At 68.4% G+C, this 115,343-nt stretch carries 93 protein-coding genes (2 of these 93 only partly in view); 52 read left to right on the top strand and 41 right to left on the bottom strand.

The genetic code is table 11. From position 1 onward, the window contains the following. Positions 1-391 carry the beginning of a ligand-binding sensor domain-containing protein gene (locus POL67_RS27375; RefSeq protein ID WP_271922244.1) on the bottom strand. Its footprint begins 551 nt before the window's first position, so the window shows 391 of its 942 coding nt (coding positions 1-391); it begins with the start codon at positions 389-391; its stop codon lies beyond the left edge, outside the window. Between the two features lie 222 nt (positions 392-613). On the opposite strand from POL67_RS27375, the gene POL67_RS27370 reads away from it, so the two are divergent. Beyond that, the gene (locus tag POL67_RS27370; RefSeq protein WP_271922242.1) at positions 614-2,761 is read left to right on the top strand and encodes an SBBP repeat-containing protein; all 2,148 of its coding nucleotides are present in this window, start codon (positions 614-616) and stop codon (positions 2,759-2,761) included. An 84-nt stretch (positions 2,762-2,845) separates the two neighbouring features. Next, entirely contained in the window at positions 2,846-3,388 is a 543-nt protein-coding gene (locus POL67_RS27365) for an inorganic diphosphatase (protein WP_271922239.1), read from the top strand. Between the two features lie 66 nt (positions 3,389-3,454). Here the strand turns inward: POL67_RS27365 and POL67_RS27360 are convergent, their stop codons facing one another. Continuing rightward, positions 3,455-4,327 carry a M57 family metalloprotease gene (locus POL67_RS27360; RefSeq protein ID WP_271922237.1) on the bottom strand — a complete coding sequence of 291 codons (873 nt, stop codon included), beginning with the start codon at positions 4,325-4,327 and terminating at the stop codon, positions 3,455-3,457. 260 nt (positions 4,328-4,587) lie between these two features. On the opposite strand from POL67_RS27360, the gene POL67_RS27355 reads away from it, so the two are divergent. Further along, positions 4,588-5,235 (top strand): hypothetical protein, encoded by a 648-nt coding sequence (locus POL67_RS27355; protein WP_271922234.1) that lies wholly within the window; start codon positions 4,588-4,590, stop codon positions 5,233-5,235. Here the strand turns inward: POL67_RS27355 and POL67_RS27350 are convergent. After that, positions 5,232-6,476, bottom strand: a complete 1,245-nt coding sequence (locus tag POL67_RS27350) for an LA_2272 family surface repeat-containing protein (protein ID WP_271922233.1) — start codon at positions 6,474-6,476, stop codon at positions 5,232-5,234. The two genes, POL67_RS27355 and POL67_RS27350, sit on opposite strands and share 4 nt — an antisense overlap. An 88-nt stretch (positions 6,477-6,564) precedes the next feature. On the opposite strand from POL67_RS27350, the gene POL67_RS27345 reads away from it, so the two are divergent. Together POL67_RS27345 and POL67_RS27340 are read left to right on the top strand one after the other, a co-directional pair. Beyond that, the gene (locus tag POL67_RS27345) at positions 6,565-6,942 is read left to right on the top strand and encodes a hypothetical protein (protein ID WP_271922231.1); all 378 of its coding nucleotides are present in this window, start codon (positions 6,565-6,567) and stop codon (positions 6,940-6,942) included. A gap of 16 nt (positions 6,943-6,958) precedes the next feature. Next, positions 6,959-8,335, top strand: a complete 1,377-nt coding sequence (locus POL67_RS27340; protein WP_271922229.1) for a hypothetical protein — start codon at positions 6,959-6,961, stop codon at positions 8,333-8,335. Between the two features lie 67 nt (positions 8,336-8,402). Here POL67_RS27340 and POL67_RS27335 read toward each other — a convergent pair whose 3' ends face one another. Next, positions 8,403-8,624, bottom strand: coding sequence for a hypothetical protein (locus POL67_RS27335; protein ID WP_271922227.1), 222 nt, complete (start codon positions 8,622-8,624; stop codon positions 8,403-8,405). A gap of 118 nt (positions 8,625-8,742) precedes the next feature. Next, positions 8,743-8,868, bottom strand: a complete 126-nt coding sequence (locus tag POL67_RS27330) for a hypothetical protein (RefSeq protein WP_271922225.1) — start codon at positions 8,866-8,868, stop codon at positions 8,743-8,745. Positions 8,869-9,624: 756 nt separating this feature from the next. Between POL67_RS27330 and POL67_RS27325 the strand changes: the two genes are divergently transcribed. From POL67_RS27325 to POL67_RS27315, 3 genes are all read left to right on the top strand, one after another. Continuing rightward, positions 9,625-10,419: a hypothetical protein gene (locus POL67_RS27325; protein ID WP_271922223.1), complete on the top strand. Its 795-nt coding sequence runs from the start codon at positions 9,625-9,627 to the stop codon at positions 10,417-10,419. 902 nt (positions 10,420-11,321) lie between these two features. Then, the gene (locus POL67_RS27320) at positions 11,322-12,809 is read left to right on the top strand and encodes a poly-gamma-glutamate hydrolase family protein (protein WP_271922221.1); all 1,488 of its coding nucleotides are present in this window, start codon (positions 11,322-11,324) and stop codon (positions 12,807-12,809) included. 675 nt (positions 12,810-13,484) lie between these two features. Next, positions 13,485-15,761: an FG-GAP-like repeat-containing protein gene (locus POL67_RS27315; RefSeq protein WP_271922219.1), complete on the top strand. Its 2,277-nt coding sequence runs from the start codon at positions 13,485-13,487 to the stop codon at positions 15,759-15,761. A 107-nt stretch (positions 15,762-15,868) separates the two neighbouring features. On the opposite strand, the gene POL67_RS27310 is transcribed toward POL67_RS27315, so the two are convergent. After that, positions 15,869-16,720 carry a phytanoyl-CoA dioxygenase family protein gene (locus tag POL67_RS27310; protein ID WP_271922217.1) on the bottom strand — a complete coding sequence of 284 codons (852 nt, stop codon included), beginning with the start codon at positions 16,718-16,720 and terminating at the stop codon, positions 15,869-15,871. Between the two features lie 436 nt (positions 16,721-17,156). Here POL67_RS27310 and POL67_RS27305 point away from each other — a divergent pair, with 436 nt between their 5' ends. Continuing rightward, positions 17,157-17,480: a transposase gene (locus POL67_RS27305; protein WP_271917931.1), complete on the top strand. Its 324-nt coding sequence runs from the start codon at positions 17,157-17,159 to the stop codon at positions 17,478-17,480. A gap of 53 nt (positions 17,481-17,533) precedes the next feature. Further along, on the top strand, positions 17,534-18,496 hold the full coding sequence (locus POL67_RS27300; protein WP_271920392.1) for a DDE-type integrase/transposase/recombinase: 963 nt from the start codon (positions 17,534-17,536) through the stop codon (positions 18,494-18,496). A 191-nt stretch (positions 18,497-18,687) separates the two neighbouring features. On the opposite strand, the gene POL67_RS27295 is transcribed toward POL67_RS27300, so the two are convergent. Continuing rightward, complete coding sequence (locus POL67_RS27295; protein WP_271922215.1) at positions 18,688-19,608, bottom strand: hypothetical protein; 921 nt, start codon at positions 19,606-19,608, stop codon at positions 18,688-18,690. Between the two features lie 178 nt (positions 19,609-19,786). Between POL67_RS27295 and POL67_RS27290 the strand changes: the two genes are divergently transcribed. After that, a complete protein-coding gene (locus tag POL67_RS27290; protein ID WP_271922213.1) occupies positions 19,787-21,166 on the top strand; it encodes a cytochrome P450 in 1,380 nt (459 codons plus the stop codon). Here the strand turns inward: POL67_RS27290 and POL67_RS27285 are convergent. Next, positions 21,134-21,505: a response regulator gene (locus tag POL67_RS27285; RefSeq protein ID WP_308789592.1), complete on the bottom strand. Its 372-nt coding sequence runs from the start codon at positions 21,503-21,505 to the stop codon at positions 21,134-21,136. The two genes, POL67_RS27290 and POL67_RS27285, sit on opposite strands and share 33 nt — an antisense overlap. A gap of 16 nt (positions 21,506-21,521) precedes the next feature. After that, a complete protein-coding gene (locus POL67_RS27280; protein WP_271922209.1) occupies positions 21,522-23,861 on the bottom strand; it encodes an ATP-binding protein in 2,340 nt (779 codons plus the stop codon). A 140-nt stretch (positions 23,862-24,001) separates the two neighbouring features. Between POL67_RS27280 and dinB the strand changes: the two genes are divergently transcribed. The 3 genes from dinB (at position 24,002) to POL67_RS27265 (ending at position 28,289) form a co-directional block, all read left to right on the top strand. Next, complete coding sequence (gene dinB, locus POL67_RS27275; protein WP_271922207.1) at positions 24,002-25,261, top strand: DNA polymerase IV; 1,260 nt, start codon at positions 24,002-24,004, stop codon at positions 25,259-25,261. 51 nt (positions 25,262-25,312) lie between these two features. After that, positions 25,313-25,966: a succinate dehydrogenase/fumarate reductase transmembrane subunit gene (locus tag POL67_RS27270; protein ID WP_271922205.1), complete on the top strand. Its 654-nt coding sequence runs from the start codon at positions 25,313-25,315 to the stop codon at positions 25,964-25,966. 388 nt (positions 25,967-26,354) lie between these two features. After that, positions 26,355-28,289, top strand: a complete 1,935-nt coding sequence (locus POL67_RS27265) for a hypothetical protein (protein WP_271922203.1) — start codon at positions 26,355-26,357, stop codon at positions 28,287-28,289. Here the strand turns inward: POL67_RS27265 and POL67_RS27260 are convergent, their stop codons facing one another. The 5 genes from POL67_RS27260 to POL67_RS27240 form a co-directional block, all read right to left on the bottom strand. Beyond that, positions 28,290-29,123 carry a hypothetical protein gene (locus POL67_RS27260; RefSeq protein WP_271922201.1) on the bottom strand — a complete coding sequence of 278 codons (834 nt, stop codon included), beginning with the start codon at positions 29,121-29,123 and terminating at the stop codon, positions 28,290-28,292. A 682-nt stretch (positions 29,124-29,805) separates the two neighbouring features. Then, complete coding sequence (locus POL67_RS27255; RefSeq protein ID WP_271922199.1) at positions 29,806-30,543, bottom strand: hypothetical protein; 738 nt, start codon at positions 30,541-30,543, stop codon at positions 29,806-29,808. 331 nt (positions 30,544-30,874) lie between these two features. Beyond that, positions 30,875-31,072 (bottom strand): hypothetical protein, encoded by a 198-nt coding sequence (locus POL67_RS27250; protein ID WP_271922197.1) that lies wholly within the window; start codon positions 31,070-31,072, stop codon positions 30,875-30,877. Between the two features lie 72 nt (positions 31,073-31,144). Further along, entirely contained in the window at positions 31,145-31,933 is a 789-nt protein-coding gene (locus tag POL67_RS27245; RefSeq protein ID WP_271922195.1) for an SDR family oxidoreductase, read from the bottom strand. Next, positions 31,930-32,259 (bottom strand): nuclear transport factor 2 family protein, encoded by a 330-nt coding sequence (locus tag POL67_RS27240; RefSeq protein WP_271922193.1) that lies wholly within the window; start codon positions 32,257-32,259, stop codon positions 31,930-31,932. The genes POL67_RS27245 and POL67_RS27240 overlap by 4 nt, the downstream gene beginning before the upstream one ends. 100 nt (positions 32,260-32,359) lie before the next feature. Between POL67_RS27240 and POL67_RS27235 the strand changes: the two genes are divergently transcribed. From POL67_RS27235 to POL67_RS27200, 8 genes are all read left to right on the top strand, one after another. Further along, positions 32,360-33,268: a LysR family transcriptional regulator gene (locus tag POL67_RS27235; RefSeq protein ID WP_271922191.1), complete on the top strand. Its 909-nt coding sequence runs from the start codon at positions 32,360-32,362 to the stop codon at positions 33,266-33,268. A gap of 615 nt (positions 33,269-33,883) precedes the next feature. Beyond that, the gene (locus POL67_RS27230; RefSeq protein ID WP_271922189.1) at positions 33,884-34,855 is read left to right on the top strand and encodes a hypothetical protein; all 972 of its coding nucleotides are present in this window, start codon (positions 33,884-33,886) and stop codon (positions 34,853-34,855) included. 77 nt (positions 34,856-34,932) lie between these two features. Further along, positions 34,933-35,916 carry a hypothetical protein gene (locus POL67_RS27225; RefSeq protein ID WP_271922186.1) on the top strand — a complete coding sequence of 328 codons (984 nt, stop codon included), beginning with the start codon at positions 34,933-34,935 and terminating at the stop codon, positions 35,914-35,916. A 39-nt stretch (positions 35,917-35,955) separates the two neighbouring features. Then, on the top strand, positions 35,956-38,004 hold the full coding sequence (locus POL67_RS27220) for a PEP/pyruvate-binding domain-containing protein (protein WP_271922184.1): 2,049 nt from the start codon (positions 35,956-35,958) through the stop codon (positions 38,002-38,004). Positions 38,005-38,123: 119 nt separating this feature from the next. Then, complete coding sequence (locus POL67_RS27215; protein WP_271922182.1) at positions 38,124-39,758, top strand: CotH kinase family protein; 1,635 nt, start codon at positions 38,124-38,126, stop codon at positions 39,756-39,758. A 47-nt stretch (positions 39,759-39,805) separates the two neighbouring features. Continuing rightward, positions 39,806-40,486, top strand: coding sequence for a DUF4956 domain-containing protein (locus tag POL67_RS27210; protein WP_271922180.1), 681 nt, complete (start codon positions 39,806-39,808; stop codon positions 40,484-40,486). 2 nt (positions 40,487-40,488) lie between these two features. Continuing rightward, positions 40,489-42,513: a biotin/lipoyl-binding protein gene (locus POL67_RS27205; RefSeq protein WP_271922178.1), complete on the top strand. Its 2,025-nt coding sequence runs from the start codon at positions 40,489-40,491 to the stop codon at positions 42,511-42,513. Next, positions 42,501-43,934, top strand: coding sequence for a TolC family protein (locus POL67_RS27200; protein ID WP_271922176.1), 1,434 nt, complete (start codon positions 42,501-42,503; stop codon positions 43,932-43,934). The genes POL67_RS27205 and POL67_RS27200 overlap by 13 nt, the downstream gene beginning before the upstream one ends. Positions 43,935-44,280: 346 nt before the next feature. Here POL67_RS27200 and POL67_RS27195 read toward each other — a convergent pair whose 3' ends face one another. From POL67_RS27195 to POL67_RS27175, 5 genes are all read right to left on the bottom strand, one after another. Further along, positions 44,281-45,036 carry a polyphosphate polymerase domain-containing protein gene (locus tag POL67_RS27195; RefSeq protein ID WP_271922174.1) on the bottom strand — a complete coding sequence of 252 codons (756 nt, stop codon included), beginning with the start codon at positions 45,034-45,036 and terminating at the stop codon, positions 44,281-44,283. Between the two features lie 14 nt (positions 45,037-45,050). After that, entirely contained in the window at positions 45,051-46,181 is a 1,131-nt protein-coding gene (locus tag POL67_RS27190; protein ID WP_271922172.1) for a CotH kinase family protein, read from the bottom strand. A 35-nt stretch (positions 46,182-46,216) separates the two neighbouring features. Then, on the bottom strand, positions 46,217-47,581 hold the full coding sequence (locus POL67_RS27185; protein ID WP_271922170.1) for a sensor histidine kinase: 1,365 nt from the start codon (positions 47,579-47,581) through the stop codon (positions 46,217-46,219). 3 nt (positions 47,582-47,584) lie between these two features. After that, positions 47,585-48,289, bottom strand: a complete 705-nt coding sequence (locus POL67_RS27180) for a response regulator (RefSeq protein ID WP_308789553.1) — start codon at positions 48,287-48,289, stop codon at positions 47,585-47,587. Positions 48,290-48,410: 121 nt separating this feature from the next. After that, positions 48,411-48,953: a glutathione peroxidase gene (locus tag POL67_RS27175; RefSeq protein ID WP_271922166.1), complete on the bottom strand. Its 543-nt coding sequence runs from the start codon at positions 48,951-48,953 to the stop codon at positions 48,411-48,413. A gap of 181 nt (positions 48,954-49,134) precedes the next feature. On the opposite strand from POL67_RS27175, the gene POL67_RS27170 reads away from it, so the two are divergent. Then, on the top strand, positions 49,135-51,813 hold the full coding sequence (locus POL67_RS27170; protein WP_271922164.1) for a hypothetical protein: 2,679 nt from the start codon (positions 49,135-49,137) through the stop codon (positions 51,811-51,813). 315 nt (positions 51,814-52,128) lie between these two features. Here POL67_RS27170 and POL67_RS27165 read toward each other — a convergent pair whose 3' ends face one another. Further along, positions 52,129-53,007, bottom strand: a complete 879-nt coding sequence (locus POL67_RS27165; RefSeq protein WP_271922162.1) for a DUF1349 domain-containing protein — start codon at positions 53,005-53,007, stop codon at positions 52,129-52,131. Positions 53,008-53,275: 268 nt separating this feature from the next. Between POL67_RS27165 and POL67_RS27160 the strand changes: the two genes are divergently transcribed. From POL67_RS27160 to POL67_RS27145, 4 genes are all read left to right on the top strand, one after another. Then, complete coding sequence (locus tag POL67_RS27160) at positions 53,276-53,902, top strand: SMI1/KNR4 family protein (protein WP_271922160.1); 627 nt, start codon at positions 53,276-53,278, stop codon at positions 53,900-53,902. Between the two features lie 158 nt (positions 53,903-54,060). After that, the gene (locus tag POL67_RS27155) at positions 54,061-54,642 is read left to right on the top strand and encodes an Isoquinoline 1-oxidoreductase subunit (RefSeq protein ID WP_271922158.1); all 582 of its coding nucleotides are present in this window, start codon (positions 54,061-54,063) and stop codon (positions 54,640-54,642) included. Beyond that, a complete protein-coding gene (locus POL67_RS27150) occupies positions 54,639-55,106 on the top strand; it encodes a (2Fe-2S)-binding protein (protein ID WP_271922156.1) in 468 nt (155 codons plus the stop codon). The genes POL67_RS27155 and POL67_RS27150 overlap by 4 nt, the downstream gene beginning before the upstream one ends. Continuing rightward, positions 55,103-57,382, top strand: a complete 2,280-nt coding sequence (locus POL67_RS27145; RefSeq protein WP_271922154.1) for a xanthine dehydrogenase family protein molybdopterin-binding subunit — start codon at positions 55,103-55,105, stop codon at positions 57,380-57,382. The genes POL67_RS27150 and POL67_RS27145 overlap by 4 nt, the downstream gene beginning before the upstream one ends. 5 nt (positions 57,383-57,387) lie before the next feature. On the opposite strand, the gene POL67_RS27140 is transcribed toward POL67_RS27145, so the two are convergent. Further along, on the bottom strand, positions 57,388-57,969 hold the full coding sequence (locus POL67_RS27140) for a hypothetical protein (protein ID WP_271922152.1): 582 nt from the start codon (positions 57,967-57,969) through the stop codon (positions 57,388-57,390). A 79-nt stretch (positions 57,970-58,048) separates the two neighbouring features. Between POL67_RS27140 and POL67_RS27135 the strand changes: the two genes are divergently transcribed. After that, a complete protein-coding gene (locus tag POL67_RS27135) occupies positions 58,049-59,461 on the top strand; it encodes a gluconokinase (RefSeq protein WP_271922150.1) in 1,413 nt (470 codons plus the stop codon). Here POL67_RS27135 and POL67_RS27130 read toward each other — a convergent pair whose 3' ends face one another. After that, on the bottom strand, positions 59,462-60,241 hold the full coding sequence (locus POL67_RS27130) for an inositol oxygenase family protein (protein WP_271922148.1): 780 nt from the start codon (positions 60,239-60,241) through the stop codon (positions 59,462-59,464). It lies immediately after the preceding gene. A 124-nt stretch (positions 60,242-60,365) separates the two neighbouring features. Here POL67_RS27130 and POL67_RS27125 point away from each other — a divergent pair, with 124 nt between their 5' ends. From POL67_RS27125 to POL67_RS27115, 3 genes are read left to right on the top strand one after another with little or no spacing between them, the layout of a single operon-like run. Next, positions 60,366-61,361, top strand: a complete 996-nt coding sequence (locus POL67_RS27125; RefSeq protein ID WP_271922146.1) for a sugar ABC transporter substrate-binding protein — start codon at positions 60,366-60,368, stop codon at positions 61,359-61,361. A gap of 2 nt (positions 61,362-61,363) precedes the next feature. After that, positions 61,364-62,353, top strand: a complete 990-nt coding sequence (locus tag POL67_RS27120; RefSeq protein WP_271922144.1) for an ABC transporter permease — start codon at positions 61,364-61,366, stop codon at positions 62,351-62,353. Next, positions 62,350-63,144 carry an ATP-binding cassette domain-containing protein gene (locus POL67_RS27115; RefSeq protein ID WP_271922142.1) on the top strand — a complete coding sequence of 265 codons (795 nt, stop codon included), beginning with the start codon at positions 62,350-62,352 and terminating at the stop codon, positions 63,142-63,144. Before POL67_RS27120 ends, POL67_RS27115 begins: the two co-directional genes overlap by 4 nt. Here the strand turns inward: POL67_RS27115 and POL67_RS27110 are convergent. Genes POL67_RS27110 through uxaC form a run of 3 tightly spaced genes read right to left on the bottom strand, consistent with a single transcriptional unit; the run spans position 63,130 to position 66,639 of the window. Next, positions 63,130-64,380 (bottom strand): lactate racemase domain-containing protein, encoded by a 1,251-nt coding sequence (locus tag POL67_RS27110; RefSeq protein WP_271922140.1) that lies wholly within the window; start codon positions 64,378-64,380, stop codon positions 63,130-63,132. The genes POL67_RS27115 and POL67_RS27110 overlap by 15 nt on opposite strands. A 1-nt stretch (position 64,381) precedes the next feature. Further along, positions 64,382-65,206, bottom strand: a complete 825-nt coding sequence (locus POL67_RS27105) for an SDR family oxidoreductase (protein WP_271922138.1) — start codon at positions 65,204-65,206, stop codon at positions 64,382-64,384. Beyond that, entirely contained in the window at positions 65,203-66,639 is a 1,437-nt protein-coding gene (uxaC, locus tag POL67_RS27100) for a glucuronate isomerase (protein ID WP_271922136.1), read from the bottom strand. Before uxaC ends, POL67_RS27105 begins: the two co-directional genes overlap by 4 nt. 164 nt (positions 66,640-66,803) lie before the next feature. Here uxaC and POL67_RS27095 point away from each other — a divergent pair, with 164 nt between their 5' ends. Together POL67_RS27095 and POL67_RS27090 are read left to right on the top strand one after the other, a co-directional pair. Continuing rightward, positions 66,804-68,069 carry a CAP domain-containing protein gene (locus tag POL67_RS27095; protein ID WP_271922134.1) on the top strand — a complete coding sequence of 422 codons (1,266 nt, stop codon included), beginning with the start codon at positions 66,804-66,806 and terminating at the stop codon, positions 68,067-68,069. Positions 68,070-68,160: 91 nt separating this feature from the next. After that, on the top strand, positions 68,161-68,802 hold the full coding sequence (locus POL67_RS27090; protein ID WP_271922131.1) for a hypothetical protein: 642 nt from the start codon (positions 68,161-68,163) through the stop codon (positions 68,800-68,802). A gap of 9 nt (positions 68,803-68,811) precedes the next feature. Here POL67_RS27090 and POL67_RS27085 read toward each other — a convergent pair whose 3' ends face one another. The 3 genes from POL67_RS27085 to gcvPA form a co-directional block, all read right to left on the bottom strand. Next, positions 68,812-69,597: a pentapeptide repeat-containing protein gene (locus tag POL67_RS27085; protein WP_271922129.1), complete on the bottom strand. Its 786-nt coding sequence runs from the start codon at positions 69,595-69,597 to the stop codon at positions 68,812-68,814. Positions 69,598-71,222: 1,625 nt separating this feature from the next. After that, on the bottom strand, positions 71,223-72,710 hold the full coding sequence (gene gcvPB, locus POL67_RS27080; protein ID WP_271922128.1) for an aminomethyl-transferring glycine dehydrogenase subunit GcvPB: 1,488 nt from the start codon (positions 72,708-72,710) through the stop codon (positions 71,223-71,225). Beyond that, positions 72,707-74,074: an aminomethyl-transferring glycine dehydrogenase subunit GcvPA gene (gene gcvPA / locus POL67_RS27075; protein WP_271922127.1), complete on the bottom strand. Its 1,368-nt coding sequence runs from the start codon at positions 74,072-74,074 to the stop codon at positions 72,707-72,709. Before gcvPA ends, gcvPB begins: the two co-directional genes overlap by 4 nt. 226 nt (positions 74,075-74,300) lie before the next feature. On the opposite strand from gcvPA, the gene POL67_RS27070 reads away from it, so the two are divergent. From POL67_RS27070 to POL67_RS27055, 4 genes are all read left to right on the top strand, one after another. Next, positions 74,301-75,587, top strand: coding sequence for an APC family permease (locus POL67_RS27070; RefSeq protein WP_271922126.1), 1,287 nt, complete (start codon positions 74,301-74,303; stop codon positions 75,585-75,587). A gap of 240 nt (positions 75,588-75,827) precedes the next feature. After that, positions 75,828-76,016 carry a hypothetical protein gene (locus tag POL67_RS27065; RefSeq protein WP_271922125.1) on the top strand — a complete coding sequence of 63 codons (189 nt, stop codon included), beginning with the start codon at positions 75,828-75,830 and terminating at the stop codon, positions 76,014-76,016. Positions 76,017-76,306: 290 nt separating this feature from the next. Next, complete coding sequence (locus tag POL67_RS27060; protein ID WP_271922124.1) at positions 76,307-76,795, top strand: RNA polymerase sigma factor; 489 nt, start codon at positions 76,307-76,309, stop codon at positions 76,793-76,795. Between the two features lie 169 nt (positions 76,796-76,964). After that, positions 76,965-77,432, top strand: coding sequence for a hypothetical protein (locus POL67_RS27055; RefSeq protein ID WP_271922123.1), 468 nt, complete (start codon positions 76,965-76,967; stop codon positions 77,430-77,432). Between the two features lie 32 nt (positions 77,433-77,464). Here the strand turns inward: POL67_RS27055 and POL67_RS27050 are convergent, their stop codons facing one another. Together POL67_RS27050 and POL67_RS27045 are read right to left on the bottom strand one after the other, a co-directional pair. Then, positions 77,465-78,241 (bottom strand): hypothetical protein, encoded by a 777-nt coding sequence (locus POL67_RS27050; protein WP_271922122.1) that lies wholly within the window; start codon positions 78,239-78,241, stop codon positions 77,465-77,467. Positions 78,242-78,344: 103 nt separating this feature from the next. Continuing rightward, positions 78,345-81,557, bottom strand: a complete 3,213-nt coding sequence (locus POL67_RS27045; protein ID WP_271922121.1) for a TonB-dependent receptor domain-containing protein — start codon at positions 81,555-81,557, stop codon at positions 78,345-78,347. Positions 81,558-81,829: 272 nt separating this feature from the next. Here POL67_RS27045 and POL67_RS27040 point away from each other — a divergent pair, with 272 nt between their 5' ends. Further along, the gene (locus tag POL67_RS27040; RefSeq protein ID WP_271922120.1) at positions 81,830-82,882 is read left to right on the top strand and encodes a hypothetical protein; all 1,053 of its coding nucleotides are present in this window, start codon (positions 81,830-81,832) and stop codon (positions 82,880-82,882) included. 16 nt (positions 82,883-82,898) lie between these two features. On the opposite strand, the gene POL67_RS27035 is transcribed toward POL67_RS27040, so the two are convergent. Together POL67_RS27035 and POL67_RS27030 are read right to left on the bottom strand one after the other, a co-directional pair. Further along, a complete protein-coding gene (locus POL67_RS27035) occupies positions 82,899-83,978 on the bottom strand; it encodes a polysaccharide deacetylase family protein (protein WP_271922119.1) in 1,080 nt (359 codons plus the stop codon). Between the two features lie 576 nt (positions 83,979-84,554). Further along, the gene (locus tag POL67_RS27030) at positions 84,555-89,198 is read right to left on the bottom strand and encodes an nSTAND1 domain-containing NTPase (protein WP_271922118.1); all 4,644 of its coding nucleotides are present in this window, start codon (positions 89,196-89,198) and stop codon (positions 84,555-84,557) included. Between the two features lie 317 nt (positions 89,199-89,515). On the opposite strand from POL67_RS27030, the gene POL67_RS27025 reads away from it, so the two are divergent. Next, positions 89,516-91,177 carry a WD40 repeat domain-containing protein gene (locus tag POL67_RS27025; RefSeq protein ID WP_271922117.1) on the top strand — a complete coding sequence of 554 codons (1,662 nt, stop codon included), beginning with the start codon at positions 89,516-89,518 and terminating at the stop codon, positions 91,175-91,177. Between the two features lie 81 nt (positions 91,178-91,258). On the opposite strand, the gene POL67_RS27020 is transcribed toward POL67_RS27025, so the two are convergent. Further along, positions 91,259-92,878 carry a hypothetical protein gene (locus tag POL67_RS27020; RefSeq protein ID WP_271922116.1) on the bottom strand — a complete coding sequence of 540 codons (1,620 nt, stop codon included), beginning with the start codon at positions 92,876-92,878 and terminating at the stop codon, positions 91,259-91,261. Positions 92,879-92,941: 63 nt separating this feature from the next. Beyond that, positions 92,942-93,280: a hypothetical protein gene (locus POL67_RS27015; protein WP_271922115.1), complete on the bottom strand. Its 339-nt coding sequence runs from the start codon at positions 93,278-93,280 to the stop codon at positions 92,942-92,944. Positions 93,281-93,600: 320 nt separating this feature from the next. On the opposite strand from POL67_RS27015, the gene POL67_RS27010 reads away from it, so the two are divergent. Continuing rightward, on the top strand, positions 93,601-95,034 hold the full coding sequence (locus POL67_RS27010) for a cytochrome B6 (RefSeq protein ID WP_271922114.1): 1,434 nt from the start codon (positions 93,601-93,603) through the stop codon (positions 95,032-95,034). Between the two features lie 120 nt (positions 95,035-95,154). On the opposite strand, the gene ribA is transcribed toward POL67_RS27010, so the two are convergent. Then, positions 95,155-95,931, bottom strand: coding sequence for a GTP cyclohydrolase II (gene ribA, locus POL67_RS27005; protein WP_271922113.1), 777 nt, complete (start codon positions 95,929-95,931; stop codon positions 95,155-95,157). Positions 95,932-96,031: 100 nt separating this feature from the next. Between ribA and POL67_RS27000 the strand changes: the two genes are divergently transcribed. Further along, positions 96,032-97,153, top strand: a complete 1,122-nt coding sequence (locus POL67_RS27000; RefSeq protein ID WP_271922112.1) for a penicillin-binding transpeptidase domain-containing protein — start codon at positions 96,032-96,034, stop codon at positions 97,151-97,153. A gap of 3 nt (positions 97,154-97,156) precedes the next feature. Here the strand turns inward: POL67_RS27000 and POL67_RS26995 are convergent, their stop codons facing one another. Further along, a complete protein-coding gene (locus POL67_RS26995; RefSeq protein ID WP_271922111.1) occupies positions 97,157-97,807 on the bottom strand; it encodes a hypothetical protein in 651 nt (216 codons plus the stop codon). 359 nt (positions 97,808-98,166) lie between these two features. Between POL67_RS26995 and POL67_RS26990 the strand changes: the two genes are divergently transcribed. The 6 genes from POL67_RS26990 (at position 98,167) to POL67_RS26965 (ending at position 105,483) form a co-directional block, all read left to right on the top strand. Next, positions 98,167-99,738, top strand: a complete 1,572-nt coding sequence (locus POL67_RS26990) for a WD40 repeat domain-containing protein (RefSeq protein ID WP_271922108.1) — start codon at positions 98,167-98,169, stop codon at positions 99,736-99,738. A gap of 15 nt (positions 99,739-99,753) precedes the next feature. Next, positions 99,754-100,935 (top strand): rhomboid family intramembrane serine protease, encoded by a 1,182-nt coding sequence (locus tag POL67_RS26985; protein WP_271922106.1) that lies wholly within the window; start codon positions 99,754-99,756, stop codon positions 100,933-100,935. 59 nt (positions 100,936-100,994) lie between these two features. Beyond that, complete coding sequence (locus POL67_RS26980) at positions 100,995-101,579, top strand: 2-hydroxychromene-2-carboxylate isomerase (protein WP_271922104.1); 585 nt, start codon at positions 100,995-100,997, stop codon at positions 101,577-101,579. After that, a complete protein-coding gene (locus POL67_RS26975; protein ID WP_271922102.1) occupies positions 101,579-102,538 on the top strand; it encodes an alpha/beta fold hydrolase in 960 nt (319 codons plus the stop codon). Before POL67_RS26980 ends, POL67_RS26975 begins: the two co-directional genes overlap by 1 nt. Positions 102,539-102,650: 112 nt before the next feature. Next, complete coding sequence (locus POL67_RS26970; RefSeq protein WP_271922100.1) at positions 102,651-103,262, top strand: hypothetical protein; 612 nt, start codon at positions 102,651-102,653, stop codon at positions 103,260-103,262. A 64-nt stretch (positions 103,263-103,326) separates the two neighbouring features. Then, a complete protein-coding gene (locus tag POL67_RS26965) occupies positions 103,327-105,483 on the top strand; it encodes a gluzincin family metallopeptidase (RefSeq protein WP_271922098.1) in 2,157 nt (718 codons plus the stop codon). 9 nt (positions 105,484-105,492) lie between these two features. Here POL67_RS26965 and POL67_RS26960 read toward each other — a convergent pair whose 3' ends face one another. Beyond that, positions 105,493-106,317: a hypothetical protein gene (locus POL67_RS26960; RefSeq protein ID WP_271922096.1), complete on the bottom strand. Its 825-nt coding sequence runs from the start codon at positions 106,315-106,317 to the stop codon at positions 105,493-105,495. A gap of 167 nt (positions 106,318-106,484) precedes the next feature. Between POL67_RS26960 and POL67_RS26955 the strand changes: the two genes are divergently transcribed. The 3 genes from POL67_RS26955 to POL67_RS26945 all read left to right on the top strand — a co-directional run bounded on the left by POL67_RS26955 (position 106,485) and on the right by POL67_RS26945 (position 107,820). After that, a complete protein-coding gene (locus POL67_RS26955; RefSeq protein WP_271922094.1) occupies positions 106,485-106,790 on the top strand; it encodes an EthD family reductase in 306 nt (101 codons plus the stop codon). A gap of 31 nt (positions 106,791-106,821) precedes the next feature. Further along, positions 106,822-107,385 (top strand): DJ-1 family glyoxalase III, encoded by a 564-nt coding sequence (locus tag POL67_RS26950; protein WP_271922092.1) that lies wholly within the window; start codon positions 106,822-106,824, stop codon positions 107,383-107,385. Between the two features lie 171 nt (positions 107,386-107,556). Then, a complete protein-coding gene (locus tag POL67_RS26945) occupies positions 107,557-107,820 on the top strand; it encodes an uS11 family ribosomal protein (RefSeq protein WP_271922090.1) in 264 nt (87 codons plus the stop codon). A 32-nt stretch (positions 107,821-107,852) separates the two neighbouring features. Here POL67_RS26945 and POL67_RS26940 read toward each other — a convergent pair whose 3' ends face one another. Together POL67_RS26940 and POL67_RS53730 are read right to left on the bottom strand one after the other, a co-directional pair. Then, the gene (locus POL67_RS26940; protein ID WP_271922088.1) at positions 107,853-108,935 is read right to left on the bottom strand and encodes a M20/M25/M40 family metallo-hydrolase; all 1,083 of its coding nucleotides are present in this window, start codon (positions 108,933-108,935) and stop codon (positions 107,853-107,855) included. A gap of 352 nt (positions 108,936-109,287) precedes the next feature. Beyond that, positions 109,288-111,414: an FG-GAP repeat domain-containing protein gene (locus POL67_RS53730; RefSeq protein WP_271922086.1), complete on the bottom strand. Its 2,127-nt coding sequence runs from the start codon at positions 111,412-111,414 to the stop codon at positions 109,288-109,290. Between the two features lie 349 nt (positions 111,415-111,763). Here POL67_RS53730 and POL67_RS26930 point away from each other — a divergent pair, with 349 nt between their 5' ends. Continuing rightward, a complete protein-coding gene (locus tag POL67_RS26930; RefSeq protein ID WP_271922084.1) occupies positions 111,764-112,810 on the top strand; it encodes an alpha/beta hydrolase in 1,047 nt (348 codons plus the stop codon). A 49-nt stretch (positions 112,811-112,859) separates the two neighbouring features. On the opposite strand, the gene POL67_RS26925 is transcribed toward POL67_RS26930, so the two are convergent. Next, positions 112,860-113,630 carry a hypothetical protein gene (locus POL67_RS26925; protein ID WP_271922082.1) on the bottom strand — a complete coding sequence of 257 codons (771 nt, stop codon included), beginning with the start codon at positions 113,628-113,630 and terminating at the stop codon, positions 112,860-112,862. 512 nt (positions 113,631-114,142) lie between these two features. On the opposite strand from POL67_RS26925, the gene POL67_RS26920 reads away from it, so the two are divergent. Next, positions 114,143-115,057 (top strand): nucleotidyltransferase domain-containing protein, encoded by a 915-nt coding sequence (locus POL67_RS26920; protein ID WP_271922081.1) that lies wholly within the window; start codon positions 114,143-114,145, stop codon positions 115,055-115,057. Here POL67_RS26920 and POL67_RS26915 read toward each other — a convergent pair. Beyond that, positions 115,044-115,343, bottom strand: partial view of a hypothetical protein gene (locus tag POL67_RS26915; RefSeq protein WP_271922079.1) — the 3' portion only. The gene runs 138 nt beyond the window's last position; the window shows 300 of its 438 coding nt (coding positions 139-438); the start codon falls outside the window, past its right edge — the gene reads right to left on this strand; it ends in the stop codon at positions 115,044-115,046. The two genes, POL67_RS26920 and POL67_RS26915, sit on opposite strands and share 14 nt — an antisense overlap.

The following is a 115,343-nucleotide window of genomic DNA, read 5'->3' as shown; positions in this document are numbered from 1 at the left end:
CGACGATCTTCGAGTCCTTGTCGATCGCGATGTCGATGACGTCGCCGCAGCCATCGAAGTAGTCCACGACCGAGACCTGCTTCGTGTAGGGCTCGAGTTTGTAGAGCCGATCGGGGCTGTGCCCGAACACCTCCCCGGGCAGCTCCGGGTCGGGCGTCCCGCCGTCGCTCGGGAAGTTGAACCCGCCCGAGCCGCCTTCGCCGCCCGCGCCCCCCGGACCCGCCGTTCCCCCCTGTCCGCCCGTGCCGGCCGAGCCGCCTTGCCCTTGCCCCGCGTCGCCGCCCTCCCCGCCCTTGAACGTGCCATCCGTGTTCGCGGCCGAGCAACCGAGCACGAGCGCCGAGGCGGTGAACAAGGCGAACGAAGAAAAAAGGAAGAAGGCTCTTCGCATGGGCAAAACTCCGCGAATTCGGCGTCCTTCGCGAACGCCGATCCAGGAACGTAGGAGACCAGACCCCCTCCTGGGCGTCAAGCCGCGCCCCGGACACGATTTCCCGAAGGATTCCGGCCCGAACCGGCGGGAAGCGGCCGGGGTATTGTGGATGGCCTTGCAATCAGTAATGTGACGGAAACTCGGGATCCCTCTTCTCGGTCCACGCCGGAGGCTTCAGACATGCTTCGCCGATCGCGACTCCTTTCTCTATCTTTCCCCACGATCACGCTCGCCTTGCTCAGCGCCGTCGCCGGCTGCGGCGAGCCCACCCCCAACACCACCGGAGGCATCGCGCAAGGCGGCGGCGGCGGGATGGGCGGCGGCGGCGGGATGGGCGGCGGTGGGATGGGCGGCGGTGGGATGGGCGGCCAGGGCGGCGGCGGGACGGGCGGCACCGGCGGCGCTCCCGGCTGCACCATCGGCACGACGCAGCCCTGTTACGCCGGGCCCGACGGCACCCAGGGCGTCGGCCCCTGCAAGGCCGGCGTCCAGACGTGCGAGCCAAACGGTGAGTTCGGCGCGTGCGTCGACGCGGTCCTCCCCGCGAACGAGACGTGCAACGGCGTCGATGACGACTGCGACGGCAACGTCGACGACGACCCGAGCTGCGTCTGCGCGCCGGGCGAGACGATGGACTGCTACGACGGACCCCCCGGCACCGCCGGCACGGGCGTCTGCGTGGCGGGCAAGGCCACCTGCGCGCCCGACGGCCAGTCCTACGGCCCGTGCGTCGGGCAGGTCCTGCCCTCGGCCGAGGTCTGCAACATGCAGGACGACGACTGCGACGGCGCGCCGGACGACGGCATCGGCTGCGCGTGCTCGCCGGGCACGAGCATCAATTGCTACACCGGCCCCGACAACACGAACGGCGTCGGCTTGTGCAAGGGCGGCAGCCAGACCTGCCTCGCGGATGGAACGGGCTACGGCGCCTGCATGGGCGAGGTCCTTCCCTCGCTCGACAACTGCGCCTCCCCGGCGGACGAGGACTGCAGCGGCGCGGCGCTCGCTTGCACGGGCAACCACGTCGCGAGCAAGCCGTTCGGCGGCGCCTTGAACCAGGTCGGCCTGGACGTCGCGGTCGACGCCCAGGGCAACGTCTACACGATCGGCCACTTCGAGGGCTCGATCAACATGGGCGGCGCCATCGGCACGCTCACGAGCGCCGGCAGCACCGACGTCCTCGTCGCGAAGTACGACCCCATGGGCAACGTCCTCTGGGCGAAGCAGTACGGCAACACCGCGACCCAGGTCGGCAACGGCATCGCGGTCGACAGCGCGGGCAACGTGTACGTCACGGGCGCGTTCCAGGGCTCGATCAACTTCGGCGGGGGCCCCCTGAACAGCGCGGGCGGCGACGATCTCTACGCCGCCAAGCTCGACACGAACGGCGTTCATCTCTGGTCGAAGAGCGTCGGCAACACCGTGACCCAGCAGGGCATGGACATCGCGGTCGACGCGACGGGCGCGGCCTACGTGACCGGCCAGTTCTCGGGCGACATCAACTTCCCCGGGCTCCTCACGAACGTGGCGGGGCTCGACGCGATGCTCCTCAAGTTCGCGAGCGCCAACGGCAACGCCGTCTGGGGCAGGGCTTTTGGCGGCACGGGCACGCAGTTCGGCTACGAGGTCTCGGTGACCCCCGCGGGTCAGGTCACGTTCGTCGGCGCCTTCCAGAACTCCATCAGCTTCCTCAACGGCAACACGCTCACGAGCGCGGGCGACTACGACATCGTGGTGGCTCGGTACGACAGCGCCGGCACGCACCAGTGGAGCAAGAGCTTCGGCGACGCGGCGAACCAGCGCGCGTTCGCCGTGGCCACGGATCCCACGGACGGCTCCGTCGTCCTCACGGGCGAGTATGCCGGCTCGTTCTCGTTCGACGGCGGCACCACCACGCTCACGTGCGCGGACGGCACGGCCAACGTCGACGGGTACATCGCGAAGCTCGACATCATGGGCAACCACGTCTGGAGCAAGTCGTTCGGCAACCTGACCGCGCAGCGCGGCCAGGGGCTCGCGATCGACGTGTTTGGCAACATCGTGATCACGGGCGAGTTCTTCAACCAGGTCAGTTTCGGCGGCAACACGGTCGTGAGCGCGGGCGGGCGCGACGTCTTCGTCGGCAAGCTCAACCCGAGCGGCGCGCCGCTTTGGCTCTGGCGGTACGGCAGCGGCATGCTGACGAACCAGTCGGGCGAGGCGGTCGCGATCGACCCCCTGACGAACACGTGGGTGACGGGCACCTTCGAAAACATCATCGACTTCGGCGGCGGCCCCTTCACGTCCGCCGGCGCGACCGACATGTTCCTCGCGAAGCTCGCTCCCTGATACCTCCCCGGGGGGGTTCGGTTGGCCGGACCCCCCTCTTTTCTACGCTCGGGCGAGCCGAGCTACGCCCCAACCCCCAAACGAATGCACCCTCTTCACGATATTCACGTCGTCCCTTCCTCCATCGCCGAGTTCGTCCCTGCGGTCGTCGAGATCCCGCGTGGATCCAAGCTCAAGTACGAGCTCGACAAGCGCACGGGGCTGCTCATGCTCGACCGTGTCCTCTACTCGTCGGTCCACTACCCGGCGAACTACGGGTTCATCCCGCAGACGCACGCGGGCGACGGGGATGCCCTCGACATCCTCGTCCTCATGCAGGAGCCCGTGCATCCCCTGACCATCGTGCGCGCCCGGCCCGTCGGCGGGTTTCGCATGCGGGACGACAAGGGCATCGACGACAAGATCATCGCCGTGGCAATCGACGATCCCGCGTATGCCCATTACGAAGAAGCGACGGAGCTGCCGTCGCACGTCCTCGCCGAGATCCGGCGGTTCTTTCAGGACTACAAGATCCTCGAGGGCAAGATCAGCGAGGTCGACGACCTCTACGATCGCAAGCGCGCCCTCGACGTGATCGCCGAGTCGATCGCGACCTATCGGAAGGACGCGGCCTGGGGCAAACCCTGACATGAAAAAGGGGTCCCGGCGCGGGCCAGGACCCCTTTCCCCTTCCCTCGAATTCCTCTCAGCCGATCACTTGTTGCCCTTGCCGCCGCCGCCGCTGCCGCCGCTGCCACCGCTGCCGCCGCTGCCCGGGGCGCCGTAGAGCAGGGCCGCGCCCGCCTTGTCCTGGCTCGTCAGGTTGAGCGCCCAGGAGTTCGTCCCATTGCACTGCGGATAGTGCATGACGGAGCCCGAGTCGTAGGGCGTGAGGCCACGCCAGTTGTTGTCCTCGAAGCAGGCGCCCGCCTCGGGGCGCGTGTGCTCGTGCCGGAAGCCGAGCGCGTGGCCGAGCTCGTGACGCAGGACGCCGTCGAGCGAGATGCCCTGCGACGTGAATGCCGTGTTGTCGATGAGCACGTTGCGGCCGTTGCGGCTCGTGTTCGGGAAGAACGCGCGCGCGAGGTACTGCCCGCCCACGTTCACCGGGCGGACGTCGAAGATCACGTTCTTGTTTTGCGCCGAGCAGTTCGCGTCCTGATCGCTCTTGTGGACGAAGTTCACGTTCGCGGCGCCTTCCCAGGCGCTCGTGGCCGTGTTCATCGCATTCACGACGGCGCTGTAGCGGCTGCCGAAGCCAGTGCTGATGCAATACGTGATGTTCAGCGCCGTCGCCGAATCCCATTTCACGTCCTGGCCGCCCGAGGTCATGACCGCGAGCCGGCCTTGCTGCACGTGCTCGAGGTAAAACGCTTCGAGCTCCTCTTCGCTGAACATCGGCGTATCGCCGTCGACGATGTAAACGCCCGTCTCCGGCTCCTGATAGGCCTGCGCCTTGAACTCCTCCCAGGTGAGGTCCATCCCGACGTTTTCCAGGTCCACCGGCTCGCCCGTCTCGGCGACGCAACCCGTCGCGAGCGCGGCGGAGAGAGCCAGCAATCCGTACACGAGGCCAAGCTTCTTCATGGGCGACGACTCCTTGTTCCGATTCGTGACCATCCGGGACAGGGGCGAATGTCTACCAGGATCGGAAAGGACCGTCGATATGGTAATTTTTGTGACCGGAACCTGGAAATGTCCGGTCCGCGTGTCGTCGTGGCGCAGAGCGTGAAGGAGGAGGCGTGACCGGGCTCGCCACCTTGTCTCCTCGAACCCTCCACCCTACTTCCTCGGGCGCGACGGAACGTTCGGCGCTCCTCGCGCGTCCATCGAGCGAGGCCGAGGTCATGATGGAGATCATTCTCGTTGTGGGGTCCCTGCTCCTGCCGTCGCTGTTGTACGTGGTGGGCCGTGTCGCGGGGCGCGACGTCTGGGGGCTCGTCCTTTCGCGGTACGAGAAGCGCGGCGGCAGCGCGTACCGCGCCGCCGAGGTGCCGATCTGGGTGCCCGGCAAGACGCCGCGGTCGGTCAAGCTCGCGGCGATCACGAGCTTCCTGCTCGGGCAGATGGTCATCCCGGGGGCGCTCGCGGCGCTCGTGGGGGTCGTCGTCAGCCTGGAGATGCTCGGCAGGCCCCTCGAGCTCATGGAGCCCGGCGTCCTCATCCTCACGCTCTCGGCGCCAAGTGGCCTCTACGTGGCCGGGTCGCTGCTCGGGCTCGGCATCCTCATGCTCCGCCGCGGCCCGGACGCCGCCGCGCGGGCCCGTTGGGTCGGCCGCTGGTCGGTCCTTCACAACGTCCTTCTGGTCGCGGCGCTCCTCGTCATGTGTGGGCCGAAGCGCGACATCGTGCCGATCGTCGCGTATGCGTTCGTCTCGCTCGCGCACGCGGCGCTCCTCTTCGTCGCGGCCCGGGCGCTCGACGCGCACGACCAGGCGCAGGCCGGGGAAAACCTGCCCGCGCCGGGCGAGACGGCCACGGCGGCCGCCGGTTAAAGCTCGATTCCCGCCGTCCCCTCCGGCAGGAAGGAAAAGCGCAGCGAATCCGATCCCTGCACCGCCATCGCCACGCCTCCCCCGACGAACGGCACGAGCCGTTTGGCAATCTCGAACGAAACGAGCACGCGCGCCTTGTACAGCTCGTCGTGCGTCGTGAGCGGCACGCCGTCCGCGAAGAGCCGGTTTCCCGCGAGATCCCCGGCCACCGCGAACCCCTCGGTGATCGGCACGCGCGCGCCCAGCGTGAGCCCCGCCGTGAACGCAGCTTGTCGTTTCCCGTCGGGGAGCGGCCGGTTGTGGAGGCCGATGCCGAGGATCGAATACGCATACGCGCTCGCGAATTTCACGCCGAGGTTCGCGAAGATCGAATTCGACCCCCAGACCACCGGGTGGACGCCGCCGCGCCGCGGAATCGGTAGGAGGCCGAGCGATTCGCCTTCGAGCTTGTCGGTGATGTTCAGGACCCCCACCTGCACGCCCTTGATCCGGCGCGCCACGTTGATGAGCCCGATCTGCACGCCGCGCACCTCGGCCGAGACGTTCACGATCCCGAGCTGCAGGCCGTCGACGCGCCCGATGTTCGTCCCCCCCGCCATTTGCAGCCCGCGGACCTTTCCGCGGGCGACCGAAACGAGCCCGCCGAGGAGGACCCCGTCGACATCGGCGTACACGTAACTCGCCATGCCTGCGAGCGCGAGGCCGGTCATCCGCCCGCTCGTCCACCCCATGAGCCCCGCGATCTGCGCGCCCGCGAAATCGCCTCGTGCAATGGAAAAGAGGCCATCGAGCTCGAGCCCCTCGGCGCGCCCCTCGACGACGTGCGCGAGCCCGATCTGCGCGCCCCGCATATCGTACCCGACCCAGCCCACGGGCCCGATCTGCAACCCGCCGAGATAACCGATCCGGCCGAGCACGAGGGCCAGGTCGAGGTGGGTAAAGATGTCCGGCGCGCCGGCATTCGTGGCGATCGGATACATGAACCCGACGTTGACGGGCTGATACCGGACGGTCGCGGGCGATGGAGCTTTCGGCTCGGAGGCGACGACGGGCGGAGGATACTCCGGGTCGGGGAGAGGCGCGGGCGCGGGCGCGGGAATGGCGACGGGAGCGGGAGCGGCGGCGGAAGCGGACGCGGGTTCGTCGGCGGCCGCGACGGCGGTGAGCAGGCCGAGAGCGAGCGCGGCGGCCGCGGCGAGCGTGCGCCTCGTGGGGGCGGTGGGGTCGGGACGCGGCGTCATGGCGCGGGGTCGAGCGTACCCTTTCTTGGGCGCGGCGCGAAGGTGGTTCCCCTCCTCAACGCCGACGCTTCCGTGGTACTCCCATCTTGTGAAGCAAATCGTCTCCCTCGGGGCGCTCCTCCCCCTCTTGCTCATGGCCTGCGACCCCGCCGGTCACCTTCGGGTGGCCGTGGTGCGCGACGGCGCGGGGCCCGTTCGGGAGCCCCTCGCGGATGCTTCGGTATGGATCGACTGTCCGGTCGGCGAAAGGACGAAGCTTCAGCCGATGCGAGCCGCAGGGCAGTTCTTTGCCGTCCAGACGCCAGCCGTGGATCTCGACTGCGTCATCACCATCGAGACGCCCGACGGCGGCGGCGGCGGTCAGTATCGCGTGCGGGATCTCTGCGTCGACACGACGCTGCGCGAAGGCTACGGCTGCAAGGAGGCGTTCCTCTACGTCGCCGTTGCGCGCGGCCCCGGGGGCTGAGGTAGCATCGGGGGTCATGAAGACCTATGGGGGGTGGTGGGTCGTCGCGGGCGTCGTGTTCGCCTCGGCGTGCGGCGGTGGGCGTGTCTGGCCCTCGGGCCCGGCGCCCGTGGCCACGACGCCCGACGACATCTTGTCCTGCAACGTCGATTCGGCGCCGCTCGTGCAAACGGGCCGCGAGCTGCAGGCCTGCGGCGGGTTGTGGGTGACGGAGAACTGCACGTACGAGACCGCGCTTTTGTACGGTAAGGTCAACGAGGAGGAATGCACCCGGGAGGTCGACGAGGTGCAATCGCTCCACAACAGGTCGCTCGTCGCGCGCGCGATGTTCTGGCGGGAGACGGGGTGCGCGCTCGACCAAGCGAAGTCGTCGGACGACGACGCGCTCGCCTGGAGGTTCCGGGTGGCCGATTCGAACGGCCACCGATTGGTCGTGCAGGGCTGCGGCAAGGAAGCGCGGTACGTTTGCGAGACAGGCAAAATTCGTCCGCAATGCGAGCCCCCGCCGCCCGAGGTGAAGGCCTTTGCAGCAGCGGTGGCGGACGCGCGCGCCGTCTTCCAGGCCGAGACGGGCTGCAAGACGATCGAGCTCGTCCCACAAGGCGCCGGGCCCATTCCCCAGGATGGAGTGATCGAGGTGTTTCTCTCGGGCTGCGGGACGCTCATGCCGATCACCTGCGCGCTGGATGCCGCGGCGAACGACGCAGGGCAATGCGCGCCCGAGCCTCCCATGCCCGAGGCGGTGGCGGACAGCCAGAGGCGCGCCGAGCGGTATTACGCGGACGAGGCGCAATGCAGCGCCCTGGGCGCGACGCCGCGCCTGCGGGCGGATCCCATTGGGTACGATGCTCCGAAGGGGGTCTGGAGCCAGGTGTGGCATGCCGAGGGCTGCCGAGGACGAGCGACCCTGCGCTGTTACGCGTGGAAGCTGCGCTCCCGGCAGGTGAGCTGCGAGGCGCTGCAGAAGCTCGACCGCGAGAAAGTGCGCACGAAAGCGCAGGAGGTCCTGGGCAAGCTGCGCCCCGATTGCCGGCTCCAGGCCCCAACCGTATCCCCCGGCGAGCTCGTGGCGCAGGTCGACGTCGACGCCACCTGCGGGCAGGAGCCGACGGCCCTGCGGCTCGTCTGCGATCGCGACCCGGACACGCAGGCCCTCACGTGTGGACTCGACGAAATGCACGCGCGCGTCGGCGTGGAGGGCCGGGCGATGGCGCGTGAGCACTTCGGGAAGGCGCATGGATGTGCGGGCACGCAGATCACCGTCGCCGAGGACAGGTCGGGATCCCGATACCAGCGCACGATCAAGCTCATCGGGTGCAAGGAGAGCGCGGTCTATTCGTGCGACGTGAAAAAGGGCACGCCCTCCGAGATCGAATGCAAGCCCAAGGGGTGACCCCGACGACGACGCGCACCGGGGCGTGGGGGGCTCGCACCCGACGGGATTTGAGCCGGTGCGCACCTCAAGAGCCATCGCAGATCAGGGGGTATCTGTAGAAAAACGGCGCGGTTGCGTGGAAAGGCTGCCAGCCGCTCGCCAGGGCCCCCGCAATCATCTCGCGGACCATCGCCGGCTTCACGGCCGTCTGATGCGTGCTCAACCCGTTGTCCGGGCGGCTGACCATGAGGTCGACCATGAGCACGCTTCCGGAGACGGCGTCGCGCGGCTGAATGGCGAGCGTCATCGACGCTTGGAAGGCAGCTTGGCGGTACGTTGGCTTCTTCCGAATACGGAAGGCATAGTCCGTGTCCCCCACGCGAACGATCCGGCGCCCTTTCCTGGGAATTGTCATGGTGTACCGTTCAGGGCTTTGCCTGCCCCGCGGCGGGCTCCTTCCAGGTCGTTGGCGACTTCTTCCGCGGCCCGGTGGCCATGACGTTTACCACCGTCTGGAGCTCGGTGGCCAGGTCGGGCATTCGTTCCCCCATGGATGACAGCACGCCGTAGGACGCGAGGAAGGCATGCGCGACGGGCTCGTCGGCAACGAGGAGGGGCTTGGTCGACGGGCTCGCCGGGCTTGTCGGCAACGGCTGGGGGCTTGGTCGACATGGTCGCCGGGCTTGTCGGCAACGGCCGGGGTCCTTGTGACGAGCTCGCCGCGGTTGTCGGCAAGGGCCGGGGGCTTGGTCGACATGGTCGCCGGGCTTGTCGGCAAGGGCCGGGGGCTTGGTCGACATGGTCGCCGGGCTTGTCGGCAACGGCTGGGGTCCTTGTGACGAGCTCGCCGCGGTTGTCGGCAAGGGCCGGGGGCTTGGTCGACATGGTCGCCGGGCTTGTCGGCAAGGGCCGGGGGCTTGGTCGTCATGGTCGCCGGGCTTGTCGGCAACGGCTGGGGTCTTGTCGACGAGCTCGTCGCGGTTGTCGGCAAGGGCCGGGGGCTTCGTCGACATGCTCGCCGCGGTTGTCGGCAAGTGAAATCTGATTGTGTACGGCTCCCGCGGCTCCCGCCGGATCCCGCCGCCAGGTCACCGTCATGGGACGCTCGGTTCCCGGGCGCATCGTGAGCCCCCCTGGCTCGTTTTCTCTTGTCGCCCGGCCGAGCAACGTGCGATCCGCTCCTTCATGCAAGCAATGACGAGACGCCGCTCGGCAATGCTGGGCGTGCTGGTGCTGGGCTTCGGTGGGGCAGCGATGATGGGTGCGTGCGGGTCGCCTCTCGATCCAAGGCCTCTAGGCGAAACACCATGATCGAACGGGTCACCCGCCACTTCGGACGCCTCGTCTTCGACCGAGACGCCATCGTCCGCGCCGCGCTGCGCGCGTACGTCGAAGGCTACCTCAGGCGGATCGCGCGCTTTTGGTATCCAGCCTCCGACGGCATGGAGTGGACGGGCGACCTCCAGCGAGGCGCCATCTACAACGTCGACGTAGAAGGAAACTACGAGGTCGTCGCGTGGACCGAGGCGGGCGTCGTCGGCCTCGCGTGCGAGAGCGGGTGGGGGCCGATCCAGCAGTTCCGCCTCTCGGTCGACGCGGTGACCGGCGGCCCGGACGACGTGCGTGCGGCCGTGCCAGGGCTCCCTGCCGAGCTCGAGCCCGCGTTCGTGATGGCCGTCGGTTGGCTCTACGTGGGGGACGAGCATGGGGAGAGGTGGGCCGGCGTGGGCTTCTGGCTTCACGGCGATCGCGTGGGAGGCACGCTCTTCGACGATCCGACGCCCTACGGCGCCCGCCGGCTGGCCGCGTGGGGCTTGCTCCACAAGGGGCGGCTCTTGCCGCTGTCGTGTGAGTCGTATCGTCCACGCCCCGGGTGGATCGTGACGTACCACGACCGCCCGGAAGACGCCCCCGCCCACGCAGTCATCGACGCAGTGGTCGACCGGAGGCTGAAAGGCCCCACGGAGTTCACGCCCGCCGAGCTCGAGACGCTCCTTCTCCCCACGCCCAAACCGGAGCGCGTGCTCGGCGCTCGATGGCGCCTTCAGAAGGTGGGCATCACCTGGCCCGGCTCGCCCGAGATTCCCGAGGAGCCGACATAACGGGCCAACCCCTTTTTGCGGTGACTCGTCGACGCAAAGCGGTAGCGGTAGCGGAAGCGGGAGCGGAAGCGGGAGCGGGAGTGCCCTTCGGGTCGAGCGGTTACGGCACTTGGCCGTATTCCTACGGAAACCCCGACAGATTCCGCCTGCGTGCCCCTCGCTTCGCGATCTCGCAGAGCGCCGAACCGTTCGGCGCTACCGCTGTTGTTGCGGTTGAAGGCTGGATGGGCCTTCTTCGGGGCACCGCGCATGTTCAAACGGCTCCCGCCGGTTCCTCCACCGCGTTCGCGGGAGGTGACGGGCGTCTCGTTCGGAAACCGGCGCGTTCGTAAGGAAGACGGACAGTGCTGGGCATGCGAACCGCTGGAAGGCGCGCGGGTCCCGGAAGGACCCGAGCGGCTGCGCGATGCGGCCCGCGTCTTGATCTCGATGGCCAAAGGCCGGTTCCCTTGACGTGTTTGCGTTTCGCGACGGCATAGATTTCGCGACGGCACAGATTCCCCGAACCTGGTATGCAACGCCCCCCATGCAGCGGCACAAGGTCCTGCGCCGCCGCATATCCGATGGGTTGCCGCTCGCTCCCCTTCCCTGCGCCCACGCCAGCCGGGCGGCAAACAGTCGTTCGATCCGCGTGGAGCAAGATTCCGACGATCGCCACGCGAGGAGCGTGCTACGCCCCCGCGTGAGATTTGTCCAAGAACATCGGTCGGTTTGACAACCGCTCGATGTTCTTGCCTTCTTTCGTCCCGAGGGGGACGCCTCGCGTCCCCCTCTCGTCCGGGCAAAGCCCAGACGATTCACCCCCCGAGGCGAGCTCGCTTCGCGATCTCGCAGAGCGCCGAACCGTTCGGCGCTCTACGTGTTACCCCGGAGACTCCATGCGACTGCATTGCAGATCCAATATGAAGAATGCATCTATGATCGTGCCGGTCCTCGCCTGCGCCCTCGCGGCTTGCGGTGGTGAGCAGGCGGGTGATGGAATCGAATCCATCGGCGTGAACCAGGCGGCGCTCAACCAGAGCAGCATCACCGTCACCGTGGACTCGAGCATGACCAGCAAAGAGCGGTGCCGCGTGCCTTCCTCGATGTTCGACAGCATGCACGCCAATTCCTATGTGGCGCCTGGTGAAACTTACGATACGACCAAGTTTCATTATGGAGAGCAGCTTCTCATCAAGCGCGGCACCACGCTCCGAGGCCTCTGTACCGTGGACGGCGTGGCGAGCTCCACGAGCGACATCCAGGTGAGCCAGACCCTCTTCACCAACCGGGTCGCGCTCGCCGGCGAGACGACCTCGGCCACGGGCGTCACGGTGTCGAACGAGTACGCGTCAGGGGTCGCGCCCGCGATCGCGGAGCCGGCGACGACCATCTCGGCGGTGAAGAACAGCTCGTCGAACAAGGTCCGAGAGTTCCTGTCACGCGACGCGAACACGAAGGTGGTCTACACGGCGCCCCATCCCTTCGAGGACTACACCTTCGACCAGGTGGAGGGCATCTACAACCACAACCCGACGCGAAATGGCGCCTGGGTGGTGGGCATCAACAGCAACGATCCCAGCGCAGACGCCAAGTTCCACATCACCTCGACCGACATCAGCTGGCGCAGCTTCCCCTTGCTCCAGAGCTTCGTGCCGAACCAGGTCTATTACTCGGTGTCGTTCCATCGACATGCGTGCTCGGGCGTGGACATCCAGGTCGGCGGCAGTATCTTCCCCGAATTCCGGCAGGGCGTCGCGGAGATCCTCAGCGAGTACTTGCAAGGGGAAGGGCTCGACATCGCGTGGTCCAACACGAGTGGATGCGATCTCGCTGGCAGCAACCAGTTTAATTACGTCAACTGGATCGGGTCGTACGGCGGCGTCCAGATCGAGCAGAGCCCTGCCGTGCTCGACAGCACGACGCGGCGCGAGAAGGCGAGGGACGCCGTCCGCTCGGTCTACGACTGCTTGCTGGACCCCGCCGACGATTCCGACGTACACGACTACGCCGATCAAACCAATGGCCAGCAGACCGTCGTCTACGCTACGAACGGCGACTATGCGACCGACGGCGAATGCCCCCGTTTCATCGGTGACATCGAGGTCCCGTCGACCCCCTTGAACCGCCCGAAAGAGGTGATCACCGCGGTGTGGGACTGCGAAGTTGGCGACACGGCGCACGTCGACATCTACGGCATAGACGGCTACGGCCACGCGTTCCGCGTCGGGGGAGGGATGATGGAGTACGTGTTGACCTCGGATATGAACTGCGACTCCGTGAAGGTCACCACGGGCCCCACTCCCTGGATCGAACCCGAGATCTACGACGGCGCCACGTACCGCGCCGTCATCCGCGCGAGCAGCAGCACCGGCCAGCCGAAGGGCGCCGTGTTCGCCATTCAATGGTGATTTCTCGCCGCCCGGTGGCTCCTGGGGCGCCCCCCGGCGCCTGCGGCGCGCGTATGGACGCAGGAGCGCGGCAACCGCCGCGCCGTTCCATTCAGCGTCCATCGATCGGAGACCGCGATATCCTCCGCTTATCGATGCCGTGACCCCCGTCCTCGAGCGGGATCCCCTGAATCCCCGTCCCGCTTGCGCTTGCGCTCGCGCTTGCGCTTCCGCTCCCGTTTCCGCTCCCGCCGGCGTTCCTACCTCATGAGGTTCAGGCGCCTCGACGGCTCTTCCATGTGTCCGGATGACGTCGTAGGCGCATGACCGCGACAACTTCTATTCTGCCACGGGACTCACGGACCCGTTGCATGCTGGCGGACCGACACTCCGTATTCGTTCTCGACGGAGCAGCCGCGATCGCTCGGGATGGTGATGCTCATTCTCCGCAGCTGAGGCGCTCAGGCAGCAGCAGCAGCAGATGGAGACTGGGTCCGAGGTCCGTCGTCCTCCGTGTCGTGGTGTCCGCGATACCGGGCCGGCGCGCCGAAAGACGGGCAGGGGCCTGCCTCGACATCACCTCCCGAAGCCGTATTCCACGGTGGCATCGTTCTTGAACTGACGACCTGACGCCTCTCCGTCAGCGCCGGCTCGACGCGCGGCAGCCCACACTTTAACAAGAACAGAGAACTCGACATGCGTTATCTCAAAAGCTCTCTCTCCTATCTGACGATCCCGACTCTCTCCGCCCTGCTCCTCGCGGGCTGCGCCAGCGCTGACCCCTCCGAGGCCGATAGCCACGAAGGCGACGAGGCCGTGGGCGAGGTCCATGACGCGCTCACCGCCGAGCAGTGCAACTACTTCGATGTCAACGGTACGGTCCAGATCTGCCACAAGACCAGCTCGACGAAGCATCCCTACACGATCATCCGAGTCAGCGAGCAGGCGTGTATCAACGCGCATAGCTCTCACAACGGCGACCACGTCACCAGCCTCGACCCGACCTCGCCGCTCTTCGACCCGACGTGCAGCGGCCTGGGCTGCCTGCCCGTGAACGCGCCGTGCGACGCCACGGTGCCCTGCTGCGACGGCCTCACGTGCCAGAGCGGCACCTGCGTCGACGTCGACGAGTGCGCCGCCGGCACCGACAATTGCGACGCAAACGCCACCTGCACCAATACCACGGGCTCCTTCACCTGCGCCTGCAACGCGGGGTACGAGGGCGACGGCGTGAGCTGTACCAACATCGACGAGTGCGCCGCAAGCCCGTGCCTGAACGGCGGCACATGCACCGACGGCATCAATAACTACACCTGCGCGTGCGCTCCCGGCTTCACCGGCACCAACTGCGAGATCAACATCGACGAGTGCGCCGCAAGCCCGTGCCAGAATGGCGGCACATGCACCGACGGCATCAATAGCTACACCTGCGAATGCGCGCCTGGCTTCACCGGCACCAACTGCGAGACCAACATCGACGAGTGCGCCGCAAGCCCGTGCCAGAATGGCGGCACATGCACCGACGGCATCAATAGCTACACCTGCGCGTGCGCTCCCGGCTACACCGGCACCAACTGCGAGACCAATATCGACGAGTGCGCCGCGAGCCCGTGCCAGAACGGCGGCAGCTGCACCGACGGCGTGGGCAGCTACACCTGCCAGTGCGCGCCCACCTATGAGGGGACCCATTGCGAGGCTTGCACCGGCCCCCTCGGGGACTGCAACGGGAACTCGTCCGACGGCTGCGAGGTGAACCTCCAGAGCGACGCCGATAGCTGCGGCGCCTGCGGCATCGCGTGCGCGACGGGCGAAATCTGCTCGAACGGTACCTGCCAGGCCGCGCCCTCCGGTCAGGTCCCCGGCACGCCGATCAGCGTCCCCGCGAACCACAACCCGCTGGCTCCGGCGGTCGCCGATGTGAATGGCGACGGCAAGCTCGACATCCTGGTGGCCAACGCCGAATCCGGATCGATCGTGACCCCCTCCGGCTCGTTCTCCGCTTTCCTCGGCAACGGCGACGCAACCGTCCAGGCGGAGGTCAACTACACGGGCGCTCCGCTCTCCAGCAACGCGGTCGTGGCCGCGGACGTGGACGGTGACGGGTGGCTCGACGCCGTCACCGTCAACGGCCAGACCAACCTGCTCCTCAGCAACGGGAGCATCAGCGTCTACCGAAACCTTGGCCCGAGCGCGCCCGGAACCTTCGACGCGCCGACGAACTTCACCACCGGCACCCCGGGCTCCGTCCACCTCTGCGCCGGCGACTTCGATCACGATGGGCTGGTCGACATCGCCACCACCAGCGTGACCCTGAGCCAGGTGAGCGTGCTTTTCGGCACCGGCGCGGGCAGCTTCGGCGCGCCCACGTTCATCACCATCCCGAACACCGGCGGCGTGCAGTCGACCATCGCCTGCCGTGATCTGAACGGCGATGGCTTCTCCGATCTCGTGGTGACGAGCCCCGCCAGCGCACGCCTGTCGACCCTCATCAACCAGGGCAACGGCTCGTTCGCCGCACCCGTCTCCTACACCAACGCCGTCAACGGCCAGACGGCGGGCATCGCCTTTGGCGACGCCAACGGCGACGGCACGCTCGACATCCTCTCGAACGGCGCGGCCGGCCGGTACCTCTTCTTCTTCAAGGGGAACGGCAACGGCACCTTCGCGAGCGGCGTTCAGTCCGCCGCCGCGCCCACGACAGCCGTCAACTCGGCGCTGGGCGTCGTGGCCGATGACTTCAACGGCGATGGCAAGCTCGACGCCTACATCCTCGTTACAACAGCCTCGGGCGGCGTCCGCCCGATGACTGGCAACGGCAACGGAAGCTTCACCACGGGCACCGTCGTCACGACCGGCGCCTCGCCTGGCCTCAACGCCATCGCCACCGCGGACATGGACGCGGACGGGTACGCCGACCTCATCCTGACAAACAGGGGCTCTGGCACCGTGACCGTGGTCCCCAACGGACTCTGAGTAGGTGCCCACGATACCGCGCAAGCGGGCGCGATGGGGCGGTGTGCCCTGACGCTCCCGCCCCCGCTCCCACTTCCGCCCCCGCTCCCGGTGTATTCTCGGCGCTCTTAGCCCCTGCCCTTGAGATTCGTCGTGTACTTCCTTCGTTGCCCCGCGCCCTTGTGCAGCGCGGGGTCGGCGCCCTCGTGCCAACCCAAGAACGGGTAGTGCCCCGCGTAGCCGATCAAGTTACGTAGCGCTTCGGGCAGATCGCGCGCGATCTCGGGCGGGCACGCGAGGTACTGGTTCTCTTCTTGGCGAAGCCAGCCGAGCGTGTACGCAAGCCCGATGCCGATTCGATCGCGGTCGGTCGTCACGTTCGCGCCGCCGCCGTGATACGCCGAGCCGTAGTAGATCACGACCGAACCGGGCGCCATCTCGACGTGCGCGACCTCGTCGTCGGGGGTGGGCACGCGCGCGTCGGACCACAGATGGCTGCCGGGGTACACGACTGTTCCGCCGTTTTCTTTCGTGAACTCGGTGAGCGCCCAGATCGTATTCACGAAGCACTCGGGCCCGGGGCGCGCGAACGGGTACATGTTCGTATCGCGGTGCGCGACCTGCGCGATCTCGCCCGGCGCGATGCGAATCGCTTGCGTCCAAGACAGTTGATAGGTCGCGCATTGCGGGCCGAGCACGCGGTCGAGCACCTCGAGCACGCGTGGCGTCGTCGCGAGGTCGCGGCAACCCGGCGACTTCGCGATCAGGCTCGAGGTGCGTAGCGTCTTCATGCCCTTGAAGCGATCGTTGCCGAGCGGGCTTTTTTCGATCGGCAGTGTGAGCCAAGGCGCAAGCTCATCGCCGATGCGGCTCATCGCCGCAGGCGTCGCGAGCCCCTCGACGATGACGGCGCCGTCGCGTTCGAGAACCTCGACGAGCCTTTCGGCAGTGGCGGCGGCGGGAACGCTCTCGAGGGGCATGCGTGCCCATGCTACACGGGACGGGTCGTTCGTTCCACCCTGTTTCCCCGCGCGTCGAATCGCTGCATGACAGTCACGGCCCTCGCTCGATTCCGACGATCTCGACGGTATTTAGGTAGTTATCCTCCGTGCAATCGCTGCCGTTTAGGATCAGGAGCCGATCTCGAGGGGCATCGAGCAAGACGCTTCCATTTCCGGGCCCACCGGGACCAAACATGGCGCTCCCGAGGGGGCTTGGTGCGAAGAGCGTGGCAGCGGCGTCGATCGCCCAAGCGTCGAAGCCACACGCATTCGGGGTACGCGTGAACGAGAGAAACGAGCACGAGACCTCGTCCCAGAGGAGCGACGGCGTGGACACGGGGAGAGCAGGTGTTCTGCCTCCCTCGGAACGGGACAAACCTGACCGCCGTGCTACACGGTCGAGGACAAACCGTTCATGCCGAAGCGAATCCGAAGAAACCACACGAGCGAGCAGAAGGCCGCGCTGCTGAAGCGCCACCACGTGGAGAAGGTGCCCGTTTCGAGCCTTTGCGACGAGACGAAGCTGCAGCCGAGCCTCTTCTACACCTGGCAGCGGCAGCTGTTCGAGAACGCGGCCGTCGTGTTCGATGGGCCGCCGAAGGACAAGCCCTCGGCACGCGAGCGTGAGCTCGAAGCGCGCGTCGCGCAGCTGGAGGCCAAGCTCTCGAAGAAGGACGCGGTGATCGCGGAGATCTCCGAGGAATACGTCAAGCTGAAAAAAGAACTTGGGGAGCCCTGACCGGCCGGTGGGTTCCCCACGACACGCGTGACGAGGTCGTCGACTTCGTCCGCGTGTGGGCCGACAAGACGAATATCATCGGGGAGAGCTTCATTCGCTGGCTCGGCGTCGCGCGCAGCAAGTTCTTCGACTGGAAGAAGCGCTACGGTAAGGCGAACGAGCACAATGCAGATGTGCCACGCGACTTCTGGATCGGGCCCGAGGAGCGGCAGAAGGTGCTCGACTTCCACGCAAAGAACCCGCTCGAGGGCTATCGCCGATTGACGTTCATGATGCTGGACCAGGACGTCGTCGCCGTCAGTCCTTCGACCACCTATCGGGTGCTGTCGGCGGCAGGCCGCCTCGACCGCTGGAAGCGGGGCGCGTCGAAGAAGGGCACCGGCTTCGTGCAGCCGCTCAGGCCGCACGAGCACTGGCACATCGATATCGCCTACCTGAACGTAGCTGGCACGTTCTATTACCTGTGCTCGCTGCTCGACGGCGCCAGCCGCGCGATCGTCCATTGGGAGATTCGCGAAGCGATGACCGAGTTGGATGTCGAGTGCATCGCACAGCGTGCGCGCGAGAAGTACCCTGACGAAAGGCCACGCATCATCTCGGACAACGGCCCGCAGTTCATCGCGAAGGACTTCAAGGAGTTCATCCGAATCGCGGGCATGACGCACGTGCGCATCTCGGTCAACTACCCCCAGTCGAATGGCAAGATCGAGCGCTGGCACAGGACGCTGAAGAGCGACGCGATTCGGGTGACGCCGCCGTCATCGCTCGCGGATGCCCGCCGCATCGTCGGGCGCTTCGTCGACCATTACAACGGCGTGCGCTTGCACAGCGCCATCGGGTACATCACACCGAACGACGCGCTCGCGGGCCGAGCCGATATCATCTGGGCCGCACGTGACACGAAGCTCGAGGCAGCTCGTGAGGCGCGGCGGCAGCGTCGCCTGGCAGCGAGGGCGGCTGCGCATCCGGAGCTCCGAGCCCCCGCCGGAGGCTCCGTCTGCCCATCGCCCGCATAATCGCGGAGCCGCCGCGCGCAGCAAAGGGCAATCTCGCGCCCGGAGCCACCCGCAGCCGCGGCGAGATGCTCGGGGCTGCGCCGGGCAGCAACCGCGGCCGCCTGGAAGCCAAACCCGGCGAGGATGGCGAGGACGCGAGTTGCCCAACGCGAGCACGGTGGCACTCTCGGTGGCGCGTGGGCCTCGCGAATTCAGGCCGCTTGTGACTTGCCTTGGAGAGGTTTTACTTTACTATACCGGGACCGCATCCTGTTCACGGGGAACCAGTACACAGGGAGCGTCCCCGCCAAACTTATCCATGACGTGGGGTTTTGAAGGTCGAGCGTCCACACGCCAGCCGGCCCAGACTTCCCGCTCCGGACCATCACCATCCGATCGAGCGCGGGATCATAAGCCATTTGCCGCGATTCGCCCAGTTGCGGCGCTGGCGGACCGGCTTCCCCCGGAACGAGCGTTGACCAACTCTCGGCGCCTGGCCGAAGGTCGAGCGCGTAGGTCCCGCGGTAGGCGAGCGTGAGCGCTGGATCGTCTGCATGGATGAACGCTGCAACGAGGGCCCTTTTGCCGATTGGATCGTACGCGGCGGTGGGAGCCGAGGCAGAGCCGATCGGGAACTCGGGGAGTTGATCGATGATCGCCGCATCCCCTTCGACACGTACGGCGAAGACCTGCGCCAGATCAGCGGCGCCTCCCGTGCCGCCGATGACGACGGCGCGTTCATTTTCGGGATCCCATATCGCCGCGGCGAACGTGGGCACCTCGACCGAATCGCCTTTGAGGGACAGGACGTGGTGCTCGAGCGAGGCGAGGTCCAGCGCCGAGATCTGTTTCGCAGGACCACCGCCCTTCAGCGCGATGCCGCCGATGATGAGCGCGCGGCTCGCTTTGGGATCGAGGACCATGGAGCCCACCGGGGCAGGCGGCGGCGAGAGCTCTTTCCGGTCGATCGACGCGAGCTTCAGAGCCGCACCGGGAGTGCATGCATCGGGGCGAGGGCGAGCCCCGGTGGAAGCCGCTTCGGTGATTTCAACGCTCGGGCCGCAAGCCAAGATGCCCATGGAAAGCGCGAGGAGGGCCGTCTTTTTCACCCGATCGACAATATACGTTTTCAAGGCGGCGACAAGGGGCGGAGCTTGTGCGGAGTCCGGACGCGGAAGCGAGGTCAACGCTCCCGCTGGTCGATTCGTCGACATGCTCAGCTTCGACGGGCGATAGCGCAGCTTCGAAACGGTACACAATCAGATTTCCTTTGCCGCTTCCGCTCCCCCCACTTCCGGCTACGATGCCCGCATGTCCCCGCCCGCCCCCCTGCCGCCCCTCGCTCCCGGCGCCCTTCCCCTCGCCGGCCACATCATCGCCTACCGCCAGGATCCTCTCGGCTTCCTCATGAACCTCGCCGCGCGCGGCCGCATCGTCGGCATGCGCCTCGGCCCCATCGAAGCCTTCCTCCTCCGCGAGCCCGAGGACATCGAACGTGTCCTCGTCTCCGAGCACCGCCGCTTCTGGAAAGACCGCATGACCCGCGGCCTCGGCCGTGTCCTCGGCGATGGCCTCCTCACCAGTGAAGGCGACATCTGGCTCCGCCACCGCCGCCTCCTCGCGCCCGCGTTCCACCGCGAGCGCATCGCCGCCTACGGCAACGACATGGCCCTCGCGGCCGACCGCTTTGCCCGCTCCCTCCAGCCGGGCGAAGTCCGCGACATCCATGCCGACATGATGCGCCTCACCCTCGAAATCGTCGCCAAGGCCCTCTTTGACAGCGATGTCGGCCCGCGCGCGGCCGATGTCGCCCGCGCCCTTCATGTCGTCGTCGATCGATTCGGCGACGGCTCGATCACCCTCTTCCCCTGGCTCGAACACCTCCCCTTGCCCGACAACCGCCGCTCCCGCGACGCCATTGCCGTTCTCGACGACGTCTTGCTCGGCGTCGTCCGCGCGCGGCGGGCGCGCGGCGGCGGCGGCTCCGATCTGCTCTCCATGCTCCTCGCGGCCGAGGATGACGCGGGCCGTGGCCTCTCCGATCGCGAGATGCGCGACGAGCTCATGACCCTCTTCCTCGCGGGCCACGAGACCACCGCCCTCGCCCTCTCCTACGCGTTCGTCCAGCTCTCGAAACACCCCGACGTCGAGGCGCGCCTCCGCGCCGAGAGCGACGCCGTCCTCGGCGACGCCCTCCCGACCACGGAGCACCTCGCGCGCCTCCCGTTTGCCCGCGCCGTCATCCTCGAAACGTTGCGCCTGTATCCGCCGGCCTGGGCCATCGGCCGCGAGGCCATCGAAGAGACCTCCCTCGCCGGCTACCGCATCCCCAAGGGCACCCAGCTCTGGATCAGCCAGTGGGTCAACCACCGCGACGCCCGGTATTTCCCCGAACCCGAGCGCTTCCTCCCCGAACGCTGGCTCGGCGGCCTCGAACGTTCGCTCCCTCGCTTCGCGTATTATCCCTTCGGCGGCGGACCTCGCATCTGCATCGGCAACCAGTTCTCCCTCCTCGAAGCCACCATCGTCCTCGCCACGATCCTTCGCCGCGTCCGCGTCCGCCTCCTCGAACGGCGCCCGCTCTCGCTCATGCCGATGATCACCCTCCGCCCCCAGGGCCCCGTCGTCGTCGCGTACGAGCCAGCGCCGAAGCCCGAGCTACTTCGCGCGCCCGTTGCGGCCGCGCCCTGACGCCACCTCGTCCACCGCTTCCAGGAGCGGCTCGAGCCCCACCGGCTTGTGCAGCACGCGCGTCGGGCCGAGCGCCATGAGCGGCTCGACCGCGCGTGACCCCGCCGCCGTCATCAGCACGACCGGCACCTCCGCGAGCGACGGATCGGCCCGCTGCGCGCGGCGAAATTGCTCCCCGTTCATCACCGGCATCATCAGGTCGAGCAGGATCACGTCCGGCAGCGGCCCGTCGTGCAGCCGCGTCAGCGCCTCGGCGCCGTTCGCGGCTTCCAGGACGGAGTACCCTTCCTCTGCGAGGACCATCGTCACGGTTCGGCGAAGATCCTCGTCGTCGTCCACCACCAGCACGCGGCGCTCACGCCCCGGCAACGCCCTGGCCCTCCCCCTCGGGCGTGGCGCGCCGGGCGAGAGGCAGGCACACCGTGAACGTCGCGCCTTGCCCCTCGGTCGAGGCGACCGACACGTGGCCGCCCATTTGCTCCACGAACTGCCGCACGATCCACAACCCGAGGCCAAAGCCGCCGTAATGGCTCGCCGACACCGCTCGCTCGAACCGCTCGAAGATCCGCGCCTGCGCCTCCGCCGGAATGCCGATGCCCCGATCCCTCACCACGAGCTCGGCCTCGCGCCGGCCCCTCCTCACCTCGATCGTCACCGGCCGCCCCGCGCCGTACTTGATCGCGTTCGTCAGCAGGTTCGTCACCACCTGATCGAGCCGCCCCTCGTCCCATTGCCCCACGACGTCCGGCTCCGTCCGCACCTCCAGCGTCGAGCCCGCCGCCGCGGCCTGCATGGAAAGCCGCTCGGCCACCCGACGCACGAGCGCCCCGAGATCCGTCTCCGCGAACGAAAGCGAGAGCTTGCCCGAGGAAAGCTGCGAGACGTCGAGGAGCTGATCCACGAGCGCCGCGCTCCGCTCCACCTGCCGCATCGCCATCTCGATCCGCGGCATCGCGTCCGCCCGGCTGAGCCCGCTCTCCCCGCCCCGCGCCGCGGCGCGCTGCAGCGCCTCCAGCGTCAGCCGCAGCGTCGCGATCGGCGTGCGCAGCTCGTGCGACGCGACCGAGAGGAAATCGTCCCGCGCGCGCAGGGCGGCCCGCAGATCGGTCGCGAGCCGCGCGAGATCCGCCGCTTGCCCGAGCACGATGCTCACCACCGCCGCGCGCAGCGCGCTCGCGGCCTCGATCTCCCACGGCTTCCAGGGCTCCGCGCACCCCTTCACCGTCTGCCGCCAGACCTCGAACGAGCGGCGCGGCTCGATCCGCATCGTGTTCGGATCCCGCGACACCGGCTTCCGCGGATCACCGGCCCACGAGATCGTCCGCTCGATCTCCGGCCGGAACCACATCGACATCGTCCGCCCCTCCGGGCTGAACGACGTCACGAGCAGCCCGCTCGCCACGGGCGCGAGCGCGCGCGCGAGGGGCAGCTCCGCTCCGAGCGCGTCCGTCACGAAGATCGGCTCCTTCATCGTCTCCCGCAGCCACGCCACGATCCTCCGCACGTCCTCCGCCGCGGGCGTCACGCCGGCCGTCGCCACCTGCGCCTCGTCCACCACGGCCACGCCCGTCGCCTCGACGAACCCGAGCAGCGACGAGACCTGCCCGAGCAGGCCCCTCTCGGCCTCGCCTTTTGCGGTTGCGCGGTGGGTCGCCGCGCCGAGCTGCGCCGCGACCCGCTCGACGTAGCGCTGTGCCAGCGTGCTCGCGCGGACCGATTGCTCTGCCGCTTCTTTCTGATCAAGCATCTCCATCTGGAACGACGCCACGCGCCCGAGCACCTCGCACACGCCACGCAGCGATGGCACGAGCAGCCGGGGCGCGCGGTGATGACACGCGACGAGCCCGAACAGCGCTCCATCGCGGAGGAGCGAGATCGACATCGACGCGCTCACGCCCATGTTGCGGAGGTACTGCACATGCACGGGCGAGACGCTGCGCAGCCAGGCGTCGCTCAGATCGAGCGGGCGGCCCGTCCGCGGGTTGTCCGGCGGCACGAGGGGCGAAGGGATCGCCTCCACGTCCCGGATGCACCGGACGAGGTTTTTCGTGTACAGCCGGCGCGCCTGGGCGGGGATGTCCGAGGCCGGGTAGTGCTGCCCCAGGTACGGCTCGAGCTCCGGCTCGCGCGCCTCGGCGACCACCTCGCCGTGCTGGTCCTCGTGGAACCGGTAGACCATCACCCGGTCGTAGCCCGTGAGGACCTTGACCTCGTTCGCCACGCTGCGGAGCAGGTCGACGACCGTCCGCGCGCCCGAGAGCCGCGCGAGGAGCACCTGCAGCGTGCCTGCGATCCGGTTCTCCTCGGGTGGCCCCGACGCCTCCAGCTCGAGCACCACGAGCCCCTCCGAGCGGTAGAGCATCGCCGTGAAGGCGAGCCCTGCGAAGCGCAGGAAGAGCGGGCTCTCCTTGCGGAGCGAGGGTTGCCGCAGGGCTCGTTCGAACTGATCCCACGACCCCGGATCGAGGAAGGCCCGCAGGGGCTGACCGAGGAGCGCGCGCGCGTCCACGCCGACGAGGGCGCGGGTGTTCTCGCTTGCTTGCACCACCCGCAGATCGTCCTCGCGCACGGCGAGCAGCGCGCCGTGCGGCTGCACGGAGCCCGGGACGTGGATCGGCTCCCGCGCGCACTCCTCGAGCGCCTCGGCGCTGATGTCGAGCGCCGCGGCGCCGATGTCGACCTCGCTCGTCGCCACGGCTTCCGACCCCCCTGTCGAACCCCTGCCTCGCCGAGGAAGCAACACCGGGGCCCGCCGCCACGCGCGGGCGTCCCCGGCCGCGTTTTTCGGATGCGAACATTCTCGCGGCGGCTCCGGCCGTGTCATACCGTGGGCCCATGAGCCGGGTCGTCCTGCACGTCGACATGGATGCGTTTTACGCCTCCGTCGAGCAGCGGGACGATCCACGCCTCCGCGGCCGCCCCGTCATCGTCGGCGGCCACCCGCGCCGCGGCGTCGTCCTCGCCGCCTCCTACGAGGTCCGCCGCTTCGGCGTCCGCAGCGCCATGCCCATGGCCCGCGCGCTCGTCCTCGCGCCCTCCGCCGTCGTCGTCCCCCCACGTTTTGCCGCGTACGTCGAGGCGAGCGAGCAGATCCACGCCATCTTCGAGTCCGTCACGCCGCTCGTCGAGCCCCTCTCGCTCGACGAGGCCTTCCTCGACGTCACGGCCTCCCGCGCGCTCTTCGGCACCGGCGAGGCCATCGCCACGGACATCCGCGCGCGTATCGCCGACGAAGTGCACCTCCCCGCCTCGGCCGGCGTCGCCTCCTCGAAGCTCGTCGCAAAGATCGCCTCCGACCTCGCCAAACCAAACGGCCAGCGAATCGTCGCGCCCGAGGACACGACGCACTTCCTCGCGCCCCTGCCCGTCTCGCGCCTTTGGGGCGTCGGGCCGAAGACCGAGGAGATCCTGCGCGCGCAGGGCTTGCACACCATCGGCGACGTCGCTGCGCGGGATCCCGTCTCGCTCGGGGTCCTGCTCGGCAAGCTCGGCCCGCACATCCACGCCCTCGCGACCGGGCACGGCGACGATCGCCCCGTCGTCCCGGACCGCGAGCAAAAATCCCTCGGCGCCGAGGACACCTTCGAGGAGGACCTCCAGGGCGCCCCCGCCCTCGCCCCGCACGTCCACGCCCAGGCCTTGCGCGTGGGCCGCCGCCTGCGCCGCGCAGGCCTCGTGGCGCGGGTGGTGGTCCTGAAGATCAAGCTCTCGGACCACACCCTCGTCACGCGCCGGACCACGCTCGACGAGCCCACCGACGACGGAACGCTCCTTCACCGCGCAGCCCTCGCGCTCCTCGACGGCCTGCCCCTGTCCCGCCGCGTCCGCCTCACGGGCGTCTCGGCCCAGGAGCTCAGCCGCGGCGGGGGCCAGCTCCCGCTCTTCGACCAGGGCGCGCAGCGCTCGAAGCGCCTCAACCAGGTCCTCGACCGCATCGCCGACCGCTTCGGCCCCGCCGCCGTCATCCCAGCCGACGTCGCAGGCCTCGGCCAAGGCAGCGGCGCAGACGACGAGGCCCGACGGAAAATCGGCGCCGCGCGCTTCGACGCGCCCTCCCCCATCTCCCCCTCCCGGCGGGAGAGGGGCCGCGGGTGAGGGTCGGCAAGCCCTCTTGTCATTCCCGCGCAAAGCTACTAAGGCGAGCGCATGTCGGCCGAGACCCTCGATGTTTCCCGCGGCGCGCGCCGGACGTTCGTCTCCTCGCGCCTCGGATCGCTCCTCGCCGTGGCGCCCCTCGGCGTCTGGACCGTGAACCACGTGTGGGACAACCTCGCGGCCTTCCAAGGCGCCGAGGCATGGCAGACGTCGGTCACCCAGCATGCGCACCCCGTCGCGCACGGGATCACGCTCCTCGTCGTCCTGTTGCCCCTCGTGATTCACACGGTGTGGGGCCTCGGCCGGCTGAAGAGCATGCGCCCAAACAACGAGCGCTACGGCTACTTCGCCAACCTCCGGTACATCCTCCAGCGCGCAAGCGCCGTCGGCGTGCTCTTCTTCCTCGGCGCGCACATCTGGCTGGCGATGCTCCGTCCGCGCCTGCTGCTCGGCCACGCCGAGGCCTTCTCGGACATCTCGCACGAGATGCACCACCACATGCCGACGCTCGTGGTCTACATCCTCGGCACCCTCGGCGTCGCCTACCACCTCGCAAATGGCATCGGCACCTTCGCGATGGGCTGGGGCCTCGCCGCAAGCCGCAAGTCGATCCGCACGATCGAGCGTCTCTCCTACGCCTTCTTCGTCGTCCTGCTCGCCATGTCCTGGGGCGCCATCTACGCCCTCTGGCGCGCCGGCGCCTGATTGAGGCCGCCGCGCCGGGGCGCTGCCCCGGACCCCGCGGGGGCTGTCCGCCCCTCGACCCGGACCAGGCACGGCCTGGACCGGGGGTTGAAAAACTGCGCTCCGCGCAGTTTTTCAAACGGGCCGATGAAGAAGCCGGGTCGCCAGCCGAACCAGCCGCGCGGCTGTCTTGGTGGGCAGGGTCGCTGCCGGTCTTGACCGGGCCTGTTCGATGAACTGCGCGGAGCGCAGTTCATCGAGCTTGGGTCCAGCCCCTGGCTGGTCCGGGGTGGAGGGGGCGGATAGCCCCCTCCTGGGGCCTGGGGCAACGCCCCAGCTCTGCGCCGCTCCCGCTGCGAAAATCCACCTGTTGTCTTCGGCTTGACCGCTCCGTTAGGGTGGTCTCGCCATGCCCATCCATTCCCTTGGCGCCCGCGCGCCGCGCTTTTTCTTCGCCTTCGCCCTCGCTCTCGCCGGTTGCGGCGGGGATGAGGAGACGCCCGTCTTCACCGCGCCTGACCGCGCTGAGGGGGCCCGTGCGCCTCTCACGGCCCCGTGTGGCGACCCGGACGAGCTTCGGTGCCTCTTGCCCTGGCCCTCCAGCGCCCACCTCGCCAAGGACGCCTCCACGGCTACGGGCGTCCGCCTCCACGTCGAGGCCGAGAGCCTCCCTGTCGACGACGATCCTCGCTCCCTCGCCCTTGCTGACGGCTTTTCCCGCGTAACTCCGCTCGCCGTGGGGTTTGCCGGCCCCGTCGCTGTGCCCGCCGCGGCCTCCCCCACCGAGGGACCCGTCCGCCTCCTCCTCGCGCAGCACGACCATGCGCGCCGCGGCGAAGCCGTCCCCGTGCGCCTCTCCACGATTCCGGGCGAGGATCCGGCCACCGAGACGCTCCTCCTCGGCTACCCCTTGCGCCCGCTCGAACCCGGCGCCGATTACGTGGCCGTCGTCCTCGACGACCTCAAAATGGAGGACGGCGCCGCCATTGCGCCGACGCACCAAACCCGCGTCGCGCTTGGCCTCGCCACCCCGACCTCGCAGGCCGAGGCCGACCTCCGCGCCTACCACGCGCCCACCCGGAAACTCCTCGCGGAGGCGGGCATCGATCCGGCGCGTGTCCTTCGTGTCTTCGATTTCACGACCCGCTCCGGCGACGACGCTACGAAGCGCCTCACGGCCATGCGCAAGGGCGCCATCGAGGCCGTCTCCCAGGGCAAGGTCACCATCGAAATCGACTCCGTTTCGTGGGATCCGAATGCGGCCGTCGCGGCCGTCGTGCGGGGCCGGCTCGTCGGGCTCCCGTCGTTCCTCGAAGACGACCGTGATCTTTTGGTCGACGAGGCCGGCAATGTCGTCGCCAAGGGCACGCACGAGGCGCCCTTCCGCGTCATGGTCCCGGCCGGCACGGGCAATTACCGGTTCGTCATGTTCGGCCACGGCATGGGCGGCGACGTCGACGACAGCTCGTTCGACCAGGAGCTCGGCCTGAATGGCACGGGCAAGGTCGGCATTCGCTTCGACGGCTGGACCGGCGACGACGTCATCGAGACGTTCGTCGGGATGACGCGTATGGCCGAGGCCACGCACCGCTCCACGGCGCGGCTCATGCAGGCCATCGCCGACGGCGCGGCCGTGCAGGCGGCGATGAAGACGACGCTCGGCGAGCTGCTCTCGGGCCCCACCTTCGACGGCGGGGCGAACCCGCTCATCGGCCGAAAGCCCGACAGCAGCACCCCGGTCTGGGCCGGCGGGTCGCTCGGCGGCACGCTCGGCCTCGTCTACGCTTCCGTCGACCCCGACATGCATTACGGCGTCCTCAACGTCCCAGGCGCTGGCTGGACCCATTTCATCCCCGGCTCGAACGTGTACTCCACGGTCCGAGGCCTCCTGCGCACGACGTACGGCGGCGACCTCGACGTCGGGTTTGCGCTCGCGCTCAGCCAATCGAACTGGGACGAGGTCGACGGATCGAGCTGGGCGGACCGCATGCCCGAAGAGCCGACGGCGTACTTGATTCAGGAGAGCATGGGCGACCCGATCTTGCCGAACGAGGGCACCGCCTTGCTTTCGGTCGCGGTCGGCGCGGGCCAGGTCGGCGCGGTCTTGAGCCCGATCCTCGGCGTCGAGACGGCCTCCGAGATCGTCGGCAAGAGCGGCCTCACGCAATACAGGACGGCGGACAAGGATGCGTATGACATCCACGGCTTTGCCGCGACGGGCGGCCCGGCCGGGGACGCGGCGCGCCAGCAGATCACGGCGTACCTGAAATCGGTCTGGGCCGGCGCGCCGAAGATCACCGTGCCCGAAGGCTGCGCGGGCGGGAACTGCGACTTTACGAAGTGATCACTTGACGACGAGCTTCCCCGCCTTCGTGAGACAGCTAAATGTCTCGTCGTTTGGCGGGGTCCCGTCGTCTCGGCAGGGCGGGGGCACGTCGAACTCCTCGCCGACCGGCGCTTTTGGATACCAGCAGACGCCGTCGAGGTGACGGACGAGATACTGTTCGTTGTCCTGCGTGGTCGTCTCGATCTCCCAATCGGTCGAATCGTACACGATGACCGAGCCCTTCTCGCAGATCCACTCGGCCTTTTCGACGTGCTCCTTTTTCCAGATGGGAGCTGGCTTGTTGCCCTTCGCGGGCATGCGGTCACAGGGCACGATCTGGCGGGCGCCGTCGAATCTCTGCGCGGACATGCTGCCGATGTTCCGGAGGGGCATGATGGTCGTGGTCCACTCCGTCCCGGGGTGCTGCTCGCCGGCGCGCACGTAGAGCGAGGCATATCCACATGCCTGCTCGGTCGATCCCTTCTTGCGGATGGCGTCCCGCATCTTCCCGCAGTTCCGCTCGGCCTCCTCGACCTTTATCGGCCCCTCGACCGTGTCGACGGTCCACCCTTCCTCCAGGGTCCCGTGGCTGGCATCGGAGCAGGCCTGCGCCTCGACGAGGGCATTGAAGTACGCCTCCATCGAGTCGAAGTCCTTCTTCGACGCCTCGACGGTGGCATTGTACTTCTTCGCGAAGTCTGCGCGCCACGCCTTGCCCTCGTCCGTATCCGCGCCATTGGAGTCCGTCACGGCGGCGATCAGCGCTCCACAGCCGAGCTGCCCTGCACACGCGAGCAAAAGGAACAGCGGCCCGAGGAGGCCGCTCCTCCGCGTCGAGATGGTCGTTTTCATCAGGTTCACCAGAAGGTTGCACGGCCAGACGAGACACACGTCAGCCCGTTGACGCTGTGGCGTCTATCACGCGCCTGCTGGCGGATCAATCATTGCGGTGGGGCGTGTTGCTGCTCGGGTCAACCTTATGGGGGCCGCGGAGCACAAGACCGCAAACGATCCTGCCAGCAGCGACTGCGGCGCTGCGGGCTCAACGGGCAGTGTGCCCGTTGCCAGCTTGGAACCCACCTCGATGGTCTTGCCACGGGCCCGTTGGAAGAACTGCGCATCGCGCAGTTCTTCCACCTTCGGTCCAGGCCGTGCCTGGTCCGGGCCTTTGGGCGGATAGCCCCCGCGGGGTCCGGGGCAGCGCCCCGGCGCGACGACCAAGCCAAAAACCACGTCCGGATCACCCCGCCTCCCGAGCGCTCGCACACCCACAGGATGACCTTCCCTCCGAAGCACGCTCGATCGGGCATCGGTCCTGAACGCCATCCTCCCCGCGTCCCACCGCTCGCACGCCGGTGTGATCTCATCCCTCCCGACGTGCGAGCGATCGTACATGCGCCATGACGGCGACCACCCCGACGCCCGATCGATCGCACGCGGGGGTGGTCGCCATGCTCCCCGATGTCCGATCGATCGGCCCCGGAGGTCATCGTCATCTCTCCGCTGTGCGATCGCTCGGACCCGGCGGGGATCGTCAGGGCATGCCTTCCGGAGCGGGCTCGGCCGTGGAGGCGTGTTTGCTCGCGAGCGCGTCCGCGCGCATCTGGCCGAGCTGGTCGATGAAGCCAAAGACCTGCGCGTCCAGGTCCCTCGGCAGGGCCGGGTTCACGGCGATCTCGTCTCCGAGCGCGCCCCGGAAGCGGCCGAGCACTGCCAGGGTCGCCGTGCGGATCCGGCCGGCGTCGCGCCGCGCGCCCGTGTCCGCGTCGGCCCGCTGGCTGAGCAGCGCGCCGATTTGCTCGGCGGCCCCCACGTACCCTTCCACCCAATCGAGGAGCGTGCGCCCATCGGCGACGGGAATGAGCTGCAAATCTGCCTTCAGGGACTCGAGCCGCTTCCGGTTCTCGATCGCGGCGTGGACCTCCTTCACGTACGTCGCCTGGAGATCATCGAGCTGCGGAATGAACGCCGCCCGCACCCGCTCGATCGCGGTCCGCACGTGCGGCGGGGCCTTGGGCCAGCGGCCATAGGCCTCCGTGAGGTGCCAGATCGCCGCGCCGAAACCGTCGTGCATGTCGTCGGCCTCCGCGATCGCTTCGGCGAGCGGCTTGCCCCCCGTCAGGGCGACCGGGAGCGCGTCGATCTGCTGCTTCTTCGCGAGGAGAATGGGCTCGTACGTCTTGCCCGCGCCCGACTGGACCAGCGCCGCATGACGTTCCCCGAACAGATCCGCGAACGCGACCTTGAGGGCCGCGAGGGAGAGGTATCTCATGAAAGCGGACGGTACAGCCGGTGAGCCGGAAAACGCAAGAGGGACCGCAAAGGCCCTCGTCGAGGGGAAGCCGCGGAGCTGGGGCGTTGCCCCAGACCCCAGGAGGGGGCTGTCCGCCCAGGAACCGCCCCCCAACAAATCCGAGACCTTACCCCCCGCTCGCACGCTTTCCGGAACGATTCAGGAGGGAAGCGGGCAGCGGGGGGAAGACCTCGCCCACGTTCCGCCCCATGAGCTGGGCCTCATCGAAGTAGACGTCCGTGGTCTCCTGCTTCTGATGGCCAAGGATCCGGCGTAGCTCGATCGCCCCGTAGCGTCCCGACCGCGCCGCTCACGTCGCGCCCGTCGCTCGCAAGCCGTGCATGGTCAACGGGATGTGCATCCTCGTTCGCTGGCGCAGGTCCGGGCGCGTCAGCCCCGCGCGGTCGAGGTACTTACGGAACGCGTCTGACGCCTTGTAGACGTTGATCGGACAGATGAGCCCGCTCCCGCCCGCTTCATCGATCATCACATACAAGAGCGGGATCACTCGTCCTTCACCAGAAGGCCGTGCAGCCTATCATGCCACCACCGGTACAGCGTCCCGGCGCAGACGCCCACGTCAGACGGTCCGGACGGTGCCGCCGTCGATGATGAACTCGGCGCCGTGGATCGCGGCGGCGCGATCCGAGGCCAAGTAGGCAATGAGATCGGCAACCTCTTCGGGCTCGGCTGCACGCCCGATCGGGATACCGCCCAGAGCATCAAGGACTACTTGCCGCGCCTCCTCGACCGTGCCGCCATTGGCGGCCTGCAGACGCTTCAGAAGGTCGACGGACGACTCGGTCATGATCCAGCCGGGGGAGACGGCGTTGACCCGCACGCCCTTCGGCCCCAGCTCTTTGGAGATCGACTTGCTGTAGGTCCTGAGCGCGGCCTTTGCGGCGGCGTAGGCAGTGGTCGATTCGGGAAGCGGCAGGATGGATTGGATAGAGGTGATATGCACAATCGCGCCGGCACCCCGTTCCATCATCTGCGGAGCCAAGAGGCGATCAAGGCGGACCGTGGCCATGAGGTTCAGGTTCAGTTCGGCGAGCCAGTGATCGTCCGTCAGCGCGAGAAAGCCGCCGCCCGGCGAGGCCGAGCCACCGATCACGTGGGCGAGGATGTCGACGCCGCCCATACGCTCGAGCGCCGCCTTGGCCAGGGTCTCGCCGCCTTCGGCCGTCGTCAGATCCGCGCGGACGAACTCGACGCCGTCGATGGGCTCCAGGGTTCCGCGGGCTGCAGTGATAACCCGGGCGCCCCCGGCCAGGAAGCGGTCGACGGTGGCGCGGCCCAGACCCTTGCTGCCGCCGCTGACGAGCACACGTTTTCCAGCGAACTCCGCGGGATTCGCTTTGATGTTCATATCGTGATCCTCAGTGCTTTGATGGCGTCGTTTTCGAGCGTGAAGCGATAGGTGAAGCGGATCGGGCTGCCCTTGAAGTCGCCATGGGCAAGACCTTCGACCACGACCTGACCGTCCTCGTGGCGAACGGCATCCGGCGTGAAGATCGCCTTGACGGCGATCACCTCGTCTTCAAACAAGGTTCGCAGCTCTGCGTGGCCCTCGTGACGTTTTCCGTTGTCCGAGAGGACCGCATCGGCGGCAAAAGGCTTCAGCATGCCGTCCACATCGAGTTGTGCGTTTGCCTCGACATAGGCGGCTATGGGTTTGGGGAGTGCGGGCGTCATGAGTGTTCTCCTCTGCGTTGTTCGCTTCAGAGACACTAGCTCGCCAAACAAAAAAGAGAACGCGCGGAATCGTGCATGCTATAGTTAGCCAGGCTAAACAATGCGTGACGACCTATCCGGGCTTCGGGCCCTCCTCTGCGTGGCCGAAAAGCGGAGCTTCCGGGCGGCGGCCGCCGAGCTGGGGGTGACGCCATCTGCCGTTAGTCAGATCGTTCGCGCCCTCGAAGAGCGCGTCGGTGTGCGCCTGGTTCAACGAACCACACGCAACGTCGGTTTGACCGAGGCCGGTGAGCACTTCATCGGGCAGCTCAGGCCTGCATTCGACGGCATCGACGCCGCGTTCGAGTCGCTCATGGCCATGAACGGACGCCCATCGGGTCTGTTGCGCCTGACGATGCTCCGAACCGGCTACAACGACGTCATCAAGCCGAAGCTCGCGGCCTTTCTCGCCGCGTACCCCGACATCCGAATCGACATCTGTCTCCAGGAGGCGCTGTCGAACATCGTAGTCGAAGGCTTCGACGCGGGGATTCGCCTCGGCCACAGCCTCGATCGCGAGATGATCGCTGTTCGCGTTAGCCCGGACCAGCGCCTCGTGGTCGTCGGCTCACCGGACTACTTCGCGCGCCGAGGCAAGCCCACGCATCCGCGCGAGCTTCACGGGCACGAGTGCATTGGTCTGCGCATGTCGACGGGCGCAGTCGCCCGGTGGAAGTTCGTCGAGGGCGACAAGGAGTTCGAGCTGGTCGTCGACGGCCGCGTCGTGACCAACGACGGATCGGTATTGGTAGACGCCGCCGTCGAGGGCGTCGGACTCGCCTACGTCTTCGAAGACATGGTGAGCGGGCTCGTGTCCGAGAAGCGACTCGTGCGGGTGCTCGATGGGTATTGCCCGCACATCCCGGGCTATTTCCTCTACTACCCGAGCCGGCTGAACCTCGCCCCCAAGCTCAAGGTGCTAATCGAATTTCTAAAGATAGGTAGAAGGCGCGGCAAAAAGTACGCGTGACGGGGACCGTCGCGGCAAGGCGCGACCCGCATCGGCGCCACGCCCGACCCGGGACTCGCGAGACGGTATCCCCTGCATGAACCCCGTCGTGGCGGGACGCCTCCGCGGCGCGCATGCTCGCGGGCGTGGAGGTCACTCAGCCCGTCGTAGCCTGCTGTTCCGCCAGGGGCTGGACCCAAGCTCGAGGAACTGCGCGATGCGCAGTTCCTCGAACAGGCCCGGGTCAAGACCAGCAACGACGTTGCCCGCCGAGACAGCCGCGCTGCGGGTTCGGCTGGCAACCCGGGGTCTTCGTGGGCCTGTTTGAAAAACTGCGCGGAGCGCAGTTTTTCAACCCTCGGTCCAGGGCCGTGCCCTGGTCCGGGGTCGAGGGGGCGGACAGCCCCCCGCGGGGTCCGGGGCGGCGCCCCGGCGCAACGACTTCAATGGGAACCAATGCTGGGCACTGCTGTTACCACGCGACGCGTTAACAATCGCTAACGGGAACACAACAACACCTTTACCAGGTTGGCGCAGGGTCGTCACATGACGATGCTTTGGCCTGGCTTACGACGAGATCCGCGGAAAAAAACTTCAATGCGGCGGGCCGCTCGCACCCTCGCTGGGCTGATTTGTTTGCCTCTCGTCGCCTGCTCGACCTCCGGCGAAACCCCGGATGGGAGCGGCGGCCAGGGCGGTGGAGGCGGCGCGCCGCCGGATGCGGAGCCTGGTGACTCCTCCATCCTTATCGGCGCCTTCCAGGTGCGCCTCGTCCCGCCCGTCCCCGCGACCGACAATACGCCGGCGACGCCGGGGAGCACGGCGGTGCTTGGCAAGGTGTATGACGGGCCCACGCCTTCGCAGGTGATATGGGAGGAGGCTGCCAAGGAGGGCGCTTGCAAGCTCTCCACGCCGCGGGTTCCTTTTTGCAGCACGCCTTGTGGAGGAAGCGCTGCCTGCGTGGAGGACGACACCTGCCAGGCGTACCCGATCGCGCACAGCGCGGGGAAAATCACGGTCAAGGGCCTGCACACCGAATCCGGCGACGATGGCTTCAGCATGGATCCCGTGGTGAATGCTTATCAGCCTCCTGCGAGCGTCAAGCTCCCCTTCCCTGCGTTTGCCGAGGGGGAGGCGCTCACGTTCCAGGCGAGCGGCGATTACTACAGCTCCTTCACGCTCGAAGGCACCGGCATCGCCCCGCTCGTGCTCGCCGGCGAGACGCTCACGCTCGAATCCGGCAAACCCATCGCGCTCACCTGGACCCCGCCCGCGAAGGCCGGTAGCTCTCGTATCTACGTAAAACTCGACATCAGCCACCACGGCGGCACGAAGGGCATGATCGAGTGCGACGCGGACGACACGGGTTCTCTGGAGATTTCTGCGGCGCTCGTGGGAAAACTCCTCGATCTCGGCGTCGCGGGGTTCCCTTCGATTGTCGTCGTTCGAAAAACGACGGGCGGGGCGACCATCAAGGAGGGGCGCATCGACCTCGTCGTCTCCTCGTCGCTCGAAGAGGCTGTGCAGATCCCGGGGCTCACGTCCTGCTTCAGCGACGTCGATTGCCCGAACGGTCAGGTCTGCCAGGCGGATCTCACCTGCAAATGAAATGAATTCCCTCTGGATGCCGCGCATCCGAGGAAGGAGCTGGGACGAATCCAGCGGGCTCTAGAAAGGAGCTTGTCATGAACGCACACCGATTTGCGCTGCCCCTCTTGGGCGGCGTGGTGCTCTCGTTTGTCATGGGTTGCGGCAGCAGCAATGGGGATCTCGGGCTCGGGAACGGCGGCTCCGGGAGCAGCTCGTCCTCCGCGTCGGGGGGAAGCGGCGGCTCGGCCGGCACGGGCGGTACGGGCGGCGAAGGCTCGGGCGGCAATGGGGGCGGCAATGGCGGGAGCGGCGGCGACGCGGGCGCAGGCGGCGGCACGACGGAAAAGTTCAGCTTTTTCGTGACGAGCCTCCGTGCGTTGCAGGAGCTCTCGGGCAACCCGGAGGGGTTTGGCGGCGACCTCCGCTTCGGCGAGACGGGCGCGGGCGCGGGGCTGCGCGGCGCGGACAAGATCTGCGCGACGATCGCCGAAACGAGCATGCCGGGCGCGGGGCAAAAGCCGTGGCGCGCCTTTTTGAGCGCCACGGCCGGCGAGGACGGCCAGCAGGTCAACGCGCGGGATCGTATCGGGGAAGGCCCCTGGTACGACCGGCTCGGGCGATTGCTCGCGGCGAACAAGACCGATCTCCTGAAGGAGCGCCCCGCGGGGGCCGACGCGGCCATCATCAATGATTTCCCGAACGAGGACGGCGTCCCGAACCACCAGCCGGATCCGAACCAGCCGCAGGTCGACAACCACGACATGCTCACCGGGACGAACGACGAGGGCGCGCTCTTCAGCGCGACCGCGACGTGCAAGGACTGGACGAGCAACCTCGGGGATCTGGCGAGCGAAGGCCGGCCGCGCGTGGGGCATTCGTGGCCGCGGTTCGGCGGCGGCGGCGGCGGCGGACCGGGCGGCGGCGATGGAAGCGCCGCGAACTGGATGTCCTCGCTCAATGAATCTGGCTGCGCGCCGGGTGTGAACCTCATCGAAATGGGCGGACCCCAGCCGGGCTCGGTCACCGTCGGCTCCGGCGGCGGGTACGGCGGCTTCTATTGCTTCTCGCTGGTCCCCTGAACGCTGCAGGCTCGACTTCGGCTTTCTTTGGAGGAAAACATGTCCTTGCACAAACGCGCCGTCACGGCGCTGGGTCTCGTTTTGTCCGTCGCCGCGATGCCGATGGCATGCAGCGACACGGCGGCGCCCGCGGGCCCCGTGTTCGAATGCCAGCTCCCGAGCGGCAGCGAATCCCCGGACTTCTTGCAGACGATCGGCTGCAACGGGGATTTTCAGGCCCTCGCCTCGGAGCCCCTGCGCGCCGATCTGCCGGGCGCGCGCTCGGTCAAGGTCGTCCTGGACCAGGCGGACGGCAATGCGCTCTACTTCCAGAACAGCGTCCTCTACAAGATCCATTACGAGTTCGCCTCGAAGCACCTCTCGGGCAATGACCTCCCGCTCGTGCCCGAGCTGTCGAGCTTCAACGCGACCGAGTACTACACGCCCGACCGCCGCTTCCTGCTCGGTGCCGTGACCTACTACGAAGGCCCGAAGGTATGGGCGCTCGAAATCGCCCCGTACGACACGGCGTCGGCGGCCATGATCACGACGCTCTACAAGAAGGTCGCGGCGTCGGCCTATTTCGGCGGGAGCCTGTTCTTCCACCCGACGTCGGACGCGGTGACCGTGGAGGCCGACAAGCTCGGCGCCGACGTCCCCGTGAAGACCACGGACGAGCTTTATGCGGCCATCGATTACCAGCCCCTCTCGCTCGGCTCGGCCATGGGGCGGCTCCGCTTCCTGAAGGCCGCGGATCTCGAGGACGAATACGTCTCCCACGAGGACATCGTGGTCCTCGACGAGGCGCCGAACGACATCTCGGTCATCCAGGGCCTCGTGACGGAAGAATTCCAGACGCCGCTCTCTCACGTCAATGTGCTCTCGCAGAATCGAGGCACGCCGAACATGGGGCTACGTCATGCGATGACGAATCCCGCGCTGCGGGCCCTCGAAGGCAAATTGGTCGAGCTCACGGTGGGCTCCTCCACGTGGAGCGTCCGCGAGGTCACGCTCGAAGAGGCGCAAGCCTTCTGGGACGCGCACAAGCCCGAGCCCGTCGTGCTCCCGACGCTTGATCTCTCGGTCACGGGCCTGTGGGACCTCGAGGACGTGACGCCCGAGCCGGCGGCCGGCGGCTCGCTGCGCGACGCCATCAAAAAATCGGTGCTCGCGTTCGGCGGGAAGGCGGCGCATTACTCGATCCTCACGCGGACCGAGAACGTCCCGATCCAGAAGGCCTTCGCGATCCCGGTCCATTACTACGACCAGTTCATGCAGCAGAACGGGTTCTACGACCAGATCGACGCGCTGCTCGCGGATTCGACGTTCCAGGCCGACGCGGCCGTCCGGGATCAGAAGCTCAAGGACCTGCGCAAGGCGATGGAGGCGGCTCCCGTCGACGCCGCGTTCCAGACGTTGCTGAAGGACAAGATCGCGGCCGACTACGGGACGCACAAGATGCGCTTCCGCACGAGCACGAACAGCGAGGATCTCGAAGGGTTCCCCTGCGCCGGCTGCTACGAGTCGCATACGGGAGACCCCACGGACTGGGCCGACGTGCTCGACGCCATTCGCGAGACCTACGCGAGCGCCTGGCTCTTCCGCACGTTCGAGGAGCGCAGCTATTACGGCATCGATCACAAATCGATCGGGATGGCCCTGCTCGTGCACCACAACTTCCCGGACGAGGAGGCGAACGGCGTGGCCGTCACGGCGAATCCGTTCGACGAAGCGGGGGTCGATCCCGCGTTCTACGTGAACGTCCAGTACGGCGGCGACGTGGAGGTCGTGGCCCCGCCGCCCGGCGTGACCAGCGACCAGTTTCTCTATTACTTCACGCAGCCGAACCAGCCGATCACGTACCTGACGCATTCGAGCTTGCTGGCGGAGGGCGAGCGTGTCCTCACGACGGCGCAGATCCATTCGCTCGGCGTGGCCCTCGACGCCATCCATGCGCGCTTCTCCCCCGCGTATGGGCCGGCCGCGGGGAACAAGGGCTGGTATGCGATGGATATCGAGTTCAAGTTCGACGACGAGGCCGCCCCTGGCCAGACGCCCACGCTCTACATCAAGCAAGCCCGCCCCTACCCCGGCCGCGGGAGCGAGTGAGCGGCGACGTTCCCGACGCCCGCGTGATTCGCCCGCTTAACAATCGCACACGATCCTGTAACACCTGCGCCGCAGTCCCGACATAGAGTCCACTCGAACCTTGAACTTGGGGAGTGACGATGAGAATGCGGTTCCTGCATTGTGTTCTGCCGTTCGCGGCGCTGGCGGCCCTTGCGATCCAGGGGTGCGGCGGAAGTGATCCCAGCACCGAGACGGGCGCGGGCGCGGGAGGCAGCGGCGGCGCGGGCGGCAGCGGCGGCGAGGGCGGCGGTGGAAACGGCGGCGAGGGCGGCAGCGGATCGGAGGATCCCGATTATGCGGCCGCCTTCCCGCAAGATCGGGTTCCCCGCATCGACATCACCATCTCGCCCGAGAACTGGGCGGCGATGGTCGCCGACATGACCGACATGCTCGGCACGTTCGGCGAAGGCATGGGCATGGGCGGGCCGGGGGGGCCGGGCGGGCTACCGCCGGAGCTCGCCGAGGCTTGCAATGGGCTCGCGGCCGGGGATGCGTGCACGGTCACGCTCAATGGCGTCGAGTCCCAGGGGACGTGCACGGATGCCATGGGCAGCCTGCTTTGCTTCCCGGCCGGCGGCCCGGGCGGCCCCGGCGGGCCCGGCGGACCGGGCGGCGAAGGGGGCGTCGACCTGCTCCCCCGCACGCCCATTTACGTCGAGTGTGACGTCAAGACCGAGGATCGGAGCTGGCAGCACGTCGGGATCCGCTTCAAGGGCAATTCGAGCCTGGCCATGAGCTGGCAGGGGGGCGTCTGGAAGCTGCCGCTGCGCTTCAACTGGGACAAGTACGAGGACACCTATCCGGAGACGAAGAACCAGCGGTTCTACGGCTTCGACGCGCTGAGTTTCTCGAACTCCGCGAGCGATGCGTCGCTCATGCGCGACAAGATCGGCACCGAGGTCTTCGTGAACGCGGGGATCCCGGCGCCCGCGACCGCGTTTTACCGCGTGTTCATCGATCACGGTGAGGGCGTGAAGTATTTCGGGCTGTACACGGGGATCGAGCTGCCCTCGGACGAATCGTTCATGGATACGCATTTCGGCGGCCACAAGGGCAACCTGTACAAGCCCGACGGCGCAGGCGCGCGCTGGCAGACCTTGGACACCGAAACGCTCGGGAAGGAAAACAACGAGGACGAGGCCGATTTTTCGGACGCGCAGGCGCTCTTCGACGCGCTGCACGCCGACAAGACCGACGCCGCCGCCTGGCGCGCCGGCCTCGAAGCCCGGCTCGACGTCGATGGGTTCCTCCATTGGCTCGCGCTGAACGCAGTGATCGAGGATTGGGACCAGTACGGCCGCATGCCGCACAATTACTACATGTACGCCGATCCGAAGAAGGACGCGCAATTCACGTGGATCCCCTGGGACCACAGCTTCGCGTTCCCCGCCTCGTCGGGCGGAGGGTTCGGCGGGCAGGCCATGTCGCTCGCGATGTCCGAGATCACCGAGCAATGGCCGCTCATCCGGTACCTGCTCGACGATCCGGTGTACCTCGAGAAATATCGCGGCTACGTCGCACTCGCGGTCGAGAAGGACTACGAGGCCGCGGGCATGGAAGCGCGGTTCAAGGCCGCCCACGACCTCATCGCGCCCTACGTCGTCGGCGCGGAGGGCGAGCAGCCGGGGTATACGTTCCTCGCGTCGCCTGCCGCATTCGACGAGGGCCTCGCCGGGGTGATCGCCCACGCGAAGGAGCGCCCGGCCGACGTGGCCACGTTCCTCGGACCGTGATCGCATAGGACCTCTCGCCAACGCTTGCCACGAGGAACACGCTGCCGATGGAATGGCTTGAACCGCTGACCCAGGGGGACGCATTCGAATGGCGCAAGGCGCTCATCTCCCTCTTGCTCGCCTTTGGGCTCGGCCAGGCCATCGCGGTCGTTTACATGGCGACCTTCCGGGGCCTCTCGTACTCGCGGTCCACGGTGCACGGAATGGCCATGGGCAGCGTGATCACGTGCATGTTGATGCTCGCGGTGGGCAGTAGCATCGCCGCGGGCATCGGCATGGCGGGGGGGCTCTCGGCGGTCCGGTTCCGCACGTCGCTCCGGGATCCGCGCGACATCATCTTCATCTTCGCGGCCCTGGGCGTGGGGATGGCGAGCGGCGCGCAGGCCCACGGCGCGGCGATCCTGGGCACGATCATCTTCGCGATCGGATTCGTGCTGCTTCATTTCACCGGGTATGGCGCGCGCCATCAGCCCGACGGACTCCTCCGCTTCGCCGCGCCCGCCGGGCCCGAGGCGGAGGAGGCCATCATGAAGATCCTGCGATCGCATTGCCGGTCCTTCGCGCTCGTCACGCTGCGCGAGGCGGCGCAAGGGACGATCATGGAGCACGCGTACCAGATCAGCGTCCGCGCGCCGGATCTGCGCGGGCCGCTCGTCTCGAATCTGAAGGCCATTCCGGGGGTGCAGGACGTCGCCTTGCTGCTGCAGGAGCCGACGCTGGATCTGTAGCCATGAAATCGACGAAGACCCTCCATCGAATGCAAGCGGCCCTCCAGCGATTCGCGCCCGGGCTTTGCCTCGTGGGCACGCTCGGCGCCGCGGCGGGGCTGCACTTCGGCGACGGCGCGCGCGGGCACGTCGTGGGGTTCGCCGAGGCGACGCCGGAGGCCATCGCGCCGACCGAGATCGCCAAGGTCGCGGCGGTCCACGTGCGTGTCGGCGACGAGGTCACGCCGGGGCAGATCGTCGCGGAGCTCGACACCTCCGCGATCGACGCCGAGATCGCCGTCGCGGAGGCCGAGAAGACGCGGCTCGAAGCGGACGTGCGCGCCTCGGAGTCCGAGATCCTGCAAAAGCTCGACGCGGACCTCGCGTCCCTCGAGCGCGAGGCGGCGCGGCAACGCGAGGAGCACCTCCAGGTGTCCGCCGAGGCGAAGGTGCTCGATGGCGAAATGGCGCGGGTGAAGCAGCTCGTGGAGGACCGACAGGTGGTCTTCGAGGAGCTCGCCAAGGTCGACCTGCAACACGCCGCGGCCGCCGCGCTCGCCGCGGAGAAGCCGCGGACATTGAAGCTCCTGGCGAAGCAGATCCAGACGGCCGAGGCGCGGCGCAAGGCAGCAAAACAAGAAGGCTCGGCGACCGCGGACAAACTCGCCGCGGACGTGCGTTTTGCCGAGCGGAGCATCGAGCTCTTGAAGCAAAGGCGCGCGGGGTACGTGCTCCGCGCGACGCGGCGCGGGCGCGTGGCGACGATCTGGAAGCAGCCCGGCGAGGTCGCCGTGGCCGGGGATCCGGTGCTCAGCATCGTGCGCGGGGGCGCGCGTGTGGTCACGTGCGTCCCGGAGCGTGTGTCCCTCGGCGTGCGCGAGGGGGACGGCGCGAAACTGTGGATTCGAGGGCAGCAGGGCGGCGCGCTGCGAGGAAAAACCGTCGCGCTCGGCCCGCTCGTGGCGGAGTTGCCCGCGCGTTGCTGGGTTTCGCCCAAAATTCCCATGTGGGGCCGCGAAATCACGGTCGAGCTCGACGCCCCCCTCGACGTGATCGCGGGGCAAGCCTTTGATGTCGTCTTCGAGCCGGCCTCGGCGCCGCTGGCAAGCCCGGCGCCTCCGGCGGCGACGGCAAACAACCTGCCGGCGAGCGTGCTCCCGATGAAGCTCCCGGACGCGCTCTCGAAGCGGACGCGATTCGAGCCGTCCGGGATCCTCGCGCGGGAGGCCGAAGGGCGTTATCTCGTCGTCAGCGACGATACGGGCCAGCAGGACACGGAGGGCGCGCCCTGGGTTTTTGGCATGTCCAAGGACGGCGTGATCGAGCCGGAGCCTTTGCAGGTGGACGGCATTGACGAGATCTCGGACGTCGAGGCCATTGCCGCCGGGGATGCGGGCGAGATCTACCTCCTGTCGTCGCAGAGCTACAGCAAGCGAGGAAAACGCAAGCCCGCGCGGACGGCGCTCTTGCGCCTTCGGAAGGACGGGCGAGGCTTCCGCGTCGACGGAGAGGCCCATCTCGCGGAGCTGCTCGACGCGGACCCCGCGCAGGCCGCGGCGCTCGGGCTCCCGAAGGGCACACGCGCGCTCGACATCGAGGGGCTCGCCTACCAGAAAGGCGCCCTTTATTTTGGCCTCAAAGCTCCTCTCGATGCGCAAGGCCATGCCATGATCTGGCAGGTCACGACGCCGAGCGCGCTCTTCGCGTCGAAGCCCCTCGCGAGCGCCGGCGCCTCGTTATGGGCGCGCGTCCCTGTCGACGTGGAGCTCGCGGGCAAACCCACGCCAGGCGGCATTTCCGATCTGTTGTTTTTGCCCGACGGCAGCCTCGTGATCACGTCCACGCCTTCGACGGCGGACGGCGACGCGGGCGCGCTCTGGCGCGTCGAATCCCCGGCCCCCGGAGCGCTCACGCCGCTCCTCGTGAAGCGGTTTCCGGGGCTCAAGCCGGAGGGCGTCGCGCCGTCGCTCTCCGCGGGCAAGCTCATGGTCGTCTTCGACACGGGCAGTGGCGTCCCGTCGTTCGAGGAGGTGCCGTGGGCGCGCTGAAAAGGTACGCAGCCCTGCTCCCCGCAGCGCTGCTCCCGGCTCTCGCAGGTTGCTCCCCTTCGCTGCAACTCTCGGGCTCCGAGCGCGCGATTGCCATGTATCGCGAGAGCCTCGGGCCCCGAGGAGCGCTCACCGTGCGGCGCGACGAATCCGTCCGCCGAGGCGCGGCGGCGCGCGCGGCGAGCACGTCCGATGCGGCGCCGCGCGTGCTCACCGTGGAAGACGCGGTCGCCCTGGCGAAGAAAAACAGCGCGCAGCTCGCCGCGCTCGAAGCCTCCGCGACCACGGCCGAAGCGGAGGTCGCCGCAGCGAATCGGCACACAAACCCGGAGCTTCGTATCACCCAAATGCGCCTCGATCAATTCGTCGAGGGCGAGCCGCGGATCCGCACCGCGCTCCGTTTCTCGCCAGACCGGCCGGGCGAGGTGGACGCAGAGGTCGCGGAGGCGCGCGCAGAGCAAGCGGAGGCGCAGGCGGAGGCGCGCGCCGAGGCGATCACGATCGAAGCCGACGTCCGCTGGCTCTTCGACGACGTCGCCTTGATCGACGCCGAAATCGCCGCGGCCCAAGCCGTCGCCGAGGCGCGAAGGGCCCTCGCGTCACAAATGAAGACCCGCGTCGCCGCAGCGGAAGCGACGTCGATCGACGAGACGATGGCCGAACTCGCGGCCGTGGAGGCCGAATCCGATCTGGCCGAGCAACAGGCGCACCGGCGCGAGGTGCTCGGCGAATTGCTCGATCGCATCGGGCTCGAACCCGGGGCATCCGTGGAGGTCGTCGGCGAGCCGCCACTCGCATGGCCGCCCCCAGCGCTGCCTTCGGAGCAGGCGCTCATCGAAGAGGCACTCCGGCGCAGGCCCGAGGTCGCCATCGCAGCCGCGCGGATCGACGCGGCCGACGCACGCGCATACGCCGAGCGCGCACGCCGTTTTCCGTGGTTCTCGTTCGTCGAGCTCGGGTACCAATTCACGCCGGGCACGCTCCCCACGCCAGGCACGCTGACAGGCCTCGCCTGGACATTCGCAGCCGGCGTGGAGCTGCCCATCTTCGACACAAACCGCGCAGGCACAGCCGCCGCAGGCGCAGCGAAGAACTCGTCACAGCGCGCACTCGCCGCCGAAGTCGAGCAAGTCGCCCGCGAAGTACGCGCCCGCCTGCGCGAAGCCGAAGTCTCGAGCGAGCTCGTCACCGCATTCCGATCCCGCGCACTCCCCGCCGCCGCGCAAGCAGGATCCGCATCCAAACGAGCCCTCGAAGGTCGCAACGTCGACGTGATCGAAGCCCTCTCCGTCGACGCACAACGCGTCAAAGTCGAACTCCGCCTCCTCGCCCTCATACGCCGCTATCGCACAGCCGTCTCCGAGCTCCGCCGCGCCGTCGGCGGCCGCCTCCCAGCGGGCGTCTCCCGCAGCGCGCCGTGACCTGAGCGTGGGGGCTTCGGGGGGCGTCGCGCCGGGGCTCTGCCCCGGGCCCCGCGGGGGCTATCCGCCCCTCGACCCGGACCAGGCACGGCCTGGACCGAAGGTGGAAGAACTGCGCTCCGCGCAGTTTTTCAAACAGGCCGACGAAGAACCCGGGTTGCCAGCCGACCCCGCAGCGCGGCTGGCTCGGTTGGCAGGGTTGCTGCCGGTCTTCACCGGGCCTGTTCGATGAACTGCGCGGAGCGCAGTTCATCGAACTTGGGTCCAGCCCCTGGCTGGTCCGGGTGCAGGGGCGGACAGCCCCTGCTGGGGCCTGGGGCAACGCCCCAGCGCGGCGCCTCCATCCTCAGCCGGGAATCCGTGCTTCCGGGAGCGTCAGCTCTGCGGTCACGCCGTAACAATACTTTGAGAAGGAAAATCGGATCAGGTCGAGGCGCTGGACGAGGGCGACCATCCAGCGCGGGGGGCGCCGCTCGAATTTGAGCTCGAGCACGCATACTGGCTCCTGGGTCCGCGTCTGTGCACGGTGATCGATGGGGCGCCACCGCCCCGGGACGGCTTCGAGATCGATCGATTCCTGCTGCTGCACGGCGATCTTGCGGTCGAATGTGAGCCGCGCGTAGGTGTCGATCTCGCTGATGTAGGCCTCGCGCTCGTATTCGACGAGCAGCACCGGGCGGATGTGGTGCCGGTGATACGGCGCGAGAAACCGCATGGCGCCTGAGCGTGCGCCGGGGGAGAGCGCGGCGAGCGCGGACTCCTTGCCGGCGAGGACGTCTCGCCATGCGGCTGCGGGGATGGCGGCGCGTGTCTTGACGATGACGTCGAGCACGCGCCGCTTGACCTCCAGAAACACGGGGCTCTCCGTGCTCGCGGGATAACAGCGCGCCCGGAGCTTGAATCGATCGGCTTGCTCCCGCTCGTTCGCCCAGAAAAGGTCGTAGCGGTCCGTATCGAAGTACAGCGAGCGGATGCGGTAGGTCCCGTCGGGCCCGGCGTATTTGTCGATCTTGGAGGTCGCGCGCGCCGTGGCGCGGATGCCGGGCACGAGCCCTTCCGGCACCAGGTATTTGTATTCGTACCGCTCGATGACGTTGTCCACGGCGCGCCTCGCGTTCAGTTCGTGGGGGCGATCTTGTCGCTGCGTACGGTCACGATGTTGCGGAGCTCGGTGACGCCCTCGTCGAAATCGGCGAGGTCCTTGCTCGTCTGCTCGCCCGCGGCCGCCGTGTGGAGCACCGCGGCTGCCTGGTTGATCACCGCCTGCATGGATGTCTCGTTCCACGCGTTCCGGGCGAGCTCGGTGCGCTGCGTCTGGAACTCCATGTCGAGCGCCGTGAGCGCGCGGATCCGCAGCGGCAGCTTGGTCACGGGCGTCGTCTCGGGGTCAAACGAAGGATCGTCCAGGATCCGATCCATCCCGTGCGGCATGAACACGAAGCGCCCGGTGGCGGGGTTGTTGTAGATGTAATGGTTGTTCGCTCGGAACGCGAAGCCGTCCCAGTGGCCGAGCAGCGCTTCGAGGGCGTAGATCTTCATGAACTGCCCGAGATCGAGGTGCTCTTCGAGCGCCGTGGCGAACTCGGCGTCGGGCGTGTCCTGGATGACCTGCGCGAGCGCGCGGAGATCGTCCCGGGACCTACCGTCCTTCTTCTCGTCCTCGAGCTCCATGTGCTCGATGTCGTCCACGAAATCGCCGCAACACGGGCCTTCGTACAGGTTGCCCTCGGCGAACTCTTCGCCGAAGTGGCTCCGGAGAAAGTCCTTGTCGACGGCCTCGACCACCACGTAAATCCCCTTGTCGACGCCGTTCAGCGTCACCTGGGCGTGCGCGACGCGCGCCGCGGGGAGACCGGCGCGCAGGTGCACGTCGGAGCCGAGCCGGCTGCGCAGAAAGCTGGGATCCTGCTTCGAGCTGTTCAGGATGAGCTTGTTGAGCCCGTAGAGCTTGGCCTGGTCGTCGAACTCGTCGAACTTGATGGAGAAGCTCGGTTTGTCGTCGAGATCCACGAGCGTATTGCCCTTTTGCCGGATGCCGGATCCCGCGACGAGCTCGCCGTCGTAGACGATGTCGCAAGGCACGCGCTCGTCGAGATCGTTCGCGAGCGTGCCGAGATACGTGGAAGCGACGGTGATCTCGACCTTGTGAAGTTTGGCAGGGTCGAAGACCGCCTCCACGGGATCCTCGGCGGTGCACCCCGTGAAGGCCGATGAAAACAGGAGGATCGAGGCGAGACGGTATCGCATGCCCGCGAGGATACGAGGTTCCTGTTAACGGCGTGTTAAGCTGCCGAAAGATGTGCGATCGGGAGACGCACACGTGCGCGGGTCCCCTCGTTCGGCGTGCTCACGAGCTCGATCTTGCCGCCGTGCGCGTCGATGATCCGCTTCGCGAGCGGCAGCCCCAAGCCGAGGCCCCCGGTCGCGCGGGTGCGGCTCCTGTCGACCCGGAAAAACGGCCGAAACACGCGCGACAGATCCTCCGCCGAGATCCCGACGCCCTTGTCGACGACCTCGACCGTGATGTCCTCGCCCCCACGCGCGACGAGCTCGACCGCCTCCGCCGGCTCCTCCGTGTACTTGTGGGCGTTCTCGAGCAGGTTGTCGAAGACCCGCCGCAGGAGCACGGGATCCGCGTCGACCGAGGGCAAATCCGCCGGCACGTCGACCCGCAACGTCCGCTGCGGGTGTGCCGCGCGAAACCGCGACGCCGCGTGCGTGAGCAAGTCGTGCACGTCCACGCGCTCGCGGCGGAGCGGCGGAATGCCGGCGTGCGACGCCACGTCCTCGAAATCGAGCCGCGCGGCCGTGAGCACATCGGAGATGAGCCGCTCGAGCTCGTCGAGATCCCCGCCAATCTCGCCGAGCATCTCCTGCGCGACGGCGACGTCGCCCTCCGCCTCGGCGACGAGCGCGAGGGCCATTCGAATCCGCGAGAGCGGCGTGCGCAGCTCATGCGAGACGTTCGCGAGCAGCTCCCGCTCGGCCCGCAAAAGCTCGGTCACGCGCTCGGCCATCTCGTCGAATGCGCGCGACACGTCGCCGAGCTCGTCGCGGTTCGGCAGGGCGGCGCGGGCCTTCAAATCGCCGCCGCCGAACGCGCGCGCGGCCGTCGAGAGGCGACGCAGCGGCCGCGTGAGTGTACGCGCGAGCAGCCACGACGAGATCCCCACGACCACGAGGACCATCGTGATCAAGCGGGGCCCGGTGATGGGTGGCCCTGGCGGCCGATGCGGGGCGAATTGCTCGATGCGCCCCTCGCGGCCATCGGGAAACCGCACGGGCCTCGCGTGGCAAGGCGGTGGCGGTGGCCTATCCTCGAGGAATTTCTTCAGTCGTAGCGGCGCGCAACGCGGCGCGCCGGGCGCGTTGGTCGCGAACACGGCGCCGTCCGGATCGACCACGGTGACCGTGGAGTGGAGCTCGTTCTGCGTGACATCGAGCACCCGCTGGAGCTCGCGCGGGTTGTCGATCTCCCGCGCGATCATCTCGTGAAGAAAGCGCACCTCGTGCTCGTGGGGGAACCCCTTGGGCCGGTTGATTTCGAGGAGCGTGATGAATCCGGCCGCGACCACCGCGAACTGCGCGAGGCCCACGAGGTAAATGCGGAGGGCCAGGCGTGCGCGCAGGACGTTCCGGAGGGCCATGGCTCACATCCGATCGACCGCGAACACATACCCGATGCCGCGCACGGTCTTGATGATCCGCGGGTTTTTCGGGTCGTCGCCGAGCTTCTTCCGGAGGTGCGAGACGTGCACGTCGATCGAACGATCAAAGGCCTCGTCCGCGCTGCCCCGCACGAGATCCACGAGCTGCTCGCGCGTGAGGACACGCCCGGCCCGCTCGGCGAGGGCATGCAAGAGATCGAACTCGTAGGTCGTGAGCGCGAGATCCGCCCCGTCGAAGACCGCCCTGCGCGCGCAGGGGTCGATCGTGAGGGAGCCGGCGACGATCTGACGCTCGGCCGGCGGGCCTGCGAGGCCGCGGGCGCGGCGCGCGTGCGCCCGGATGCGCGCGAGCAGCTCGCGTGCGGAAAAGGGTTTGGGGAGGTAGTCGTCCGCGCCGCCTTCGAGGCCCATGACGCGGTCGGCTTCTTCACCGCGCGCGGTGACCATGATGATCGGCGTGTGCACGCGGGCGCGCAGCCGCTGGCAAACCTCGAAGCCGTCGATCTCGGGCAACATGAGGTCGAGCAGGACGACGTCGGGGTGCTCGCGCAGGACGGCGGCGATCCCGTCGCGCGCGTCGGTCGCGAGGGTGACGCGGACGTTGTGGGATTCCAGGTATCTCGCCGTGAGGCGCGCGAGCTTCTCGTCGTCCTCGATGAACACGATCGAGGTCGAGGTCCTCTCCACGGGCATCATCCGAGCAGACTACCACCCGCGCCGCGGGCGGAGTGCGTCGCTAACAGTTGCTTAACATGGGCGAACGAGCGGGCGGGCGCGGGGGGGCTGCGTCAACGCACCGTCTGGAGGATCAGAGCGCGGCTTCGATGGCCTGCACGACCTCGGGCGACTCGGGCGTTACCCGCGGCGAGAAACGCGCGAGGACCGCGCCGTCGCGGCCGACGAGGAACTTTTCGAAGTTCCAGGAGACGTCCGAGCCGCCGCCCGCCTTGCTGCCGATGAGCCACTGGTAGAGCGGGCTGCGCTCCGCGCCGTTCACGTCCTGTTTGGCGAGGAGCGGAAAGTCGACGCCGTAGGTCGCGGAGCAGAACTGCGCGATCTCCGTGGCCGAGCCCGGCTCCTGCCCGAGGAACTGGTTGCAAGGCGCGCCCACCACGAGAAACCCGCGATCGTGGTAACGCTCGTGCAGCTTCACCAGCCCCTCGTACTGCGGCGTGAGGCCGCAGCGGCTGGCGACATTGACGAAGAGCACGACCTTGCCCGCCACCTCTTCGAGCGGGAGCGGCGCCCCGTCGAGCCTTTGGAGCGAGAGCTCCTGCATGGAGGTGGGCCCGCCTTCGGGGGCCTTGCCGTACACCGCGCGGTTCACGACGCCGACCAGTTTGTTGAGCATGCGGATCGCAATACCCGAGGACGGGCCGCGACGCCAGGGGCTCCCAGGGCCGCGGTGGCGTCCGCCCTCGACGACGGCAACCCGAGAGCGAGGAGCCCCGAGCACACCATTGGGCAAAAAATCGTCTCGCGCGCCCGTGGCTCCCCCAACGAAACCCACGGTACGCTGGCGAGAGAGCCACATGCGTCGTCCCCTGCCCTGCCTCCTCGCGTCGTCCCTGCTCTCCCTTCTCCTTGTCGGCTGTGGTGAACACGCGCCGGCGTCTCCCGCGCTCGGCTTCGCCCGTGCGGCCCTCGAAACCGTCGTTGGCCCCGAGATCGGCCTCGGCGATCCCCTCCCCGGCTTCGCGGCCGAGCTCCAATGGCGCCCCGCGGTGGCCCTCGGCGACGGCGCGTACTTCGTGGTCTGGCAGGACCAGCGCAATGGTCGGGACCGTATCTTCGGCACGCGCATGACGCTCGACGGCACCCTCGTCGATCCCTACGGCCTCCACCTCGCCGACGGCCGTGCGCCCTCGATTGCCTACGACGGAACGAACTTCCTCCTCGCCTATACGGGCAACACGGTGGAGCCTGCTGGACCTGCTCCTGCGAGCGTGCGCGTGATGCGCGTCGACCCGGCCGGCACGGTCCTCGATCCCGGCGGGATCCTCGTGGCCGCGGATCACCATGTCCAGACCAAGGTCGTCTCCAACGGCGATGGCTTTTTCGTCGTATGGGACAAGACCTGCCCCTATTCGAACTGCGAGGTCCGCGCCGCGCGTGTCGCCGCCGATGGCACCGTGCTCGATCCTGGAGGTTTCCTCGTCGCGCCCACCGAGGGCGCCTCCGACCCCGCGCGCCCCGTCGTGGCCACGGACGGCACGGAGTACCTCGTGGTCTTTCGGCACGGCGGGCTCCGCGCGCGCCGTTTCTCCGCGTCCGGCGCCCCGCTCGATCCCACGCCCGTGGTCCTCGTCCCCGGCCCGGACGCGAGGGACGCCGCGCTCCTCCACGACGGCGCGCATTACGTGCTCGGCTGGGCCATGGGCAACGACGTACACGCTTTGCGGCTCTCGCCCTCGGGCGCCGTGCTCGACCCGAGCCCCCTTCTGGTTTCGAGTGACAGCACGAGCCTTCCCGCGAACCTCGTCGCCGCGCAGGACGGGGTGAACACGCTCTTCGCGTGGGGCGATTACCACGGGGCCCTGGCTGGCGTGCTCCGCACCGGGCGCCTCTCTCCGGCCGGGGTCCCGCTCGATCCCCCGGCCGGCGTCCTGCTCAGCCAGAACGTCGACGAGATCGCCCTGGCCAGCGCTGGCGCGGGTGCGCTCGCCGTCTGGACACAGCGGAGCCATTTTTACACGGAGATCGTCAGCGGTGACATCGTCGGCACACGCCTCGATACCTCCGGGGCCGCGCTCGACGAACCACGTATCGTCGTTTCGCAGAGCGCCCATCAACAATTCCAGCCGGCGGTGGCCTTCGACGGGACGAACCACGTCGTCGTGTGGACCGACGACCGCAACTTCGAGCAGGGCGTCCGATGGTACGACATCTACGCCGCGCGATTGTCTCCGGACGGGACCCTGCTCGACCCGAAGAACATCGCCGTGTCCGCCGGCCCGTGGATCCAGATGGAGCCCCGCGCGTACTTCGATGGCCAGAACACGCTCGCCGTGTGGCGGGCCGAGTCGGCCTTCCCTCCGTACGACGCCCCCCTCGCGGCCCGGGCGGCGCGTTTGAGCCCGGGCGGCGAAGTCCTCGACACCACGCCGATCGTGCTCCCGGATTTCAACGACGTGGCCTCGGACGGCGCGGGCCTGATGTTCGTGGGCGCGAGCGCCCAGAAGCTCCACGCGTTCCGTGTGGGCCAGGACGGCGTCGTCTCCCCGGTGATCGACCTGTCCGCCGCGCCGGCCGAATGGCTCGGCACGACACCTGCGCTCTCGTTCGACGGGACGAATTTCCTCGTGACCTGGTCCTCCAGCACCGGCATCCGCGCCGGTCGCCTGACGCCCGCAGGCGAGCCGCTCGATCCGGGCGGCTTTCTCGTCGCGCCCGCCGTGCCTGGCACGCCGCTCGAGTCGCCCGACGTGGTGTTCACGGGAACGCACCACGTCCTCGCGTGGCAGGAAGCCGTGGCGGAGCGGCGGGGGAGCCTCCGCGCCGCGCGCGTGACGTCCGACGGAATGGTCCTCGATAGCCCGGGGCTGCGGGTCGGCGATGATCTGCCGCGCGGCCATTGCAATGACGTCGCGTTTTCCCACGGCAACGTCCAGGGCACGTGCCCGTCCCTCGTTGCGGTGGGGCCGCGCGCGCTCGTCGCGTTCCGGGTTCTCACGGCGCCCACGAATCCGGCCGCGGTCGACCTCGTGGCGAGGACGATCGAAGCGGACGGCACGGTGACCCCGATCGTCCCGCTCTCGGCCGAACCCACCTGGGTCGAGGGCGCGCCCGTGATCGCGGCGGAAAACGCGAACAAAGCCCTCGTGGTGTACGCGCGGTTCGTCCCGGGAGAGCCGTTTGGTGCGAACCGCGTCTTCGGGCGATTCGTGGAGCCGGACGGCGCAGGCGGAAGCGGGAGCGGAGGCGCAGGCGGAAGCGGAGGCGCAGGCGGGAGCGGAAGCGGAGGCGGAGGCGCAGGCGGAAGCGGAAGCGGAGGCGCAGGCGCAGGCGGGGCCGGCGGCGCCGGTGGTCCTGGCGGGGCGGGCGCTCCTCCGGTCAACGACGGAGAGGGATGTGGTTGTCGGGTGACTCCGGGCGAAACGAAGCCGCTTTTGCCCTTGGGCGCTGCGGCCTCCCTCCTCCTCGCGCGCCTTCGCCGCACGACGCGCCGATCCTCCAAGCTCGCTCGGGAACGCTCCAAAATGGAGCGCTAGGTGCTCCAAAATGAAGCGGGAGGGCCCCCAAGCGAGGTCCGGGCGGCCGGGATGTGCCATGGGGAGGCCCCAACGCGAGGTCCGAGCGCTCGGGATGTGCCATGGGGAGGCCCCCAAGCGAGAGCCGGGCGCTCGGGATGCGTCATGGGGAGGCCCCAAAGCCAGGTCCCGGCGGTCGGGGTGGTCTTTGGGGAGGCCCCAAAGGGAAGCGTGGGGGGCCTGCAGGAGGTTTGGGGAGGCCCCAAAGCGGACCTCCCGTGTGCAACCGGGATCTTGGGTGGCACGCGGAAGCTAGGACCGCATCGCCCTCCTCGATCACCGCTTGGATACCGGTGGCCTCTGAAAGCGAACGTAGTCGAAGCGACTGATGAGGTCCGGCACTCCGTCGGTGATGACGCGGTGGTGATACCTCTCGACACGATTGAAGATCAGGTCCCACTTCAGCGAGTCGTAGTCCGTGTACGCGATGAGCCCCACCTGAAGCGTTTGCGGCAGCTCGGGACGCTCCTCCCGGCGCATGACGCGCCAGTCTTCCTTCTCCGCACGACGAAGAAGCGTGATGCGCGTGCCGACGCGCGCAATACGAAGCTCCACCCAGCCGGGGGTTCGCGGGCTGAGCTCGAGCCGACTCGAGCTGTCTTTGGTATTCTTCGTCTCGAACTGAGGGACGCCGTCACCGTCGCCGGTCCCGGCGGTGATGAAGATCCAGTTCTCCGTGCCTTCCTTCCAATTCTTGCGCCCTTCGTCGTGCGGCGCGCGAGCGAGCAGACCCGCAAGTGAATACCCCCGCGCGGGTACGTCTGCGGTCGCGCCCGTGACCAGCACGCGCGTCGTGACGATGAAATCACCCGTCACCTTCTTGAAGAGGAACGGCGCGTGAAAATCGCCGAACCAGAAGCTCGCATAGGGTTCCAAGGTGAGATTTCCTGGGTTCGCCGTGCTCACGTCCAGCTTCTTGATCTCATCCGGCCATCCCTCCACGTCGCTCAGCTTTGCCCACTGCTGCAGCGTGGAAGCGTCCTCGAATTCGTCGCTCAGCGGCGCGAGGTCATCGTTGCCTTGGGGGGAGGCGTCGACGGCGAGCGTTTTCTCGTCCGCATGAACGTCCCACTCGGGCCCCACCCGGTCCACATGGCTCACGAAGCAGCCACTGGCAAACGTCGCAGCACCAAGCGCGAGGGCGATGACGGCCATGTGCCTTGGGGGGCTCTTGCGCTCCTGATTCCGGAGGGCATCTTCTTTTTTGAACTTGGTCAGCATGTGGATTCTCTTGGCGAGTGATTCAAGACCGAGCGCGATGGTCGCGATGTCCCGCGCCCTCCGACATGGGAGGACTTTGCGCTGAACCTTCCCGATGAAGGAAGTGATATGATTTCATGCACCTCGATGCATCGCGTGCATGAACGCTTCGACACGATGGACCTTGGAGGAGGTCGCCTCGGCCTGATATGGGGAGAAGACCATGCGAGACCCTTTTGCGACCCTGATCGATGAGCTCCGCCGCGCGCCCGAGGTCGTCGTGCTCGGCGCCGAGCTCGGGCCGCCCGCGTCGGCCGAAACGCTCGCGCGCCTCGAGGCCTGGTTCGGCGGCCCCGTGCCCGACGACGTGCGCGCCTTCTACGCGGAGGTGGGCGCCGTGCAGATCCGGTGGATGGCGGCGAAGAGCCCGCGCTACGTCGGTCGCGAGGACAAGTTCCTGCGGGGCGTGGTGCCGTGGGAGTACGCGCTCTTCGACACGATCGAGAATGCGAAGGAGGACGGCGTGCTCCTCCTGCCGCCTCTCGACGTGGTCCTCGATCGGTCGTGGGAGAATTTCATGGACGGCGTCGACATCTGGGTCGGCGGCGAGATCGACGAAGGACCCCAGGTCGACGAAGGCGACTTCGACCACGAGGTGCGTATCTTCGACTTCTCGTCGTTCTACGACTGGCCCGGCTTCTTCCGAGGAACCGGCCTCGTCGGTGTGGGCACCGACCACGGCATCGACTGGTCCGGCGAGCGCACCCCCTTTCGCGCGCACCTCGACGACGCGCTCGACGAGATGCGAGGACGCCTCGCCGCCGCGCGCCGCGGACACACCACCTTCTGACCCTGGTGCGCTCGGGTTTTTCCCGACGCGAAAGCACGAGGGCCGCTGCGGGAATGGCCGATGGCCGGCCGCCCGCTTCTGCGCTATGCACGCGCATGCACCAGCGGCTCCTGCCTTTTGCGGTGGCCTTCGTGTTCGCCGGATGCGGAGGTCCGACCGTGGACACGCCGAAAGGCCCCACAGCCCTTCGGAAGGTCGCGCCTGGCGAGCTCCGCGCGCCTCCCGACTTCGCGGGCATCGAGGACAAGCGCGCCCGCTCGCAGGCCCTCTTCCTCGAAGCGAGCCGTGTGTTCACGCACCCGCGCTGCGTGAACTGCCATCCGAACGGCGACATCCCCCACCAGGGCATGAACATGCAGCTCCACGACCCGCCGGCCGTGCGCGGGCCCGACAACCACGGCGTGGTCGGCATGGAATGCACGAGCTGCCACCAGGACAAAAACCAGGCGCTCACCCGCGTCCCCGGCGCGCCCCACTGGGCGCTCGCGCCGCTCGGGATGGCGTGGGTCGGCAAGTCGCCGCGCGAGATCTGCGAGCAGATCAAGGATCCCAAGCGAAACGGCGGCAAGTCCCTCGCTGCGATCGTCGAGCACAATGCCCACGACGCGCTCGTCGGCTGGGGATGGCATCCGGGGGCGGATCGCGAGCCGGTCCCGGGGACGCAAGAGCAGTTCGGCGCGATCGTCGCGGCCTGGGCGGAGTCCGGGGCGGAGTGCCCCGCGGAAGGGGCGAAACCATGAGCGTGCGTATCCGCGTGAACGGCGTCGAAAAGACGCTCGATGTCGACCCCGAAATGCCCCTGCTCTGGGCCATCCGCGACGTCCTCGGCTTGACCGGGACGAAGTACGGGTGCGGCGAGGCGCTCTGCGGCGCGTGCACCGTGCACCTCGACGGGCAGGTCGTGCGCGCGTGCGTGACCCCGGTTCGTCGCGCCGACGGGCATTCCGTCACCACGATCGAAGGCCTCTCGCCGGACGGGAGCCATCCGCTCCAGCGCGCGTGGGTCGAGCTCGGCGTGCCGCAATGCGGGTATTGCCAGGCCGGGCAGATCATGACCGCGGCGGCCTTGCTCAAGGCGAAGCCCAAGCCGTCCGACGACGAGATCGAGCAATCGATGGCGGGCAACCTCTGCCGATGCGGCACGTATTCGCGGATTCGCGCGGCGATCCGCAAGGTCTCTGGGATGCCGGAGGGCGAGCAATGAGCCAGGATGCCATGCGCGTGACCCGGCGATCGTTCCTCGTCGGGCTGAACCTCTCGTTGGCCGGTCTCGCGATTGGCCTGCCTGCCCTCGCCGACGAGCCGAGCGGCCGCGCCGGACCCGGCCCGCGGGCGGCGGCACCCGAAGACGGCCCGGGGCTTCATCCGAACCCGTTCGTCCACGTCGCGCCGGACGGGACGGTGACGCTCGTTTGTCATCGCTCCGAGATGGGCCAGGGCGTGCGGAGCACGATTCCGGTGCTCTTCGCCGACGAGCTCGGCGCGGACATGAAGCGCGTCGTGATTCGCCAGGCCGACGGCGACAAGAAGTACGGCGACCAGAATACCGACGGATCGAGCAGCATCCGGAAGTTTTACGACGACCTCCGGTACGTCGCCGCCACCGCGCGGACGATGCTCGTCGCGGCCGCGGCGGCGAAATGGAAGGTGAAACCCGAGACGTGCGAGGCGCGGGGGAACATGGTCGTCCACGCGCCGACGAAACGTTCGCTCGGCTTCGGCGAGCTCGCGGAGGCGGCGGGGAAATTGCCCGTGCCCAAGCGCGCGGACGTAAAACTCCGGCCGAAGAGTGAGCTCGGGTGGGCGAACAGCACGTCCTTGCCGCTCCTCGACGGGCCGGCCTACGTGACGGGTCAGGCGGTGTTCGGGGCCGATCTGAAGCTGCCGGACATGCTGATCGCGGTGATTGCGCGGCCGCCCGTGGTCGGGGGAAAGGTCGCCCGGTACGACGCCACGCGCGCCCTCCAGATCCCTGGCGTCAAGCGCGTCGTCGAGATGCCCGCGGCGATGCGGCCTTATGGATTCCAGCCCTGGGGCGGGATCGCCGTGCTCGCGGAGAACACGTGGGCCGCGATGCGTGGGCGCGCGGCGCTCGACATCACGTGGGATCCCGGGGACAACGCGGTCTACGACTCGGTCGCCTACCGGGACACCCTGCTCGCCTCCGTGCACGCGCCGGGGACGACGTACCGCAACGTCGGCGACGTCGACGCCGCGTTCGCCAAGGCGGCGCGGATCGTGGAGGCGGACTACGTGGTCCCGCACCTCGCGCACCTCTCGATGGAGCCGCCCGCGGCCCTCGCGCGGGTGTCCGGTGGGCGCTGCGAGGTCTGGGCGCCGACGCAGCACCCGCAGGCGGCGCGGACGCAGGTGGCGAAGACGCTCGGCCTCGGCGAGGACGTGGTCACCGTGCATGTGACGCTGCTCGGCGGCGGGTTCGGGCGGAAATCGAAGGCGGACTTCTCCGCCGAAGCGGCGTTCCTCGCGCGCGAGGCGGGCGTCCCGGTGCGCGTGCAATGGACGCGCGAGGACGACATCCACCACGACTATTACAACACGGTGAACGCCCAGCAGATTCGCGCGGGTCTCGACGCGAATGGCAAGGTGATCGCGTGGCGGCACCGGACCGCGTTCCCGCCGATCAGCTCCCTCTTCAGCGACAACGACAGACCAGGCATCACGGACCTCCAGCAAGGCGTGCTCGATCTGGCCATCGACGTGCCGAACGTCCGCGCCGAGGCGTGCCAGGCCAAGCCGCACGTGCGGATTGGCTGGTATCGGTCGGTGTACAACATCTTCCACGCCTTCGGGATCGGCTCGCTCATCGATGAAATCGCGCACGCGCGCGGCGCGGATCCGCGGGAGGTGTGGCTCGACATCATCGGCCCGCCGCGGATCATGGGCCTCGCGGCGCTCGGCGTCGAGAAGCTCGCGAATTACGGGGAGAGCCTCGAAAAACACCCGGTCGACGCGGGCCGTCTGCGGCGCGTGATCGAGCGGGTCACGGCGTCCGCGAACTGGAGCGGGCGGAAGAAGGACGGCCGCGGGTACGGTCTCGCCGCGCACCGGAGCTTCGTCTCGTACACGGCGGTGGTCCTGGCCGTCGTGCCCGACGAGCGGAACAAGGTCCGCGTCGATGAGGCCTGGATCTGCATGGACGCCGGCCTGGTGGTCAACCAGGAGCGCGCCCACGCGCAGATGCAGGGCTCGGTGGTCATGGGGATCAGCAATGCGCTCTTCGGCGGGATCACCATGAAGGACGGCGCGACGCAGCAATCGAACTTCCGGGACGCGCGGATCGCGCGGATCGGCGAGGTCCCGCGGAAGATCCACGTGGACCTCGTGCCGAGCGACAGCCCCCCGTGCGGCGTGGGCGAGCCGGGCGTGCCGCCGGTCGGACCGGCGCTGGCGAATGCGGTGTTCGCCTTGACGGGCAAACGCATCCGCGAGATCCCGCTCGTGCGGGGGCTTTCCGTATAAGCCGGTTACTCGATCGTGCCGAGGAGGTTTCCCGAAGGATCCACCTCGTCGAGGATCTTTCGCAGGTCCTTCTCCGAGGGCGCGATGGCGAGGGGATACCTTCCCCCCTTCATGTACAACGACACCATGCTGAAATGGGTGAGCGAGACGGATTCCACCCTTTTGGCTCGAATGAGCGACTCGGCCTCCGCCCAGGAGATCTCCTCGATGTCGTCCTTGTAAAGGAACTTGCGCTCTTCCCGGGGGATCTGCGCCATCAGCTCGGCTAGGTCGCCGAGCCTGGGCGCGGTGGTGTAGCGTTTTTCGCCGTTCCGCTCGACCACGTACACGCGGCGGGTCTTGGTCCCGAACACGCGATCGACTGCCTGGCGCTGGATGAGCGCGACCGCCTCGGACCAGGGAATCTCGGTGTAATTGGGCGGTAGCCACGGCGGCGGGGGGCGAAGCGGCGCCGCGGCCGCCCCGATGCCGGTCGACGCGGTGTTCGGCTGCTCCGGCCCCATGTCCTTGCACCCGAGCATGAAGAGGAGCCCGCTCGCTGCGACGAGAAAACGCCGACGCAAGGGCACGAGGTCCGCGAACGCCATGCCCCAGCTTGCCAGGCCTCTCGCCCCCGAGGCAAGAGCCCGGGATGCCGAGCGGCGTGATTCGCGGTAGGAAACCCCCATGGCGCACGTCCTCGTGATCGATGTCGGCAGCTCGTCGGTGCGCGCCGCCATTTGTGATGGGAGCGCGTGTATCGTCGCGGAATCGGCCGAATCCCATGCCTTCACGGTGGCCGCGGACGGCACCGCGGAGTTTTTCGCGCGCGCGCTGCGGGGCGCCGTCGAAGGGTGCGTCGACCGGGTCGTGGCGAACGCGCCGCCGATCGACGCGGTCGCGCTGGCGACGTTCGTGGGGAACCTGCTCGGCGTGGACGCCGCGAATCAGCCCGTGACCCCCGTGTTCACCTATGCCGACACCCGCCCGGCTGCGGATGTCGAGGCATTTCGGAGCGAGGTCGACGTCGCCCCCTTGTACCAGGCGACGGGTTGCCCCCTGCATACCGCGTATCACCCCGCGCGGCTGCGCTGGTATGCGCGGAGCGGGCGGATCACGCCTGCGATGTGGCTCGATGTCGGCACGTACCTCTATCGCGCCTGGTTCGGCCGGGAGGTGCCGTGCAGCCTTTCGGTGGCGGCTTGGAGTGGCCTGCTCGACCGCGGATCCCGGCGCTGGTCGCCCGAATGGCTGCGCATCCTCGGGCTCGCGCTGGAAAAACTCCCGCCGCTCGCAGGATCGCGGCACACCGAAAGGGGCCTCGCGCCGGCGCATGCCGAGCGCTGGCCCGCGCTCCGCGACGCGCCGTTTTTCCTGGCCCTCGGCGACGGCGTGGCGGCGCATCTCGGCAGCGGGGCGATCGCGCCGCGGAGCACCTCGCTGACCGTCGGGACGACCGCGGCCCTGCGGCAGATGCGTGTCGCGGAGGCTCCGCCGTGCCCCGTGCCGAAGGGGCTCTGGGCCTATGGCATCGACGAGACGCACGAGCTCCTCGGAGGCGCCACGAGCGAAGGGGGAAATGCCCACGCCTGGGCGTGCGCGAATCTGAGGATCGACGGCGAGCCCCTCGTGTTCGGGGAGCCGTTCGCGCATGGGCTCACCGTATTGCCCATGTTCGCGGGCGAGCGCAGCCCCGGCTATCGACCGGACGCGACGGCCACCTTGCACGGCTTGCGCCTGTCCACGACTCCGCGCGACATCGTCCAGGCCTTGTACGAATCCATCACCTTGCGCCTCGCGCAGATCCTCGACGCGCTCGGCGGCACGGGCGCCCTTCACGCCGGCGGCGGCGCGCTCTCCGCCTCGCCTGCCTGGGCGCAGATGTTCGCGGACGCCATGCAAACGCCCGTTCATCTCATGGGCGAGGAGGCGACGGTGCGCGGCGCGGCGATGCTGGCGCTGGAGGCGCGCGGCCTGGGATCCCTCGCCGACCTCGCCCCGTCCGCTTCCCGGATCTTCGCGCCGCGGCCGGAGCTCGCCGACGTCTATCGGGCCGCGAAGGAGCGGCAGATCGAGCTGTATCGGAGGCTTTATCCGTGATTACCAGCGGAGCTCGGCCGGAAAATACTTCGCGATGAGGTCCTGGTAATACGGACGCAGCCGAGCGACGTCCGGCGGCGCGTCGGCCTTCGAGTAGAGATCGTACGGATTGAACCGCCGCACCCACTCCATCATTCGCCGATCCTGCTCGTTCATCAGGTGCCCATAGGCCCCCTCGCGGTGCGCCGCGTAGAACGAGTGATACCGGACCATGTACTGGGCCTCCATCGGGAGGTAGTCCTTGACCACGTGGTAGAGGTATTCGTCGTGCCCCCACGACATGTGGACCTGCGCGAGCCCCCCGCCCTCCTCGTAGATGCCACACGGCGTCTGGTAGAGCGGGTTTTGCAGGTCCGGGTTGTTCGCGAAGAGCTCGGGGAAGACGATCCGATCCGAGAACGCGCAGCCCAAGGGGAACGTGTCGCCCACGACAGCCCATTGCGGCTCGCCCCACAGGCAAAGGATTTTTCCGGCGTCGTGGATGAGGGCCGTCAGGACGAACCACGGCGGCTGGCCGTCGCGCCGCGCCGCCTCCGCGGACTGGAGCGCGTGCGCGATCTGGGATTGCTCCGTGTCCGGATCGCTGTCGTCGACCAGCCGATCGAGCAGCTCGAGCACCTCCCACATCCCCGCCCGGTGCCGATGCAGGCTCAGGTATTGGCGCTCCTTCTCCTTCACGAACGAGAGCGTCTGGTTCTCGTGGTTCAGCCGATAAAGCTCCTTGACGCTGGGCCTCGCCTCGGCGCGGTAATCGCGGAACTCCGAGGTTTCCTTTTTCACAGCGGTGCCTGCTCGTTTCCTGTCCTCTATCGCCTGCATTGTCTCGGGCAATAGCGCGAAGGGCCGGGCAGCGCTAGGATTCTCGAAAGGTCGCGGCTCCGGGTCTCCGCGAGGAAATGGGAACATGAACAGAGAGTTCTCCGTCCGCCGCTCGGCGTTGTGGAGGGTCCTCGGCTGCCTCCTTGCCCTCTTCGCCGCCGCGTGCGGCAGGGGCGAGCGCGCGAGCGCGACCACGCGTGATTCCCGCGAGCGCCCGCGCATCGCGGTCGTCACCCACGGCCAGGCGTCCGATCCATTCTGGTCCGTGGTGAAAAACGGCATCGACCAGGCGGCGAAGGACATGGGTGTCACCGTCACCTACCAGGCGCCCCAGGCCTTCGACATGGTCGCGATGAGCCGCCTCATCGACGCCGAGGTCGCCCGCAAGCCGGACGGGCTCATCATCTCCATGCCCGATCCCGCCGCCCTCGCGCGCTCCCTCCAGGCCGCGCGCGACGCGGGCATCCCGATCATCACCATCAACGCCGGCGGCGAGGAGGCGCGGAAGATGGGCGCGCTCCTGCACATCGGCCAGAGCGAATACGACGCCGGGAAGGCCGGCGGCGAGCGCCTCGCGCGCGCCGGCGTGCGCCACGCGATCTGCGTGAACCACGAGGTCGGCAACGTGTCCCAGGACGAGCGTTGCCGCGGCTTCCTCGACGCGCTCACGAAGGCCGGCGGCGAGGGCCGCGTGCTCTCCGTGAATGCCGCGAGCCCCACGGACATGCAGCAAAAGATCCTGGCCGCGACGAGGCCCGAGGTCGATGGCGTCTTCACGCTGGGCCCGGCCGCCGCGCGCGCGGCCCTCGCGGCGCTTCCGTCGGCGAACCGGCTCGGCACGACGAAACTCGCGACCTTTGATCTTTCGCCCGAGATCCTCGCGGCGGTCCGGGACGGGCAGATCCTGTTCGCCATCGATCAGCAGCAATATCTGCAAGGGTATCTCGCCATCGTCCTGCTCACGCAATACGCCCAGCACGGCGTGCTCCCCGCGGCGGAGGCCATCCCCACGGGGCCCTCGTTCGTCACGCGGGAGAACGCGGCGGCCGTGATCGACGCGAGCAAGAAAGGCATTCGGTAGCCGTGTCCGTGCGCAAATGGCTCTCCCGCCCCGAGTTCGGCGTGGTGGCCGCCGTGGTGGCCGCCTGGCTCTTCTTCGCCGTCACGGCCGGTGATTCCGGGTTTTTGACGCTCTCCGGGACGGCGAGTTACCTCGCCATCGCCGCGGAGCTTGGGCTCCTGGCCGTGCCTGTCGCGCTTTTGATGATCGCGGGCGAGTTCGACCTCTCCATCGGCTCGACCATCGCCGCGAGCGGCATGACCGTCGCGCTGTGCACGACCGAGCTCGGCTGGCCCTTGTGGGCGGGCATCGCGGCGGCCGCGGCGCTCTCGGCCTGCGTGGGCCTCGTCAATGGCCTGATCGTCACCCGCACGCGATTGCCCTCGTTCATCGTCACGCTGGGAACGCTCTTCATCCTGGCCGGCGGCACGATTGGCACGACGCGCCTCATCACCGGACGAACCCAGGTGGGCGGCCTCGAAGACGCGGGCGGGTTCGGCGCGGCGCAGAAGCTCTTCGCCGGGCAGATCGGGCCCTTTTCGATCACGCTGCTCTGGTGGGTGGGCCTCACCGCGCTCGCGACGTGGGTCCTCGTGCACACGCGCCCCGGGAACTGGATCTTTGCCGTCGGCGGCGCGCCGGACGCCGCGCGCCGGCTGGGCATTCCGGTCGACCGCGTAAAGATCCTTCTTTTCATGACGACGGCGCTCGCGGCGTGCCTGGTCGCCACGTTTCAAACCGTGCAATTCCGCGGCACCGACGTTCTGCGCGGCACGGGCAAGGAGCTCGAAGCCATTCTCGCCGCGGTCCTCGGCGGCACGCTGCTCACGGGCGGGCGTGGCTCCGTCGTCGGCGCGGCTTGTGGCGCGCTCCTTTTTGGGATGGTGCAACAGGGCATCGTGTTTTCGGGCGTGGATTCGGACTGGTACAAGGTTTTCCTCGGCGCGGTGCTGATCCTGGCGGTGCTCCTCAACAGCTCCGTCCAGACGCGGGCGGCGGAGGCGCGGCGATGAGCCAAGAGACGAACGGTTTGGCTCCGATCCTCGAAGCGGAGCACATCACCAAGCGATTCGGCCGTATCACTGCGCTCGAAGATGTCTCGATGCGCGTGTATACGAGCGAGATCCTGTGCGTCCTCGGCGACAACGGCGCCGGCAAATCGACGCTCATCAAGACCCTGTCGGGCGTCCATCCGCCGGACGAGGGGCGCCTGCTCGTGGACGGCGAGCCCGTCCGGTTCTCCTCGCCGCGCGACGCCCTCGCCCGGGGCATTGCCACCGTCTACCAGGACCTCGCCATGGTCCCGATGCTCTCGGTCGTTCGCAATTTTTTCCTCGGCGCCGAGCCGACGCGCGGGGTGGGACCCCTCCGGCGCCTCGATTTGCGCGAGGGCGAGGCGGTGGTGCGCGCCGAGCTCCAGCGAATGGGGATCGAGCTTCGTGACCTGTCGGTGCCGGTCTCGGCGCTCTCGGGTGGGCAACGCCAGGCGCTCGCGATTGCGCGGGCGATTCATTTCGGCGCACGCGTGCTCGTGCTCGACGAACCCACGTCCGCGCTCGGCGTGAAGCAGGCGGGCATCGTCCTGCGGTACGTGATGGAGGCGCGCACCCGCGGGTGCGGCGTGATTCTCATCACCCACAACCCACACCACGCGCACATGGTCGGGGATCGATTCACGATCCTGAACCGGGGCCGCTGCGAGGGAACCTTTGCCAAGGCGGACATCACGCGCGACGAGCTGGTCCGGCGGATGGCGGGCGGCGAGGAGCTGGAGCACCTCCAGCACGAGCTACGCGCCTCGTAACCGGTAAAGCACCTCGCCCGCGTTTCGCACGAGCAGGATCCCCTCCTCTTCCCGCCCCTCCCACGCGGCCGGATCGATGTGTCTGGGATCGGCAAACCCGAGGTTGATCCGCCGGCAGCGCTCTTCCGGGATCCCCGTCGCGAGCGTCACCTGAATCCGCGGCCGCTCTCCCTGCTGCGCGTCGTAGCTGCCCGCGCCTTTCACGTGGGTGCTGTGCGCGAGGATGGAGAGCGGGATCGTGCGAAAGTGGTCCCATTGCGCGAGGAAATAATCCCGCACGTGGTAGCCGACCCGATCGATGCGCGCGCCGTGCGTGAACGAGACCTCCGCGAGGTGCGGCGCGTAAATGACGACCTCGCCGCCGTCCTCCACCACGGGCTCCGTCTTGTACATCGCCTTGGCCGCGGTCCAGAGGTCGGCGTATTTCGTCGAGGGGAGCGAGAGCACGCGCTTGTAACGCCGTTTCGTGTGGACGATGTTGAGCTCATGGGAGAGATCGGCCGCCGCGCTCCACGCCTGCGCGTGCGGACCGACGTAAAGCCCGTGGAGAGCCGCGCCGCGGAGCACGAGGGCCGCGCAGAGCACCGGCACCGGCACGAATTCGGCCGCGTGGTGGATGACCCGCCGGACCATCGTGTCCTTGACGCCGATCGTCGACATGCTCGTCGAGAGCGCCCCGAGCCAGTGGGTCGTGTCGATGATCTCGCGCCCCGCGATGCCCGGGAACAGATACTTCGCGCCCCCGGAAAACCCCACCACCTCGTGCGGGAACACCGGGCCGCAGATCAGGATCTGATCGTACTCGAAGATCCGGCGGTTGATCCGCACCTCGGTCGCGACCGCGAGCAGCCCGCCCGTGAGGCGCGCCATCTCGTCCTCGCCGATCACGCCGAGGGTCGAAAGCGCGCCCGGATCGTCCCACGCGTGATTGAAGATCGAGGTCCGCCCACTGTCGCGACCCGGCGCGTCTCTCCCGACGAGCCGCTCGATGGCGGCCGCATCCATGGGCGGATGCGTGCCGAGGGCGATCAGGTAATCGAGGCGCGCGACGCGTCCTGCGAGCAGCCTGTGGAGGAGCCGAAAAAGAAGCGGGATCGGCGCCGTGCGGGTCGCGTCGGGAAGAAGGACGAGGAGCCGCTTGCCCGTGAGCGGCAGCGCGGCGAGCGCCTCGTCGAGGATCCGGTGGACGGCCTCGTCCGTGAGGGGCTCTCCGGGAGAACCCTGGCCGATCAGCATCTCACACCCCACTTTGGGCGGAGAACCCGCCGTCCACCGGCAAGACCACCCCCGTCACGAAGGCCGACGCCGGGCTGACCAGGAAAAGCAGCGCGCCCGAAAGATCCACCGGCGCGCCCATCCGCCCCATCGGCGTGTGCGAGACGATCGCCCTCCCCCGCTCCGTGAACGTGTTCGTCGCGGGATCGGTGAGCAAAAACCGGTTTTGTTCTGTCAAGAAGAACCCGGGCGCGAGCGCATTGACCCGAATGTGGGGGCCGTACATCTGCGCCATGTGGACCGCGAGCCAGCGCGTCAGGTTGACGACGGCGGCCTTCGCCGCGCCGTACGCGGCCACGCGCGTGAGCGGCCGCTCGGCGCTCATGGACGTGATGTTCACGATGCTGCCCCGGCCCCGCGCGGCCATGCCACGCCCGAAGGTTTGGCAGGGCCTCAGGGTGCCTTGCACGTTCAGATCGAAGACCGCGCCGAACCCCGCTGGATCCAGCTCGAACAGGCTACGATCCGGGCCCGTCGTCGCCTTCGGGTGGTTGCCCCCTGCCCCGTTCACGAGGATGGTCACCGGGCCGAGCGTGGCCTCGATATGCCGCGCCGCCGCTTCGAGCGCCTCGGCGTCGAGCACGTCACACGGCACCACGAGGGCCTCGCCGCCTTCCGCGCGGATCGACGCCGCCACGGTCTCGCAGGGCTCGCGCCGCCGCCCCATCACGGCCACGAACGCGCCCGCCGCGGCGAGCGTGCGGCAAAACGTGGCGCCGAGCACGCCGCTGCCGCCCGTGACGACCGCCACCTCGCCGCGAATGTCGAAGAGCGCCGCAGGATTCATGGGGAAAGATCCTCCGCGCCGAGCCGATAGGCGCGCTCGGCCAGGCCCACCGCGCATTCCGTCGCGAGCTCCGCGGCCTCCTCCGCGTCGAGCCTGCCCGTCACGACGAGCCCCGCGAGCCAGTTGCAGCTCACCCGGCGCCAGACGTCGTGCCGCGCCGGGATCGAGCAAAACGCGCGCGTGTCGTCGGTGAACCCCGCCGTGTTGTAGAGGCCGGCCGTCTCCGTGACCTGATCGAGGAAACGGACCATTCCATTCGGGCTATCGAAAAACCACCAGGGCGGGCCCAGGAGGACGGCCGGATAATACCCGGCGAGCGGGGCGAGCTCGCGGCCGTAGGTGCTCTCGTCGAGCGTGAAGAGCAGGAGCCGGAAGCGCGGATCGTCGCCGTACGCTTCGAGCAGCGGCCGCAGGTTTCGTGTCCATTCGGTGGCGACGGGGATGTCGGCGCCGCGATCGGGCCCGAAGCGCGTGAAGAGCGCGCTGTGGTGGTCGCGCAGGCTGCCGGCGTGGAGCTGCATGACGAGGCCATCGTCGATGCTCATGCGCGCCATTTCCATGAGCATGTGGGCCGAGAACCGGGCGGCGTCTTTTTCGTCCGCCTCGCCCCGAAGCGCGCGCGAAAAGATTCGTTCGGCCTCGGCGGGGCCGAGCCGCTCGGCGTGCGGCGTGACGGCGCCGTGGTCGGTGGCGGTGGCGCCGAGCGCCTTGAACGTGGCGCGGCGCTCTTCGAGGGCCCGGATGTAATCGGCGTAGGTCGTGATTTCGAGGCCGGCGGCCGCGCCGAGCTGCTCGATGTTGTCACGGAAGCCGGGCGTGCCGAGGTGGACGACCGCGTCGGGGCGGAACGTCGGTCGCACGTCGAAGCGGCCCTCGGATTGGAGGCGGCGGTGGTGTTCGAGCGAATCCGCGGCGCCGTCCGTGGTGCAGAGAATGCGAATCTGGAACCTCTCGTAGAGCGCGCGCGGAGAAAACGCCGGCTGTTCGAGGCGCTCGGCGAGGTGATCGTAGATGCGCTGGGCGTTTTTTCCGTCGAGCCGCTCCGTCACACCAAACACCGAAAGGAGCACGTCCGAGAGCCAGAGCCCGCTCGGCGTTCCGCGGAACACGTAAAAATGGTCGGCGAAGCGCTGCCAGACGCGACGGTGACCACGCTCGTGGCGGCTCCCGTCGCGGGTCGGGAGGCCGAGGTCTTCCATGGGCACGCCGCGGCTGTGCAGCATGCGGCAGACGTAATGGTCCGGCAGGACGAACAGGTCGGCGGGCGAGCCGAAGCGCGCGTCAGGATCCGCGAGGAGCGCCGGATCCACGTGACCGTGCGGGCTCACGATGGGCAAGTCACGCACCAGGGCATAGAGCTCCCGGGCGGACGCTCGTTGCGAGGATTCCGCGGAAAAAAGGCGGTCGGGGTCGAGCGACCAGCGGGGCGGCATCCCTCCCAGTATAGGGACGCGCATGCGAGGGCGAAGCCCAGCGCGTGTCCCTGTGGATCAGCCAGGCGAACGCGGCTCGCGCCCGCGGGGCGCCGGATGTGGATTTCATGGCAGGTCGCCCTTTTTGCGATCGTCCCGCCACGCAGTCGGCTTACGCTGCGGGCATGAATACCAGCCACGTCGTCCGCACGCTTTGCGGACCCCTCGCCGGTGTGGCGCTGCTCGCGAGCTGCGCGGTCACGCCGGCGGAGACCTACGATTCGGTAGAGCAGGCCATCGGGGAACCCGTGGGAGAGCTGCCCAACCACGACGAGCGGGTCCTCGGGTTCTGGACGAACCGCATTCGCGCCGCCCCGGCGCCTTTTGATGCCCTCCCGAGCCCCGACGGGACCACACCGTCGGGCCGGCCCATCCCGAGCCCGACACCGCCGCTCGAGCTCGTCGCCGACCTCGCCCGCGCCGCGCACTTCCAGTCGAACCACATCGCCACCACCACGTGCCCGCTCTGCGCCGATCATTCGAGCTGCTGCGTGCTCGTCGGGCAGGACGAGGACACGCACTGCGAAGGCGCCGTGACGACGTGCGGCGTCACGAGCCAGGGCGAACGCTTCTCGCACTTCTCGGACCGCGCCACGGGGGAGAACGGCGAAGAAGGCAACTCGAAGCCCGAACTCGCGATGCTCTCGTGGATCATCTCCAACGCGCATTGGGCGTCGATCAACAGCGCCGGCGTCACCGCGCTCGGCACGGGCGCGGTCCTCGCGAACCGCCATGTCCACCACCTCGTGTTCGGCGTCCAAGGCACCTACCCCGTGGCGGGCGACGGGACCCATTTTTATGACCTCAGCCGTGACGGCTCGTTCATGGTCAAAGAAGCGCCCGTGACGAACCCGACGTTCGGGATCACCTACTACTTGCCTGGGGGTGGGGCCCCGAAGGTCGCTCGCGTCGTGCGCTCGCTCGACGGAGGGGAAGCGGTCTGCGACCCCCTCGCGCTGAAGTACGGCGCGGAGGCGCATGGCACCTACGAGAAGGCGATGACCCTCGAATCGGGGTGCCATCGGTATTTCTTTCACATCGTCGATGGCAATGGCACCGAGCATATTTATCCCACGACCGGGACCCTCGGCGTTCCGATCAACGTGAGCGCCGACAAGTGCCCCGACTTCTCGGCCGCGCGATTCGAGGCTCCCTGCGCCGGGACACCCCCGAGCTCGGGGGAAGGTGGCGCGGGAGCGGGCACGAGCGGGAGCGCGGGGAGCGGCGGCGCAGGCGGAAGCGGCGGCGCAGGCGGCAGCGACGACGGCGACGACAGCGGCGGCGCGTCCGGATGCGGATGCCGCGTTGCGCCCGTCGGCTTCGAGGCGACAGGCGGCGGGCTCGTGGTCCTCGCGCTCGCCGCATGGGCGCGACGACGGGCGCGTCGATAGGCTGATTGCGGACGCGACGGCGGAGGCGCAAACACGAGCGGTCGCTGTTGCCCCGCTGCGCGCCGACCCGGTAGCATGAGGGCCGGCACCGATGCTTCTCACCGACGCGCGGTTCGACCTCCCGCCCGACCTCCCTTTTGCTCCCGGGGCGAGCCCGTTCCGGCAGAAGGGCCATGTCTATCGCGGAAACCACGACTTCATGAACAAGCGCGTCCCGGGGGGACTTGCCGCGCTCCGGCAAAGCCTGCCGACGCCCGAGCTCGGGAAGTTCTTCGAGCAGCGATTCGAGGTGTCGGCGTGGTACGACTCGCTGCCCAACATCTACCTCCAGGACGCGGCGGCGCGCGTCCGCGGCGTGCCTTTCGAGGAGCACGCGCGCGAGCTCGGCGTGTGGCACGCGCGCGAGCGGCTCAAGGGGTTTTACAGTGTCCTGCTCCGGGCCGTCTCGACCGAGAGCGTGGCGGTATGGGCCCCGCGTGTCCCGTCGATGTATTATTCGTTCGGCAAGTTCCAGACGCGGATCGTCGCTCCGCGGCGGGTTTCGCTCGCCGTCCGCGGCGTGCCCGTGATCCTGGCGCGCTGGCTCGGCGCGATCATGGCCGCGGCGGGCGGGGAGATGGTCCTCATGGCCGGCGCGAGGGACCTCCACTGCGAATTCCCGAGCGCGGAGCCCGACGGAACGGCGTATGGCGTTCCGGTGTGCCGGCTCGAAGGCGAAGTCACGTGGAGATGAACCGCGAACTCAGGAGCCCGGATTGCACGCGCCGACGGATCCCTCCGCGCAAACGACCCCTTTGATCCTGGCGCCGCTCAGGTTGCTGTCCGTGTAGTTGTTGCGGGCCTGTCCGTCGACGTCGCCGAGGACGGCGTTCCGGAGGTCGCAGCCGAGGAAATCGACGTTGCTCTGCTTTTCTTCGGTGAAGCTCGCGCCGACGAGGCTCGTCTTCGAAAAGACCTGGTTGATGAAGAAGCCGTCCCAGGTGCTTTGGTCGGCCTTGGCGTTCGTCACGGTGCAGTAGCGGATGACCTCGTAGGAGATCATGCTGAAGCCCGTGAGGTCCGAGTTCTCGAAATGGGAGTGGTAGCAGATGTCCGTCTCGATCCGCGCTTTCCGTAGGTTCGACGAGAGGAAGCGGTTCTGCGTGAAGATCCAGCGTTGTCCGTGTCCGCTCGATGTGCCCAGGTAGGCCTCGCTCAGATCGGTGTCCACGAACTGGCTGTCGCCGATGCTGTTCGCCCAGATGCGGGCGCCGTGCAGGTTGGCGTTCGTGAAATCGACGTGGCTGATGGATTGCGCCCGGAGCTCGATCCGGCTGAGGTTCGCACCCGACAGATTCGTGTGGCTGAGCGTCTGGATCGTGATGACTCGCCCTTCCAGGTTGACGCCTCGCAAATCACACCCGGCGCAAGCGCCGGTGGCGAGTAATTTCTCCAGGTCGGCGTTCGCGTAGGCCGCGGGGGCTGCGCCGAGGCAGGCGGCGGTGAGCAGGAAGGATGCGGCGGCGGGCAGCGGCGAGCGGAAGGGCATCGGTGGCGGCTCCTTCCGCCGCGAGGCTGCAACTCCGGCGCCAACCGTCGCGGGCGGTACGTTGTGCGGGGGATCGGCGACCTGCGGGCGGGGGTTGTTGAGCTCCTGGCGGAGGCGGGGGACGTCCTTTCGGGGATCGATGTGCTCCTGCCGTCGCTGGGCGACGTCGTGGCGGAGGCGGGGGATGTCCTGTCGGAGAGGAACGAACTCCCGGTGGAGAAGGGGGCACCCCTCGGGGGAGATCGGCCACCTCCTTCGGGGGGTGGAGCATCTCCACGCGGAGGAAGGCGGCCTCGGGGCGGAGGTGGGTGATGTCCGGGCAGAGGCCGACGATCTCCTGACGGGGAGGACCGACCTCCTGCCGGAGGTCGAGGGACCTCCTGCCGGAGGTCGAGGGACCTCCTGCCGGAGGTCGAGGGACCTCGACGCAAAGCGGCGGCGGAGACGGAAGCGGGAGCGGGAGTGGGAGCGGGAGCGGGAGTGGGAGCGCGGGCAGGTATGCAGAGGAGCCCCGCTCGGGGACAGCGATCGTACCGTCGTGCTCGGCCTCTTCAAGGCCAAGCCGTGCTCGCCGGGCTCGCAGCACTGCGTGCTGCTCCGCGCGGTGCTGCGCAGCCTTGAAGAGGCCTCCGCGCGACGGTCCGGGACGAGGGTCCCGGCGATTGGGTCGTCGGGTGGAGGGTTCGTCATGCTGAGGATCTATGATGTCGTTTTGGCCATGGCTGGAGACGCAGCGGGTATCGCGGAGCAGATCGAACGGAGGGATTCGGATCTGGCTCGGCAAATGCGCAGGGCCATGCATAGCGTCGCGCTGAATCTGGCCGAAGCGATGGAGAGCTTTTACCTGAAGAACGCTAACATCATGAGATGGCTCAGGTTTTCGTCTGCGTCGACGTCACGAATGGCTGCATCGTTGACCTTTCGCCAAACGCACCGTCTTGCTCCCCATGAGCCCCAAGTCCCAGGCCGTGCTTCGCTTCAACTTCTTTTACAAGGAGCTCGGCCGGAAAGGCGCCCGATCCCATGCCCAGGCTCGAGCGCACCTTCCGCGCCGCCATCTTTGGGCGAGAGCGGACTGAAAACGCGAAGGGGCACGTGTGCGCGTGCGGGTGCGGGGGAGGCTCGTGGTGAACCCATGGCACCAAATGCGTGGGGATCCCGCGCTGGCCGGGATCGAGCTGGCATCGCCAGACCGCATCCGGGACAAGGCAACGCCGTGTGCGTTCTCGCCGTGCGTTGTGTCATCGTTCCTCGACGCGTGGATACACGGGGTGTTATCATCCGCGGAGCGTGCCCGACGACAACCCTCTGCAACTGCCGCCTCGTTCCCAGCTTTCCCCCTGCCAATGCACTGAGCGCCTTGCTCATCATCGTCATGAGCGCCCGCAAATGAGAGCTCGACCCCAGGACGGCAAGTCCTGCGATATGCGCCGCCCGCGGATCCGATGCGATCCCGGCGTGCATCCGGCGCGATGCTGGCCACTTTCGAGATATCGGCCATCACGAAATACCGACGATCGCCGAGCCAGCGGTCGGACAACTCGAAGAGCGCGAAGATGGTCGGGGCGACGCCTCTTCGTCGAGCAACGCGTCCGAGCTCGCCTGGACGGCGGCCACCTCCGAAATCATGGCACGTCTGCTCCGGGCGGCTCCAGCGCTGGGCGCTTCTGCTCGTGCGCCCGCTGGCTCCGGTGAGAGCCCGACGGAAGAATCTTCCCGACCTCGCGGGTATGGGGCGCCGTCCGGATCAGCTCCGGATCCTCGGTGGCCTCCTGCGCGACACGGAGGAACTTCTCGATCATCCGATCCAGTGACTCTCGCGTCTCCGTCTCCGTCGGCTCGATCAGCATCGCGTCGCGCAGGTGGCCGGGAAAGTACACGCAGCCGGCTCCCACCAGCGTCGGGGGATGCACGCCGTAATCGATGAGCCGCTTGGCGAAGTCGAAGGCGCTCACCGGGAGCTTCGCAGTGCTCAGCAGACACTCGTGCATGCACGTGCCGCCGAAGACCGGGGGCAGGTAGGGTGACAAGCGGGCCTGGACGTAGTTCGCGTTGAGCACGGCGTTCTCGGACACCGTGCGCAGGCCCCGGGAACCAGAGGTCAGGATGTAGCAATAGGCCCGGATCAAGACACGGACGTGGCCGTAGAACGACTTCATCCGGCCAATCGATTGCGGCCGGTCTTCATCCGGAAAGTATCCGCGCGCATCCCGGCGGATCACTGGAATCGGCAGGAAGGGTTCCAAAAACGCCTTGACGCCGCACGGCCCCGAGCCCGGTCCTCCGGACAGGTGCGGGGTCGAGAACGTCTTGTGGGTGTTGAGCTGGAGGACGTCGAATCCCATGTCGCCGGGCCGGACGATCCCCATCAGCGAGTTCATGTTGGCGCCGTCGCAGATGAGGAGCGAGCCATTTTCGTGGACGCGCTCCGCGATCTTTCGGATGTTCTTCTCGAAGAGCCCGAGGGTCGAGGGGTTGGTCAGCATCACCGCTGCGACCGAGTCGTCGAGCGCGGCCTCGAGCGTGCCGAGGTCGGTCAATCCCTCCGGGGTCGTCCGGATCATCTTGCAGCGATAGCCTGCCATGGATGCGGACGCGGGATTGGTGCCATGGGCCGAGTCCTGAACGAGGACCACGTCCCGCTTCATGCCCCGGGACTCGAACCAGGCGCGGATGATCATGAGCCCCGTGAGCTCGCCATGGGCTCCGGCCGCGGGCTGGAGGGTGAAGTGGTCCATCCCCGAGAGCTCCGCGAAGTATTCGGCGAGATGGAAGAGCAGCTCCCAGAGGCCGGGCAGCGTGCTCGCGGGTTGCCTCGGGTGGGCGTGGGCGAACCCCGAAAGGTTCGCCAGGGGCTCGTGGCGCTTGGGGTTGTACTTCATCGTGCAGCTCCCGAGCGGATAGCTGCCATCGTCCACGCCGTAGGCGCGGTGGCCGAGCGCCGTGTAATGGCGGACGAGCTCGATCTCGCTGACCTCGGGCAGCCCGATGAGCTCCGTCCGGAGCAGCTCCGCGTCGAACCATCGTGAAGGATCGAGCTCCCCGAAATCGGGATCCTGGAGGCCCGCTCCGCTCACACCCGGGCGGGAGAGGTCGAAGATCGTCTGCTTCATCGTCCCAGCGCTCCGATGGTCTCCGCGAACAGGGCCGCGGCCTCGTCCAGCTCGGCGCGCGTTTTCACCTCGGTGACCGCGACGAGGAGGTGTTCCTCCACCTCGAATCCGGCGAACACGCGCCGCTCCAGCATCCGCTCCAGGAACACCGGCACGGAGCAGGGGAGCCGGAGCGCGAATTCGTTGAAGAAGGGGCCGGTCGCCGCAGGCTCGACGCCGGGAATGGCGAGCAGCTTCTCGTGAAGGTACCGGGCTTTGCCGGCACATTGTGTGGCGATCTCCCGGAAGCCCCGCTCGCCGAGGGCCGCCAGGTAAATGGCGGCGCGCATCGCCTGATGCGCCTGGTTCGTGCACATGTTGCTCGTGGCCTTCTCGCGGCTCACCTGCTGCTCGCGCCGCTCCAGGACGAGCGCGAGGGCTGGCTTTCCATGGATGTCCCGCACCTCTCCGACGAGGCGCCCCGGCATGAACTCGCGCAGCCGCTTCTCGCAGGCGAGCACCCCGAGGTAGGGACCTCCGGCCGAGAGTGGCAGGCCGAGGGGCTGGCCCTCGCACGTCACGATGTCCGCCCCGAGCTCGCCGGGCGGCTTCAGGAGCGCCAGCGTCATCGGGTAGCAGGAGACCTGGAGGAGGGCCTCGTGCTGCCGGCAGAGGGCCGCCGCGGCTGGGATGTCCTCCAGGATGCCGAGGGAATTGGGGGTCTGCAGGATGAAGGTGGCTGCGGGGCGCGCGAAGGATGCCTGGAGCGAGCGCGGATCGAGCCGGCCCGAGATGGGATCCGCGGCGACGTAGACCACCTCGCCCCCGCGTCCGCGCATGTAGAGCTCGAGGACCGACTTCCACTCGGGCCAGATGCGTGAGGAGGCGAGGACGCGCCGCCGGCCCGTGGCCGAGCAGGCCATCCAGGCCGCCTCGGCCATGGCCGTCGCGCCGTCGTAGAGCGAGGAATTGACGACCCGCAGGCCCGAGAGCAGCGAGAGCATGCGCTGATACTCGAAGAGGATCTGCAGCAAGCCCTGGCTCAGCTCCGGCTGGTAGGGGGTGTACGCCGTCAGCAGCGCCTCGCTGGAGGTGAGGCTGTCGACGACCGCGGGGATGTGGTGTTCGTAGATCCCGCCGCCAAGGAAGCTCAGGTGGCTCCGGGTCGATGCGTTCCTTCCCGCGAGCTCCCGGAGGTGCTTGCCGAGCGCCCATTCGTTGTGGGGAGCAGGCAGGCGAAGCTCCCTGTCGAGGCGCACTTCCTGGGGAATGGGGGAGAAGAGGTCCGCGATGCTCGTGAGCCCGAGGGCCTCCAGCATGGCCTTCCGGTCGGCCTCCCGGTGGACGTTGTAGCCACAGACGAGCGGCTCGGGATGTCTCTCCATCGTGACGAACTCCAGAGGGTGACGCGCTCGAGCGCGAAGCTTGGGTGGGCCTCCGTTGAACCGCAAGATCGGCAGCGGGGGGGCCCTTGCCGGGCTCGCTCTTCACGGCGGGAGCGAACGTTCGGCTGCGACGATAACGAGGCGAGCGCGCCGCGCAGGCCATGGGCGGGGTGCCGTTCGCCGGCGCGGCGATTATGAGAATGGCATCGATGAGGAGGTGTCATCGATGCCATCGCAACCGTCCCTCCGCAGGGCCCTCGGCCTCGCCGAAGTCACGTTCGCCGGCGTGGGCATCATCCTGGGGGCAGGCATTTATGCGCTGCTCGGGGACGCCGCGGGCCTCGCCGGCAACGCGGTCTGGATGGCCTTCGTGATCTCCGCGCTCATGGCGGCCTTCACGGGCTTTTCCTATGCGGAGCTCTCATCCATGTTCCCCTCCGCGGGCGCCGAGCATGAATACGTCTCCCACGCCATGGGCAGGCGGATCGCGTTCGTGATCGGCTGGCTGAGCATCATCTCGGCGATCCTCGCGGCGACCACCGTGTCGCTCGGCTTCGCTGGTTACTTGTCGGTGCTCACCGGCGTCGCCGTCACTCCAGCCGCGCTCGGCCTCATCGTGCTCCTCGGTCTCCTGCTCTTTTGCGGGATCAAAGAGACGTCGTGGTTCAACATCGTGGCCACCTTCATCGAGACCGGGGGCGTCGTTCTTCTCCTCGTCCTCGGCCTGCCCCACCTCGGGGAGGTGGACTACCTCGAGGCGCCGAAAGGCCTGGCGGGCGTCTTCCAGGCATCTTCCCTCGTCTTCTTCGCGTACGTCGGCTTCGAAGGGCTGGTGAAGCTCGCCGAGGAGACCAGGAGGCCGGAGAAGACGATACCGAGGGGGCTCATGCTCTCTCTCGGGATCACCATCGTCCTTTACGTGCTCGTCTCCATCAGCGCGGTGTCCGTGGTGGGATGGCGAGAGCTCTCCGCATCGCAGGCGCCCTTCGCGGACGTCGCCCGCCACGCGCTCGGGCGCGACGTGTTCATCGTGGTCTCGGTGATTGCCCTCTTCGCGACCACGAATACCGCGCTGATGTTCCTGCTCGCTGCCTCGCGGATCATCTATGGAATGGCGGCCGCGGGGGCCCTCCCTGCCGTCCTCTCGGGCGTTCACCGCTGGAGGCAGACCCCCTGGGTCGCCATCGCCCTGGTGACGGCGGCGTCCGCTCTGTTCCTCTCGGTCGGGGATATCGCCTTCATAGCCAATGCCACCAATTTCACCGTCTTTCTGATCTTCATCGCCGTCAACGCCACCGTCATCATCCTGAGATTCAAGGACCCTGCCAGGAGGAGGCCTTTCCGCATCCGGCTCTCGGTCGGGCGGATACCGCTCCTGCCCATCGCGGGGATCCTCTTCTGCGTGTTCTTGAGCGCTCAGATCCCGCCGGGCGTCCTGCTGCTCGGACTCGTGCTCACCGCGATCGGAGCGCTCTCGAGCCTCGGGATGAATGTCCGAAGGGCGGGAACATGACGCGCAACGGGACACGCATGCGTTCGATTTCGCTCGTCCTTACCGGCCGCTGATGTGCTCGCCGACCAAGCCGGCCGTGTGGCGCAACTACCTGGCGTGGCAGGTGGTGTATGCGACGGCCAAGCTGCTTTCGGAGCCTCCGCCGCACCCGCGGGTGTTGGCCGCGTGGGAAGGCGCACTGTTCCTTCCAACGCTAGAGGCGGTGTCGCCGTTTGGCGAAAGGTCAACATTGCCGAGGGCATGGGCAATCACGCCGGAACCAAACGCCAGCGCTACGCTTCCTCCCTCGGCTCGGCAAGGGAGGTGCTGGCCTGCGTCCAGGTCGCCCAAGCCATGCGGTACATCGGCACGGTCGATGCGCGGGTGCTCGACCGCATGGACCACGTCATCGCCACCCTGGGCCGCCTCGTCTACCGCTGCGCTTCGTGAACCCCGCAAGGCGGGCCGTCCTTCACAGGCGGCCCACCAAACGGCCTGGATCGCAGCACCGATAACGAGGCTCCTCGCGCCCTTCGCGGCGGATCGTGGGGTCGTCCCGCGACGAACCAATCCCCATTTTCCTATTGAGTTTTGCCCTTCCTCGTGGGACAAACAAGCGACGCCAGCCGGTGCAGGAACACCGACCGGCGTCTCCCCACAACCCCGAACGAACCGGAGTCATGAGTATGGCAACGATACCGCTCCATCTTCCGCCGGCAAACTTCTCGGCGTCGCACGCCTTGCTCGGCCGTCTTTACCTGGAACACCGCGCGTTCTTGCGTCGCCTTCTTCTTGGTCAGTCCGTTCCTCCCCGCGACGTGGAGGATGTTCTGCAAGAGGTCTTCGTCACGGTATGGCGTCGCCTGTCCTGCCTGGTCACGCCTGAGCAGGCGCGCCCGTGGCTGGTGATCATCGGGCTCAACCATGCGCGCAATCACCGCAAGCTCGCGCGTTGCGAGCGTGAGGTTCTCGCTGGGTTCGCCGACGATCTTCCCGAGCGGGAGGACGACGGGGCGTCCGCGGAGACGGTTCTGCATGCGATGTATGGGATGTTCCGGCTCAAGCGGTTTCTGGAGAAGATGAGGCCGTGCATCCGGGTCGCGGTGATTCCGTATCTGGAGGGATGGTCGGTCCCGGAGATTGCGGCGACGCTCGGAATCAAGGTAAAGACCGTCTACAGTCGCCTGCATCTCGCGCGGAAGCGTTTGGAGATGCTCTCACCCGCGTAAGGACCGCTTCCGCTTCCGCTCCCGCTCCCGCTTCCGCTCCCGCTCCCGCTTCCGCTTCCGCTTCCGCTTCCGCTCCCGCTCCCACTCCCGCTTCCGCTCCCGTCACCCGACTCGAAGCCCAAGCATCTTCCTTCCACGGAGCCATGCCCACCTCAAGACCGTCGACGCGGTGAGCGCGCAATTTGGACTGGTGCATCAGGTGATTCTGATCCAGACCTGGCCGATGCCGACGCCCCCGCCCGAAGGTACGCCGCCCGCCGTGAAGCCGCTCCCGAAGCCGGTTCAGTACGCGATCCTCGCGATGATGCTCGCCATCGCGGGGGGCGTGATATGGCTCGTGCGCCCGTCGACGAAGCCGTGCACGGTGAAGGAGACCTTCCACAACGACAACATCTGCATCGTGACCGGAAGCGTGAAGGCGATCGACGAGGTGAACAAGGCCCTCAACGCCAAGCAGCTCGGCTCCGTCGAGCTCGACGAGGTGGAGCTGACGGACCCTTCGGGCTCGCGAGCGGTCTATTTCGATCCCCAGAAGTTCGATCTGGGCGGCCGCACGACCGCGAAGGTGACCGGACGGGAAGTGCAGGAGCGCGGGTCGGCGGGCGTCACGCGGTTCGTGGTGGAGAAGGTCGAATAGTCGGCCCTGGTGTCTTGCGGCGCCCCACGGCCCTACGGCACGATCCGAAACTCATTCTGCGCATACGCACCCGACGCCGGCGCCGCCGTGCCTTCGACGATCACCACGCCAACCGACGCCGAGAAGCAGACCCTTGCATTGCACTTGTCCCCGCACGTGCCCTGCGCCGGCGGGATCGCGTGGCCGGTGCACACGATCGGGCCACGCGATGTTTTGGCCTCGCGCACGAACGTGTAGCCGTTCTCCTGGGTCGGCTCGAACGTCTTCGGCTTCGCCGCGTACGTGGGGGGTTTGCGGAGCGCGGCGGTGATGGCGGCGTCGTCGGCGTCGGCGGGGAGAAACCACACGCCCTGGTCCGTGACGGCGACCTGCCTGGGGAGCACGTCGGCCGGGGCCTCGTGAGCGCTGCTGTTGCGGCCGAGCGTGTATTTGAGCTGGGCTACGTCGGCCTTGCCCACCTTGCGCACGTTCGACGGCATGACGAGCAGCGTGTCGTCGTAGTCAGGCGCCCCCTTCGTGTGATTGAGCAGCGTCCAGCACGCGCCACGGCGAACGAGCGGGCCCCACACGGTGCGCTCGGTCGTCAGCACCGGCAGCGCCGGCGGGCATGCGAGCTTCGGCCCCGCGGCGACGGGCGGGGGCGCCGCCGCAGACGGGGGCGCCCCCGCAGACGCGGCCGTGACGCTCGCGGCGGGCACCGGAGACGCAGGCGCCACCGTCGTCACCTCGGGCGCGCCGGCCGGCGGCTGAGGTTCGCCGCCACAGGCTGGAAGCAGCGCGAGGAGCGCAAGCGAGGTGCGAAGGTCCATGTCGGGACGGACGATACCATTCGGTCCCGCCTCTCCCTTGGATCCGGTCCCGGGAGCACGATTTCGTCCGTGGCGATTCATGGCTCGTCTCCTCGTTCCGCCATCAGAAGGTCAACCGCATGCCCATGCGGATCGTCCTCGGGCTCTGGTACGACGTGGGGCTGCCGTAGCTGGGGTTTCGGTCGGCGGGATCGAAGGGCGAGCCGTCCTCGAAATTCACGAGCTTGTAGCGACAACCCGCGCCGGTGGCGCAGGCCGCCTCTCCCTTGTTCGGCAGGTCCGCCGCCGTGCCGCCGTCGATGGGCCGGACGATCGCGTACGTGAACGATTGATTGCGGCTGGTCTCGGCCTGGAAGTTGAACAGGTTAAACACGTCCACGCTCACGGAGAGCGTGCTGTCCTTGCCCACCTTGTAGCCGACGGCGAGGGTCGAATCGACGCTATGGACCCAGGGCAAATTGCCCCCCGCGCCGCGGGGCAGGAGGAAGACGGCACCTCTGCCGTAGGTGGGGTGAGCGCCGAGGACGTCGAGCGGGGCGCCCGACGTGCCCGTGTAGCCCATTCCTAGGTTGATGTGGACCTTCTTCGCGAGGACGAACTCCTTGGCGCCGAAGACCTTGACCGAATGGCGCCGATCCCCCGGGAGCGGGCCGTCACGGTTCGGCTGGAGCGACAGGAGGTCGAAGTCGGAGAGCGTATGGGGCGATGGATAGGGCCCCGAGGCGAGCCCGGGGTAGTTCCCGCGGAGATACGACGCCGTGTAGCTGGCGAGCGCGAACCACCCCCAGGCGAACGATTTCTGGAAGAACACAGTCACCGCATCGTAGTCGCGCCGTGCTTCGGGGACGTCGGAGGCCGCGCCATGGCCGGGGTTGCCCACGAAGATCGACGTGCCTTCGTCCCGGCTCATGGTCTCGATGGCGCGGTGGATCGAACGGTGCACGTAGTTGACGCCCACGCGCGCGTCGTCGAAGACCTCGTACTCGCCGCCTGCCGCGATCTCGTCCATCGATTGCGCCTCGATCTCCGGATCCACCGGCGCGCGATTGCCGTGATAAGAACCCCATTGCCGGTTCGGTGCGTAGGGCTGCCCGATCGTGAGGTTGTTCTTCGGGTCCAGGCAGGCCGCGACCTTCGCGGGGTCGCTCGGGTCGCACACGGAGCTCGACACTTCGGACACGGCGAGGGGCCGCCGGACGAACAAGGCGTCGGCCAGGCCGAGGGGCACGTTCTCGTAATGACGCGCGTAGTTCACGAAGAGCTTCGATCGGTCCCGACGGGTAACGTCGTAGATGACGCCGACGCGTGGAGACCACTGGTTCGGGAGCACCATGCCCATCCCCTCGCTGCTCGACATCATCTGCGCGTCGTACCGCAAGCCGGCGTTCACCAAGACCCGATCGAGGATGTGGAAGCTATCCTGGACAAACCCGCCGACGAGGGTGGAGTGCGTCGTCGGGGACTGCCATTTCGGAACGTAGACGTCGTCCGGGCCCGTCAGGTTGCCGATGCGAAAGACTTGCCACGCCGAACCATCCCGCGTCTCCGAAAACCACACGTTCCCCGTGTTCGCCTGGGCGAACAGGCTGTTCGACACCTCGACGTCGAGCCCCGCCTTGATGACGTGGAACCCCAGCGCCTGGAGCAGGTACGTGACGACGGCTTTTCCCTGGAAGCGGTTCGTGATGGATTCGTTCACGTTCCCAGGTCCACCCGTCAGGTAGGCGCGCACGGGGCAATGGATGACGTTCGTCGACCCCTTCGGCTCGCAGCCACTCCCTGCCGGAAGATCCTCGAAATCGGCGAGGGTATGCGGTGCCCCACGCGTCCAGGCGATCCCGGGGACGGCGTCGAGCCCCTTCCCGCTGCCGATCGCCGCCCCGTCGACCGGCAGGCGGCTCGAGGAGGCGTGATGATAGGCGATCGTCGCGTCGAGGAGGAGCCTCTTGTGCAGGAACGCCGACGAGAGCGTGAGGGAGGCCGTGTGGTTCCTCTGCTCTTCCCGCCGCCCGAAGGCCGCGTAGTGCCCCTCCAGCGTGCTCGTGTTGGTCGTGCCCGTGACCCCATCGAGGGAGATCCGCCCGTCCCCCCCGGACCACGTGGGCGAACCGAACACCGAGAGCGTCAACGTATGCGACGAGCTGTCTTGCCGCGGGGGGATGTACCATGTGAGCTTGCCGATGTATTGCAGCGTCTCTTTCGACGCGACGTAGCGACGTATCCCGCCCTCGATGGGCTCGGTGCGCTGAACCCCGTATTCATCGCGGAGGCCGATGGGATGGCCGCTCGCGTCGAGCTTCACGGATCCGTCGGGGTTCGTCTCGTACCGCAGACGGTGGAGCGAACGCGCGATGTCGAGGTCCTCGAAGGCCACGTTCAATCCCGCGTAGAACCACAGGCGATCCTCCTTGATGGGTCCGCCGAGCTCGAACCCGAAATCGCGCATCGCGCCGAGCTTCTGATCGACGGCGACCACCGTGCCCTCCGCGCGTACGGGCTTTCGTTCTCCCTCGAACGCGCCCGGCGCGACGCTGCCGAAGATCGACCCGTGAAACGCGTTGCCACCCGATTTCGTGACGACGTCGAAGACGCCGCCGGTGGTCCGGCCGAACTCGGGCAGGTATCCGCCGGTGGCGATGTGGACCTTCCGGACGAACGCGAGCGAGAGCGGCGTGTCGTTGATGCCGTCCGAAGCGCTGCCCACGGAGACGCCGTCGATCTCGAATCGGTTCTCGGGCGCCGACGAGCCGTGGATGGAAAACCCGAGGCTCGTCGGCTGGGCGCCGGGCACGAGCGCCCCAAGGCTCTCGAACGATCGCAGGGCCGAGGCTCGACCGCCGGGCGGCGCCACCGGGAGGCGATGCGAGACATCCGACTCGATGATCAAGCCTGTCGTCGTCGACCGGATGTCGACCGACGGAGGCGGCTCGGGTAACGCGATGTCCGGGCCCAGCTCGTCCGGCGAGAGCTCCGTGAGCAGCACGTTGGCGCGGGACGTGGTGCCCGTCTGGAGCGTGATCCCGCCGCGCGAGGAGGGCCTGTGCCCATCGCGCTCGATCCGGATCGTGTATTCGCCCGGCGAGAGCCCAGAAACGCGATAGGTGCCGAATGCGTCGGTCACGGCGACCAGCTCACCCTGTATCGCGGGGGAGGTCACGATGATGACGACGTCGGCGAGGGGCTCTCGTGTTTCCGCGTCGCGGACGGTCCCGGTGAGGACCGAGTCTCCGGCGGCGGAGGCGGAGGAGGCGGCCAAGAGACCGAGGCAAAAGGTAGCCGCCAGGGAAAAACATCGGGGTCCATAGAGCAAGCGCATGACGATTCGATTTCCAATGCGGATGGGTAGAAGCCCCTGCCTTCAAGACGATGGCCTGCACGTGAGCAACCCTCGTACCACCGATTCGCGCCGCGGAAACCTGGGCATCGAGACAGGACACCTGCACGGAGGGTGTCACGCGCGCGTGACACTGACACGCCGTCGTGACAGCAACGCTCCGCTGTCGCGAGCGTGAAACAGACTCCCCGTCCTCCGTCCGAACGGGCGCAAGTGTATTGCCTTGCCCGCGCGTTCGGAGGATATTCCCGGCCGTGCGCTCACCCCTGTTTGCCTTCGCGCTGCTCCTCGCCGGGTGCACGGGCTCGGCAGCTTCACCGTCGCCCCCCGTCGCGCGGACGGACGTGCCGCCGCCTCCGCCGCCGGCGAAGCCCGTCGGCTGGTCGCATGCCTATGGCACGAATTTGTGGCCTTGGGCTGTTGCGGTCGGCGCAGACGATCGCATCGCTGTGATCGGTTGGTCCGGGGGCACGTGTGATCTCGGTAGGTTCCACCTCGAAGTGCCACGCGAGGCCGGATTCCTCGCGTGGTTCGACGCAGACGGCGCAGTCGCGGGCGCGCGTACCTTCACCGCTGCCAAACCGATCGACGCGTCGATCGCGGTCGACGCCACGGGAAGCATCGCGATCGGCGGCTCCGTCGAGAGCCCGCTCGATCTGGGCGACGGCGTCGTCGCGGGGGACGCGCGTTCGTCGTCGAACGGATGGGTCGCGAAGCTCGATTCGAAAGGCCGCGCGCTCTGGGCGCGTGCCTTCGCCTCGATCCGACATTCCCATCGGATCCACGACCTCGCCATGGGGCCCGACGGCGGCGTCGTCGTCGCCGGTCTCCTCGGCGGTGTCGCCGGCCAGATCGCGCTCGGAGACGCGACCCTCACCGGCTCGGCGATCCTCTCCGACGCCTTCGTCGCCTCGCTCGACGCAAATGGCGGAGCACGCTTCTTCTCGCTCGCGGGCACACCGGGCACCCGTGACATCGATCAACATGCGAGGGACGTTGTCGTCGCGCGGAGCGGCGAGATCCTCGTCCATGGCTCACACGAGGTGATCACGGACAAAGGCAACACGCTCGGCTTCGACCCTGCGGCGTACTTCCAGACGTTCGATTCGAATGGAGCCGCGCACCCCACGCGCGTGGTTCGCGCCATCGACGAGGCGGCTGTTGGTCATGCGCTCGCTCTCGACAGCCGCGGCCGGGTGATCACGGTCGGCGCCTTCAAGGGCACGCTCGACTTCGGTATGGGAGCGATGACGACGAGACCGGGACGGCACGAGTACACGATGTTCCTCGCGGCGCTCGTTCCGTGAGCACGAGCGCGCGTGGTCACGGCACGCCGGCCGTCCTGGTGAGCTCCAATGAACGGGGCATGCGGGCGAAGTTGCCGGCCTGGAGATCGCTCCGCTCGTCCTCGTGCTCCGCGACGAACTTCACGAGGTCCTTGTACGTGCCGCACGTCACCTCGGGCAGGCCACACACGGCCTGCGCGAACGCCTGCATGGCCTCCCCGTAGGCGCCGCCGTTCCACTTCGAGAAGTGGTGGCCGATGTGGACGGGGGCGCGGTTGCCGAAGTAGTTCGATTCGAAGTAGGCCAGGTAGGTGTCGAGCATCTGCTTTTTGTACGTCTCTTTGCCGGCGGGGTTCGGCCTGGCGCCCGAATCGGCGACGTAGAAGTTGTAGTCCATCGACAACGTTGCTTTGCCGGAGCCGGCGATGCGGAGCTCCGCCAGCGGGAAATTCCAGATGCCCGCGATCTTCTTGGGCCAGTCGTTCGCGGCGCCCGTCCTGCTCGTGTCGTACGTGTAGCCCCTCTTCGCCAGCGTCTTGAAGAGGCCGGGGCTGTGGGCGAGCAGCGGCGCGCGGAAGCCCACGACGTCGCGCGCGCCGAAGCCGAGATCGGGCGCCGTCAACCCGACGCCCTCGAAGAGGATCTCGTCGAATTGCTCGAACTCGCTCTCCCAATCGGCCTCGCTCCACGAGCTCCCGTCGAAGTGGCCGTTGGCGTGCGAGGCGATCTCGTGGCCCTCCGCCGCGGCCTTCTTCACCTCCTCGAAGCGCTCCGCGATCTCGTCGATCGTCCCTCCCCACCCGATCGCCGACGTACCCGGGGCGTGCCGCGGAGGATCGTACCCTCGCCTGGCCGCGTTCGGGATGAAATACACGCCGCTGATGAAGTACGTGAACTTCAGGACGTTCGCGGCGGCGAAGGCGCGCGACTCGCGCCAGAACGAGAGGTTTTTCGATCCGTCGAAGGCGAGGATCACGAATTGCGGAGGCCGCGCCACGGTCGCAGCTTGCGCGCCCTGGGTGACGTCGTCGTTTTCCCGAGGAGCGTCGCCGCATCCGGCAATGCACGTACCCACGAGGGGGATGGCGAGGGTGCCGACGAGGCGACGAATGCGCATGCCTCTTCGTAAGCACCGGCCATACCCGTGCAGGCCGAGCCCGCGACGCGCACCCGTGCCCTACGCGGGCCTGGACTCGTGCCGCCGGCTCTTCCTCTCGCAACAAATAAGGTGATGAGGCGCGACAGGCGGGGGAGCGGCGACCTGCAGGCGGGGGTTTTTGAGCTTCTGGCGGAGGCGGGGGACGTCCTATCGGAGAGCGATGCGCGCCTGCCGTCGGTGGGCGACGTCGTGGCGGAGGCGGGGGATGTCCTGTCGGAGAGGAACGAACTCCCGGTGGAGAGGGGGCACCCTTCGGAGGGAGAGGGGCGACCTCCTTCGGGAGGTGGAGCATCCACAGGCGGAGGTGGGCGACCTCGGGGCGGAGGTGGGTGATTTCCGGGCAGAGGCCGACGACCTCCTGGCGGGGATGACCGACCTCCTGCCGGAGGTCGAGGGCCTCCTGCCGGAGGTCGAGGGCCTCTTGCCGGAGGTCGAGGGACCTCCGATTCGACTCGATTCCATCGGGGTGCTACCCCCGCGTGCGCGCCTCTTGACGTGCCCCACCCCACGCCTTGAGCGCTCGGCGTCGAGGGTTCAAGGGTGCGCCGCGCGGCGGTCGTTCGCCTCGGCGACGCGGCGCTGGCAGGTCGCGAGCTCTGCGGCGGCGACGTCCTCGGATACGCCGAGCAGCTCCTTTCGTAGCTCGATGGGCGGGCAGTAACGGGTGGCCGTCCAGAGCGCCGGGTCCTCCAGGCTGGTGAAGCGCTGGAGGCGGGGCCATACGGTGGCCCAGGACTTCATCTTGCCGGTGGCTGGGTCGATCCCGCTATGCGAGGCGGTGACGATGCGCGTGCCGTCCGGGCTCCACGCCGCCGAATAGGCCTCGAGCTCGGGGATGCGGAGGATCGCCGGCTCGCCCGTGCCATCCGCGTTCCACACGCGCACGGTCTTGTCATCCGAGTAGGTGACGATCTGGGCGCCATCTGGGCTAAACGCCCCCCCTCCCCTTGCTCCGGTGCCAACGGGTGCGCCGTGTCCCTCGAGCCGCAGGGGCTTGCCCGTGCCATCGGCGTTCCAGACCCAGGCGGTCTTGTCCCAGGAAGCGGTGACGATGCGTGTGCCGTCGGGGCCAAACGCCGCCGAAGAGACGCCATCCTGGTGCCCCTCGAGCCGCAGGGGCTCGCCCGTGCCATCGGCGTTCCACACCCGGGCGGTCTTGTCTGCCGAAGCGGTGACGATGCGCGTGCCGTCGGGGCTAAATGCCGCCGAATAGAGGCGATCCTGGTGCCCCTCGAGCCGCAGGGGCTCGCCCGTGCCATCGGCGTTCCACACCCGGGCGGTCTTGTCCCAGGAAGCGGTGACGATGCGCCTACCGTCGGGGCTAAACGCCGCCGAAGCGACGCGATCCTGGTGCCCCTCGAGCCGCAGGGGCTTGCCCGTGCCATCGGCGTTCCACACCCGGGCGGTCTTGTCCCAGGAAGCGGTGACGATGCGCGTGCCGTCGGGGCTCCACGCCGCCGAAGCGACGCGATCCTGGTGCCCCTCGAGCCGCAGGGGCTTGCCCGTGCCATCGGCGTTCCACACCCAGGCGGTCTTGTCCAAGGAAGCGGTGACGATGCGCGTGCCGTCGGGGCCAAACGCCGCCGAAGAGACGGCATCCTGGTGCCCCTCGAGCCGCAGGGGCTTGCTCGTATCATCGGCGTTCCAGACCCGGGCGGTCTTGTCCCCGGAAGCGGTGACGATGCGCGTGCCGTCGGGGCCAAACGCCGCCGAATAGATGCGCTCCTGGTGCCCCTCGAGCCGCAAGGGCTTGCCCGTGCCATCGGCGTTCCAGACCCGGGCGGTCTTGTCCCCGGAAGCGGTGACGATGCGCGTGCCGTCGGAGCTCCACGCCGCCGAATAGACGCGCGCCTCGTGCCCCTCGAGCCGCAGGGGCTCGCCCGTGCCGTCGGCGTTCCACACCCGGGCGGTCTTGTCCCAGGAAGCGGTGACGATGCGCGTGCCGTCGGGGCTGAACACCGCCGAATAGACGCGATCCTGGTGCCCCTCGAGCCGCAGGGGCTCGCCCGTGCCATCGGCGTTCCAGACCCGGGCGGTCTTGTCCCAGGAAGCGGTGACGATGCGCGTGCCGTCGGGGCCAAACGCCGCCGCATGGACGCTCGCCTGGTGCCCTTCGAGCCGCAGGGGCTCGCCCGTGCCATCGGCGTTCCAGACCCGGGCGGTCTTGTCCCCGGAAGCGGTGACGATGCGCGTGCCGTCGGGGCTAAACGCCGCCGAATAGACGCGCTCCTGGTGCCCGTCGAGCCGCAGGGGCTTGCCCGTGCCATCGGCGTTCCAGACCCGGGCGGTCTTGTCCAAAGAAGCCGTGACGATGCGCGTGCCGTCGGGGCTAAATGCCGCTGAATAGACGACATCCTGGTGCCCGTCGAGCCGCAGGGGCTTGCCCGTGCCATCGGCGTTCCAGACCCAGGCGGTCTTGTCCCCGGAAACGGTGACGATGCGCCTGCCGTCGGGGCTAAACGCCGCCGAATAGACGACATCCTGGTGGTCGAGAACCACGCTCGCGATGCCCTGATGCTTGGCCCAGAGGGCCAGCTCGCGCCACCGCGGCGGAAGCTCGCCCGCAGGCTCCATCTCGCGGAGGAGGGCGAGGACCAGGGTCGGGTCGGACTGATGCTCGCGGGCGCTCGCCATACGGCTGGCATTGCGCGCCTCGGCGGTCCGCTTGTCCGCCTCGATCGCGCTCCTCTGGGCCGCCTCGGCGCTCTTCTGGGCCTCCGCGGCCTTTTCATCGGCCCGCCTCGCCTGGCTCCTGGCCTGCACGCCGAGGAGCGAGACCACGAATGCAAAGAACGCGAGAAACGCAATGACCCCGCCGGTCACCTGGCGGCGGCGCCGCCGCGACAGCGATGCGAGCCGAACGACAGCTTCGAGATACCCCCGATCCCGCTTCCCGAGCCCGAGCGTCCCCTCCGCGTCGCCTTCGGCCTTCTTCCGCGCGAGCCATTGCTCCGCCTTGTTGGCCGCCTCGTCGCGCCACAAAAACCCCTCCGCCTTGCCGTTCTTCTCCCATTGCGAAGCCGCGCTTCGCAGCTCGACCAGGAACTCCGCGTCCTTCCCGTTCTCGTCGAGCCATTGCTCGAGCTTCGCCCACCGCTCGATGAGCGATTCATGCGTCAGCTCGACGGTCGTCCCCTCCCGCTCGCCGCCCGCCTCGATCGAGAGCAGCCGGGCGTCCGCCAGATGGTGCACCACCTGCTCGGCCAGGGACGTCTCCTCCGAGAGCGCGCAGAGCTCCTCCAAGCGCACCACCGCGCGCGTCCGCTCCGGCGTCACCAGGCGCAAGAAGATCGACCGCGCGAGCCGCTGCTCGGACACGCTCATCCCCGCGAGCACCGCGTCCGCGTGCGTCGAGAGCGCGCCCGAGGCGCCGCCGAGCGCGCGGTACGCCTTCCGCGTCAAGAGCCGCTCTTCGCGGTCGCGCGCCTCCCATAACTTCGTCGCCGTGAACTGCAAGAGCGGCAGCGGGCTCTTCATCCCCCCGAGATCGCCGAGCATCTCGTCGCAGAGCCCCTCGTCCTCGAACCGATAACGCGCCGCCGCGAGCGGCCTTTGGAGCGCGCTCCGCATCCCCTCGGCCGTCATGGGCGGCAAGAACATGAGCCCCCGGGTGATCGCCGAGAGAAACCGCCGGTCCTCCGACACGCGATCGAGAAAATCCGCGCGGATGGTCACGATCACCCGCAGCGGCGACGACGCGTCGTCGGCCACGCCCTCGAGGCACGCGCAAAACGCGGCCCGCTCCGACGCCTCGCTCCCCAGCGTATACAGCTCCTCGAGCTGATCCACGACGAGCAGAATGCGGTGCTCGCCGCCGCGCTTTCTGCATCGCGCGCGCAGCCTCTCGCCGAGCGCTCCCGGCTGGGCCCGCAAGAGCTCGGCGATCGCCGCCGGATTGGCCCCGCCTTCCGCCGCGTTGCCCGAGCTATCCACGAAAAACGCGAGCACGTCGGCGAGCGCGGCGAGAGGACGCCGCCCCGGGCGAAGGACGAACGCCTCCAGCTCGCGGCCCGCGCGCCGGAGCGCCGGGATGACGCCCGCTCGCACGAACGAGGATTTCCCCGCGCCCGAAGCGCCCGCGATGGCGACGAGCTGCTGATGGCGGAGCTTGCCGAGCACCGCGGCGATATCGTCGTCCCGCCCGAAGAACCGCGCGGCGTCCGATTCTTGAAATGCGGAGAGGCCCGCGAAGGGGCTCTCGTCCTCGGCGAGCGCCGCGGGCTTCATCGTCTCTGCGCCGAGCCGCTCGAGCAGCCCCACGAGCTCCTTGGCCGAGCCGATTCGCTCGTCCTTGCGCTTCTTCAAGCACCGATCGATCACCTCCGCGAGCGCATGGCCCGCGCCGAGCTTGTCCCGGGCGCTCGGCATGGGCGTATCGAGATTCGAGACCCCCACGAGATCTGGCAGGTCGAGCGGCGCGAGCGGATGCGCGCCGGTCGCGAGCTCGAACAGGATGAGCCCCGCGGCCCAGACATCGCTGCGCCCGTCGAGCGGCTCGCCGAGCCATTGCTCCGGCGACATGTACGGCATCGTGCCCACGAGCGCGCCATCCTGCGTCAGATCGAGCATGTGAGCCTTCGAGGCGAGCGTGGCGGGCAATGCTTGCATGAGGTCGAGGGCGACATGCTTGGCGATGCCGAAATCGACCACCTTCACCGGGCCGCCGTCGGCCAGCAGGATATTTTCGGGCTTCAGATCCCGGTGGACGATGCCCATGGCGTGCGCGCAGGCGAGGGCGCGCGCGACGGGGAGCATCCGCTCCACGACCACGGCCGTGGTGTCATGCGCCCTCTCCGTCATGGCCTCGCGCAGCGTGCGCCCCTCGATATACTCGAGGACCATGTACGGAGACCCTTGCGCGTCGTCGACATCGTAGATGACGACGATATTCTCGTGCTTGCATTGCGCTGTCGCGCGCGCCTCGGCGAGGAAGCGTGTTGCCGCTTGCCCCGTATGCTCGAGCAGGAACTTGATGGCGACGAGCCGGCCGAGGCGAACGTCACGGGCCAGAAAGACCATCCCCATCCCGCCCGCGCCGAGCTTGCGAATGAGCTCGTAATGTTTGAGGACCGTGCCGGGCTGCAAGGGGAGATGGGCGCCGGAGGCTCCCGCGGGCATCGCCCCATCGCGTGGAGCGAAGGCAGGCATGGTGCTCGAAGGCGCGACGAGCGTGTCCATCAGCACATCCGCGGGCTCATGAGGTGTGGAGACGCCTGCTCGAGCGGCGGAGGATGAATCGTCGGAGGGGGCCATGACGGAGCGCCTGTACAGGAGTGGACGTGGGGAGGGATGCGCGGCGGATGTTCTTCCGACAGCGCTCCTCTGTCAAAGGGCAACCCTCGCGCAGATCTGGGCCCGCGGGCCTCCGCGTCCGCGTCCGCGTCCGCGTCCGCTTCCGCTTCCGCGTCCGGCGCAGAGCCGGCTGGAGAGACGAGCGCCGAAAAGGCGGATTTGTTTTTCTCGGTCGCCCTCATGCCCGCGTAGAATGCGCCTCGATGCGAAGCGGGTATGCGGGCGTCCTCTCCCTGGTGGTCGCGTGCGGCGGGGCGCCGTCACGTAGCGCGCCTTCGCGCAGCACGAACACGCAGCCCGACGTGGCCGCAGCGCGCGCGCCGTCCGCGGATGTCAGCACGACGGCAACCGGGATCCGTCACGCCGACGAGCGCGGGGACGACGGTTTTGTCGATCCGGACACCTTGCCGTCCGGCGCACGCCGACGTCTCGGCTCGCTGAAGTACGGCGTCAACGCCACGAGCGTCGCGGTGACGCCGGAAGGACGCGCGCTCGCGTTCGACGACGATCACGAGGCGCTCGTCGAGGTGCGCGACGACGGTTTCATCCGACCCACGCCCTTCCCGTACGCCCCTGCGGTGCTCGCTGTCGACGCAGCGGGCCGGCTGCTCGTCGGCGCGCCGCAGGGGATCTGGGCCGGTGACGTCCAACAAGCGAAGCGCATCACGGAGACGTCCTGCGCGACGCCAGCAGCGGCCTCGCCGAGCGGCGCGCGCATCGCTTGCACGGGCGACGGGAGGACGAGCCTCGTGGTCGCCGGCCCCGACGGCGCGCGGACGCTCGGGGTCCGTAGTGAAGTCGGCGCGGTCGCCGTCACCGACGACGGCCTCGTTGCCCTCCGTCGGGGCGCGCGCTGCGAGCTCTTCGACGCGCGCGGCGTCCTCGTCACCGGGCTCGATTGCGAGGAGCACGCTTTGCTCGCCGCTCGGCCGGGCGGCGGCTTCCTGCTCGTCGAGAGGGAGACGCTGACGACGATCGACCGCGAAGGGCGGAGCCGTGGACGCGTGCCCCTGCCGCCCGACCTCGCGTCGGTCGCGGCGACGGCCTCGCCTTCGGGGCGCTGGCTCGGGATCGTCGGTCATGAAAAGGGGGTCGTGGTGGATCTCGCGGAGGGGCGCGCCGGGGCGCCCTTCCCTGTCGTCTACGGCGCGCGCGCGCTCGCCTTCGCGCGTGATGAGGGCTCCGTCGTCGTCCAGGGCGTCGCGCAACAAGGACTGCGCGTCCCGAGCGGCGAGCGGGTGTGGGGGGCGACCGGGCCAAACGAGAACGTGTGGGCGCTCGCGATAGGTCCGAGCCGTATCTTCGCGCTGCACGACACCGACATCGCCGTGTATGACGCCGCCGGCGCCCTCTCGGCGCGCATCTCGGCGCCGCCGCCCACACGGAAGGCCGTGCTCGCCGCGCTCTCGGACGATGTGGTGCGCCTCGGCGCCTACGGGGCGTGGACCGTGCTCGACGTCGCGTCGGGCCGCACGTTGTGCGAGACGAAGATCGGCGGCAGGTGTCCGGGGCTCCGGATGCCACCGGAACGCGACGAGCGTCGGGGTGTGTCGAAGACGCTCCGCGCGCTCCGCGCGACCAGCGATGCGTACGGATACTGGACGCTGCCTGCAGGGGCCGCCGGCCTCGCAGTCCCGCACGCGCTGGAGGTGATGCGCGAGGGGCGCGCGGTCGACGTCCTCACCCTCCGTGAAAAGGACAACCCCCGCGTGTTCCGCCTGCTGGTCGTCGACAAGGCGACGAGCGCGCCTCGAAAGACGTGGACGCTGCCGCCGGGCGTACATCTCGACACGGTCGAGCTCTCCAGCGACGATCGCGCCGTCGTGATCGCGCAGCGCCAGAGCGTCCTGGTTTACGAGCCGTGAGGGGTCGATCTTCGGGGGTGCGGCTACGGGGGGTCGACGCTCGGGAGGGCCGCCTCGATGGCGTGAAGGTTCCCCACCGCCTCAGCGCGCGAGCTTGAGCTTCACTTCCTTGAGCAGATGGTCGATTTTCTCGACATCCTCCGGGAGGAAACCCCGCGGAAACGCCTTGATCATCTCCGATGCCGCAGGGCTCTTCTTGAAGTCCTCGAAGACCTGCGCTGCATTGCCCCGGCCCACGTCGTGCATCCGTCCTCCGGCGTCCAGGCGCGTCTGCATCACGGCGTCGTGCATGGCCTTCACGGCCTTTGCCCCTTCCGGGGTCTCCGCCTCGCGCGCGTTGCGATCTTTTCGCTTTTCCCAGAAGAACGTGAACGATTGGTTGAAGCGCCCCTTGACCGTCGGCGGGATCGCGAACTGACGGCGCTCATAGAGATCGGTGACGTTGGCGAGCTTCTGCATGCGCGCGGCTTGACCGTTGTTGATCTCCTCCAGGTAAATGGTGTGCATGCACAAGAGCGGCAGCGGCTCGATCTGCCCACTCCGCATGCCGAGGTGGACGAGCGTCGTGGTCGTGCTGATCCGATGCAAGACCGCGTATTGATCTTTGAGGGAGAGGCCCTTGAGCTTCCCGTCCTCGATGAAGCGCAGGTCGTAGTCCACGAGGTCCTGGTGATCCCGCTTGAGCTTGAGATCGCCCGCAATCGCCGTGGCGAACCCATTCTCCCGCGCCAGTCGCAGGATCTGCTGGGAACCGGTGTTCCCGAGCAGATGCTCCGGCTTGCCGGTGTAGAGGTTCGTCACCTTGCCCTTGGTCCAGAGGACGAGGACAGGGCGTCGCTCCTCCAGGAGCCCGTCGAGGCCGGCCGGCGTGTCCTCGCGATGGAGCTTGGATTTCACGTGCCCGAGGAATGCGTCCCGGGAGACGGAGGGGTTTTTGTTTCTGTCCCCGAGGATGTCTGCCACCTTCTCCGTGACGCCGACCGCCTTGATCCCGAACCCCGGATAATTTCGTAAGTCGCTCTCGCTATAGACTTTCTGGGCTTCGTCCACCTCGTACTTGAACACGGTCACGCCCAGATCCTGGAGGTACTCGTGCGTGAAATCGCGCTTCGAGGCGTTCTCTCTGCTCTGGAGGTACAGGATGGGATAATTGAAGTATGACGCGTACAGGCCTACGAGCCGAGAGTCGCCGCTCATGAGATCGCTGAGGAGGATGTACAGGCTCCTGCCCATTCGGTCTTGACCGTTGGCCTTCCGCTGCGCTGCGTGGTCCTCGACCTGGCGTCGGAAAGCTTCCTTCTGCTCCGGGGTGAGTTCGGCCCTTGGTGCCGAGCTGCTGCTCCCCTCCCCGTTGTCCGGCGGTGGCGGCGGCCCCTCGATCGCCTGCACTCCGTCGTTCGCCGGCTCCGTCGAAAGGCAGGGGGTCGCGGCGGCGAGCGGAGAACGGGCCCGTGGGCTGCTCTCCGCGGCCGTCGCCACATCCTCGGCAATGGCGCTGTACTCGGTGGGCTCGGCATTCAAGGGCTCGCTCCGCGGCGTGGTGTCCCTGCCGAAGAAGACTCTCCACACACCCACGAAGCAGCCGCAGCAGGAGGACTCGGCGTCACTCGATGACGCGTCCTCTTGGTCCTGCCGAGGGCGAGCGTCCACGGGCGGGAGGAGCGGGCGGCGCTCCGGATCCATCCCGTCGAGCGCTGCCATGGTTTCATTCTGTGACCCGGGCATCGGTCCTCCGTCGCCGCGGCGGGCGGTATCGTCGGGCAGTCACGTCAAGAGGAGCGTGAAGACGTGGTTGAGCTTGGTCCCATTGTCGATGTCGGAGCGCGCGAGCGCCCGCCGGATCGCGGCAAACCGCGGGGCTTCGTCGAAGTCGGGGCCGAGGACCAGCATCAGGTAGAGGAACTGCGCGACCTCCGCCCCGAGGACGAGGCCATAGCCGCGCGCCCGCTCGGCGCCGGAGAGGACGAGCGCCTCGAGCTCGACGTCGGTGAACCGCGCCGCTTTCTTCGGGAGCTGCTCCCGCAGGTGCTCGACCATGGGGACCGCATAGTCGTGGAGGGTTTGTCTATCGAAGTCGGCCATCTGCGCGGCGGAGATGCGCATCGGGTACCTCTCTCCGTCGCAGTATGGCCGCAGGGGGCGGCTCGGCCACGCAATCACCCGCGGATACCGCAGCGGGGCCCCAGGAAGACTACGTCTCGGTCGTCGTTCGCGTCCTGCGGTTATGCCCTCGCCGACATCGCGGGGAGATCCCGCGCCTCCTCCCCCTTCCCCCATCTTTCCGCTTTTTCCGATGCCACCTCCCCCGGCATGCGGCATCCAATGCGATCAGTCGAACTCAGCAGGAGGATTCGATGCGGTTGTCTCATCCTTCCCTTGTCTTGGGGCTCATTGTCGCCGCTGGCGCGGCTTGCTCGGCGGGCATGCCTGGACAAGCCATCGCCGAGCCGCAGGCCGGCCCGCAGTCCGGGGCCGCGGCGCGCGCGGCTTCGCCTGATGCGTCCCTCACCCTCGATCCGCGGCTCGGCTTGCTCGCCCCGGGCGATAGAAAAACGAGCTACGCCCCGGTCGATATCGAGGAGCCCTTCGCGCAGATCATGAAACGGCTCTCGGCCGAGAAGCCGGCCGTCATGCGCCGCCAGGCGGATCTGCTCGCCGAACGGTACGACCTCGCCAACCGGAGCGCGAAAGGCGTCACCATGTCCCGCGGAAAGCCGATCCAGACCGGCATCCGCGTAAAACTCCCCGCCGGTGTCACCTGGGGCGCCCTCGCGGGCATGACGCCCGCCGAGATCAAGGACAAAAAACTCTGGCCCGCGGGCTTTTTCCCCCTGCCCCACGCCAAACAAGGCGAGGGCGGGATGGTCTTTCCAAAGACCCACATCACGGAGATCAAGAAGCAGGAGGGCCGTGATCTCGAGCGGTTCGACCTGGAGTTCGACCTGCCCGAACATTTCATCCCCGAATTCCCGCCGCCCATCTTCCTCACGACCCGGCCGGAGCTCGGCGACGTCTCGCGCGGACAGCTCGTCACCACGCAGAACTTCTTCGAGCTCTTCGACGGCATCCTGAACCCGAAGCAGCTCGACGGCCTCCGGCTGCTGGTCTCGCAGTTCCCGCAGCAGCAGTTCAACCAGACCAGCGATCGCCGCTCGGCAAAACCCTCCCTCGGCGTCTCGTGCTTCGAATGCCACACGAACGGCCATTCCAACGCCGCGTTCCACCTCGTCGGCGACATCCGCCCGCAATCGCACCGGCGGCGCATCGACACGCCCTCCCTGCGCGGCGTGAATCAGCAGCGCCTCTTCGGCTCGCAACGCGCGCTCCGCAGCATCGAGGATTTCACGGAATTCGAGCAACGCGCTGCTTATTTCGACGGTGACCCCGTCATTGCCCAGAAAAAGGGCGTGCACTTCCTCGATCGCGGCAGCGAGGTGCACGCCATGGCCGAGTTCCAGGAGCTGCTCGACTTCCCGCCCGCGCCGAAGCTCCGGGTCCTCGACCGGAAGCTCGATCCGAAGCTCGCCACACCCGAGGAGATGCGCGGGCAGGAGGTCTTTTTTGGCAAGGGGCAATGCGCGAGTTGCCACCCGGCGCCCATTTACTCGGACAACTTCATGCACGATCTGCGGACGGAGCGGTTCTTCCCGCCCACGATGATCAACGGCCGGCTCGCCATCGCCGACGGGGCCATCAAGACGTTCCCGCTGCGCGGCATCAAGGACTCGCCGCCCTATTTGCACGACGGACGGCTGCTCACGCTCGAGGACACGGTCGAGTTCTTCAACCTCGTGCTCGAGCTCAAGCTCTCCGATCAAGAGAAGAGCGATCTCGTCGCGTTCATGCGGGCGCTCTAGCAGGCCGTTGATAAACTTGCTGCGCGCCCAGGATCGTCGGTCGTCGTCCTCGGAATACTCTCGTATTCCTGCGTCCTCCTCCCTAGCTCCAGGGCGCTCGCGGCGTTTCTCAACGGCCTGCTAGGTTTTCCGCGCGTCCGTCTCGGCCGGGTCCTCCTCGGCCGGGCCTTCCATCCCGTCGACCATCACCGGATCACTCTGCTCGGCGAGGTGCGGCTTGCCCTCCATGTCGATGTAGTGGCCGCTGCGCTTCGCCTTCGTTGCGAGGTAAAACTTGTTGTAGTCGTTCGGCGGGATCACGTGCGGGATCCGGCCCGCCACCTTCACGCCGTACTGCTCGAGCTGGCTTATCTTGTTCGGGTTGTTCGTGATGAGCCGGACCGACTTCACCACGAGGCTCTGGAGCATGTGCGCCGCCACGGCGTAGTCGCGCTCGTCGTCGCGGAAGCCGAGCGCGAGGTTCGCCTCCACCGTGTCGAGGCCCTGATCCTGGAGCCCGTAGGCCCGGATCTTGTTGATGAGCCCGATCCCGCGGCCTTCCTGGCGCATGTACAGCAAGATGCCGCGCTCCATCGACTGGATGAGCCGCAGGCCTTCGAGGAGCTGATCCCGGCAATCGCAGCGGAGCGAGCCCATCACGTCGCCCGTCAGGCACTCCGAGTGCAGGCGCGTGGGCACCTCCTCGGCGCCCATCACGTCGCCGTGCACCATGGCCACGTGTTCCTTCGCGTCGCGGTTGTTCCAGAAGGCGACGATCTGGAAGCGGCCGACCCGCGTTGGCAGATCCGCGACGCCGACCACCCGCACGCAGAGCCCCGCAGGGCCGTAGCCGTCGCATTCGTGGACCCGGTCCCGCTCCACGAGATCGAGCAAGCCCCCGCGACCGGCGTTCGTCATCGACCTTCCTCTCCTCCCGCCACCCGCCTTGCGACTAGCAGGCCCGAGCGCCGATGCCAAAAATCTTGGCCTACGGGCGCCACTCGATCGATAGCCCCCCGTGGTGTCTTCGATCCGCGCCCTCCTCGCCCCGGCCGCGCTCGCGTCCGTCCTCCTCGTCGGCTCGCCCGACGCAGAGGCCGCGTCGCTCGGCCTCCACCGCATCCGTGTCACGTCCGAGGCCGCCTACGGCGCCGTGGGCGGCCAGGCCAAACCCGTGCGCCTGACGCTCGATCCTCGCCTGCAACGCGAGGCCGAGCGGCTGCTCGCGCGCTCGGGCGCCCCCGAGGCCGCGATCGTCGCCTCGGACGTGCGCACCGGGCGGATCCTCGTCTGGGCGAGCCGCGGCAACCGCGACTTCGTGGCCGAGCCCTACGCACCGAGCGCGAGCCTGTTCAAGATCGTCACGGCCGCGGCGCTGCTCGACGGCGGTCACGCGAACGAAGGCACGGAGGCGTGCTGGTCGGGCGGCGAGCACGACATCACGGCGGCCGATCTCGACCGGCGCGGCGGCAGCGCGTGCGCGCCGTTCGGCGAGGCCCTCGGCAAGAGCATCAACATGGTGTTCGCGCGGATGGCGAAGCGGCACCTCGACCCGGACGATCTGCGGCGCATGGCAGGCGCGCTCGGTTTCTCCGGCGACGTGCCGATCGACGTCCCCGCCCACGCCGGGCGCGTCGAGATCCCGGCCGATCCCTTCGGCATGGCCCGCGCCGCCGCGGGGTTCTGGAACGGAAAGCTCTCGCCGCTCGGCGCGCTCTTCGCGATGCAGACCATCGCCAACGGCGGCGAGCGCGTGCGGCTCGTGCTCAAGGATCCCGGCGTGCCCGTCGCCCGCGTGGTCGAGCGCCGCGCCCTCGATCCGCGCGTCGCGCGCACGCTGAACCGCATGCTCCAGGTCACCACGAAGCGTGGCACGTGCGTCAAAGCGTTCCGCCACGCGGACGGGACGCGCGCGCTCCCCGGCGTGGCCGTGGCCGCGAAGACCGGCACGCTCATCGGCAAGAAGCCGGCGCGCATGTTCTCGTGGTTCGCCTCCTTTGCGCCCGCGGACAAGCCCGAGATCGCCGTGGCCGTCATGCTGGCGAACGACATCACATGGCGCACGAAGGCGAACATCGTCGGCCGCGAGCTGCTCGAAGCCTACTTCGCGGGCAGCCGCGACGAGCGACGCGCGCGCTGAGCTTCAGGCGACCGCGGTGCAGGCGATCGTGAGGGCGAGGAAGTTCGCATTGCACTGCGCCTTCAGCCCGATCGTCGTGGCCGTGGCGAGGCAGAGCGTGTAGCCCGTGAGGGTGTGTCGCAGGCACCGGCGGTATTCCCGCTCGGAGGCGGCGAGCGCGAGCGTGATCGCCTCGGTGGGATCGACGTCGGGCGGCGGGCGGGCGATGCGCCCCCGCCCCGGTTCCCTGTCGCCGCCGCTCACGACGTCCTGGATGGCCTGGTAGAGGCCCGACCCCGCCGCGTTCACGCGCTCCGCGGCGTCGCGGAGCGTCTCGTAATCGGCGGAGGCGGAGCCCTGGAAGTCCGAAAGCGCCTCGTAGAGATCCTGGGCCGCGCTCTGGATCCCGGAATCCGGGATATCGCTGATGGCGCTCGCCGAAGGCAGGGAGATCGACTTCGCAGCATCCACCAAGTCGCGCCATTCCTCCCGCGAGGGCTGCGCGACGAGGTAACTCGGGGCCGACGTCAGCCCGCCGTCGGTCGCATCGGCGCCCGCGAAGCAGCCCTGGCCGGCGAGCAACATGCCTCCGAGGAGGAGAGGCACGAACGAGAGCGCGGCGCGCCTCGTCTTCGGGGAGAGGTTCGATCGGGATGAACGTGTTCGTTTCGACATGGCGCCCCCCATCCCGCCCTCGTTCGGCGCGGCCGCGGCGCGAGCCAAACGAAGACGGACCGCAATTTCCATCGCGCGGACGACCGGTGGACCCTCCACAGCGTTCGTCACGGTGAAGATTGGGCCCGCGGCGTCCTGGTCAATCGGGCCCGCGCCGAGAGCGCCCTCCCGACACGCCGTACCCGGACGAAGTCGCGGGAGGCGCGTCGCGGCGGGGGCATGTGACATCGTTTACAGTTTTGGGCTACGGGGTGTGGCGCGCGGGGGGGTGGCCTCGGGCAAACGATCGTCCAAAAAGGACCACGGTCCCTCTGTCCGGGCATCGTCTCGCGGACGCGGGGGCGCTAGACTCGTGCCGCGTGCACGCAAGTCAACTCCCCCTCTCGCACGAGGCCACGGCCCTCGCCGTCTCCGCCGACGGCAAGCGACTCGCGGCGTCGGCGATCGGCAACGGGCGCACGGTCGTCTACGATCTGCGCGTTGGCCGAGCGCTCTTCCGATTCGGCGTGGGCGCGACGGGGCTCGCGCTCTCGCCCGACGGCGGGCGCCTCGTCACGGCGTGGTCGGATGACGCGCGCGTGCCGCCGAGCGCAGCCCGTTCCGCCCTCGACGCGCGCGAGGAGGCCGACGAGGCAGTGCACACGGTGCAGGTCTTCGACCTCGTCACGGGTCGATGCTTGACGCCCGAGCCGTGGCGCGGCGAGGCGCCGATCGCGCTCTCGCCCGACGGCAAGTTGCTCGCGGTCACGGCCGATCGCCTCACGAGCGCGGTGCTCGTCTACCGGCTCGCGGATGGCGCGCTCGTGCGCGAACTCGCGTACCCGCATCGGCGTAGGCTGCGCAGCCTCGCGTGGAGCCCCGACGGTCGCCTGCTCATGGCGGCCACGGGCGCGACGCCGGTCGTGCACTGGTCGGCGGAGGATTTCCAGCAAGTGCGGCCCGAGGGCGTGCGTGAGAACGACGCGGCCGTCGCGTTCTCGCCCGATGGAACGCTCGTCGCGGCGGCGGGGCCCGACAGCCGGATCCGTTTGTTCGAGCCGGGAAAGGAGGGCGAGCCGCGCGCGGTGCTCTCGGTGAAGAACGGCCTCAACTTGCTGCGCGGCGTCGCGGCGCTCGAGTTCTCGCCGGACGGCGCGCTCGTCACCGCGCTCGGCCGGACCCGCGCGACGCAGGTCTTCAGCGTGCCGCTCGCGCGCCCGCTCTGGACGGCGAGCCCGGGTCCGATGGCGTTCTTGCCGAACGGCAAGACCGTGGCCGCGTGGTGGTGCGGCGCGGTGTGGCTGCGGGACGCCGAGAGCGGCGATCTGCGCGTGTTGCCGGCCGACGATGCTGGCGACGACACGCCCTCCGGCGTCGGTCCGGTGAGCCGCACGGTGACGTTGCGTAGCCGCGAGTTCGAGGGGCGCATCCCGACGCCCCCGCAGACGCTCCGGGTCGTCCCCGAGGCGCAGGTCAACGCGGATGTCGCCCTGTCGAGCGCAGCGGCGGCGCTGCTCGCGCGCTTGTCGACGGGCTGGGCCGAGTCGAGCTACCGCACGGCGGCGAACATGCTCGCGCGCGACGCTGACGGCCTCGGCGTGCGTTTGCCGCTGCGCGGCGGGTATGCGTACGTGCAGATCCGGACGAGCAGCGATCGGTACCGCCTCCTCGTGTCCGTCACCGCGGACGAGCCCGAGCAGGATCCTCCGCCCTCGTCGAGCTTGGTGCGCCTCTCGCGCTGGATCCGCGATCGGCTGAGCGCCGAGGCGCGCCGCGTCGCCGCGGCCGATCGCGAGTGGGCCGCGGAGATCGCGCCGGGCGCGGGTGAGGGCGACGTCCAGATCGAGCGTGGACCCGGCTCGCTCACCATCACGCTCGCTCACGCGCCCCTGCCCTCGCTCGACGATCTCGAGGCCCTGATCCACGCGGCCGAGCTGAAGCTCGAGCCCTGAGCCCTCCGACGCGCCTTGAAGAAGCCGCCGCCCGTCTCCGAGTTCGTGCGTTTTCCGATCACCGCCGGCGTGGCGATGCTCGCCATCTTCGTCACGGTGCTCGACGCGTCGGGTCGATCGATCCAGCCGCTCGTGATGAACGTGCGCGCGTTCGAGGGCGAGCCGTGGCGCCTCGTCACGAGCGCCTTGCCGCACGCCAACGCGTTGCACTTGATTTTCAACATCGCCTGGCTCTGGACACTCGGGACGATGCTGGAGGAGCGCTTCGGATCGTTCCGCCTGCTCGGCCTCGTGCTGCTCTTCGCCGCGGGATCCGCGGCGGCCGAGTACGCGGCCTTCGTCGGCGGGATCGGCCTGTCCGGCGTGGTCTACGGCCTCTTCGGCCTCGCGTGGGTGCTCGATCGCGCGGACGCGCGCATGCGCGGCACTGTGGATGCGCGCACGACGCAGCTCTTCATCGGCTGGTTCTTCTTCTGCATCGCGACGACTGTCCTCGACGTCTTGCCCGTCGCGAACGTGGCGCACGGCGTGGGCGCGCTGCTCGGCGTGCTCGTGGGGCTCGTGATCACGGGGGGCCTGCGGGTCGCGCGTCGACGTGCTTCGGTGCGCGTCGCGGCGGGGCTCGTGGTCTTGCTCGTCGTCGCGGCCTCGGGCGCGGGCGCAACCGTGCTCCGCCCGCGCGTCAACCTCTCGAAGAACGGAGGCAGCGACAGCGCACGCCTCGCCAACGAGGCGTTCGACGCGGGCAACTACGACGAGGCCATCTCGTGGTACCGGAAGGCGCTCGTGGTGAGCCCGAAGAGCGCGGCCTTCTGGTACAACCTCGGCATCGCGCATGCGCGCAAGAACGAGCTCGACGAAGCGACGCGCGCGTACACGCAGGCCGTCGCGCTCGCGCCCGAGAACGTGGACATGAAGCGCACGCTCGTCGACACGAAGCGCTACCACGCCTACACGGCGCAGACGGGCGGCAAGCACGACGAAGCCATGCGCCTCTACGAAGAGGTGCTCGTGCTCGCCGGCGACGACGCGATCTCGCTCTACAACCTGAGCCTCACCTACAAAGAGCTCGGCCGCCGCGAGGAGGCCGCACAGCTCCGCGCGCGTGCCTTGGTCCTCGACGCGAACATCGACAGCGACCCTGCGGAGCCGTCCCTCGACATCGACGCTGGGATCGAACGCGACGCGGGCCCGTGAACGCCCCTTCTCTGGGCGATCCATCGCCCCTACACTCGTCGTTTCCCGGAGGCCGCCCCTTGAAGACCGTCGACTTCTTTTTCGACTTCTCCTCCCCGTACAGCTACCTCGCCGCCACGCAGCTCCCGGCCCTCGCGGCGCGCGCCGGCGCGACGATCGCGTACCGTCCCTTCGTGCTCTTCGCCGTGTTCAAGGCCGCGGGCAACGACATGCCGGCCAAGATCCCCACGAAGGGCGCGTACCTCTTCAAGGACCTCGAGCGCTGGGCGCGGCACTACGGCGTGCCCTTCCGTTTCTCCAGCCACTTCCCCTCGAACACGATCAAGGCCATGCGCATGGTCCACGTCGCCGCGGAGCAAGGCAAAGCCGAGGCGTTCTCGCAGGCCGCCTTCCGCGCCATGTGGGCAGAGGATCGGGACGTCGCGAGCCCCGAGACGCTCGCCGAACTCGCGCGCGGCGTGGGCCTCGAAGCCGAGGCGGCGCTCGCCGCGATCGAGACGCCCGCGATCAAGGATCGGCTCCGCGTGGACACCGACGAGGCGATCGCGCGCGGCGCGTTCGGCGCGCCTGCGATGTTCGTCGGGGACGAGCTCTTTTGGGGCAACGATCGGCTCCACTTCGTCGAGGAAGCGCTGAAAGGCTGATGGCGCTCCGTCCTTTCGAACGGCTCCCCTACGAAGCGCTCCCCGCGTTGCCGCGCATCCCGCACGGCTACCACCGCGCCGAGGCGCGCCGCGTGCAGGTGCCCTCCCGCATCTTCGGCGATGTCGGCGTGCATGTCCGTGTCGTGGGATCGGGCCCGCCCCTCCTGCTCGTGCACGGGCTCATGACGTCGAGTTACTCGTTCCGGTACGTGCTCGAGCCCCTCGGCCGGTTCTTCCGTGTCTTTGCGCCCGATCTGCCCGGCGCAGGCCGCTCCGACAAACCGACGCGGGCGGATTTTTCGCCGCGGAGCTTCGGCACGTTCCTCGCCGAGCTCCAGCAGGCGCTCGGCATCCGTGGGTGCGCCGTCATGGGCAACTCGCTCGGCGGGTACGTGGCGATGCACCTCGCCTTGCAGGATCCGGCGGCCGTCTCGCGCCTCGTCGTGAACCACGCGCCGGGCACGCCGGAGCCGCGGTACGTCGCGCTCCGGGCCATGCTCTCGACCGGCGCGGGCCGCGCGCTCCTTCGTTACCTCGTGCAGCGCGACCCGCGCCGCTGGGTGTACCGGAACGTCCATTACCACGACGAACGGCTCAAATCGCGCGAGGAGCTCGACGAGTACGGCGCGCCGCTCGCCACGGACGCGGGGCTCGCGTGCTTCACGAAATCGCTGCACGAGACGCTCGCGCCTGCGGGCTTCCACGCCTTCGTCGACGAGCTCGGCCGCGCGCCTTTCCCCGTGCCGTTGCTCTTCGTGTACGCCCGGAAGGATCCGGTGGTCTCGCCCCGCGTGGGGGAAGCCCTCCACCGCCTCGCGCGGGGCTCCGAGCTTCGATACCTCGAAGGCACGTCGCATTTCTCCCACGTCGACTCGCCCGATCGGATGGTCGAGACCATCCTGCCCTTCCTCCGCGCCGCCGAGGGCCACGAGCCCGCGGGCGCCTCGCTCGGCGGCTGACGGTCGCCATTCCTACCGGGCCTGCGCGGGCTCTCCGCACGAAAAACCGTGTACGCTCCTCCCTGCGCTTCGTTTGCGCACCAACCATGGGAAGGTGGAGGGAGGCATGCGGATGAAATCGTCGTGGTCTTTGTGGGGGTTCGTCCTGGCGAGCGTGTCGATCGGCGTCATCGGCTGCGGCAGTGAGGTGAACAACGGCGGCTCGGGCGGCTCCGGGGGCTCCGACGCGGGCAGCACCGCGTCGAGCGGCGGCTCTGGGGGCACGGGCGGAGGCATGGGCACGGGCGGCGCTGGGGGCGCGGGCGGCGGCATGATGGCCGGCTCGGGCGGCGCGGGCGGAGGCACGGGCGGCGCAGGCGGAGGCACGGGCGGCGCGGGCGGGGGCAATTATGCGAGCTGCGAAGAATGCACGGCCGACACCGGCGCGCCCGCGAACGAGTGCAAGGCCGAGTTCGACGCCTGCATGGCCTGGAAGACCTGCGTCAGCATCTACCACTGCCAGCATAACAGCACCCCGAACGGCCCGGGCCCTTGTGACACCACCCAGGCCGGGGCGTGTTGCACGTGGTTTTGCCAGGAGGCGGGCCTCGACATGGAGGGGATCACGCGTTTCCGGGCGCTCGATCAATGCATGCATTGCAAGACCTGTACGGGGCTCTGCGAAACGGCGGATACCTACTGCCCCGTCTTCCAGCCGGGCGGCAGCTCGGCTTGTATTCCCTGAGCTGACCCGACCGGCGACGAACGCCGGTTGACGCCGCCGTCGACCTCTGGTCTGGAGCGTACGCATGCGCTCCGCTCTCGCCCACCTCGCCCCGCTCGTCCTCCTCGCCGGTTGTGCAGGCGAACCCCCGATGCCGGCTGCGCCCCCGCCGCCCTGCGCCCCCGAGCCGCCGGCCGCCGTGGCGAAACCTTCGTCCGATCCTTCGGCCGTCGCCGCCCCGGCCGCGGCGACGACCGTCGTCGCGGGCCTCGCCGCCCTCGAAGCGGAGCTCGTCGGCAAGCACGGCGAGGCGCAGAGGCCCCGGATCAAGCGGGGCCTCGCGCAGGCCGCGTCCCTCTGGCGGGCGGAGGACGGGGAGTTCGCCGCGTTCGTGCGCGAACAGTTCCTCTCGGATCCGGCCGCGGTCGACGCCACGTTCGCCCGGCTCGAAGGCTTGATGGAGCAGCTCGAAGGGCACCTGCACGAGATGGGGCGCGCGCTGCGTTTCCCCACGGACACCGACACCGGGCCGCTCTTTCCGCTCGATCCGCTGCTCGCGGGCTACGAGCCCGCGGCGCACCTCTACGAGGATCTGTTCAAGTCCCGGATCGCGTTCGTCGCATTGCTCAATTTTCCGCTCTCGGACCTCGCCACGAAAAACGCCGAGGGCGAACGGTGGAGCCGCCGCCGCTGGGCCGAGGAGCGGCTCACGGGGCGCTTCGCGATCCGCATTCCCGGCGAGATCGCCCAGGAGATCGCCCGCGCGAACACCGAGGGGGATCTGTACATCTCCGATTACAACATCTGGATGCACCACCTCGTGAACGAGAAGGGCGAGAGGCCCTTCCCCGCGGGGCTCCGGCTGATCAGCCACTGGAACCTGCGCGACGAGCTCAAGGCCAATTACGGCGATCCGCGCGGCCTCGAAAAGCAGCGGATGATCGTGCAGGTGATGGAGCGGATCGTCACGCAGACGATCCCGGCTGCGGTCATCGACGATCCGCGGGTCGACTGGAACCCGTTCACGAACGAGGTCCGCCTCGCGCCCGCCGCGGACGTCGAGCCCGCCGCGCCGAAACGCGCGCCGATCACGGTGGCCTCGGCGAGCCCCGAGCCCTACGTGCGTTATGAAAAACTGCTCGCCTCGTTCCGCGCTTCCCGGCGGGCCGACCCGTATTCGCCGATCGCGAATACCGCGATCAAGCGTCGATTCGAACTCGGCCGCGAGATCGGCGAGGACCGCGTGCGCGCGCTTTTCCTCGAAATCCTCGGCTCGAGCACGATCCCGAAGGTCGCCGCCGAGATCGAGCGTCGGCTCGGCCGCAAGCTCGGGCCGCAGGATCTCTGGTATGCGGGCTTCAAGGCACGCGGCGGCAAGACGGAGGCCGAGCTCGACGCGATCACGCGCAAAAAATATCCCGACGCGAAGGCATTTGCGGCCGACATCCCGCGGATCCTCGTGGCGCTCGGCTTTCCGAAGGATCACGCGAAGACGATCGCCGAGCGGATCGCGGTGGATCCCTCGCGCGGCGCCGGGCACGCGATGGAGCCGCGGCGCCGCGGGGACAAGGCGCGCCTCCGGACGCGTATCGAGAAGGACGGGATGAACTACAAGGGATACAACATCGCCGTCCACGAGCTCGGGCACAACGTCGAGCAAGTCCTGTCGCTCTACGACGTCGACCACACGCTCCTCGCGGGCGTGCCGAACAACGCGTTCACCGAGGCGCTCGCCTTCACGTTCCAGGCGCGGGATCTGGAGCTGCTCGGCCTCCAGAAGACGACGGCCGAGTCCGATCGGGATCGGGTGCTCGGCGAGTTATGGGCGGCGTGGGAGATCGCGGGCGTCGCGCTCGTCGAGACGGACGTCTGGCACTGGCTCTACGAGCACCCGGACGCGACGGCCGAGGAGCTCGGGAAGGCCACGGTCACGATCGCGAAGAAATACTGGAACCAGTATTACGCGCCGCACCTCGGGTCGCCGGATTCGGCGTTGCTCGCGATTTATTCGCACGCGATCTCGACGCCGCTCTACTTGCCGGATTATCCGCTCGGGCACCTCATTGCGTTCCAGATCGAGGAGCACGTGCGGAAGCAAGGCAAGCTCGGTCCGGAGTTCGAGCGGATGGCGAAATACGGATCGGTCCTGCCGGACCTGTGGATGAAACACGCGGCGGGGGAGCCGATCAGCGCGGGGCCTTTGCTCCGCGCGGCGGAGAAGGCGATCGGGGGAAAGCCGTAACGGCCTGGGTCAGGGCGCGCTCGGGGGCAGGATGCCGACCGCGTCGATCTCGTTCCAGCCGTCCACCTTGTCGGACGCGAGGTCGATGCGCACGGCGGAGATGGGCGCGCAGGTCTTGGTCGGCGCGGAGCGGATGTGCGCGCAGGCCCCGATGCTCGCGGGCGCGGCATTCTGGTAAATCACCTCGTCGCCTTCGCTCGTGGTGATCGTGATCTTCGAGATGGCGCCCGGGTTGTACGTCTCGTAGACCCACACGGCTTCGCCGATCACGGGGGGATTGAAGCTCACGGTCAGGAACTCGTTCGGGTTGTCGAGGCCGAGCGTCGCCCAGGCCTTGGGCTCGTCGGCGCCGGCGGGATAGACGTCCGGCGCGCCGAGGGCCTGCGTGGCCGCATACTCCGTCGTTCCATACTGGGACGAGAACTCGACCACCTTGTCGGCCCACACCACGCTGGCCGGCGCCTGGATCTCGGTCACGAGATTGGTCACGTTGACGCAACGCTTCGTGTCGTCCTCCTCGTCGACGACCTTGCCGTTGTTGCAGTCGACGGGGGTGCCACCGCCGTTGCCGCCGTTGCCGCCGTTGCCGCCGTTGCCGCCGTTGCCGCCGTTGCCGCCGTTGCCGCCGTTGCCACCCCCCATGCCGCCGTCGCCGCCGTTGCCGCCGTCGCCACCGTTGCCGCCGCTGCCGCCGTTGCCGCCGGACGCGCCGCTGCCCGCGGTGCCGCCGTTGCCGCTGGTGTCGTCGGGGTTGTCCTCTCCGCATCCGGCGAAGCACGCCAGCATCACGAGCATCGGGGCCACGATCGAGATTCGTCGCAGGGGAAGATTCATTCTATTTGCTCCTTCCCGTGAGAGTATGCTCACAGGTAGGACGGAAACGTATCCCACCCGACGGACGTGTGTCAACCGATCCGGGCGCCCGTGGGCTCGATCGCGACGCCGCCGCGCGCCGCGCTCGTCCGTGGTATGGATACCCCGAGCACCGAGGAGGCCGCCGTATGTACCGCGTCACCATCCTGTACCCGCACGAAGAGGGCAAGCGCTTCGACCTCGACTACTACGTGCAAAAGCACATGCCGATGGTGAGGTCCTTGCTCGGACCGTTCGGCTTGAAGAGCGCGGAGGTCGCCGAGGGCCTCCCCCGCAATGGCGCGCCCCCTCCGTTCGTCGTCATCGCGTCCATGACGTTCGACGCGATCGAGGATTTTCAGCGCGGCATCGCCCAGCACGGCCGCGAGATCAACGCGGACTTGCCCCATTACACGGATTTGAAGCCCACGCTGCAAATCAGCCGGATCTGCTGACGCGCGGCCCCCTGTGTCCCATTCTCAGGCCATGAACCCCAAGACGCCCCGCGCCCTCGTCCTCCTCGCCGAAGAGGCTGAGGAAATGGAAGCCACCATCAGCGTTGACGTCCTCCGCCGCGCCTCGATCGAGGTCGTCCTGGCCGGGATCGACGGCGCGTCGCCGGTCTGTTGCAGCCGTGGCGTCCGTATCGTGCCCGACGTGGCCCTTGCCGAGGTGACGGGCTCGTTTGACGTCGTGGTTTTGCCCGGTGGCAAGGGCGGCGCCGATCGGCTCGCCGCATCGCCCGAGGTGGGCGCGCTCCTCCGCGCGCAGGCCGAAGCGGGCCGCCTGGTCGCGGCCATTTGCGCGGCGCCGATCGCGCTCGCCGCGCATGGCGTGTTCGCGGGGCGCCGCATGACGTGCCATCCCTCCGTGCGCGAGATCGTCGCGCGGCACGGCAAACACGAGGGCGAGGCCGTCGTGATCGACGGGTCTCTCGTGACGAGCCAGGGCCCGGGGACGACCTTTTTGTTTGCCCTCACCCTCGTCGAGATGCTCTGCGGCGTGACCACCCGCGACGCGATCCGCGCGCCGATGATGCTCCTATCGTGACGCATTGAGCCACGACCGAGCTCGTCAAGAAATGTGTAGCAAAGGACGGCGGAACGACGTAGAGTGAACGTTCCCCGCACAATGCCCCCGATCACGCTTGATCATCGGGTTGGGCGGAGTCCTATTCGTGGCGCGCGTGTGCTCTCCCCGCGCAACGGGAGGAGTGTTTCCATGGGCTTTCCGCACAGCGAACTCGTTGTCCTCGGCACCGTGGTCCTCGCAGGAATCGTGGGGAAGTTGTGGCTCTCGGGCGGCAAAGGCGCGGAGACGTCCGAGGAAGCGACGAGCCTGCGGCGCTCGTCCCGGCCCGGGGGTTCTCCCGCGGCGGAGGCGCGCGGGCGTGACGAGGACGTCGAGGAGCCCGTCCCCGAGAGCGGGATCCGCCTCAAGCAGGGCGCCCGCGTGCGTCGCGTCGATTTCCGGAAAGGCGGCTGAGCCGAGAATGCCGCGTCACGTCAAGCGTCACGTCAAGCAGACGCGCGCGCGATCACCTGGCTGAAGACTTCCACGGCCCATTCGAGGTCGCTCTTCGTCACGAATTCGTCTGGGGCATGCGCCTGCGCGATGTCGCCGGGGCCGATCACCACCGAATCGATGCCCGCGCTGGAGAAGAGCGCGGCCTCGGTCCAGAACGGGAGCGTCGACTCGGCGCGGGGCAGCGAGCCGAGGAGCGCGCGGAACGGGGCCACGTCGCGGGTCTCGAAGGGTGACATCGACAGCACCGTCCGCGTCTCGATGCCCTCGCCTGCCGCGCGCGCGTTCGCCGCGAGCTCGGCCTCGAAGGCCGCCGTGTCGAACCCGGGCGGCGGCCGCACCGAGAACGTGAGCGAGGCCCGGTTCGGCACCACGTTGAACGCGACGCCCCCCTCGATGGAGGCCACGTTCATGCAGAGCCCCTTCATGTCGGCGGGCCCGCGATCGAGCCAGCGCCTGCCGATCTCGTCGAGCCCCACCGCGAGCCGAGCCATCGTGACGACCGGCTTCGGCATGTGATCGGCGCCCGACGAGTGGCCCCCGCGACCCAGCACCTCGGCCGAGAGCGCCACGCAGCCGCGGTGCCGCACGCCCACCGTGCGCCCCGTCGGCTCGCAGACCACGGCGCGCTTCACGACCTGGGCCCACGGGCTCGCCAGGAAATGCCGGATGCACGTGCCCGTCCGCTCCTCGTCGCCGGAGAAGACCACGCCCACGTTGCGCGGCTTCTTGCCTTCCAGCGCGACGAGCGTCGCGGCGATCGCGCCCTTCGTGTCCGCCGCGCCGAGCCCGATCACGCGATCTGCCGTGACCACGCCTTCCCACGGATCCACGGTCCACCCGCTGTTCGCGGGCACCGTGTCGACGTGCGCGTTGATGATCGTCTGCGGCTCGCCCCAGCGTGCGGCCACGTACGCGCCCGTGCCTTCGGCGCGCGGCACCTCGACGACGCTGACCTCGTCCGCGCCGAGCTCGGCGAGCGCGCGCGAGAGCATGCGGCAGATCGACGGCTCGTCGCCCCCGGGGTTGTCGGTGCGGTGTCGGATGAGCTCGGCGAGCAGGGCGGCGGGATCCATGGCCGAGCATCCTACCATTCCCGCACTCCCTTCCAAGTCGAAGCGCCCGAACGAGCGGAGCCACGTGAAGCGCGGGCGAACGGGCGGGTGGGCGGCGGGCCGAGGAGGCGGATCGAGCTGGAGCGCCGAACGGTTCGGCGTTCTGCGAGATCGCGAAGCGAGCTCGCCTCGGGGGGTGAATCGGCCGGGCTTTGCCCGGACGAGAGGGGGGACGCGAGGCGTCCCCCTCGGGACGAAAGAAGCCTAGAACATCGAGCGGTTGTCAAACCGATCGATGTTCTAGGCCGCGAACATCCGGAGATGTCGGGGGGCGAGCCCAACCCCCTCCCCTTGTCAAGCCCACCCCGCCGGTTCAGGGGCAGATCGCCGGGAGCATGAGCTCGTTGTTCTTCTCCACGCATTCGCTTGCGAGGGCGTTGCCGGCGCCATCGTCGTCGACCAAAAGCACGAGGCTCACGAACCCCGCGGCCGCGCTGGCCTCGACGGTCGCTTCCAGGGGCTTCGAGGACCAACCGGGCGCGAGCGGTTCGTCGAGCTTGCCGGACGCGAGCAAGGTCCTCGTCCCGTCTTGCGCCACACCTTGAAGGGCCCAGGAGAGCCCCACCGGCGCGGCGCCGGCGCCTTGGTTTTCCACGCGGAAGACGAACCGGCCCGACGCGGGACAACCTTCGCTGCAACTGGCGAAGACGACGGGCACGAGGTCGGGCGCGACGAGCGCGCCGAGCGCGCTGAAGCCGCCCTCGCGAAACGAGTTGCGCCCGAGCCAGTGAGGCATCTCCTTCGCGGGGATACGCAGGTCGTCGTCCACGTTCGTGATGTGGTAGGCGTGCTGGTTCCAGACGGGCCGGCCCGTGGCCCAGTCGTTGCTGGCGCCCGACAGCACGGTGATGCCCGTCCACGGCCCGGCAAAATACCCGTTGTTGGACGCGAGGACGATGTCCGCGTGGCCGTCGGCGTCGACGTCCGCCATGACGGGATACTCGTGGTACGTCGCGCTCACGTGCTCGGGCATCTGCGCGACGACCGTGCCCGTGGATCCATCGAAAATCCACAAGGTCTGCTCGTCCGCGTAGACCACCTCCGCCTTGTTGTCGCCATTGAAATCGAAGACGGACGAGCCCGTGACGAACGAGGTGTTGTCCTGGATGGGCGCCGTCCAGAGGACTCCATCCGCCTCCTCCGGATCCAGCACCGCGTACACCACGCTCGCGGCGACGCCGATCTCGGGCTTCCCATCCCCGTCGAAATCGGCGACGGTGGGCGGGCCGCCGTAGGCGCCGAGCACCCCGGAGCGGCTCCATAACGTGGTTCCGTCGCCCGGATGCAGGATGGACACCGTGCCGGCGTGAATGACGACGATCTCGGGCATGGTTGGATCCGCGCCCGGGATGTCGAAGTTGGCCACGGCGGCATGCCCGCCCGGCCCGGTCCACAACGTCGACCCGTCCAGCCGGCTCACGCCTGCGCCGCTCACGATTTCCATCGTACCGTCCTGATCCAGATCGACGAAAAACGACGTGGGGCTGTGGAAGTCGAGGGCCCCGAAATACCAGTCGTGCGTGAGGGCCGTCTTCACCATCACCTGCCCGTCACTGGTGCAGACGGTGTTCCCCGCCAGGATCTCGGCGTTCCCCGTACCGTCGGCGTCGGCCATGGCGGGATACCCATACGCTCCGACGCCCGCGGGGCAGCTCCAGAGGGGCATCCCTTGGTGGTCGAACGCGAGCAGATGGCCCCCATTGTTGATCGTGTACACCTCGGGCAAGCCGTTTCGATCCGCATCACCGAGGGCCACGCCTGCAGCGCCTCGTGGTCCGGGCGCGCTCCAGAGCTCCGCGCCGTCCTTGCCCGAGATCGCGCGAAGGTATCCCTCGCCAAACCATCCCGTGGAGCCGCTATACGTGGTGAACACGATGTCGGGGATGTCCTTTGGGTCGACCTGACCATCGCCATTGTCGTCGTTGAGGTTTCCGACGACCGGCGTGACAATGACCTGGTTGGACCCAGGGGCCACGTCGAAGGTGCCCTTGCGCCATTTCACGACGGGATTGAGCTCGCCTGGCGGCGCCGTGAACTGACACGCCGCGTCCGACGGGACGCTCTCCGCAGGCGGAGGGTCGGTGCAGAAATCGACCCTCGCGCCGCCGGCGCCGCCCATGCCGCCGGCGCCACCCATACCACCGGCGCCGCCTATACCGCCGGCGCCGCCCATACCGCCGGCGCCGCCCATACCGCCGGCGCCACCCATACCACCGGCGCCGCCCATACCGCCGGCGCCGCCTATACCACCATCGCCGCCCATACCACCGGCGCCGCCCATGCCGCCGGCGCCGCCCATGCCTCCGGCCGCGCTTCCCGTCGTCTGCGTCGTGTCGTCGGTGCCGCCGCATGCGACCGCGGCCGTCAGCGTGAACAACGCCATATACCTCGCCGCGACGAACGACGCTCCGACCCTTCGTGCAAGATGAATGCTCGTCACCCGTATCCTCCTCCGTAGCGCGCCGACTCTACACGACTCGGCTCCGGGGGTCGTGGGGAAGCCCCTCACCACGGAAGCACGCTCACCATCCGCGCATTCGATCGCCCTCCCCCCTCCGAAGCACAGACCCACGACCCCCCACACCATAACATGCGCGTTGCATCGCATGATTTCGCGCCCGTGATGTGCTCCGCCGCCTCGCGCCCCCTTCTCGGCCTTTAGCAAGTCGACTATTCTCTTGGTCTCATGGGGCGAGCCTGGGTCGTCCGCGCCTGCTGCGTTGCCGTTCGATCCGTTCACGGTGCTCGTCCAATCGGGGAGCCATCTTTCTGACTATCAGGAGCTCGTCATGCGCATTCTCGTCCTCCTCATCTCCTTGGCCCTGCTGATTGCCGCGCCGGCACCAGCGCTCGCCACCCCTTCGGTGGCCGTGCGGTCCGTGTCCTTCACCGTCACGAATCCCCTGGAGCTCGGTATGCTCCGGACGGTGCGGGGCAAGCTTTATCTCCCGGCCAACGCCCCTCAGTGTCGCAAATCGGTGATGCTCCTCATCCCGGGCCTCTCGTATGGCGCCTGGGCGTGGGATTTCCCGTATGAGCCAGACACCTATTCGGTCGCGCGTGCTCTCGCGTCCCAGGGCTTCCCGGCGATCGCCATCGACAAGCTGGGGTATGGCGCGTCGGATCGCCCCAACGGCTACACCCTCACGATCGAGTCCTACGCGGCGATGACGTCACAGATCGTGACGCAGCTCCGGACCGGCCTGTACCAGACGCCCCTGCCGTCCTTGCCCATGGCGTTCTCGCGGGTGGGGCTCATGGGCCATTCGGCAGGCACCGAGATCGCCGAGCTGACGGCCGGCCTCTTCGGGGGTGTCGATGTGCTCATCGCCACCGGCTACACGCACGTCTTTACGCCGCGCATCTTGGCGGACTTCACCACGGGGGACACCGTGCGCGCGGCGCTGTCCGACCATGTGTACTTCGGCGGGACGGTCGAGCAACGGACCGAGTACATGTACAATCTCTCCGCCGCCGATCCGGCCGTGGTAGCCCTCGACACGGCGATGGCCGAGCTCACGCCCTCGGGCGAGATCCTCACCATCAGCTCCCAGCCCTCGCGGCTGGTCATGGGCCTCATCACCGCGCCGGTGCTTCTGGTGCTCGCGGAGCAGGACCTTCTTTTCCCCCCGAGCCTCTTGGGGGTGCCCGTCGGCGAGCTGGAGCTGGCCCTCTTCGCCTTGTCGGCGGACAAGGCGCTCCACGTCGTCCCCGACGCCGGGCACTCGTTCATGCTCCACACGAACGCGCCGGAGACGAACGCTGCCATCGTCGATTGGCTCTCCGAGCGCGTCCCGGCTTGCCAGGCTTCCGGCGGCCTCCCGCTGCTGTTCTGAGACGGCCGAGCGCCGCAGGAGGCGCTTCGCTCGCCTTTTCCCGCCCGGACTACCCTACCAGCTGCCCGCGGCAACGCAGCACGCCCGCCGTGTCCACGAGGCAGAGCAAGGACGACGAAGCCGCGACGTCGCGCACGGCGACGCCGTCGAGTGGGCCGCCCGGGATCCGGTCCTTGTGGCCGAAGCACGTCGCCCGGCCGCCGGCCAGCGCGCAGAAGTAGCGAATTCCCGGGACGAGGCGCTCCACCGTATCGAGCGCCGGTGGGGCGTACGTCTGCAGGGGGTCCGACCCCTTCGACATGCAGCGGATCTTGCCGGCGTCGATTCCGCAGGAGATCATCTCGTCGGACACGACGGACGAGAAGTGGCCCGGCACCCGCTCCTCGATCCGGGAGAAGTCAGCGCCGATCTCGCTCTGCATCGCGATCCCCGCCGACGTCACCGCCCAGGGGAAGCCGTAGAGATCGACGGCGACGAACGAGCCCGAGGCGCGCACCAGCCGGCGGTTCGGCTTCGGCGTGCCGTCGAGCGCCTCCAGGCAGAAGAGCGCGCGGCCCTCGGTGACGGCGCAGGCCTTCCCGTTGTCCACCGACACCATGGCGATCTTCTCGCGGGCGAGCTTGGTGGCGAAGGCCCGGACGTTGCGGCTCTCCCCCCAACACGCGAGGTGACCGTCGGGGCGGATGCCGCAGCCCTCGTGGAAGCTGCCCGAAATCGCGCGGAAGGGGCCCTTCGGCAGCGTGATGCGCCCCCACTGCACGACCTTCCCGTTCCAGACCCCGAGGCCCACGTCGTCGTCGCCGTCGGGGCCTGGGGACACGTCGGCGGGCCGTGCAGGCAACCGGGTTGTGGCGTCCCAGCACGAGAGCTCGCCGTTCTCGCGGAGCCCGCACCCATTCGCGCCCCCCGACGAACATCACCACACGCTGAAAGCGCCCTGCCATCATGGGCCGATCGAACGTGACGGGGCCTTGCGAGAGCTCGACGGTCAGCGGGCCCTGGTCATCGACGGTCGGCTCGACGGCGACGGCGGGCGGGCTCACGGCCGGAGGGGCGCTCGGCGCCGTGCTCGCCACAGGTGCTGCGCTGCTCGACGCCGGAAGCGCCGCGCTGCTCGACGCCGGTGCCGCAGCCGTGCCCTGCACGCCCGTTGCCGGCGCCGCGGGATCGACGCGCGCACAGGCCCCGAGGGCAACGAGGACGAGAGCGCCGCGGATGCGCAAAGCCGGTCCGAGCATGGGGCGCGTGGGCACACGACGATTCACGCGAGAGCAAGGGAAGCGTGCCCGGTGGGAATTGACATTTGTCTTGCAGCTCGTGACCGGCTCGTATTTGCTCGGCCCCGAGATCATGACGCTTCCCGCGGAGAAACAAGCCCTGCTCGATACGATCACCGCGCGCCTTTCGGCCGTGCCAGGCGTCGTCGCCGTCGTGCTCGGCGGTTCGTACGCCCGCGGCACGGCCCGCCCGGATTCGGACCTCGACGTGGCCATGTATTACGCCGAAGCGAGCCCGTTCCGGATCGAGGACATTCGCCGCGTCGCGGCCGACATTTCGATCGCCGGCCCTCCCGACGTGACCGATTTCTACGGCTGGGGGCCGTGGGTCAACGGCGGCGCCTGGATCCAGACCACCGCCGGCAAGGTGGACTTCATTTACCGCAACCTCGATCAGGTCCGGCGCACGCTCGACGATGCGGCGCGGGGCGTCACCCACCATGATTTCAACCAGCAGCCCCCCTTTGGCTTTTACAGCGTGATTTACCTGGCCGAGACGCGCGCCTGCTTGCCGCTGCACGACCCGGCCGGACACATCACAGCCCTGAAACAGCAGGTGGAGGTCTACCCGCCCCTGCTGAAAGAGAAGCTCGTTCTCTCGAATCTATGGCTGGCCGAGTTCTCGCTCGTGCATGCCGCTGGGTACGCCGAGCGCGGCGACGTGTACGCCGTCTCCGGCGCGCTCGGCCGCACGGCCGCATTCCTGACCCAGGTGCTCTTCGCCCTCCATGAAACCTATTTCATGACCGACAAGACCGCCATGGCCGAGATCACCGCCGGCTTTCATGCGGATTCCCCGCGCGTCCCGCCGGGGTACGTGCAGCACCTCGCAAGGATCCTGGCCCGCCTGGGCGAGACCCCGGCCGAACTGACCGCCTCCACCCACGCCCTGCGTGATCTGTGGGCGAGCGTGGTGGCGCAGGCCTTGGACGCAGGCCTCGGCTACCGACCGGCCTTCAAGCTGGTGTGACGCGAGGGTGTCGGGGCGTTCGAAGGGGTGCGGGAGAACGTGACGGACGGGGGCCGCCGCTCCCGTCCGCTCTTCCACCCCACCCTCTCCTGTCGGAGGTGGATCGACCTCCTGTCGGAGGTGGATCGACCTCCGACAGGAGGTGCTTCATCGACGTCCGGAGGTCCTCGACCGCCTTGGGGAGGTTTCTCACCTCCGGGAAGAAGTCCGCAGCCTCCGACGAGAGCTCCTTCACCTCCGGGAAGAAGTCCGCAGCCTCCGACGAGAGGTCCCTCACCTCCGGGAA

This window comes from Polyangium mundeleinium (genome assembly GCF_028369105.1).
GTDB lineage: Bacteria > Myxococcota_A > Polyangia > Polyangiales > Polyangiaceae > Polyangium > Polyangium mundeleinium.
Note: the sequence above shows the minus strand (reverse complement) of the source record. Positions and strands in the feature narration are given on the sequence as shown.

What these genes read in the sequence shown, in the direction of transcription:
- POL67_RS27370 (WP_271922242.1), top strand. Translation starts at nt 614, where the DNA reads ATGCTTCGCCGATCGCGACTCCTTTCTCTATCTTTCCCCACGATCACG.
- POL67_RS27365 (WP_271922239.1), top strand. Translation starts at nt 2,846, where the DNA reads ATGCACCCTCTTCACGATATTCACGTCGTCCCTTCCTCCATCGCCGAG.
- POL67_RS27360 (WP_271922237.1), bottom strand. Translation starts at nt 4,327, where the DNA reads ATGAAGAAGCTTGGCCTCGTGTACGGATTGCTGGCTCTCTCCGCCGCG.
- POL67_RS27355 (WP_271922234.1), top strand. Translation starts at nt 4,588, where the DNA reads ATGATGGAGATCATTCTCGTTGTGGGGTCCCTGCTCCTGCCGTCGCTG.
- POL67_RS27350 (WP_271922233.1), bottom strand. Translation starts at nt 6,476, where the DNA reads ATGACGCCGCGTCCCGACCCCACCGCCCCCACGAGGCGCACGCTCGCC.
- POL67_RS27340 (WP_271922229.1), top strand. Translation starts at nt 6,959, where the DNA reads ATGAAGACCTATGGGGGGTGGTGGGTCGTCGCGGGCGTCGTGTTCGCC.
- POL67_RS27335 (WP_271922227.1), bottom strand. Translation starts at nt 8,624, where the DNA reads ATGACGCTCGCCATTCAGCCGCGCGACGCCGTCTCCGGAAGCGTGCTC.
- POL67_RS27330 (WP_271922225.1), bottom strand. Translation starts at nt 8,868, where the DNA reads ATGGGGGAACGAATGCCCGACCTGGCCACCGAGCTCCAGACGGTGGTA.
- POL67_RS27325 (WP_271922223.1), top strand. Translation starts at nt 9,625, where the DNA reads ATGATCGAACGGGTCACCCGCCACTTCGGACGCCTCGTCTTCGACCGA.
- POL67_RS27320 (WP_271922221.1), top strand. Translation starts at nt 11,322, where the DNA reads ATGAAGAATGCATCTATGATCGTGCCGGTCCTCGCCTGCGCCCTCGCG.
- POL67_RS27315 (WP_271922219.1), top strand. Translation starts at nt 13,485, where the DNA reads ATGCGTTATCTCAAAAGCTCTCTCTCCTATCTGACGATCCCGACTCTC.
- POL67_RS27310 (WP_271922217.1), bottom strand. Translation starts at nt 16,720, where the DNA reads ATGCCCCTCGAGAGCGTTCCCGCCGCCGCCACTGCCGAAAGGCTCGTC.
- POL67_RS27305 (WP_271917931.1), top strand. Translation starts at nt 17,157, where the DNA reads ATGCCGAAGCGAATCCGAAGAAACCACACGAGCGAGCAGAAGGCCGCG.
- POL67_RS27290 (WP_271922213.1), top strand. Translation starts at nt 19,787, where the DNA reads ATGTCCCCGCCCGCCCCCCTGCCGCCCCTCGCTCCCGGCGCCCTTCCC.
- dinB (WP_271922207.1), top strand. Translation starts at nt 24,002, where the DNA reads ATGAGCCGGGTCGTCCTGCACGTCGACATGGATGCGTTTTACGCCTCC.
- POL67_RS27270 (WP_271922205.1), top strand. Translation starts at nt 25,313, where the DNA reads ATGTCGGCCGAGACCCTCGATGTTTCCCGCGGCGCGCGCCGGACGTTC.
- POL67_RS27265 (WP_271922203.1), top strand. Translation starts at nt 26,355, where the DNA reads ATGCCCATCCATTCCCTTGGCGCCCGCGCGCCGCGCTTTTTCTTCGCC.
- POL67_RS27260 (WP_271922201.1), bottom strand. Translation starts at nt 29,123, where the DNA reads ATGAAAACGACCATCTCGACGCGGAGGAGCGGCCTCCTCGGGCCGCTG.
- POL67_RS27255 (WP_271922199.1), bottom strand. Translation starts at nt 30,543, where the DNA reads ATGAGATACCTCTCCCTCGCGGCCCTCAAGGTCGCGTTCGCGGATCTG.
- POL67_RS27245 (WP_271922195.1), bottom strand. Translation starts at nt 31,933, where the DNA reads ATGAACATCAAAGCGAATCCCGCGGAGTTCGCTGGAAAACGTGTGCTC.
- POL67_RS27240 (WP_271922193.1), bottom strand. Translation starts at nt 32,259, where the DNA reads ATGACGCCCGCACTCCCCAAACCCATAGCCGCCTATGTCGAGGCAAAC.
- POL67_RS27235 (WP_271922191.1), top strand. Translation starts at nt 32,360, where the DNA reads ATGCGTGACGACCTATCCGGGCTTCGGGCCCTCCTCTGCGTGGCCGAA.
- POL67_RS27225 (WP_271922186.1), top strand. Translation starts at nt 34,933, where the DNA reads ATGAACGCACACCGATTTGCGCTGCCCCTCTTGGGCGGCGTGGTGCTC.
- POL67_RS27220 (WP_271922184.1), top strand. Translation starts at nt 35,956, where the DNA reads ATGTCCTTGCACAAACGCGCCGTCACGGCGCTGGGTCTCGTTTTGTCC.
- POL67_RS27215 (WP_271922182.1), top strand. Translation starts at nt 38,124, where the DNA reads ATGAGAATGCGGTTCCTGCATTGTGTTCTGCCGTTCGCGGCGCTGGCG.
- POL67_RS27210 (WP_271922180.1), top strand. Translation starts at nt 39,806, where the DNA reads ATGGAATGGCTTGAACCGCTGACCCAGGGGGACGCATTCGAATGGCGC.
- POL67_RS27205 (WP_271922178.1), top strand. Translation starts at nt 40,489, where the DNA reads ATGAAATCGACGAAGACCCTCCATCGAATGCAAGCGGCCCTCCAGCGA.
- POL67_RS27190 (WP_271922172.1), bottom strand. Translation starts at nt 46,181, where the DNA reads ATGCGATACCGTCTCGCCTCGATCCTCCTGTTTTCATCGGCCTTCACG.
- POL67_RS27185 (WP_271922170.1), bottom strand. Translation starts at nt 47,581, where the DNA reads ATGGCCCTCCGGAACGTCCTGCGCGCACGCCTGGCCCTCCGCATTTAC.
- POL67_RS27175 (WP_271922166.1), bottom strand. Translation starts at nt 48,953, where the DNA reads ATGCTCAACAAACTGGTCGGCGTCGTGAACCGCGCGGTGTACGGCAAG.
- POL67_RS27170 (WP_271922164.1), top strand. Translation starts at nt 49,135, where the DNA reads ATGCGTCGTCCCCTGCCCTGCCTCCTCGCGTCGTCCCTGCTCTCCCTT.
- POL67_RS27165 (WP_271922162.1), bottom strand. Translation starts at nt 53,007, where the DNA reads ATGGCCGTCATCGCCCTCGCGCTTGGTGCTGCGACGTTTGCCAGTGGC.
- POL67_RS27160 (WP_271922160.1), top strand. Translation starts at nt 53,276, where the DNA reads ATGCGAGACCCTTTTGCGACCCTGATCGATGAGCTCCGCCGCGCGCCC.
- POL67_RS27150 (WP_271922156.1), top strand. Translation starts at nt 54,639, where the DNA reads ATGAGCGTGCGTATCCGCGTGAACGGCGTCGAAAAGACGCTCGATGTC.
- POL67_RS27145 (WP_271922154.1), top strand. Translation starts at nt 55,103, where the DNA reads ATGAGCCAGGATGCCATGCGCGTGACCCGGCGATCGTTCCTCGTCGGG.
- POL67_RS27140 (WP_271922152.1), bottom strand. Translation starts at nt 57,969, where the DNA reads ATGGCGTTCGCGGACCTCGTGCCCTTGCGTCGGCGTTTTCTCGTCGCA.
- POL67_RS27135 (WP_271922150.1), top strand. Translation starts at nt 58,049, where the DNA reads ATGGCGCACGTCCTCGTGATCGATGTCGGCAGCTCGTCGGTGCGCGCC.
- POL67_RS27125 (WP_271922146.1), top strand. Translation starts at nt 60,366, where the DNA reads ATGAACAGAGAGTTCTCCGTCCGCCGCTCGGCGTTGTGGAGGGTCCTC.
- POL67_RS27115 (WP_271922142.1), top strand. Translation starts at nt 62,350, where the DNA reads ATGAGCCAAGAGACGAACGGTTTGGCTCCGATCCTCGAAGCGGAGCAC.
- POL67_RS27110 (WP_271922140.1), bottom strand. Translation starts at nt 64,380, where the DNA reads ATGCTGATCGGCCAGGGTTCTCCCGGAGAGCCCCTCACGGACGAGGCC.
- POL67_RS27105 (WP_271922138.1), bottom strand. Translation starts at nt 65,206, where the DNA reads ATGAATCCTGCGGCGCTCTTCGACATTCGCGGCGAGGTGGCGGTCGTC.
- uxaC (WP_271922136.1), bottom strand. Translation starts at nt 66,639, where the DNA reads ATGCCGCCCCGCTGGTCGCTCGACCCCGACCGCCTTTTTTCCGCGGAA.
- POL67_RS27095 (WP_271922134.1), top strand. Translation starts at nt 66,804, where the DNA reads ATGAATACCAGCCACGTCGTCCGCACGCTTTGCGGACCCCTCGCCGGT.
- POL67_RS27090 (WP_271922131.1), top strand. Translation starts at nt 68,161, where the DNA reads ATGCTTCTCACCGACGCGCGGTTCGACCTCCCGCCCGACCTCCCTTTT.
- POL67_RS27085 (WP_271922129.1), bottom strand. Translation starts at nt 69,597, where the DNA reads ATGCCCTTCCGCTCGCCGCTGCCCGCCGCCGCATCCTTCCTGCTCACC.
- gcvPB (WP_271922128.1), bottom strand. Translation starts at nt 72,710, where the DNA reads ATGAAGCAGACGATCTTCGACCTCTCCCGCCCGGGTGTGAGCGGAGCG.
- gcvPA (WP_271922127.1), bottom strand. Translation starts at nt 74,074, where the DNA reads ATGGAGAGACATCCCGAGCCGCTCGTCTGTGGCTACAACGTCCACCGG.
- POL67_RS27070 (WP_271922126.1), top strand. Translation starts at nt 74,301, where the DNA reads ATGCCATCGCAACCGTCCCTCCGCAGGGCCCTCGGCCTCGCCGAAGTC.
- POL67_RS27065 (WP_271922125.1), top strand. Translation starts at nt 75,828, where the DNA reads ATGGGCAATCACGCCGGAACCAAACGCCAGCGCTACGCTTCCTCCCTC.
- POL67_RS27050 (WP_271922122.1), bottom strand. Translation starts at nt 78,241, where the DNA reads ATGGACCTTCGCACCTCGCTTGCGCTCCTCGCGCTGCTTCCAGCCTGT.
- POL67_RS27045 (WP_271922121.1), bottom strand. Translation starts at nt 81,557, where the DNA reads ATGCGCTTGCTCTATGGACCCCGATGTTTTTCCCTGGCGGCTACCTTT.
- POL67_RS27035 (WP_271922119.1), bottom strand. Translation starts at nt 83,978, where the DNA reads ATGCGCATTCGTCGCCTCGTCGGCACCCTCGCCATCCCCCTCGTGGGT.
- POL67_RS27030 (WP_271922118.1), bottom strand. Translation starts at nt 89,198, where the DNA reads ATGGACACGCTCGTCGCGCCTTCGAGCACCATGCCTGCCTTCGCTCCA.
- POL67_RS27025 (WP_271922117.1), top strand. Translation starts at nt 89,516, where the DNA reads ATGCGAAGCGGGTATGCGGGCGTCCTCTCCCTGGTGGTCGCGTGCGGC.
- POL67_RS27020 (WP_271922116.1), bottom strand. Translation starts at nt 92,878, where the DNA reads ATGGCAGCGCTCGACGGGATGGATCCGGAGCGCCGCCCGCTCCTCCCG.
- POL67_RS27015 (WP_271922115.1), bottom strand. Translation starts at nt 93,280, where the DNA reads ATGCGCATCTCCGCCGCGCAGATGGCCGACTTCGATAGACAAACCCTC.
- POL67_RS27010 (WP_271922114.1), top strand. Translation starts at nt 93,601, where the DNA reads ATGCCTGGACAAGCCATCGCCGAGCCGCAGGCCGGCCCGCAGTCCGGG.
- ribA (WP_271922113.1), bottom strand. Translation starts at nt 95,931, where the DNA reads ATGACGAACGCCGGTCGCGGGGGCTTGCTCGATCTCGTGGAGCGGGAC.
- POL67_RS26995 (WP_271922111.1), bottom strand. Translation starts at nt 97,807, where the DNA reads ATGTCGAAACGAACACGTTCATCCCGATCGAACCTCTCCCCGAAGACG.
- POL67_RS26975 (WP_271922102.1), top strand. Translation starts at nt 101,579, where the DNA reads ATGGCGCTCCGTCCTTTCGAACGGCTCCCCTACGAAGCGCTCCCCGCG.
- POL67_RS26970 (WP_271922100.1), top strand. Translation starts at nt 102,651, where the DNA reads ATGAAATCGTCGTGGTCTTTGTGGGGGTTCGTCCTGGCGAGCGTGTCG.
- POL67_RS26965 (WP_271922098.1), top strand. Translation starts at nt 103,327, where the DNA reads ATGCGCTCCGCTCTCGCCCACCTCGCCCCGCTCGTCCTCCTCGCCGGT.
- POL67_RS26960 (WP_271922096.1), bottom strand. Translation starts at nt 106,317, where the DNA reads ATGAATCTTCCCCTGCGACGAATCTCGATCGTGGCCCCGATGCTCGTG.
- POL67_RS26955 (WP_271922094.1), top strand. Translation starts at nt 106,485, where the DNA reads ATGTACCGCGTCACCATCCTGTACCCGCACGAAGAGGGCAAGCGCTTC.
- POL67_RS26950 (WP_271922092.1), top strand. Translation starts at nt 106,822, where the DNA reads ATGAACCCCAAGACGCCCCGCGCCCTCGTCCTCCTCGCCGAAGAGGCT.
- POL67_RS26945 (WP_271922090.1), top strand. Translation starts at nt 107,557, where the DNA reads ATGGGCTTTCCGCACAGCGAACTCGTTGTCCTCGGCACCGTGGTCCTC.
- POL67_RS26940 (WP_271922088.1), bottom strand. Translation starts at nt 108,935, where the DNA reads ATGGATCCCGCCGCCCTGCTCGCCGAGCTCATCCGACACCGCACCGAC.
- POL67_RS26930 (WP_271922084.1), top strand. Translation starts at nt 111,764, where the DNA reads ATGCGCATTCTCGTCCTCCTCATCTCCTTGGCCCTGCTGATTGCCGCG.